General features: G+C 49.7%; 100 protein-coding genes and 1 tRNA gene (2 of these 101 cut by a window edge). 29 read left to right on the top strand and 72 right to left on the bottom strand.

Annotated features, from left to right (window positions below; genetic code table 11):
- From E2I14_RS13070 to E2I14_RS13055, 4 genes are all read right to left on the bottom strand, one after another.
- Positions 1–192, bottom strand: the beginning of a protein-coding gene (locus E2I14_RS13070) for a hypothetical protein (RefSeq protein WP_133329223.1). Its footprint begins 579 nt before the window's first position; 192 of the gene's 771 nt are visible here — the first part of the coding sequence; it begins with the start codon at positions 190–192; the stop codon falls past the left edge of the window.
- 61 nt (positions 193–253) lie between these two features.
- Complete coding sequence (locus E2I14_RS13065) at positions 254–877, bottom strand: hypothetical protein (RefSeq protein ID WP_133329221.1); 624 nt, start codon at positions 875–877, stop codon at positions 254–256.
- Positions 874–1,161 (bottom strand): DnaJ domain-containing protein, encoded by a 288-nt coding sequence (locus tag E2I14_RS13060; protein ID WP_133329219.1) that lies wholly within the window; start codon positions 1,159–1,161, stop codon positions 874–876. The genes E2I14_RS13065 and E2I14_RS13060 overlap by 4 nt, the downstream gene beginning before the upstream one ends.
- Positions 1,151–1,642: an FKBP-type peptidyl-prolyl cis-trans isomerase gene (locus E2I14_RS13055; RefSeq protein ID WP_133329217.1), complete on the bottom strand. Its 492-nt coding sequence runs from the start codon at positions 1,640–1,642 to the stop codon at positions 1,151–1,153. Before E2I14_RS13055 ends, E2I14_RS13060 begins: the two co-directional genes overlap by 11 nt.
- A 555-nt stretch (positions 1,643–2,197) precedes the next feature.
- On the opposite strand from E2I14_RS13055, the gene E2I14_RS13050 reads away from it, so the two are divergent.
- Both E2I14_RS13050 and E2I14_RS13045 read left to right on the top strand, forming a co-directional pair.
- Positions 2,198–5,035, top strand: coding sequence for a valine--tRNA ligase (locus tag E2I14_RS13050; protein ID WP_133329215.1), 2,838 nt, complete (start codon positions 2,198–2,200; stop codon positions 5,033–5,035).
- Between the two features lie 194 nt (positions 5,036–5,229).
- On the top strand, positions 5,230–5,640 hold the full coding sequence (locus E2I14_RS13045) for a DUF2147 domain-containing protein (protein WP_227544733.1): 411 nt from the start codon (positions 5,230–5,232) through the stop codon (positions 5,638–5,640).
- 111 nt (positions 5,641–5,751) lie between these two features.
- Here the strand turns inward: E2I14_RS13045 and E2I14_RS19310 are convergent.
- The 7 genes from E2I14_RS19310 to fdnG form a co-directional block, all read right to left on the bottom strand.
- Positions 5,752–5,847, bottom strand: a tRNA-Sec gene (locus E2I14_RS19310).
- Between the two features lie 25 nt (positions 5,848–5,872).
- Entirely contained in the window at positions 5,873–7,804 is a 1,932-nt protein-coding gene (selB, locus tag E2I14_RS13040) for a selenocysteine-specific translation elongation factor (RefSeq protein WP_133329211.1), read from the bottom strand.
- Positions 7,801–9,225 carry an L-seryl-tRNA(Sec) selenium transferase gene (gene selA, locus E2I14_RS13035; RefSeq protein ID WP_133329209.1) on the bottom strand — a complete coding sequence of 475 codons (1,425 nt, stop codon included), beginning with the start codon at positions 9,223–9,225 and terminating at the stop codon, positions 7,801–7,803. Before selA ends, selB begins: the two co-directional genes overlap by 4 nt.
- Positions 9,222–10,232, bottom strand: a complete 1,011-nt coding sequence (gene fdhE / locus E2I14_RS13030) for a formate dehydrogenase accessory protein FdhE (protein WP_133329207.1) — start codon at positions 10,230–10,232, stop codon at positions 9,222–9,224. The genes selA and fdhE overlap by 4 nt, the downstream gene beginning before the upstream one ends.
- Before the next feature lie 185 nt (positions 10,233–10,417).
- The gene (locus E2I14_RS13025; protein WP_133329205.1) at positions 10,418–11,065 is read right to left on the bottom strand and encodes a formate dehydrogenase subunit gamma; all 648 of its coding nucleotides are present in this window, start codon (positions 11,063–11,065) and stop codon (positions 10,418–10,420) included.
- On the bottom strand, positions 11,058–11,975 hold the full coding sequence (gene fdxH / locus E2I14_RS13020; RefSeq protein WP_133329203.1) for a formate dehydrogenase subunit beta: 918 nt from the start codon (positions 11,973–11,975) through the stop codon (positions 11,058–11,060). Before fdxH ends, E2I14_RS13025 begins: the two co-directional genes overlap by 8 nt.
- 9 nt (positions 11,976–11,984) lie before the next feature.
- Positions 11,985–15,056, bottom strand: coding sequence for a formate dehydrogenase-N subunit alpha (gene fdnG / locus E2I14_RS13015; RefSeq protein ID WP_165967828.1), 3,072 nt, complete (start codon positions 15,054–15,056; stop codon positions 11,985–11,987).
- A gap of 545 nt (positions 15,057–15,601) precedes the next feature.
- Between fdnG and E2I14_RS13005 the strand changes: the two genes are divergently transcribed.
- From E2I14_RS13005 to E2I14_RS12995, 3 genes are all read left to right on the top strand, one after another.
- On the top strand, positions 15,602–16,603 hold the full coding sequence (locus E2I14_RS13005; protein ID WP_133329197.1) for a response regulator transcription factor: 1,002 nt from the start codon (positions 15,602–15,604) through the stop codon (positions 16,601–16,603).
- 279 nt (positions 16,604–16,882) lie between these two features.
- Positions 16,883–19,279, top strand: coding sequence for a TonB-dependent receptor (locus E2I14_RS13000; RefSeq protein ID WP_165967827.1), 2,397 nt, complete (start codon positions 16,883–16,885; stop codon positions 19,277–19,279).
- A gap of 89 nt (positions 19,280–19,368) precedes the next feature.
- Positions 19,369–21,159, top strand: coding sequence for an amidohydrolase (locus E2I14_RS12995; protein WP_133329193.1), 1,791 nt, complete (start codon positions 19,369–19,371; stop codon positions 21,157–21,159).
- Between the two features lie 43 nt (positions 21,160–21,202).
- Here E2I14_RS12995 and E2I14_RS12990 read toward each other — a convergent pair whose 3' ends face one another.
- From E2I14_RS12990 to E2I14_RS12935, 12 genes are all read right to left on the bottom strand, one after another.
- The gene (locus tag E2I14_RS12990) at positions 21,203–22,480 is read right to left on the bottom strand and encodes an Hsp70 family protein (RefSeq protein ID WP_133329191.1); all 1,278 of its coding nucleotides are present in this window, start codon (positions 22,478–22,480) and stop codon (positions 21,203–21,205) included.
- A gap of 57 nt (positions 22,481–22,537) precedes the next feature.
- A complete protein-coding gene (locus E2I14_RS12985) occupies positions 22,538–23,818 on the bottom strand; it encodes a hypothetical protein (RefSeq protein WP_133329189.1) in 1,281 nt (426 codons plus the stop codon).
- 8 nt (positions 23,819–23,826) lie between these two features.
- The gene (locus E2I14_RS12980) at positions 23,827–24,573 is read right to left on the bottom strand and encodes an outer membrane lipoprotein-sorting protein (protein WP_227544732.1); all 747 of its coding nucleotides are present in this window, start codon (positions 24,571–24,573) and stop codon (positions 23,827–23,829) included.
- Positions 24,574–24,628: 55 nt separating this feature from the next.
- On the bottom strand, positions 24,629–26,017 hold the full coding sequence (locus tag E2I14_RS12975; RefSeq protein WP_133329185.1) for an ABC transporter permease: 1,389 nt from the start codon (positions 26,015–26,017) through the stop codon (positions 24,629–24,631).
- Positions 26,014–26,715, bottom strand: a complete 702-nt coding sequence (locus E2I14_RS12970; RefSeq protein WP_133329183.1) for an ABC transporter ATP-binding protein — start codon at positions 26,713–26,715, stop codon at positions 26,014–26,016. The genes E2I14_RS12975 and E2I14_RS12970 overlap by 4 nt, the downstream gene beginning before the upstream one ends.
- 304 nt (positions 26,716–27,019) lie before the next feature.
- The gene (locus tag E2I14_RS12965) at positions 27,020–27,700 is read right to left on the bottom strand and encodes a TonB family protein (RefSeq protein ID WP_165967826.1); all 681 of its coding nucleotides are present in this window, start codon (positions 27,698–27,700) and stop codon (positions 27,020–27,022) included.
- Positions 27,681–28,499 (bottom strand): ATP-binding cassette domain-containing protein, encoded by an 819-nt coding sequence (locus E2I14_RS12960; RefSeq protein WP_133329179.1) that lies wholly within the window; start codon positions 28,497–28,499, stop codon positions 27,681–27,683. Before E2I14_RS12960 ends, E2I14_RS12965 begins: the two co-directional genes overlap by 20 nt.
- Positions 28,499–29,557 carry a FecCD family ABC transporter permease gene (locus E2I14_RS12955; RefSeq protein WP_133329177.1) on the bottom strand — a complete coding sequence of 353 codons (1,059 nt, stop codon included), beginning with the start codon at positions 29,555–29,557 and terminating at the stop codon, positions 28,499–28,501. The genes E2I14_RS12960 and E2I14_RS12955 overlap by 1 nt, the downstream gene beginning before the upstream one ends.
- Before the next feature lie 12 nt (positions 29,558–29,569).
- On the bottom strand, positions 29,570–30,487 hold the full coding sequence (locus E2I14_RS12950; RefSeq protein ID WP_133329175.1) for a heme/hemin ABC transporter substrate-binding protein: 918 nt from the start codon (positions 30,485–30,487) through the stop codon (positions 29,570–29,572).
- Positions 30,475–31,464, bottom strand: coding sequence for a ChuX/HutX family heme-like substrate-binding protein (locus tag E2I14_RS12945; protein ID WP_133329173.1), 990 nt, complete (start codon positions 31,462–31,464; stop codon positions 30,475–30,477). The genes E2I14_RS12950 and E2I14_RS12945 overlap by 13 nt, the downstream gene beginning before the upstream one ends.
- A gap of 27 nt (positions 31,465–31,491) precedes the next feature.
- On the bottom strand, positions 31,492–32,037 hold the full coding sequence (locus tag E2I14_RS12940; protein WP_227544730.1) for a HugZ family pyridoxamine 5'-phosphate oxidase: 546 nt from the start codon (positions 32,035–32,037) through the stop codon (positions 31,492–31,494).
- An 18-nt stretch (positions 32,038–32,055) separates the two neighbouring features.
- A complete protein-coding gene (locus tag E2I14_RS12935) occupies positions 32,056–34,308 on the bottom strand; it encodes a TonB-dependent hemoglobin/transferrin/lactoferrin family receptor (RefSeq protein ID WP_133329169.1) in 2,253 nt (750 codons plus the stop codon).
- A 535-nt stretch (positions 34,309–34,843) separates the two neighbouring features.
- Here E2I14_RS12935 and E2I14_RS12930 point away from each other — a divergent pair.
- Together E2I14_RS12930 and E2I14_RS12925 are read left to right on the top strand one after the other, a co-directional pair.
- Positions 34,844–36,955: a tetratricopeptide repeat-containing diguanylate cyclase gene (locus E2I14_RS12930; RefSeq protein ID WP_133329167.1), complete on the top strand. Its 2,112-nt coding sequence runs from the start codon at positions 34,844–34,846 to the stop codon at positions 36,953–36,955.
- Positions 36,956–36,988: 33 nt separating this feature from the next.
- Positions 36,989–39,079: a tetratricopeptide repeat-containing diguanylate cyclase gene (locus tag E2I14_RS12925; protein WP_133329165.1), complete on the top strand. Its 2,091-nt coding sequence runs from the start codon at positions 36,989–36,991 to the stop codon at positions 39,077–39,079.
- A 30-nt stretch (positions 39,080–39,109) separates the two neighbouring features.
- Here the strand turns inward: E2I14_RS12925 and E2I14_RS12920 are convergent, their stop codons facing one another.
- From E2I14_RS12920 to E2I14_RS12910, 3 genes are all read right to left on the bottom strand, one after another.
- Positions 39,110–39,664, bottom strand: coding sequence for a hypothetical protein (locus E2I14_RS12920; protein ID WP_133329163.1), 555 nt, complete (start codon positions 39,662–39,664; stop codon positions 39,110–39,112).
- A gap of 112 nt (positions 39,665–39,776) precedes the next feature.
- Entirely contained in the window at positions 39,777–41,165 is a 1,389-nt protein-coding gene (locus E2I14_RS12915; RefSeq protein ID WP_133329161.1) for a cryptochrome/photolyase family protein, read from the bottom strand.
- A gap of 1 nt (position 41,166) precedes the next feature.
- A complete protein-coding gene (locus E2I14_RS12910; RefSeq protein ID WP_133329159.1) occupies positions 41,167–41,787 on the bottom strand; it encodes a TetR/AcrR family transcriptional regulator in 621 nt (206 codons plus the stop codon).
- Between the two features lie 183 nt (positions 41,788–41,970).
- On the opposite strand from E2I14_RS12910, the gene E2I14_RS12905 reads away from it, so the two are divergent.
- The 8 genes from E2I14_RS12905 to E2I14_RS12870 are packed head-to-tail and all read left to right on the top strand — an operon-like array spanning position 41,971 to position 48,909.
- Positions 41,971–43,248: an NAD(P)/FAD-dependent oxidoreductase gene (locus E2I14_RS12905; RefSeq protein ID WP_133329157.1), complete on the top strand. Its 1,278-nt coding sequence runs from the start codon at positions 41,971–41,973 to the stop codon at positions 43,246–43,248.
- Entirely contained in the window at positions 43,245–44,099 is an 855-nt protein-coding gene (locus E2I14_RS12900; RefSeq protein ID WP_206105640.1) for a DUF1365 domain-containing protein, read from the top strand. The genes E2I14_RS12905 and E2I14_RS12900 overlap by 4 nt, the downstream gene beginning before the upstream one ends.
- Entirely contained in the window at positions 44,096–45,307 is a 1,212-nt protein-coding gene (locus E2I14_RS12895) for an SAM-dependent methyltransferase (protein WP_227544729.1), read from the top strand. Before E2I14_RS12900 ends, E2I14_RS12895 begins: the two co-directional genes overlap by 4 nt.
- On the top strand, positions 45,276–45,848 hold the full coding sequence (locus E2I14_RS12890; RefSeq protein ID WP_227544728.1) for a chalcone isomerase family protein: 573 nt from the start codon (positions 45,276–45,278) through the stop codon (positions 45,846–45,848). Before E2I14_RS12895 ends, E2I14_RS12890 begins: the two co-directional genes overlap by 32 nt.
- Positions 45,845–47,152, top strand: a complete 1,308-nt coding sequence (locus tag E2I14_RS12885; RefSeq protein WP_133329155.1) for an MFS transporter — start codon at positions 45,845–45,847, stop codon at positions 47,150–47,152. The genes E2I14_RS12890 and E2I14_RS12885 overlap by 4 nt, the downstream gene beginning before the upstream one ends.
- The gene (locus E2I14_RS12880) at positions 47,145–47,696 is read left to right on the top strand and encodes a DUF3833 domain-containing protein (protein ID WP_133329153.1); all 552 of its coding nucleotides are present in this window, start codon (positions 47,145–47,147) and stop codon (positions 47,694–47,696) included. Before E2I14_RS12885 ends, E2I14_RS12880 begins: the two co-directional genes overlap by 8 nt.
- A complete protein-coding gene (locus tag E2I14_RS12875; RefSeq protein WP_206105639.1) occupies positions 47,693–48,472 on the top strand; it encodes an SDR family NAD(P)-dependent oxidoreductase in 780 nt (259 codons plus the stop codon). Before E2I14_RS12880 ends, E2I14_RS12875 begins: the two co-directional genes overlap by 4 nt.
- Positions 48,469–48,909 (top strand): nuclear transport factor 2 family protein, encoded by a 441-nt coding sequence (locus tag E2I14_RS12870; RefSeq protein WP_133329151.1) that lies wholly within the window; start codon positions 48,469–48,471, stop codon positions 48,907–48,909. The genes E2I14_RS12875 and E2I14_RS12870 overlap by 4 nt, the downstream gene beginning before the upstream one ends.
- 10 nt (positions 48,910–48,919) lie before the next feature.
- Here the strand turns inward: E2I14_RS12870 and E2I14_RS12865 are convergent, their stop codons facing one another.
- The 15 genes from E2I14_RS12865 to minC form a co-directional block, all read right to left on the bottom strand.
- Positions 48,920–49,528: a UbiX family flavin prenyltransferase gene (locus tag E2I14_RS12865; RefSeq protein ID WP_133329149.1), complete on the bottom strand. Its 609-nt coding sequence runs from the start codon at positions 49,526–49,528 to the stop codon at positions 48,920–48,922.
- A 19-nt stretch (positions 49,529–49,547) separates the two neighbouring features.
- Positions 49,548–49,859 carry a Grx4 family monothiol glutaredoxin gene (gene grxD, locus E2I14_RS12860; protein ID WP_133329148.1) on the bottom strand — a complete coding sequence of 104 codons (312 nt, stop codon included), beginning with the start codon at positions 49,857–49,859 and terminating at the stop codon, positions 49,548–49,550.
- Positions 49,860–50,104: 245 nt separating this feature from the next.
- Complete coding sequence (locus E2I14_RS12855; RefSeq protein WP_133329146.1) at positions 50,105–52,456, bottom strand: Tex family protein; 2,352 nt, start codon at positions 52,454–52,456, stop codon at positions 50,105–50,107.
- Positions 52,457–52,591: 135 nt separating this feature from the next.
- On the bottom strand, positions 52,592–54,373 hold the full coding sequence (locus tag E2I14_RS12850; RefSeq protein ID WP_133329144.1) for a DUF885 domain-containing protein: 1,782 nt from the start codon (positions 54,371–54,373) through the stop codon (positions 52,592–52,594).
- A gap of 132 nt (positions 54,374–54,505) precedes the next feature.
- On the bottom strand, positions 54,506–56,806 hold the full coding sequence (locus E2I14_RS12845) for a patatin-like phospholipase family protein (protein WP_133329142.1): 2,301 nt from the start codon (positions 56,804–56,806) through the stop codon (positions 54,506–54,508).
- Between the two features lie 100 nt (positions 56,807–56,906).
- Entirely contained in the window at positions 56,907–57,731 is an 825-nt protein-coding gene (gene prmC, locus E2I14_RS12840; RefSeq protein WP_133329140.1) for a peptide chain release factor N(5)-glutamine methyltransferase, read from the bottom strand.
- Positions 57,732–57,737: 6 nt separating this feature from the next.
- The gene (locus tag E2I14_RS12835; RefSeq protein ID WP_133329138.1) at positions 57,738–58,238 is read right to left on the bottom strand and encodes a disulfide bond formation protein B; all 501 of its coding nucleotides are present in this window, start codon (positions 58,236–58,238) and stop codon (positions 57,738–57,740) included.
- A 79-nt stretch (positions 58,239–58,317) separates the two neighbouring features.
- Positions 58,318–59,397, bottom strand: coding sequence for a peptide chain release factor 1 (gene prfA / locus E2I14_RS12830; protein WP_133329136.1), 1,080 nt, complete (start codon positions 59,395–59,397; stop codon positions 58,318–58,320).
- A gap of 96 nt (positions 59,398–59,493) precedes the next feature.
- Complete coding sequence (hemA, locus tag E2I14_RS12825) at positions 59,494–60,774, bottom strand: glutamyl-tRNA reductase (RefSeq protein ID WP_133329134.1); 1,281 nt, start codon at positions 60,772–60,774, stop codon at positions 59,494–59,496.
- 103 nt (positions 60,775–60,877) lie between these two features.
- Positions 60,878–63,298, bottom strand: coding sequence for a CHASE2 domain-containing protein (locus E2I14_RS12820; protein ID WP_133329132.1), 2,421 nt, complete (start codon positions 63,296–63,298; stop codon positions 60,878–60,880).
- 72 nt (positions 63,299–63,370) lie between these two features.
- The gene (locus E2I14_RS12815; RefSeq protein WP_133329130.1) at positions 63,371–65,038 is read right to left on the bottom strand and encodes a FecR domain-containing protein; all 1,668 of its coding nucleotides are present in this window, start codon (positions 65,036–65,038) and stop codon (positions 63,371–63,373) included.
- 167 nt (positions 65,039–65,205) lie between these two features.
- Complete coding sequence (locus E2I14_RS12810) at positions 65,206–65,895, bottom strand: response regulator transcription factor (RefSeq protein ID WP_133329128.1); 690 nt, start codon at positions 65,893–65,895, stop codon at positions 65,206–65,208.
- 343 nt (positions 65,896–66,238) lie between these two features.
- Positions 66,239–66,502: a cell division topological specificity factor MinE gene (gene minE / locus E2I14_RS12805; protein ID WP_133329126.1), complete on the bottom strand. Its 264-nt coding sequence runs from the start codon at positions 66,500–66,502 to the stop codon at positions 66,239–66,241.
- Position 66,503: 1 nt separating this feature from the next.
- Positions 66,504–67,319 (bottom strand): septum site-determining protein MinD, encoded by an 816-nt coding sequence (gene minD, locus E2I14_RS12800; RefSeq protein WP_133329124.1) that lies wholly within the window; start codon positions 67,317–67,319, stop codon positions 66,504–66,506.
- Positions 67,320–67,359: 40 nt separating this feature from the next.
- The gene (gene minC / locus E2I14_RS12795) at positions 67,360–68,121 is read right to left on the bottom strand and encodes a septum site-determining protein MinC (protein WP_133329122.1); all 762 of its coding nucleotides are present in this window, start codon (positions 68,119–68,121) and stop codon (positions 67,360–67,362) included.
- A 601-nt stretch (positions 68,122–68,722) separates the two neighbouring features.
- Here minC and E2I14_RS12790 point away from each other — a divergent pair.
- Together E2I14_RS12790 and E2I14_RS12785 are read left to right on the top strand one after the other, a co-directional pair.
- The gene (locus E2I14_RS12790; RefSeq protein ID WP_133329120.1) at positions 68,723–69,463 is read left to right on the top strand and encodes an acetoacetate decarboxylase; all 741 of its coding nucleotides are present in this window, start codon (positions 68,723–68,725) and stop codon (positions 69,461–69,463) included.
- A gap of 15 nt (positions 69,464–69,478) precedes the next feature.
- Positions 69,479–70,261: a 3-hydroxybutyrate dehydrogenase gene (locus E2I14_RS12785; RefSeq protein ID WP_133329117.1), complete on the top strand. Its 783-nt coding sequence runs from the start codon at positions 69,479–69,481 to the stop codon at positions 70,259–70,261.
- A gap of 121 nt (positions 70,262–70,382) precedes the next feature.
- Here E2I14_RS12785 and E2I14_RS12780 read toward each other — a convergent pair whose 3' ends face one another.
- Positions 70,383–70,784: an antibiotic biosynthesis monooxygenase family protein gene (locus tag E2I14_RS12780; protein WP_133329116.1), complete on the bottom strand. Its 402-nt coding sequence runs from the start codon at positions 70,782–70,784 to the stop codon at positions 70,383–70,385.
- Between the two features lie 105 nt (positions 70,785–70,889).
- On the opposite strand from E2I14_RS12780, the gene E2I14_RS12775 reads away from it, so the two are divergent.
- The gene (locus E2I14_RS12775; protein ID WP_133329114.1) at positions 70,890–71,855 is read left to right on the top strand and encodes an XdhC family protein; all 966 of its coding nucleotides are present in this window, start codon (positions 70,890–70,892) and stop codon (positions 71,853–71,855) included.
- 9 nt (positions 71,856–71,864) lie between these two features.
- Here E2I14_RS12775 and E2I14_RS12770 read toward each other — a convergent pair whose 3' ends face one another.
- The 7 genes from E2I14_RS12770 to dusB all read right to left on the bottom strand — a co-directional run bounded on the left by E2I14_RS12770 (position 71,865) and on the right by dusB (position 78,573).
- A complete protein-coding gene (locus E2I14_RS12770; protein WP_133329112.1) occupies positions 71,865–72,698 on the bottom strand; it encodes a 2-keto-4-pentenoate hydratase in 834 nt (277 codons plus the stop codon).
- Between the two features lie 357 nt (positions 72,699–73,055).
- Entirely contained in the window at positions 73,056–74,123 is a 1,068-nt protein-coding gene (ruvB, locus tag E2I14_RS12765) for a Holliday junction branch migration DNA helicase RuvB (protein WP_133329110.1), read from the bottom strand.
- A gap of 14 nt (positions 74,124–74,137) precedes the next feature.
- Entirely contained in the window at positions 74,138–74,716 is a 579-nt protein-coding gene (ruvA, locus tag E2I14_RS12760) for a Holliday junction branch migration protein RuvA (RefSeq protein WP_133329108.1), read from the bottom strand.
- 92 nt (positions 74,717–74,808) lie between these two features.
- Positions 74,809–75,351, bottom strand: a complete 543-nt coding sequence (gene ruvC / locus E2I14_RS12755) for a crossover junction endodeoxyribonuclease RuvC (RefSeq protein WP_133329106.1) — start codon at positions 75,349–75,351, stop codon at positions 74,809–74,811.
- A gap of 30 nt (positions 75,352–75,381) precedes the next feature.
- Positions 75,382–76,968, bottom strand: a complete 1,587-nt coding sequence (purH, locus tag E2I14_RS12750; protein WP_133329104.1) for a bifunctional phosphoribosylaminoimidazolecarboxamide formyltransferase/IMP cyclohydrolase — start codon at positions 76,966–76,968, stop codon at positions 75,382–75,384.
- A 130-nt stretch (positions 76,969–77,098) separates the two neighbouring features.
- On the bottom strand, positions 77,099–77,332 hold the full coding sequence (locus E2I14_RS12745) for a Fis family transcriptional regulator (protein ID WP_133329102.1): 234 nt from the start codon (positions 77,330–77,332) through the stop codon (positions 77,099–77,101).
- A 185-nt stretch (positions 77,333–77,517) separates the two neighbouring features.
- A complete protein-coding gene (gene dusB / locus E2I14_RS12740; protein ID WP_133329100.1) occupies positions 77,518–78,573 on the bottom strand; it encodes a tRNA dihydrouridine synthase DusB in 1,056 nt (351 codons plus the stop codon).
- A 446-nt stretch (positions 78,574–79,019) separates the two neighbouring features.
- Between dusB and E2I14_RS12735 the strand changes: the two genes are divergently transcribed.
- A complete protein-coding gene (locus E2I14_RS12735) occupies positions 79,020–80,642 on the top strand; it encodes a sensor domain-containing diguanylate cyclase (protein WP_133329098.1) in 1,623 nt (540 codons plus the stop codon).
- Positions 80,643–80,666: 24 nt separating this feature from the next.
- Here E2I14_RS12735 and E2I14_RS12730 read toward each other — a convergent pair whose 3' ends face one another.
- From E2I14_RS12730 to tyrS, 4 genes are read right to left on the bottom strand one after another with little or no spacing between them, the layout of a single operon-like run.
- Positions 80,667–81,326 (bottom strand): histidine phosphatase family protein, encoded by a 660-nt coding sequence (locus E2I14_RS12730; protein WP_133329096.1) that lies wholly within the window; start codon positions 81,324–81,326, stop codon positions 80,667–80,669.
- Between the two features lie 12 nt (positions 81,327–81,338).
- Positions 81,339–81,941 carry an alpha-ketoglutarate-dependent dioxygenase AlkB family protein gene (locus E2I14_RS12725; protein WP_133329094.1) on the bottom strand — a complete coding sequence of 201 codons (603 nt, stop codon included), beginning with the start codon at positions 81,939–81,941 and terminating at the stop codon, positions 81,339–81,341.
- Between the two features lie 23 nt (positions 81,942–81,964).
- A complete protein-coding gene (dtd, locus tag E2I14_RS12720; protein WP_133329092.1) occupies positions 81,965–82,411 on the bottom strand; it encodes a D-aminoacyl-tRNA deacylase in 447 nt (148 codons plus the stop codon).
- A 7-nt stretch (positions 82,412–82,418) separates the two neighbouring features.
- Entirely contained in the window at positions 82,419–83,663 is a 1,245-nt protein-coding gene (gene tyrS, locus E2I14_RS12715; protein WP_133329090.1) for a tyrosine--tRNA ligase, read from the bottom strand.
- 300 nt (positions 83,664–83,963) lie between these two features.
- On the opposite strand from tyrS, the gene E2I14_RS12710 reads away from it, so the two are divergent.
- Together E2I14_RS12710 and E2I14_RS12705 are read left to right on the top strand one after the other, a co-directional pair.
- Positions 83,964–85,349: a M23 family metallopeptidase gene (locus tag E2I14_RS12710; protein ID WP_133329088.1), complete on the top strand. Its 1,386-nt coding sequence runs from the start codon at positions 83,964–83,966 to the stop codon at positions 85,347–85,349.
- A 122-nt stretch (positions 85,350–85,471) separates the two neighbouring features.
- Positions 85,472–86,596: an anhydro-N-acetylmuramic acid kinase gene (locus E2I14_RS12705; RefSeq protein WP_133329086.1), complete on the top strand. Its 1,125-nt coding sequence runs from the start codon at positions 85,472–85,474 to the stop codon at positions 86,594–86,596.
- 30 nt (positions 86,597–86,626) lie between these two features.
- On the opposite strand, the gene E2I14_RS12700 is transcribed toward E2I14_RS12705, so the two are convergent.
- Together E2I14_RS12700 and E2I14_RS12695 are read right to left on the bottom strand one after the other, a co-directional pair.
- Positions 86,627–87,244, bottom strand: a complete 618-nt coding sequence (locus E2I14_RS12700; RefSeq protein WP_133329084.1) for a DUF4124 domain-containing protein — start codon at positions 87,242–87,244, stop codon at positions 86,627–86,629.
- Positions 87,237–88,124, bottom strand: coding sequence for a LysR substrate-binding domain-containing protein (locus tag E2I14_RS12695; RefSeq protein WP_133329082.1), 888 nt, complete (start codon positions 88,122–88,124; stop codon positions 87,237–87,239). The genes E2I14_RS12700 and E2I14_RS12695 overlap by 8 nt, the downstream gene beginning before the upstream one ends.
- A gap of 283 nt (positions 88,125–88,407) precedes the next feature.
- Here E2I14_RS12695 and E2I14_RS12690 point away from each other — a divergent pair, with 283 nt between their 5' ends.
- A complete protein-coding gene (locus tag E2I14_RS12690) occupies positions 88,408–88,971 on the top strand; it encodes a cob(I)yrinic acid a,c-diamide adenosyltransferase (protein WP_133329080.1) in 564 nt (187 codons plus the stop codon).
- 97 nt (positions 88,972–89,068) lie between these two features.
- Here the strand turns inward: E2I14_RS12690 and E2I14_RS12685 are convergent, their stop codons facing one another.
- From E2I14_RS12685 to otnI, 5 genes are all read right to left on the bottom strand, one after another.
- On the bottom strand, positions 89,069–90,166 hold the full coding sequence (locus tag E2I14_RS12685) for a branched-chain amino acid aminotransferase (protein ID WP_133329078.1): 1,098 nt from the start codon (positions 90,164–90,166) through the stop codon (positions 89,069–89,071).
- A gap of 37 nt (positions 90,167–90,203) precedes the next feature.
- Positions 90,204–92,093 (bottom strand): 1-deoxy-D-xylulose-5-phosphate synthase, encoded by a 1,890-nt coding sequence (gene dxs / locus E2I14_RS12680; RefSeq protein WP_133329076.1) that lies wholly within the window; start codon positions 92,091–92,093, stop codon positions 90,204–90,206.
- Between the two features lie 10 nt (positions 92,094–92,103).
- Positions 92,104–93,036: a polyprenyl synthetase family protein gene (locus E2I14_RS12675; RefSeq protein ID WP_133329074.1), complete on the bottom strand. Its 933-nt coding sequence runs from the start codon at positions 93,034–93,036 to the stop codon at positions 92,104–92,106.
- Between the two features lie 2 nt (positions 93,037–93,038).
- Positions 93,039–93,305 (bottom strand): exodeoxyribonuclease VII small subunit, encoded by a 267-nt coding sequence (locus E2I14_RS12670; RefSeq protein ID WP_133329072.1) that lies wholly within the window; start codon positions 93,303–93,305, stop codon positions 93,039–93,041.
- 265 nt (positions 93,306–93,570) lie between these two features.
- Entirely contained in the window at positions 93,571–94,353 is a 783-nt protein-coding gene (gene otnI, locus E2I14_RS12665) for a 2-oxo-tetronate isomerase (protein ID WP_133329070.1), read from the bottom strand.
- Positions 94,354–94,609: 256 nt separating this feature from the next.
- Here otnI and E2I14_RS12660 point away from each other — a divergent pair, with 256 nt between their 5' ends.
- Genes E2I14_RS12660 through E2I14_RS12650 form a run of 3 tightly spaced genes read left to right on the top strand, consistent with a single transcriptional unit; the run spans position 94,610 to position 97,559 of the window.
- Entirely contained in the window at positions 94,610–95,761 is a 1,152-nt protein-coding gene (locus E2I14_RS12660) for an aromatic ring-hydroxylating oxygenase subunit alpha (protein ID WP_133329068.1), read from the top strand.
- Positions 95,762–95,793: 32 nt separating this feature from the next.
- Complete coding sequence (locus E2I14_RS12655; RefSeq protein WP_319945934.1) at positions 95,794–96,660, top strand: DMT family transporter; 867 nt, start codon at positions 95,794–95,796, stop codon at positions 96,658–96,660.
- A 38-nt stretch (positions 96,661–96,698) separates the two neighbouring features.
- On the top strand, positions 96,699–97,559 hold the full coding sequence (locus E2I14_RS12650; protein ID WP_133329064.1) for a sulfurtransferase: 861 nt from the start codon (positions 96,699–96,701) through the stop codon (positions 97,557–97,559).
- Between the two features lie 45 nt (positions 97,560–97,604).
- Here the strand turns inward: E2I14_RS12650 and E2I14_RS12645 are convergent, their stop codons facing one another.
- From E2I14_RS12645 to E2I14_RS12600, 10 genes are all read right to left on the bottom strand, one after another.
- Positions 97,605–97,901, bottom strand: coding sequence for a YqjK family protein (locus E2I14_RS12645; RefSeq protein ID WP_133329062.1), 297 nt, complete (start codon positions 97,899–97,901; stop codon positions 97,605–97,607).
- Positions 97,898–98,290 (bottom strand): phage holin family protein, encoded by a 393-nt coding sequence (locus E2I14_RS12640; protein ID WP_133329060.1) that lies wholly within the window; start codon positions 98,288–98,290, stop codon positions 97,898–97,900. Before E2I14_RS12640 ends, E2I14_RS12645 begins: the two co-directional genes overlap by 4 nt.
- 128 nt (positions 98,291–98,418) lie before the next feature.
- Complete coding sequence (locus E2I14_RS12635; protein ID WP_133329058.1) at positions 98,419–98,724, bottom strand: DUF883 family protein; 306 nt, start codon at positions 98,722–98,724, stop codon at positions 98,419–98,421.
- A gap of 95 nt (positions 98,725–98,819) precedes the next feature.
- Positions 98,820–99,674, bottom strand: coding sequence for a 4-hydroxybenzoate octaprenyltransferase (gene ubiA / locus E2I14_RS12630; protein ID WP_133329056.1), 855 nt, complete (start codon positions 99,672–99,674; stop codon positions 98,820–98,822).
- 124 nt (positions 99,675–99,798) lie between these two features.
- Positions 99,799–101,391 carry a bifunctional aspartate transaminase/aspartate 4-decarboxylase gene (locus E2I14_RS12625; RefSeq protein WP_133329054.1) on the bottom strand — a complete coding sequence of 531 codons (1,593 nt, stop codon included), beginning with the start codon at positions 101,389–101,391 and terminating at the stop codon, positions 99,799–99,801.
- Positions 101,392–101,470: 79 nt separating this feature from the next.
- Positions 101,471–103,153, bottom strand: coding sequence for an aspartate-alanine antiporter (gene aspT, locus E2I14_RS12620; RefSeq protein ID WP_133329052.1), 1,683 nt, complete (start codon positions 103,151–103,153; stop codon positions 101,471–101,473).
- 391 nt (positions 103,154–103,544) lie between these two features.
- Entirely contained in the window at positions 103,545–104,699 is a 1,155-nt protein-coding gene (locus tag E2I14_RS12615; RefSeq protein ID WP_133329050.1) for an FAD-dependent monooxygenase, read from the bottom strand.
- A gap of 11 nt (positions 104,700–104,710) precedes the next feature.
- Positions 104,711–106,063, bottom strand: a complete 1,353-nt coding sequence (locus tag E2I14_RS12610; protein ID WP_133329048.1) for an aminopeptidase P N-terminal domain-containing protein — start codon at positions 106,061–106,063, stop codon at positions 104,711–104,713.
- 5 nt (positions 106,064–106,068) lie between these two features.
- Positions 106,069–106,785, bottom strand: a complete 717-nt coding sequence (gene murU / locus E2I14_RS12605) for an N-acetylmuramate alpha-1-phosphate uridylyltransferase MurU (protein ID WP_133329046.1) — start codon at positions 106,783–106,785, stop codon at positions 106,069–106,071.
- A gap of 19 nt (positions 106,786–106,804) precedes the next feature.
- A complete protein-coding gene (locus E2I14_RS12600; protein ID WP_133329044.1) occupies positions 106,805–107,860 on the bottom strand; it encodes an aminoglycoside phosphotransferase family protein in 1,056 nt (351 codons plus the stop codon).
- 127 nt (positions 107,861–107,987) lie between these two features.
- Between E2I14_RS12600 and E2I14_RS12595 the strand changes: the two genes are divergently transcribed.
- The 4 genes from E2I14_RS12595 (at position 107,988) to rsmA (ending at position 113,862) form a co-directional block, all read left to right on the top strand.
- Positions 107,988–110,582, top strand: coding sequence for an LPS-assembly protein LptD (locus E2I14_RS12595; protein ID WP_133329042.1), 2,595 nt, complete (start codon positions 107,988–107,990; stop codon positions 110,580–110,582).
- Between the two features lie 77 nt (positions 110,583–110,659).
- Complete coding sequence (locus E2I14_RS12590; RefSeq protein WP_133329040.1) at positions 110,660–112,021, top strand: peptidylprolyl isomerase; 1,362 nt, start codon at positions 110,660–110,662, stop codon at positions 112,019–112,021.
- Between the two features lie 27 nt (positions 112,022–112,048).
- Positions 112,049–113,086, top strand: a complete 1,038-nt coding sequence (pdxA, locus tag E2I14_RS12585; RefSeq protein WP_133329038.1) for a 4-hydroxythreonine-4-phosphate dehydrogenase PdxA — start codon at positions 112,049–112,051, stop codon at positions 113,084–113,086.
- Positions 113,087–113,094: 8 nt separating this feature from the next.
- Positions 113,095–113,862, top strand: coding sequence for a 16S rRNA (adenine(1518)-N(6)/adenine(1519)-N(6))-dimethyltransferase RsmA (gene rsmA, locus E2I14_RS12580; protein WP_133329036.1), 768 nt, complete (start codon positions 113,095–113,097; stop codon positions 113,860–113,862).
- A 34-nt stretch (positions 113,863–113,896) separates the two neighbouring features.
- Here the strand turns inward: rsmA and E2I14_RS12575 are convergent, their stop codons facing one another.
- Together E2I14_RS12575 and E2I14_RS12570 are read right to left on the bottom strand one after the other, a co-directional pair.
- On the bottom strand, positions 113,897–114,709 hold the full coding sequence (locus E2I14_RS12575; RefSeq protein ID WP_227544727.1) for a M48 family metallopeptidase: 813 nt from the start codon (positions 114,707–114,709) through the stop codon (positions 113,897–113,899).
- Between the two features lie 52 nt (positions 114,710–114,761).
- Positions 114,762–115,343 carry the 3' portion of a lysophospholipid acyltransferase family protein gene (locus E2I14_RS12570; RefSeq protein WP_133329034.1) on the bottom strand. 156 nt of this gene lie beyond the right edge of the window, so 582 of the gene's 738 nt are visible here — the last part of the coding sequence; its start codon lies beyond the right edge, outside the window; its stop codon occupies positions 114,762–114,764.

Genomic DNA, 115,343 nt, shown 5'->3' with positions numbered 1-115,343 from the left:
GACCAGCGATTCTTTGGAGGTGTCGTATTCGCGAATAATGGCGAGCAAATCCTTAGGCGGAAATTGATCCAAAGCGACCACTAAAGCGTGATCGCCTTCGGTTTCTGCTAAGGTGGCTAATGCATGTTCTGCGCCAACGATATCGCCAGATTTAATCAAGTTTTGTGCTTGTATTAATGCAGGTACGCTCATAATTTCCTTTTGCTTGCGAATGTAATTTGGATGAATAAATAAGCCGAAGACCAGCTAAAAATTACTCTTTGCGATCAAAGCCTTGTTCGGCCAGCCAATCAGCACCAGCGCGATCTAAATCGTATTCGGTGGTTTCACCTTCGTCCGCGACGCGATCATCCGAGTTTAAATAGGCATCGTTATTGTCGTCATCGTGACCTTCTTCGGTCGCGTATTCTGCATCGTCATCGTCGCGCTGTTGACGTTCTTCGTCAGAGGCGATTTCGTCTGCGTTGGACGGATGGACTGTGCGCGATTTATTGCTGCGGTTGAGGTATTCCAAACCGGCAGTAGTAATCAAAAAATGCTCGCCATCGGGATCGGTCAGCACGGTATTTACCAGCGCTTGCGCCCACGGTTCAATGATGATGGCTTTCTTTAAGGTTTCCCAACTTGGGAATTTATTCGCTTCGCGCGTAACCAGCGATTCCAGCACCATCACGTTTTTAAAAAAGAAGCCGCCATGAAAAGCCACGGCCACCATTTCAGGTGCGGACGACATCATCATGAGTAATTGCGGAACTTGTTCGCGCTTTTTTGCCAGACGCGCTTTGAGCACATTATTGCCTTCGGAATCGGTGCGCAAATCGTCTAATTCAGCATTGTAAGACGAGGTTAAGTTCGCGAAATAACGTGATAATTTCAATGTAATACTCCAGATACATAGGTGGACCAAATTTCTTGCGCTGTTTCCAGCGGCGTTTCGAGCAGATTGCGGCGTCGATTATCGTCGTAATTGGCGCGCGCAACCGGGTCAGAGAGCACCTCATAGGCTTCTCTGACTTCCCTGAATTTCGCAGGGGCGAGTTCTGACGTGTTGCGATCCGGATGAAACTCCGATGCTTTGGCACGGAACGCTTTTTTAATCTCGTCAGCCGACGCCGTGCTGGCTAAGCCTAGAACGGCGTACAAGTCTTTATTAATGGTCATGGCCGTGGTCGTGACCGTGAGCGCCGTGCACGTGGCCGTGAGCGATTTCTTCGTCCGATGCGGCGCGCACTTCTAATACAGTCGCTTCAAACTTCAACGACATGCCAGCCAAGGGATGATTGCCATCGACGGTGACTTTGCCTGCATCGATATTGGTGACACGGAATTGATGCGCTTCGCCGGTATCTGGATCGCGGGTTTCAAACATCATGCCGACTTCGATATCTTGCGGGAACAGGCCGACGTCTTCTTCGCGTACCAAGCTCTCTTCGATTTCGCCAAAGGCTTCGTCGGGTGACATGGAAACCGAGATAGAATCACCAACCGCATGGCCTTCTAATGCAGCTTCTACTGGCGGCAAAATATTGTCGTAACCGCCGTGCAAATACACGATAGGTTCTTGATTTTCATCGATTAGCTGGTTGTTGCTGTCGAACATGCGGTAATTTAAGCTGACAACGGTGTCTTGAGAGATTTTCATAATATGTATGTGTGATGGTGGTTGAGTGCCAAGGATTGCTTATATGGGCTTGCTGCATCCGGTTTGCAATGCATGAAAGTTAATTATCGGCTTCGTGGCGCTGGGTGTTCGGCTTGCTGGGCTCAATGCTCGGAAATCGCTGGGGATGCTGCTGATATTCGTCGTGCAGAGTGCTGATTTTTATTGCTATTACTGAAATGTGCCGACTAATCGCGCGTGCTGCGGTGTAGCGATCAGCTGGGTTCAATGTTGTAGTGAGAATTCCCCTAATTGAGCGGCAACATTGTATCAGAGCAGCGCTTAACCAGCTGATTAAAGCGCGCTGATGCGTGATTTTACCCGTGCAAAATGTCCATTAAATGATGAAAATAACATCTATTTTCACATTGCTTTTCAAAATCGTTAGCTAAGTTATCGTTTGTGCATCAAGCGCGCTAGGATGCAAGGCGCAGCAATCATTGCAAGCTAGCCCAGTAATCTGAACAGAACAGCACTAAATCCCCCATTACCGCTTTATAATCTGCCCTTCTGTTTTCAATCAATACTATAAATATCATGGAATTAGCAAAGTCTTTTGAGCCCGCCGAAATCGAAAAAATCTGGCGTAACGAATGGGAGCAACGCGGTTATTTCGCGGCTTCCATGGATGCCAATCAGCCATCGTTCTGCATCCAATTACCACCGCCTAACGTCACCGGTACGCTGCACATGGGACATGCGTTCAATCAAACCATCATGGACGGTTTGGCGCGTTATTATCGGATGCGTGGTTTTAACACTTCTTGGGTGCCCGGGACGGATCATGCCGGTATCGCCACCCAAATCGTGGTTGAGCGTCAATTGGATGCGCAAAAGATTTCACGTCACGATTTAGGCCGCGAAAAGTTCGTCGAAAAAGTCTGGGAATGGAAAGAAAAATCCGGCTCCACCATTACCGGCCAAATGCGCCGTTTGGGCACGTCCGCCGACTGGGCGCGTGAATATTTCACGATGGACGCACCGCGTTCTAAAGTCGTGACCGAAGTGTTTTCGCGTCTGTATGAGCAAGGCTTAATTTACCGTGGCAAACGTTTGGTGAACTGGGACCCAGTATTAGGTACAGCCGTGTCCGATTTAGAAGTGGTGTCGGAAGAAGAAGACGGCTCGATGTGGCATATCCGTTATCCGTTTGCAGACGGTTCTGGCTTTTTGACTGTTGCCACGACGCGCCCAGAAACTCTGCTGGGCGACGTGGCGGTGGCGGTTGATCCGAGCGATGAACGTTATACCCACTTGGTTGGCAAGTTGCTCAATCTGCCGCTGACCAATCGCCAAATTCCGGTGATTGCCGATGAATACGTCGATAAAGCGTTTGGTACCGGTTGCGTAAAAATCACGCCCGCGCATGACTTTAACGATTACGCGGTGGGTCAGCGTCACAAGTTAGCCATGATTAGCATCCTGACGTTGGATGCCAAGATTGTGGACGATGCGCCAGAAGCGTATCGCGGTTTAGATCGTTTCGTCGCCCGTAAAAAAATGGTGGCCGATCTGGACGCGCAAGGTTTGTTGGAATCGGTGAAGCCGCATAAGCTCATGGTGCCGCGCGGCGACCGCACCGGCGTGGTGATTGAGCCGATGTTGACCGATCAATGGTTTATGGCGATGAGCAAACCTGCGCCGGAGGGCACGTTCTTCCCCGGCAAATCGATTGCCGAAGTCGCGCTGGAAAAAGTCGCCAATGGTGAAATCAAGTTTGTGCCAGAAAACTGGAGCACGACCTACAACCAATGGCTGGGCAATATCCAAGATTGGTGTATCTCGCGGCAATTGTGGTGGGGTCATCAAATCCCTGCGTGGTACGGCGAGAACGGCGAAATTTTTGTCGCAACCAGCGAAGCCGAAGCAAAAGCGAAGGCCGACAAAGCGGGCTACAGCGGCGCATTAAAGCGCGATGAAGACGTGCTTGATACCTGGTTCTCGTCAGCCTTGGTGCCGTTTTCGACCATGGGCTGGCCGGAAGAAACGCCAGATTTAAAAGCCTTCTTGCCGTCGTCCGTGTTAGTGACCGGCTTTGATATTATTTTCTTCTGGGTGGCGCGTATGGTCATGATGACCGCGCACTTTACCGGCAAAGTGCCGTTCCATACCGTGTATGTGCATGGGTTGGTGCGCGACTCGAGCGGTCAGAAGATGTCGAAATCCAAAGGCAACACGCTTGATCCGATTGATTTGATCGACGGTATCGGCGTGGAAGAATTGGTTGCTAAGCGTACCACCGGTTTGATGAATCCCAAAGACGCAGAAAAAATCAGCAAAGCCACGCGTAAAGAATTTGCCGATGGTATTCAAGCCTATGGCACCGACGCGCTGCGCTTTACGATGGCGAGTTATGCCTCACTCGGTCGCAATATCAACTTCGATTTGGGCCGCTGCGAAGGTTACCGTAATTTCTGCAATAAATTGTGGAACGCGACGCGCTTTGTGCTGATGAATGTGGAAGGCAAAGACTGCGGTTTCGACAGCCATATTGACGGCATCTGCAAACCAGAATATTTGGATTTCTCGCAAGCCGATCGTTGGATTGTGTCGATCTTGCAGCGCACCGAAGAAGACATCGCCAAAGGCTTTGCTGACTACCGTTTTGATAATATCGCCGCGAGCATTTATCAATTCGTGTGGGATGAATATTGCGATTGGTACTTGGAAGTCGCCAAAGTACAAATGCAACACGGCACCGACGCGCAACAACGCGCCACTCGCCGCACCCTGCTACGCGTGTTAGAAACGATACTGCGTTTGGCCCACCCGATTATTCCGTTCATTACTGAATCCTTGTGGCAGACCGTTGCGCCGTTAGCTAACCACAAACTGAATCCGGCGGGCGACACGATTATGTTGCAACCGTATCCGATTGCGAATTTGGATAAATTGGATACCGACGCTGAAGCTTGGATGAACACCTTAAAAACGCTGACCGATTCGTGCCGTAATCTGCGCGGTGAAATGCAATTATCCCCAGCGCAGCGCGTGCCATTGTTGCTGCAAGCGGTCAGCGCAGAAGAAAAAGCGCGTTTGCAAGCCTATGCGCCGTATCTGCAAGCTTTGGCGAAATTGTCTGAGGTGCATGTCTTAGACGCGCTGCCAGAATCGCCAGCGCCAGTGTCTATCGTGGGCGAAACGAAGTTAATGCTCAAGGTGGAAATCGACGTGGCCGCTGAGCGCGAGCGTTTGACCAAAGAAATGACGCGCCTAGAAACCGAGATCAACAAAGCGCAAGCCAAACTCGGTAACGAAGGTTTTGTAGCTAGAGCACCTGCTCAGGTTGTCGCGCAAGAGAAAGAAAGAGTGGCAAACTTCTCCGCTACATTAGATAAGCTGCGCGAACAGTTTGCTAAGTTACCAGCAGCCTAATCGCGGGTAATTTCTGCCAAGACTGGACTGAATATGAGCGACAGTTATCTCAGTCCAGTTTAACGTTTGCTTTACCGTCAGCACAATTCACGATGTAGGAATCAAGCCAAGTAGTAGAAATTCAAACGAAGAAATTTCCCTAGGAGACCTGTATGACGATCAAAAAAGTAAGCGTAATTGCAGCGGGAATTGGAATGGCCTTGTTGAGTTTGGGAGCGCAAGCTCAGCAAACGCCGGTGGGATTGTGGAAAAACATCGATGATGTGACCGGTAAATCGAGGGCGCTGATTCGGATTACCGAAACCAACGGCGAACTGTCCGGCAAGATTGAAAAATTGTTCAGAGAGCCGAACGAAGATCAAAATCCAAATTGCGTTAAATGCGAAGGCGCCTTAAAAGGTCAGCCAGTGCTAGGCATGACGATTTTGAATGGCTTGAAAAAAGACGGTGACGAATACAACGGCGGCACCATTCTCGATCCGGACAATGGCGAAGTGTATAAAAGCAAATTGGTGCTCAAAGACGGCGGCAAGAAACTCAATGTGCGCGGTTATATTGGAATTCCAATGCTTGGTCGCAGCCAAGTGTGGGTGCGTGAACAGTAATTGTGAGCAATAGTGAAAAACGGCGAATTGGTTTCGCCGTTTTTTTTCGTCCAAAATTTGTGTTGGTCCAGAAATCGGCAAAAGCTTGTTTGGATTAATGGTGAAATGAATTGGCGGAAGACAGTAAGAGTCGAACTTACGAGAGAATGATAGACATCCCCTGACGGGTTTGAAGCCCGCCCGCACCACCGGATACGTGTGCCTTCCATTGTTGCTGCTTAAAACTACTGTACTACGTATTCTCGCTTTGCCAAGGGCTGTCAGTGCGCAGAACGTGCACATCGCGCAGGCGGCGAGTATAGCCGACGCGATCGAAGAACTCCAGAAATTGAATCGCGCGTTTACGACCCATTCCGCTGGCGTCGCGAAACGCGGCGGCGTTGACTTGGCGATAACTGCTAGTCGGCGTTGCGGGGGCGGCAATCGATTCGATGAGTTTGGCTAACTCAGCAATAAGCTGTGGATGGCAATACAAATCGCGCACGATTTGATAGACCTGCCCGCGCAAGGCTAATTTGCGTAATAAATTGCGTACCACTTCTTCATTTTGTTGGTGTTGCTTGGCCAAATCGCGAACCCACGGGGGATCGAATTGCGCCTCGTGCAGAGTAGCGAGCAAGGTGTCAGCCAATGCTTGCTGCGCGGGTTCCAATTCGACATTGTGCTCGGGTAAGCGCAGCCACGGGCCTTGCGCAACAATGCTGCCCAGTTGAATCAGTTGCTCGGTTAGGCTGCGCCACAAGGTGTCGTCGATCTCGGGCGCGACGATGCGTTTTAGGCGTGCATGTTGCGGGCCGATTTCATCGGGAAAACTGCTGTGGAAACTGCGTAACGCTTCGACGATTTTGGTGCTAAGTGCATCGAATGCCGGACGCGACAAAATAATCGCGTCGTCACCTCGCAAGGGAATTTCGACTGAATCCGTATTCGTGGGCAATTGATCGGCAGCGCGTTGAGTTAGCCTTGTCAGCATAGAGCGACGAATGCCAACGGGGTTGTGTTGAATCAATAATTGTGGATTGTCGCTAGCGAGAAAATTGCTGAGCGCATCGAGCCATGTACGACGTTCCGCGCTACGCCGTTTGCGCGCAGGGCCAAACGGATCGAGAATGCGGCCACCACCAATCGTGCGTAGCGCTTGGGCGTTGCGGATGACGAAACGGTCCCCGGGAACGGCATGCACTGGGCGGTCAAAAACTAATTGCGCTCGTGCGCGCTGTCTTGGTTCGATGGTTTCTCCGTCTAACATCAATACGCGGGCAATTCGATGCGCTGCGCCAAGATGCACGTGCACTTGTGACCAAGGCTTTAAGCTTAGGCCAGCGCTGGCGAGTAATTGCAAATCCACATCGAGTCGGTTGGAACATTCCGCCAACGCTGCTGCTGTGGCCCAGTCGCCGCGGTCAACTTGATCTTTTTCGATGCCGACCACATTCATGGAAAGACGCTGACCAGCGTAGCCGATTTCTACCGGCCGATTTTGGGCGTGGATGCTGCGCACGCGTACCGTTTTGCCGGATGGCGCTAAGGTGATTGTGTCACCGATGCTGACCGAGCCCGACGAGGCGGTTCCGGCGACGAATAAACCTTTACCGCTTAACGTGAACACGCGATCAATCGCTAAGCGAAATAGTTGGCGCGATTCCTTTTTTGCCAGAGACTGCGCCACCGTGATTAAGTGGGCTTTCAGTTCGGCCACACCAACATCGTTTTCCAGATGCGCTTGGGTGGCGAAGATCGGGGCGTTTGCGAAGGGTGTCTCGGCCAACAAATGCTGTATTTCGGTTTTAACGGTTGCGATACGTTCGGCGTCAACTCGATCAACTTTGGTCAGCGCGACCACGCCGCGTTGAATGCCGAGTAGCTCCAAGATCGCTAAATGCTCGTGCGTTTGCGGCATTACGCCATCGTCGGCTGCGATGACGAGTAGCGCGTAGTCGATGCCGCTTGCGCCGGCTGCCATGGTGTGAATGAGCTTTTCGTGTCCTGGCACATCGATTAAACCGAGCACATCGCCATTTGGTAAAGGCGTGTAAGCGTAGCCGAGCTCGATGGAAATGCCGCGCTCTTTTTCTTCTTTTAGACGATCAGTATCGACGCCGGTTAAGGCGCGGCTTAATGTGGTTTTACCGTGATCAATGTGTCCGGAGGTGCCAACAATCATGGTTTTAGTAAGTTGAGTTGCGCGATAAATTCGTCTTGGTCGCCATCCAGACAGCGTAAATCCAAAAAGAAAGTGTCATTGGCAATGCGCCCGATGACTGGGCGCGGTAAATGCCGGAATGCGGCTTCAAGTCGGCCTAATGGATTGCTTTGTTTGTGCGCTGGGTTGGCGCGTATCGTCAGGCCAAAGCTCGGTAACTGGTCGATTGGTAACGCGCCGCTGCCAACTTGGCTGGCCATTTCTTCACCTTGGACCAGATAAGCCGCGCCGAGTTGTTGTTGTAACAGCGGGATAAGAATGTCGGCTTGCTGCTGCATTTCTGTTCTTGGGCGCGTGAGCAATCGGAACGTGGTCAAACGTTGGGTTAGCAATTCCGGTGAGCGATAGAGCGCTAATACAGGCTCCAAGGCGGCTAAGGTGAGCTTACCGACCCGCAATGCCCGCTTTAATGGATTGCGTTTGATCTGCGCGATTAAATCGGCGCGACCAACGATAATGCCGGCTTGCGGGCCACCCAGAAGTTTGTCGCCGCTGAACGTGACCAGATCAGCGCCAGCTTCTACAGATTCGCGCACGGTCGGTTCGCGCACTAGTCCGAACTGCTCTAAATCAATCAGCGTGCCGCTCCCTAAATCAACGGCAGTCGGGATCGAACGTTCGCGTCCTAAGGCAGTGATGTCGGATAATTCGACACTTTTGGTGAAGCCGGTGATGACGTAATTGCTGCAATGGACTTTCATCAAGAGCGCGGTATCGGCGTTGATCGCATTGCTGTAGTCGCTCAAGTGCGTGCGATTAGTGGCACCTGTTTCGCGCAATTTGGCACCGGCGCGTTGCATGATGTCGGGGATACGAAATGCGCCGCCGATTTCAACTAATTCACCGCGCGAGACGATCACTTCTTTGCCCATTGCCATGGTGTTGAGTAACAGTAAAACAGCGGCGGCATTGTTGTTGACGATGGTGGCGGCTTCGGCACCGGTTAATTCGCACAGCAACTCTTCGACTAAATCATCGCGGTCGCCGCGTTTGCCCGTGTCTAAATCGAATTCTAAATTGGTGGGCGAAGTCATCGCATCGACCACCGCTTTGACTGCCACATCGGGTAATAACGCTCGACCCAAATTGGTGTGCAACACCGTACCAGTCAGGTTGAACATCTTTTTTAAATTCGAGCGATCTTGCTGCTCAAGCTGGGCGCTGACTTGGTTGATGATGGTGGCGATGCTCGGCGCTTCGGAAGGTGCTTCTGCTGCCAAAGCCGATTTGCGTAAATCGGCCAACACCGATTGCACGGCTTTGACAATCCGACTGCGCCCGTGCTGTTCAATTAATTCACCGGCTTCCAGCAATACCTTATCAACCGAAGGCAGGCGAACTGCTCGATTAGGAAAAGGTGTTACTGGCGCGGCGGATGTCATGCATTTTCTCCAAACCACAGCAAAGGATTTGTGTTGCCGCGAGTGTAACCGGCTTCGCTGACCAAAATGTCGAGCGTTAAGCTGGCTAAATCATCGACAAACGGTTCCGCGTTGTAGTCGTGTTCTTGGTTAAAAATCTTGGTGTAGCAATGGCAATCGCCGCAGGTTTCGGCGCGCACATATTTGCGTGGATCATTGGCTTTATTGTCCGGCGCGGCGGCTGGTTCGGGTGCGTCGATAGGATCGAGGCCTTGATAGGAAATTTTGCCGTTTTGCTCGCAACTGGCACATTTGATACGCACCATGTGCCACTGACTGGCGCACATGCCGCAGGTGAGATAGCGATAACCTTGCGATTGTCCGCCGATCCGAATGACGCTGGCGACTGGATGCGAACCGCAGACGGGGCACAGCGTGAACGTTTCCAACATCGGCACTTGTTGCTGCTTGAGTTTGGCGGCGCGGGCGGTCCACAGTATTTGCAAGGCGGCGGCGATGAACGGCGCTTGCGCCGGATTAACGTCTTCATGCCGCTGAGCGAGCACGGCATCGGCTTGCTCGTCGAGTTCTTCCTCGTTGAGTGCGCGCAAGCTGGTCAATACGGCGTTGAGTTCGATGCGTTCGCCATTGTTTGAGTGGGCCAGTTTGTCGATCAATTTATTGAGAATCGCGTGCCAAATCGCTGGACGTTTTAATTGTGCAGCCAAGGGCGGCATCATGTGTTCTAGCGCCAAGTCGAGCGACTTTTGGTCTGGCATGTCCAAATCGGTTGCGCTTAGTTCCGCCGCGATTTCGGCTTGCGCCGCAGTGACTTCGCGCATCAAGTTTAAGTAGCCGCTTAACGCTGGGTTGAAAGCGATGCCGGCAACCTTGCCAGCCGCTAAGTCAGCCAAACGCTTAGTGCGGGCGGTAAATGTCGCTTCTGCTGTTTCCGGTAAAAGCAAACGCGGAAGCGCAGTGTGGTCGAGCGATTCGATTTCGCCACGTTCAATGATTCGTTGTACCAAGATTATTCCAGTAGCAGATGCAAAATTTGAAAGGTATCCGTCACGCGGACAATAGAGATAGGGTAGTTTAGACCATTTTTAAAACCACAGCCGACGCGGTACTTTAACGTCGGCTGGGTTGTCACACTATTTCGCTATTCGATAGATGGACGGATGAGTAGGGACAGTGATCGTTGTTGCAATGTTTACTGCTTCTCGTTAGGCGTTTTGACAATTTCATCAAACCACAGGCGATGATGTTTGCGCGCCCAGCCAAAACTCACTTTGCCACGTACCATCGCGCCGATCGAGCCTTTGACCCAAATTGCGGCATAAATGTGCACGATGATGCTGGTAATGAGAATAAACGCGCAGAAGGCATGCAGTAGAGCAGAAAAACGTATTATTCCAATCGGAAAAATCCAAGAAAAATACGCCCGCCAAATGACCAAGCCCGACAACAGCAAACCGATCATGCAGCCAAGCAATGTGAAGAACAGCAGCTTTTGTCCGCCGTTATAACGACCGATGTGCGGCAGCTTTTCTTCACGATTATTGAGCACGTCGTCAATTTGCTTGAGCCATTGCCAATCGACCGGTTCCATCAAATTGTGGTGCCAAAAACGGTACACCAAAATCGCAAACAAGCCAAACATCAACAGTCCGATAAACGGATGCAAAATGCGCGTCCATTGACCGCCGCCGAGCAGGTTGGACAACCAAAACAACGCCGGGTGAAACATCGCTAAGCCAGAGATTGCTAACAGGATGAAGCTAATAGCTGTCGCCCAGTGAAAGCTGCGATCGTTGGGCGTGTACCGTTCGATCTGCAAATTTTCTTTCTCGTTACTCATGATGCGCCTCCTTACTTGCTTGGGCTTCCTCAATGGCTTCGCGCTCTTCTTCCTCACTGACTTCGTTCGGGCCGATGCGGGTGTAGTGGAAGAACCCGATCAAGGCTGCTGCTGCCATGCTCGCAACTGCCAAAGGTTTAGCTAAGCCTTTCCAGACACCGATCATTGGTGAAATGCGCGGTTTGTTGGGCAAGCCGTGATACAGCGATGGATTGTCCGCGTGGTGCAACACGTACATGACGTGCGTACCGCCCACACCGGCTGGATCGTACAAGCCAGCTTGATCGAAGCCGCGTGATTTCAAGTCGATAATGCGTTCTTCGGCGTGCTGCTTCATGTCTTCTTTGGTGCCGAACACGATGGCTCCAGTTGGACAGGATTTAACACATGCCGGTTCTTGACCCACGGCGACACGGTCGGAACACAGAGTGCACTTGTAAGCCCGATTATCTTTCTTGGAAATTCGCGGCACATCGAATGGGCAACCACTGACGCAGTAGCCGCAGCCGATGCAGTTTTCTTCATGAAAATCGACGATGCCGTTGGTGTATTGGACAATGGCGCCCGGCGAAGGACAGGCTTTGAGACAACCTGGGTCTTCGCAGTGCATACAGCCGTCTTTACGGATTAACCATTCCAAATTCCCGTTGGGATTTTCGTATTCCGAAAAGCGCATCACCGTCCAAGAATGTTCGGACATATCGCGCGGATTGTCGTACGTGCCGTGGTTTTCACCGACTTCGTCACGCAGATCGTTCCACTCCATGCACGCCGTTTGGCAAGCTTTACAGCCTATGCATTTGGTGACGTCGATCAGTTTGGCGACGGTTCCGGTGATCGGTTCGCGCGCGGATGGTGGCTCAACGGTAGTGGCCGAGAGCCGTTTAATATCAAGAGATTGAAGTGACATAGTGTTCCCCTAAGCTTTTTCGACTTTGACCAAAAACGATTTGAATTCCGGTGTTTGGGTATTCGCATCGCCTACTTCTGGCGTCAGTGTGTTAACGAAATAGCCTGGTTTAGCTACCCCCGCAAATCCCCAGTGATGCGGCAAGCCGACGGTTTGTACCGTTTTGCCTTCAATCGTTAAGGGCTTGATACGCTTGGTGACCACCGCTTTGGCTACCATGTGTCCGCGCTTAGAGCTTACCTTGACCCGATCCCCGGCTTTGACACCGACCGATTTAGCCAGCTCTTCGCCAATCTCGACAAACTGCTCAGGTTGAACAATGGCATTCAACTTCGCGTGTTTAGTCCAATAGTTGAAGTGCTCGGTCAAACGGTAACTAGTTGCCACATGCGGATACTCTTCGTGCGTACCTAATTGCTCACGGTCGCCTGCAAACAAGCGTGCTGCTGGATTGCTGGTGGCGCGTGGGTTTTTCGGATGCAGCGGGTTGTAGCCGAGCGGGTTTTCAAACGGTTCATAATGCTCTGGGAACGGACCTTCGTTCATCGCTTTGCTGGCAAAGAAGCAGCCAACGCCTTCTGGTGTCATGATGAACGGGCCCATGCCGTTTTCTGGTGGTTCGTCGGCTTTGTAGTCCGGCACATCGGCGCCAGTCCACGCTGTTCCGTTCCAAGAAATCAGCTTGCGGGTTGGGTCGAATGGCTTACCGTTCACGTCGCACGAAGCACGGTTGTACAACACGCGGCGGTTGGCTGGCCAAGCCCAAGCCCAGTTCAAGGTTTGACCGATGCCAGTTGGATCGCTGTTGTCACGGCGCGCCATGTTGTTACCGGTTTGAGGCCAGGAACCGCAGAAAATCCAGCATCCGCTAGTCGTGCTGCCATCGTCGCGCAGTTGCGCAAAACCGGCTAGCTGCTCACCTTTTTTAACCAAGACTTTGGTGGCGTCTTTCGGATCGACCACGTCAGCTAATGCCCGACCGTTGAACTCGCGCGCCAACTCTTCTGGACGCGGGCTGTACGATTTTGCATACGGCCAAGTCAGATTGAGGATTGGGTCAGGGAATTTGCCGCCCTCGGTTTTGTACAGCGAGCGCAGACGCAAGAATAAGCCCGACATGATGTCGATATCGCTGCGTGCTTCGCCCGGTGGTTCGGCACCTTGCCAATGCCATTGCAAGACCCGTGACGAACTGACCAAGGAACCGGATTCTTCTGCGAAGCAGCTTGTTGGCAGGCGGAAAACTTCGGTCTGAATTTTGCTTGGATCGACGTCATTGAACTCGCCGTGCGGCTTCCAGAATTCGGCTGTTTCAACCGCCAATGGATCCATCACCACCAAGAATTTCAGCTTGGATAAACCTTCCGATACTTTTTTGCTGTTCGGTGCCGAGGCCAAGATGTTGAAACCTTGGGTGATATAGCCGTTCATTTTCCCTTGATGCATTAACTCAATGGCTTGCATCAAATCGTACGGTTTATCGAGCTTAGGTAAATAATCGTAGCCCCAATTATTGCTCGCCTGTGCGGCATCACCGAACCACGATTTCATCAAACTGACGTGGAAAGCGCGGTAGTTTTTCCAATAGCTAAGCTGATTCGGACGTAAAGGTTTTTTGGCGCGCGCACCAATGTAAGCTTCAAAATCCTGCTCGCTCTCGGATGGCAACGTCATGTAGCCGGGCAGCAGATTGGACATCAAGCCCAAATCGGTTAAGCCTTGAATATTGGAGTGACCGCGCAAAGCGTTCATTCCGCCACCAGCGATACCGATATTGCCGAGCAACAGCTGCACCATCGCGCCAGTGCGTATTGTTTGCGCGCCGGTGCTGTGATGTGTCCAACCCAATGCATACAAAATCGTTGCGGCGCGACCCGGTACGGCGGTCGAGGCTAACGTTTCGGCAATGTGATTGAATTTTTCCGCTGGCACGCCACACACGTTGCTCACCATTTCGGTGGTGTAACGCGAATAGTGCTTCTTCATTAATTGATAGACGCAACGTGGATGCTGGAGCGTTGGATCCACTTTGGCGTAACCGTCCGCGCCAAGCTCGTAACTCCAGGACGATTTGTCAGTGTACTTGCCCGCTTTTTCGTCGTAGCCAGAATACAGCCCGTCGTTCAACGCAAAGTCTTCGTGCACGATGAAAGGCATGTCAGTGTAGTTCTTGACATACTCGTGCTGAATTTTGTCGTTGCTTAACAGGTAATTAATAATCGCGCCAAGGAACACGATATCCGTTCCGGTGCGCGTTGCCACGTAATAATCGGCCACCGATGCGGTGCGCGTAAAGCGCGGATCAACGACCAGCAACTTGGCTTTATTATGTGCTTTTGCTTCTGTGACCCATTTAAAGCCACAAGGATGTGCTTCGGCAGCATTGCCGCCCATGACGAGGATTACATCAGCATTTTTGATGTCTACCCAATGATTCGTCATCGCTCCACGGCCAAACGTCGGGGCAAGACCTGCCACCGTCGGACCATGTCATACACGCGCCTGATTATCAAATGCCAACATCCCCAAGCTACGCATGGTTTTGTGGGTCAAATAGGCTGTCTCATTACTCGTGGCGGAAGCGGCTAACATGCCGGTTGAGAGCCAACGATTAACGGTTTTCCCATCGGCAGTTTTTTCGATGAAGTTCGCGTCGCGATCTTGCTTCATCAATTTGGCGATGCGGTCTAGGGCGTCATCCCAAGAAATCTTTTGCCACTCGTTAGTGCCGGGCGCACGGTATTCTGGTGCCAGCAAGCGATTCGGGCTATGGATGAAGTCGATCAAGCTCGCGCCTTTCGGACACAATGTGCCGCGATTGACTGGATGATCTGCGTCGCCTTCGATATGAATAATGCTAGCGGTCGCATTCTTGGCTCCATCACCAAGTCCGTACATCAATATGCCGCAACCCACGGAGCAATACGGGCAAGTATTGCGCGTCTCCGTCGTGCGAGAAAGTTTGTATTGCCGTACTTCTGCAAGTGCGGCTGTCGGCATAAATCCGAGCAGCGCCAGGCTAGAGCCTGCAACCGTTGTTCCGGTTATCTTGAGAAACTGACGGCGCGATAATTGCGTCATGGTTATCCTCGTCGGTAGAAAGTTTTGTCGATTTATAAAAATATTTGGTGCGTATTGCGTCAACAAACAAAATATTTTCAACGTCTATTTGCGCGTTTGGCTTCCCAATAGTTCAAGCAACACTACTGGTTAGCCTAGCGGACGCAAACTTACTCGCTCGTGCAAAACTGGGTTTGATCACTTCCAATTACAAAAAATCAACGATTTTGAGCGAAACCTTTGATTTCCGTGCAGGAATATTGTAGTCCAATATAGAAATAATGTTTTTCAACACTCCCATTTTGACCAGCTTTGTTGGTCGCTGAAGGCACTATTGACGCGCTATTTGCGGGGCTAGTTCGGATTTGACGTTCACAACCTTTAATCCGAAAAAATTGACGCGATACCAAGTGCTGTTCATAATTTCCGAAAAGAAATTAATTACGAAGTCTATACCCGATTCCTTTCGTACATATTTGTATGGTTTGAATGAGCCGGATTGCTGCTGTCGTTGTCTGCCAGCAACCGTAATGGAAAAGCAAGCGCGTGCAACTGGAGTGCATTAATTGAACGAATCCCTAAAGTGGAACATTCATTCGTCGAACGACGAGTTCAGTCGATTTCTATTCGACTTGTATGCGGCCGCTAGTCGTGTGGCAGTCGATGAATTTCGCCCTGAAGCATTTCGTTTGTTGGATCGCTTGCTCAACATTGATTCGGCCTGGTGGGGTACAGGTTTGCATAAGAGACAGCGCCTGCTTGTTGCTCAGGCGTCCTTGTATAAATTGGATGCGAGCTTTGTGCCCGACTTCATCCAAGTCATCGATCAAGATCCCTTGGTGCAAGAGCTTGATCAATCCGAAGGGCAAGTCGTGATGTGGAACGATGGCGGCTTGAATGGCAGCCCGGCGATGAATGCGTTCGATAATAAATACGGGCTGCGTTTTGGCATAACGTCCGCGCAAAAAGATCCGGCCAGCGGTGTAGGTATGTTTATGTCGGTGTTTCGAAATGGGCAGGGCGCGGAATTTAATGAAGCCGAGCGTCAATTGATGCAATCCGCGGTCGGGCATCTGGTGCAAGCTTGGTCAATTAATTTACGACTAGCCTTAGCCAGCGAGTCCTCAACCCAAATACCGAATGCCTGCTTGGTTGATTTGAATGGACACATTGTGGAAATCAGCCCAGTCTTTGCCGCAAAATTACATGCGGAATTTCCCGAGTGGGATGGTAACGTTTTGCCAGAAAAACTGCGGCGCTTGTTCGGCACCGGAAATAGTGAAGTATTTCGCGGTAAGAGCATTAACATTTGGAACGAGAAAACGACAGGAAAGCAAATCCGCCTGCAATGCGGGCAGATTCGCCCCTCCGCGTTAACGCCACGCGAAGAAGCCGTAGCGCTGGCTTTTGCCAAAGGCAATTCGTACAAAGAAATCGCGACGTCGCTTAATCTTTCGCCCGGCACGGTGCGCTCCTACCTCACCCAATGTTATTCCAAATTGGACGTCAAAAATAAAATTGAACTCGGCATCGCGCTGGGTAAAAAATCGCGCACGGCACATTCTTAAGTTTGCGCCCTACGGCGCTGGCCCATCCTGTACTCGCTTCTGCATTCTCTCTTGTTATGTTGTAGCCCCTAGCATCTGCTAGGTATGAAGCACCATGTGCCATTGCTACTATTGATTGTCCTTTTTTGGGTTTGACCGCCTTGTGATGCAGTAGCTGATCGGTATTGATCGAGCTGCATCAACGACGGGAAGCGACCAATTAGGCACTGCCGCATTGACCAAACTCTTATTAAAAATCGGTCAAGCGCTACACATTGAACAATAGGGGAGATGGAGTACATGAAGAAAAATAACAGGATTAGTCGAGTCTGCGCGCTCGGTATGATAGCGACGCTGTCTGGCTATGCCATGAACGTCATAGCGCAACAAGCCGCACCAGAGCCAACCCAGCAAACCGATCAAAAAACGAGCGCGGCGGCCGTTGGCGCAGCGAACGAAATTCCGCAAGTAACAATCACCGCGCAACGCCGTGCCACGCTGCTCAAAGACACGCCAGTCAGCGTGCAAGCGATCACTGCACAGCAACTCGATAACGAAGGCATACGCAGCATTGATGATCTGACCCGCATCATGCCGGGCGTGGAATTTAGCCGCAGTGCTACGAGTGCCACCGGTAACTATAACGACGAAGGTTCTGAAGTCTCGGTGCGCGGAATTTCTTCCAGCGCGGGTGCTTCCACTACCGGTGTTTATATTGATGACACGCCGATTCAAACGCGGCATTTATCGTTCGGCTCGATTTCTCCATTTCCAGCATTATTTGATTTAGAGCGCGTTGAAATGCTGCGCGGCCCGCAAGGCACGCTGTTTGGCGCGGGCTCCGAAGGCGGCGCAGTGCGCTTTATCCAGCCAGAACCAAGTTTGAATGAAGAGTCCGTGTACCTGCATTCCGAAGTTGGTTCGACTAAATTTGGCGCGCCGAGTTACGAAGCGGGCGCTGCCTTTGGCACTGCCTTGGTAACCGATGTGGTTGGATTGCGTGTGTCAGCCTCGACGCGCCATGATGGCGGCTATGTCGATCGTGTTAGCGTCAATCCTGCCACCAATTTGCCTAGTGGCGTGGTGCAACATAACGCCAACTGGCAAGACACTTCGACAGCGCGCGCTGCCTTAAAAGTGCAGGCCAGCAAAGACACCAGCATTGTTGCTTCGGTCTATCACCAAGAACTCAAGCTCAATGACACCAGCGCCTATTGGGAATCGCTATCCGATCCTGCCAACGGTACATTATTGAACGGTAATGCCTTACCAAACACCAGCAAAGACCCGTTCACCCTGTGGGCGGTAAAAATCAACTCGGATTTGGGCTGGTCAAAATTGACCTCGAGCACGTCGTACTTTGCCCGTGATCAATCGGGCAGCAGCGATTACACCCAATTCTTAGGTACCTTATTTCTGGACAATCCCTATGCCAGTAATGCCGGTGGAACCGGCTCCGCGACGTTTACAGATAGTCAACGCAATGTGATTGAAGAGTTAAAGCTGCAATCTTCCGATCCCAAAGCACGCTTAACTTGGGTCGCTGGTCTATTCTTATCGCGCCAAGTAGAACGTAATACGGAAGTAATGACCGACTTGGCAGTGATGAACGCAGCCGGCTTGCAACCTTTTCCGGGTTTGGCGCCGGGCGTCTTGGTTAATCAAGGCCCATTTAGCGCCACCGACAAACAAATTGCCCTCTTCGGTCAAACTGATTTTGATCTGACCAGTACGATTAAATTGACCACCGGTTTGCGGGTCGCCAATATTAAATCGGATGGTGTCGAAAACTTCGCTGGCCCATTTATTGGCCCTGTTGCATCGAGCACTGTATCGAGTTTGAAGGAAACGCCAGTCACGCCAAAGTTTGGTTTGTCATGGCAACCCGATGCCGATGATTTGTTGTATTTCTCCGCGGCAAAAGGGTATCGCGTTGGCGGTATTAATCCCGATTTAGGCACCTTGTGCGCAGCAGATTTACAAAACTTAGGTTTGACCGGTGCGCCAGCTACCTACAAATCCGATTCCTTGTGGAGCTACGAAATTGGTTCAAAAAACAGTTTCTTAAATCGTAGCCTGCAAATTGACAGCAGCGCGTTTTACGTTGATTGGAGCAATATTCAACAAGCCGTGTATTTGCCAGGATGCGGTAATGAATTCGCCGCTAACTTAGGCGCAGCGATTAGCAAAGGGGCTGACACTTCAATCCGTTTTAAACCTGTTGCCAACTTATTGTTGTCGCTTGAAGCAGCCTACACCAATGCGCGTTACAGCCAAACTGTGATTGCTGGAACGACCGGTCAAGGTGCGCCAATTGTGTCCAAAGGTGATTTTTTATCGACCACGCCGTGGAGCTTTACCTTGAGCGCCGATTATAAGTTCACCGGCTTTGAAGACATCAAACCGTATTTGCATGGCGACTATCAATTCAACACCCGTCAACAAGGCCAAACGCCCGTTCAAAATCCCGCCAATGGCGCCAACGACCCGTATGCTATCGGCATGCCGGAGACAAAAATCATGGGCTTACGCGCCGGTGTGCGTTGGAACGGTTGGGATGGCTCGCTGTTTATCAACAACGTCTTTAATTCCCTGCCTGAGCTGGTGCATCAGCATGACACCGTGCCTTCTACCTTGTACTTTGATCGCACGTGGCGACCACGCACGATTGGGATGACAGTCAATTATCGCTACTAATCATTAACCTCATCAAAAAACTACAACGCACCGCCTGCGATGTCGCCAGACTGAGCTAGGCGTAGTGCGCCCCAAGAAAAGGAAATTCAATGTCGACTGATTTGAAACAAGCACGTCTCATAACGCGCGCTGTTAAATTGCTGTTTGCTGGAGCGTTATCGCTATCCGCTGCTCACCTAGCCCTTGCCGCTGATTCCTCGAACAAGGCTGATAAAGAAACCACGCTGTATTTCAATGCCCACGTATTTACCGCCGAATACAACGCACCCTACGCCGAAGCAGTAGCGATTCGTGGCGATACGATTGTCGCGGTAGGTAGCCAAAGTGCGGTTGAAAAAGCCGCTGGCAAAACAGCGCATAAAGTTGATCTGCACGGTCAATTTTTAATGCCCGGCATGATAGACGCACACGCTCATCCATTGATGGGCGGCGTAACGTTAATCATGGCTAATTACGCCGATGATTCCGTGTCGATTCCCAATTTAGTCGCTTTTATTGACAAGCAAATCGCGGACAAAAAAAGCTTCATCGGCGACACCTTAGTTATCTACGATCTTGATTTAGGTTATTGGTCGCACTCGGCCGAGTTGGATGCCATCTTGAGTCAAGGTCCTTACGCTGCAATGCCAATTGTCTTGAGTGGCGGCGATGGACACACCGGTTGGGCGAATTTGGCCGCGCGCCAACGCGCTGGCTTAAACGCTGAATTTGTGCGCCAATTGCCAGCGGAAAAGCAAAAGTTTTTTGGCCTAGGCAGTGATTCTGCGCCAAACGGCTTTGTGGTCGATTTTGGTAAAAGCTTAATCGACGCAAGCTTGCCAAAACCAACGCCCGAAGTCATGTTCGCCGCGGGAGTCGCAGGTGTGCAATACATGAATAGCGTTGGTATTACCGGTTGGTTGGATGCTGCCGCGATTGGCGACGCGAGCGGCTCGGCCTTGGAAGCCGATGATGTCGGTCTGCTGCCGATTTATCAAGAATTAGCCAAGCAAGGTTTGCTCAGTGCGCACGTAGCAGCCTATCCAGTCGTGTCGCCCGACGCGGGTCTTGGTCAACTCGCGTTGGTAGAAAAACTGCGTAAGCAATTCAAAGACATTCCTAACCTCACTATTCCTGGACTCAAAGTGTTTGCCGATGGCGTAGTGGAGTACCCGTCCCAAACTGCTGCGTTGACCAAACCATATAGCAACACCGGTCAAACAGTTCCGCCCATGTTTAAACAGGCTGCCATGAATAGCATGGTCACCGAGGCCGACAAGCGCGGCTTGCTAGTGCATGTGCATGCGATTGGAGACGGCGCGGTTAAAGCAGGATTGGATGCGTTCGAAGTAGCGCGCAAAGCCAACCCGAACGGCAAGCTAAAACACGCTATCACCCACGCGCAGTTCGTTGATCCACAAGATCAGCAACGCTTCGCCCAATACAACGTGATCGCAGCATTACAATTGCTGTGGGCCTTGGGCGATCCAAGCACGATTGAATTGATTAAGCCTTATGTCGATGCAAGCATTTATCCAAACATGTATCCGGCTAGAAGCATGTTAGAGAAGGGCGCGGAAATAGCGGGCGCGAGCGATTGGCCAGTGACCTCTGCCGCACCATTCGCAGCGATGGCGCAAGCCGAAGTGCGTAAAGGCCCAGAAGGCGTTTTATTTCCCGAACAACGTATGCCACGTTTAGCGATGCTGTACGCTTACACCAGAAATTCCGCCGACGTGCTGAATCAATTAAAAACGATTGGGACGTTAGCTGCTGGCAAACGCGCAGATTTGGTGTTGGTAGATCGCGATGTGTTGGCGGTGAGTGCCGACGAATTGAAAGACGCGAAAGTACTCGCGACGATGTTTGCTGGTAAGAAGGTCTTTGGCGCAGGCTTGTAATGGTTAAGTCGGTTTGCTCGCTCTTTGCATAGTCGTTAGTTGACTAAGCAAAGCGGCGAGCAGCATCCAAGCCCAAGCCACGCCCGATGCTGCCAAACAAATCACCATCGATATGTTTAGCATCGGGCACTAATGCCGCAATACGTTGGCGCAGGCCGCGCACGCTACTCGAACCGCCGGTAAAAAACACCGTATCCACCTCAGTAATAGCAACTCCAGCCATACCCAAAGTATGCTTGACCGCGTTTTCAATTTGATCGATTAGATGTGCCGTCGCAGCAGCAAAATCGGCGCTCGTCAGTTGTAAAATGCAATCGCCCTCACTACTTGATTTGCTACGTAAGCGATCCAGCGTCAGTGTGATGATGTCTTGGCTAGTCAACAGAATCTTGGCTTCCTCAGTTTGCTGCGCCAGCCAATGTCCGTCGCGCTGATCAACCAAATTTAATAAGCGTTCGATAGCGGTGCGCAAGTGCGAATCGCTTACTTCACGATAAATATCTTGCAGTTCGCGCGTGACTTTTTTTGTGTAGAGTTGATTAATCGTGTGCCAAGTCGCCAGATTGAAATAATACGAGGATGGCATATCCACGCCATTGGCAAGTTTGCCGCCCAATCCCAACATCGGCATGACCTGGCCAAGGCTTAAGTATTTATCGAAATCCGTTCCACCAATATGCACGCCGCCATTGCCCAAAATATCGGCTTGCCGATCTGCCTGAGTGCTGCGCTCAGGCGACAATCGCACCAACGAAAAGTCCGACGTTCCGCCGCCAATATCGACGATCAATACCAACTCTTCACGCTCAATGCTGGACTCGTAATCCAAGGCCGCGGCAATCGGCTCGAACTGAAATTGCACTTCTTTAAAACCAACCGCTTTGGCGATATGTTCTAAGGTGTTTTGTGCTAACTGGTCGGCAGCGCTGTCATCGTCAATAAAGTGCACCGGACGGCCAAAAACGGCCTTGCTAAAAGTTTGCCCTGCCGACTGCTCTGCCCGTTTTTTGAGCTCACCAATAAAGCCAGACAGCAAATCGCGAAACGCCAAAGTGCGACCCATGACTTCGGTTTGGCCTTCAATCAAAGGGGTTCCGAGCAAGCTTTTCATCGAGCGCATTAAACGGCCTTCATAGCCGGATAAATAGGTCGATAAGGCAGTGCGCCCGTAAGTGATTTCGTCTTCTTCGTGATTGAAAAAAACGACAGAGGGCAAAGTAGCCTTATCTTGTTCAAGCGCTAACAAGCTCGATTGGCCATTTGCATGCCAACCAACCGTTGAATTAGACGTACCGAAATCGATTCCACAAGCTTGCGACATTGCACTTCCTGATAACAAAAACGGGGGCGATTATAGACGATATTCTTGGCTGGCCGATTAAAAATAAAACCGCCCCAACAGCGACCAAAGTTGGCTTTGTCGCGCCGCTCCAAATTCACTAAAACGGCTGCCGCTATCGCGTTGCCATTGCAAGGCAAATTCCGAGTGCGTCATGTGATAGCGCGCCTCTAACCAGGTTAGGTGGCTGGAATCAACCAAGTTAAAACGTTCCATCGCGCTCACGTCCAGATGATTGAGTCCCGCGTCTTGCCATGTGGCGTAGAGAAAAGCCGTTTGTTTAGTGGGTGATTCTTGGACGATTTGCAGCCATTTTCGATATGCACCGTAAAGCAAGTTGGGCCGACCTAAGTCGCTCCATTGTTGCTGATCTAGGCCGGTGCCGTTGTAGTCGAATTCTGCGCTGATGGAGATTTTGTTGTCGGTGGTGTAGGTGACGCCGCTGGATACGCGATTGCGAAATGCGCTGTTGTCCGCCACTGGAATTCCCTGCGCTTGTAATGCTTGGGTGAGCAAGTTCGGGCGACGACCTCCGGACCATTCCAAATAAATTACCGTGGCATCGTTGACCAAACTGGTAAAGTTTAATCCAAACTGGGTTGGCAATTGCTCGGACTTGAACAGCAAAACTTTGGGATTGAAGTCATTGGAAAATTTTGGGCTATAACTCACCAACCAACGATTGATGTTATTGGTTGCCGCGATGTCGGGATTGAACGTGGCGTACTCATGCTCGGCATTGATTGCGTCGCTGAGCTTGGGCGAAAATAAAACCGTGAGCGAGCCATTATCGGACAGTTGCTGAGCGCGCAGCATCACGCTGCCCTGACGGTTTTCTTTCAAACTATTGGGATCGACCGAGACCACGGAACGCAGCGCGGCGGCTTTAAAATAATCAGTTGGGTTGTAGCCCAGTGCCACGCCGTTGCGCTCATTAATCCGACCCAAATCAAATAATAAATTGGGCTGGGCTTGCCAACTTAAGTAGGCTTCTTTGATGGTATTAATGGCGCGATCTGATGGGGCTTGAGCAGGGTTGTCGATGTCTAAGCGATCAGAAAAAACTGCACGCCAACCGGGCGCAAAAGTATTGTCGTATTGCGCGTCAAAAGACAAACGCTGATTCGCTTGAAAACTATCGCTGCTGCGCAATACCGCGCCGCGCGCTGCGCCTTCGGCAAAGATGCGCCAATTGCTCGGCTGCTCTGGCTTGGTCATGATTTGATCGGCCAATTGCAAGGCCTGCAGATCGTCCGCTTCTTGCGCGTTGGCGCTACATGTTAGCCAGAGCAGGGCAATGCAGAATAGGGTTTTTTTCATGCGGAAGTTTATTGCGGTTTAAAGCGCGGTAAATATTCGCGTTGCAACCATAAGTCAGGTACGTCGCGCTTCACCAAATCCGAATAGCGCATCACCGTTACCCATTTTGGATCGAGTCCGTCAATGATGACGGTTTCAGTTGGTCGATCTAGTCCCAATTGTTTTTCATAGCGGCGGTAGTAAGCGCTCTTTAATAACTTATTGCTGTCCGCATAAAAGCGCGCTTTGATTGGGTGGAAGTTGCCGACCTCGATCCACATGTCAATGTGGTGATACGTCGCATCCGGAGTGTCAGCTTGCATGGCGACTTTGTAGCAATGTTTGGTTTGGCGGTCGCCGTCTTGAGTGTCTTCTTCGACGGCCGAACTTGCTTTGTAATCCTTGGCTAGGTTGACTGTTACCACGTCGCCATTCGAAGCTTGGCCGAGCAAGCGCTGTTGCGGCGACATGCGAATACTAGCCTTGCTCGATGGGTCGTAAAACCACAAATCTTTTCCGCTATATAAAATCAATTTATTGGCATCGCGCTGCGGAGCGATGTAGCGAATTAGGCTGCGGAATTGGCCGCTGCTTGGGTCCGCTTTGGAATAAATCCCTAAGGTGCTGGTGTCGGTTTGTTGCCCGTTTTTGTATTCGATTAAGGTGTTGGTTAAACCGAAGGGATAATCGGGATTGCGCACCGCGTCGCTGGCGGCCAGGATCTCTTGTGGCGTTGGTGTGGCATAGCTTGGATTGCTGGTCGCAGAGAACACCATAGCGCAAGAAATTATCGTTAATTTAAGTAATCGCATCACTATTCCCAAATCAAATCTAAACATGACGCAAGGCGTCAACAATCATCATTTTTGAAGCACGGTTGGCTGGCCACCAAGCAGAAATAACGGTGACCAAAATTAATCCGATTACGCTGCCAATGAGCAGGGCAGGGTCTTGCCACACGCGCACCAGAATTAAATAGGCATACGAATAGCCCGGCGGCGTCCAAGATAGGCCGCTGTGATTAATCGCATAAGCGATGATTAATGCGCTGATGACACCGAGCACGGCGCCAAATAAGCCGAGCAGAATTCCTTCGCACAAAAATAAATAACGCAAGCCCGCGCGACGCAAGCCCATGGCGCGCAGGGTGCCGATTTCTACCGTGCGTTCTACTACGGCTGTGCTCATGGTATTGCCAATTGTGAACAGCACAATCACCGCGATTAAGGCCGCGATAAAGCCAAACATCGAATTCATGAATTGCGCGGTTTGGCCGTACATCGGATTGAGTGTTTTGAAATCCAGCACTTCGAGCGGTTCGTTTGGAAATTCGGTGGCGAGCAGGGATTGCAAGCGCGCTTTGGCGGCAGGAATTTGGTTGGTGTGGCGTAGTTGAATTTGAATCGCGGTGACTTGCGGTTCGTTCGACCCATAAATCAGTTTTTGCGCTTGGCTCAAATGCATCGCCAAATACATATCATCAATCGCTTTAATTCCCATATTACGTGAAGACACCACGCTCAAACTCGCCACGTTCGGTGCACCGTGCGCGGTGGAAGCCAGCATTTCTATTCGCGTACCGGTTTCTTGTTTGACGTTGCTTTGTTCAATGTCGGATAAGGCGGCAATGTCGTCCGGCGCAGCCGCGCCGGTGGAGACGATGGGCGTATCTGTTTGCACACAGCCCTTGATTTGCAGCGCTTTGCAGAGTTTGAGTTTGCGCGCTAAGCCGTCGCCCACGACGACTGAATCCGGCGTTGTGCCAGTTAAGCGCAAAGGTTGCACGTAGCTGATTAAGCCGTAATCGTTCCATTTTTCCATCTGGCTGCGCTGCTCGGGAATTACGCCCGAGGCGTACACCGAGCGTGAAATCCCGGCCGCGAAATTGCCCGCCAATCCGCCTAAGGCCAACGTCGGCGTAACCATATTGAGCATCGGAGCCATGACTGGATCGTGTTGCACTACGTCGATAATGTACTGATAGCCGCTGATGCCGTAGGCGGTCGGATTATCGCTGCCCTCAAGGTAATAATTTTGGTGCTGAATTTGCACATGGCCGCTGCCTTGGACAAAGCCGGTTTCAATCCCGTAGGTGATGTTGGAGCGGTAGCCGCCAAAAATTAAGATCGCGGTTAGTCCAATCACCATAGCCAGCAAAGTCGTTAGCGATCGGCGGCGGTTACGTAGTAGGTTGCGTAAAGCGAGGGAGAAGGTTTTCATACGGCGTTCTCCAGCGATTTGCGTTCCACGCCAATAATGCGCCCGTCGCGAATGAAAATGGTGTCGTCAGCTTCGGCTTGCACTTGCGGATCGTGCGATGAGAACACGAACGAGACTTGATGCTCTCGCTGCATTTTACGCATTAAGGTAATGATTGCTGCACCGGTTTGGCTATCCAAATTAGCGGTCGGTTCATCCGCTAGCACCAACTTCGGCTCGGTCGCCAACGCGCGTGCAATCGCGACCCGTTGACGCTGTCCGCCCGATAGCTGACCGGGGCGATTGTGCACGCGGTCGGCTAAGCCAACGGCGTCGAGTAATGCCATGACCCGTTCTTTGCGTTTGGCGGCGGGAACCTTGGTCAAAATCAGCGGGTACTCGACGTTTTCGTAAGTGCTTAATACTGGCAACAAATTGAAATTTTGGAAAATATACCCAAGGTGATGCGCACGAAAATCCGATAGCGCGTTATCCGACATGGCATTGACGTCGTGACCTGCAACGATGACTTCGCCTGAGTTGGCTCGATCGATGCAGCCAATCAAATTCAGCAGCGTCGTCTTGCCGCTGCCCGAAGGCCCCGAAATCACGGTAAAACAATTCGGTCGGATGTCTAAATCAATATCGCTCAGCGCGGGCACATCAACCGCGTCTAGGTGGTAAGTCTTGACGACCTTTTTGAACACAACTGGGTACATGCCTTACTCCAATGGAAACGAGCTAATTTTGAACTGGCGAAGCTAGGCCAATTAATGCATTAGTGCGTTTAGGTTAAAGCTGGTTAAATTGGCATCGCGCCACTGTGTTGCGGCACGAAAATAAGGCGTAAATTTAGCACGAATCATTTGTTGCCATCGAAAAACTGAGTGAAAACACAGCCCAAGCCGCCCAATTGAACCGCTTTCATTCATTCATGCTTATTTTTTTGGGGAATAACTGTCAAATACCTTGAAGTGGCACTGCAAACGTGATTTTGCATTAGTCGTTGCAATCCGAGCTTGATTAACTGTCGAGCGAAAAGCGAATCGGAAATTCCACCCAACTTGCGACGTGGCGATCGCCTTGTTGTGTGGGGCTAAAGCGCCAATGTTGCACCGCGCGCAAAGCGGCTTCATCAAATAGGCGGTAGCCACTGGCTTGGATGATGTTGATCTGTTGTGGATGCCCATCGCAATCCACCCACACGCGCAACCAAACCACGCCTTCAATTCCCTGCTCACGCAATAGCCTCGGGTAGATCGGGGGTGGATTGTTGGCATAGTTGGGTTGGATGTAATAGGGTGCTGACGCACTCGCAGTTTGAGGTGTATTGCTGGGCGCTTCATTGGCCAAGTGCGGCGCAGCGCTTGGATTAACCGACGCTGGTTGCGGCGCAGTGTTGGCGGTTTCCTCTGCGCGTACCTCGTTAGTTTTTGCTGTGTTTGACATTCGCGCGGGAGTTGTCAAGGCGGGCGGCGGCGTCGAGAAGTCGATTAGCCTTGTTGTGCTGGGAAGTGCCGCAACCGCTGACGTATCGATTGTGTGCAGCAAGACGATAGACATAGTCGCTTGGCTCGCTGGTGCGTGATACGGGCTTGAATGTAGCAGCGCAGTGAGCAAAAAAGCGTGCAGCCAAATCGAGAGCAATAGCGCTCTGCAAACGATGGTGCGATTGCTGAATTTGCTAGGTGGTAATCGGCTCATGCCACCTTCCTTGTTGCGCTTGATTGGTGTGGATGGGTTTGCGCTGCCGCGGTGCGATAAAGGTTTGTCCATGCAAATCCACTGCGCGGCTGAGTCGGATGTTGTACAGATTTTCTAGCGCGGGAACGACATCCTCAGAACACCATACATCATTAATTAGCGTGCCGTTTTTGAGCATTAGCAAGCGATCAGCGTTGGTCATTGCATGGTTGATGTCGTGCAGGATACTGACTACGCTGTGCCCACGCTCGGTGGCAAAGTGATCAAGATTTTCTAATAACTCCAGTTGCAAGCCTGGGTCGAGCGCGGCTAGCGGCTCATCGACCAAGATCAAACCGTGTTGCCTATCCCAGAGTTGCGCAAAAATTCGGGCTAATTGGACTCTAGCTTGTTCACCGCCAGACAGCGTATCGAAGCGTCGATGCAGTAAATGCTGCGCACACGCTAGGTTTGCCGCTTGCGTAATAATGTCGCTGAGTTTTCTATCCTCTTGCACAGCAACACGGCCCAAGCCAATGACGAGCTGAGTGTCCAAATTAAATGCCAGCCCACTGGATTGCGGCAACACTGCGCGGTGCTCACTGAGCTGCGCGAACGACCATGCTTGGTAAGGGCGATCCATAAATTGGATGTGTCCGCTACTGGCACGCAATTCGCCAGAGAGTAGTTTGAGCAGGGTGGATTTCCCTGCGCCGCTGGGGCCGAGAACAGCAATCCTTTCACCGTGCTCAATGCGTAAATTAAAGGGGCCAAAAACCTGTTGCCCGAATCGTAGCGTTACCTTTGAGAGCGTTAGCATCACAGCGCTCCAATTCGACCGCGCACGCCGCGCAATTGCAGCAAGAAAAATGGTCCACCAAGTAAGGCGGTAAAAATGCCAACTGGAATTTCGGCTGGGATAGCCACCGTGCGCGCCAAGGTGTCAGCACCTAATAACAACAAGCTACCTGCCAGCATAGCGATAGGAACTACATGACGTTGATCCGCACCAACCCAAGTGCGCGCTAAGTGCGGAGCGATTAAACCAATGAAGCCGATCATGCCGCACCACGCGACCGAAAACCCCGCCAAAAGCGCCACCAATAAAATCACCTGAGTTCGTAACGTTGTCACGTCAATTCCGACGTGGCTAGCCGCCGATTCACCCAGCGCCAAGGCATTGATCGCAGGTGCCAAAGTGCGGACGCGCCAATAGGCGATCGCAAGCATTAAGGTCAGTACTGAAACCAAGACCCAATTGGCTCCAGCCAGCGAACCCAAGGTCCAAAAAGTCAGGCTGCGTAATTGTTCGTCCGTCGCTAAATAGGTGCATAGACCGATTACCGCACCAGCGAGCGCGTTGAGTGCCACGCCAGTCAACAGTAAGCCCGCAATTGAGCCGGGCGTTATCCAACGGGCGATTTGATCGAGTGCAAAACACACTGCTAACGCGCCCGTAAATGCGACTAAGGGCACGCCCCAACTGCGTAAGCTGGCTGGCAGCGCCAGATGCAAGCCCGCAAAAAATACCAAGGTCAATGCCACCGCACACGCGGCTCCCGCGCTAATCCCTAACAAGCTAGGATCGCTCAACGGATTGCGGAACAAGCCCTGCGTCAGCGCGCCAGCCAAACCTAAACTAGCCCCAATTAATACCGCCAATAGCGCTCTAGGTAAGCGGATATGCCACAGCACATAACTGCCGCCGCTGACGTATTGACTATCGAACAGGGCCCGCCAATCCGCACCGGACACAGGCACTGCGCCACATTGCACCGCGACAGCGATCGCCAATAACAGCGCAGCAGCACCAATTGCCACGGGTTTGATCACCGTGTTGGTGCTGCTTAAAGTTAGGCCAGTTAAGTTGGTAGTCATGCTTATTCCGGCTTACTCTGACTTACTCATAATTTGAGTGATTGCGTTATTTAGCGCTTTCACTGCCGCAGGCAGGCGCGGGCCGAAGCCAAGTAAATACATCGTGTCAAAAGCCAGAATTCGGCGCTGTCGGCCAGCCGGTGTTTGGGCAAATCCGGGCGTATTGAGTAAGCCCTTCATCCCACCGATGGCGGAAAGCCCTGACTCTGTCATCAAAATAATGTCAGGCTGCTCCGCGACCAAGGCTTCGGGTGTCAGCGGTTTATAGCCATTAAATTCGGCCATAGCGTTGCAGGCTCCTGCGTATTCCACTACGGCGTGTGCGCTGGTGTTTTTGCCCGCGACCATCATTTGATTAGCGTTGTGCGACAGGATGAATAACACGCGACGTTTTTTGTGATCGATCAAATTGACTTGCGTCTTTTGCCAGTCGTCGCCTAGGGTTTGGGTTAATTGCTTTGCCTCTTGGGTGTGCCCGGTTAATTCGCCTACGCGATAAACCCGTTCCAACAATCCTTCAAAGCGATGATTGGCGCGTAACACGTGCACTGGAATTCCAGCGGCGGAAAGTTGCGCGATAACCGCTGGCGGCCCGGCATCTTCGGTGGCGATAATCATGCTCGGCGCTAAGGCAAGAATCCCCTCGGCGGATAAGGTGCGGGTGTAGCCGACGTTGGGTAGTTTTTGCGCAGCACTGGGAAAATCAGACGTCGTGTCCACGCCGACTATTTGTGCTTGTGCTTGCAAGGCAAAAATAATCTCGGTCAATGAGCCGCCAATGCTGACGAGGCGCTGCAATGCGACCGCGTGCGCTAGCCGCGATTGGCCTAATAATAATGCCGATGTCATCGCGCCAAATTTGCAGATTACCGCGCGCCGCGCAGGACAAGCTAAATCCGAATGCACCGCTTGATCGCTTAGCTTGCGCATGGTTGGACTCCTTGTTCTACATGAGCCAGCAATGAGCGCCATGCGGACGAATCGGTTTGTTTGGAGCTACCTGCTCCAGAGATTCGCGCAATCGTTTCTTCGTTTGCATCCAACAATTCCAAATAGGTAGAACAACCGACTGCGCTAGCGTTTTGGACGAGCTGGATGTTGGCGATGTTGTCTTCACGCAGATGGATATTGAACGTCGGATCGAGCACATTGAGCCACGTTCCGGTTTGCACGACTTTATGAATCCGACCGCAATAGCTTTGCAAGATGCCTTCATTGGCAACGCAAATTGTCAGCGATACTGCTTGCAGAGCGGCGGCATTCAATAGACTCATGCATTCATCGCGTTCAAATTGGCGTACAAACTCGACCACGTTATCGCCAGCGGGAGTACGGTATTGCGTGCGGCTTGTTAGCGTTAGTGCCGAACTGGTTTTGTCGATTAGGATTTCGGTTGCTTGTTGCTCGGCGCGATGCAAACGAATTAACTCAAAAAATGCATCCAAATCGCTGTCAGCGCGCAGATATATTTTGTGCAGTGGCCGACCGTCCGCGGCAAAAAACTGCAAGCTGCGCATGACCCGATTGCCGAACTCCTCAACGATGGCAAATCCCACGCACCACGCCGCATAGTTGATGCGTAGTTTCATGGTCTCGTTACTAATCGTGCCAATCTGATCGGCATAAGTGCAGTTGCTGTATGCGCCGATCACTTCATGCACACACGCATTGGTGCGGGTTAATCCCATGACCGTTCCCAAGGACTCGATAGAGGCAATGATGGCTGGCCAGTTATTGTTTAAGCGCGTTGCAGAAAGCGCGCTGCTGGCATCCGTTGCGCCCACGTGTGCGGCTAGTAGCTCGGCTTCGGAAATCGATAACTGCTCGGCAATATCCCAATGCCACGCTTTGTGTTCGCGCCGTTGCTGGGCGAAATATTCTCTAATGTGGGTAAGACTCTGGCGCATAGTAACTCCTTCAAAGGCTCTGGTTGCTCAGGCGGTGGCAGAGGTTTTTGCTGCTGCCGTGCTGCGGTGGCCCATTTCAATGCGATGCTGAATTTCGCTTAAGCCTTCGCCAGCCAAGGTATAGGCCCGCGCAAAGCCTGCTATGTAGGAACCGCGATTTGGGCGCAATTGATAGAGATGAAAATCATCCATGTCGCGCAGCGTTTCCATAAACGCGCCGAATTTTTGGGTGAATTTATTCATGATAATGTTGAAGTAAAAGCTGTCTCTGGAATGCTCCAGTGCGCAGCATTGCAGCGTTAAGCGACGTCGAGCAAACAGGTTTTTAGCTTCCGCCTCGCTTTCAATAAACAGCACTGAGCAAGTGCCGTTGGCGGCTAAGTTCGCCGTGTGCGCGGACAGTTCACTGACATAAATAAAATAGTCGCCATCGAGTTCGATATAGGCGGCGTAACTTGCTTCGGGCAGACCTTCGGCGTTGCAGGTTGCTAGATGCAAGCTTTGAAATAACTTCGGAAATTCGCGGCACTCTTGGGCTACTTTAAATAATTCATTGGTCGGCTTAGTCATCATTACTCCTATTAGATAAATTTAAAAATCGTAGCGAACGGATGCTTGCACGTAGCGTCCAGTGGCGCTGTAGGCATCGGTAACGGGACTGTTTGCAGCCAAGCCGTTGACGTCCGACCAGCGCCAGTATTTGGTGTTAAAGAGATTGTTGATATTGAGATTGAGGCTGAGGTTTTTGAGCGGCTTATACGTGGCACCAATATCGAGCACAGTAAAAGCGGGTGGCGCAAATTGCGCTACTTTGGCAGGAGCGATTTGGTCGCTATCTTTGCCTGCGCTATGCACTACATTGGCGCGCGCTTCCCAAGTGCCGGCATTAAAGCGCAGGCCCAAAACCGCCTTCACTGGTTGAACGGTATTTAATGGCACAGTCACGCCACGGGTTTCGCTATCGCCCTTGGAATACGCCACGCCCGCATTCGCGCTCCACGCAGAATTAATCATCCATTCGCTGCGCGCTTCGACGCCGTGAATATGTGCTTGGGCTAAGTTGATGTACTGAAAAACCAGCGGGTCCAAGCGGGTGCCAGAGCCGCTGACAACTTGTTGGCTAATGAAATCGGTGTAGCGATTGTCATAAACGGTGAACGCATAGCGCACACTATTGATTTTGCCGCGCACACCAAGCTCGACACTGTTGGCGTGTTCTGGTTTTAAATTGGGATTGCCGACGCTGGTGTAACCATAGGCAAGATTAGAAAAACCATTGTTGACTTGATCCGGCGTCGGTGCGCGAAAGCCGCGTGCGATTTGTCCATAAGGCGCAAAGCTAGGCGCGAGTTGCCAGACCAAGCCCAGCCGTGGCGTGACTGCCGAGCCGGATAGCCCAGCGCTGGCATACTCGTAGCCGCTGTTGGAAGGCGAGAGCGAATAGTGATCAAAACGTAGCGCGGGAATAATACTGACTGCGCCAGTTTGTATTTCGTCCTGCACGAAAGCGCCGGTCAATTCATAAGTCGAATCGGGGAAGGGTTTAAACGGATATTGTTGGGTCACGCCGACATTGGTACCGTTAAGCAAAGAAGTAATTTGCGCGCGGCTCCAATCGATCCCATAGGTGATGCGTTGGTCGATCGTTCCGCTCAGATTCGATTCGGCTAAGCCTGAGAAACCGCGCACAGTGCTTTGATAAACATTGTTGGTCGTGCTGGCGGCTGCGGCCTTAAATTGTTGTTCGGTATCTTGCGTGATGTTGGCATCTTGCCAGTACACGGACGTATCGATGCGCTGGATCCACGGCGCGTTGGCATCGTTAAATTGGTAATTCACAGAAACGCGATCGCGCGTGGTTTTGTCGCTGCCACTTAAATTGGTCGTGCTTTTGGCGGTAAGCGGCCCAGCGTTGCGGGCCGAATAGACTTCGGTGTCTTGGGTGCGTCGCTGAGACTCCAAAGTCAGTCCAAGTTGATGCTGTGGACTGACTTGATAAAGCAGTTTTGCCAATCCATACGGATTGCGGTAATCGACGGGATTGGGCGCAGTCCGACTGACATTGAGCGCGGTGTTGTCGCCCATGTTATCGACTTCATGTCCTTGGCGGTAACTCGCCACTAGCAATGTTTGCCATGGGCCGGCGTGTCCTGCTAGGCCAATGCCGGTGTTCCAAGAATGATCAATTCCAGCGTAACTGGCGCGGGCAAAGCCATTGAAGGTCGAACCCGGCTTGAGTAAATCGTTGGGATTTAGCGTGCGGAAAATGACCGCGCCAGCCAAACCGTCGCTGCCGTATTGGGTGGACGCTGGGCCGCGCAGCACTTCGACCGTTTTTAGTCCGTCCACATCAATAAAATCAGCGCGTCCGGTAGCAAACGGCCCAAACGAAAAACTGTTCGGCACGCGGATACCGTCTTGCAACATCAATACTTGGTTGCCTTCTAAGCCCCGCACATTGATGCTATCGTTGCCCGCGCGTCCGGTAGCGCTGCGTCCAGTGGTAAATTTTGTCGGGCCACGCGGCACGGTGACATCGAGTTCGTCATTGAATACGTCTTTTAAGTCGCGCGCCCCTTGTGCTTCCATTTGGGCAGCAGTGGTGACGGTGACAGTACTTGGAACACTGTCGGTGCGTCGCTCGGTGCGGGTAGAACTTACGGTGACTTCGGCGAGTTTGGTCGGGCTAGAACTGTTATCGGGACTTTCAATTACTTTCTTGGGGGAAGGCTTGCTGGGTGTTTGTTCGGTTTGCTTAGTTGTAGTCTGTTCAGCACTTTGGGCGAGTGGCGCGATACTGCAGGCCATGGTCACCGCCAATACGGCACGTTTCTTGTCTAACATCGTTACCCTTATCTGTAAGTTGAAGTTCAATTCATCCGCGCGTAAGCCTTGTTAGCGCGAATGAAACCAGTGCTTTTCCAAGCTCCAGCGACCAACCAGAATCAGCCCTAGGCAAGCCGCTGGAGCATCGGATTGGAGTTCTGGAGGGAAAATGTGTAAAATGAATCTCTGTAAATGAGAATCATTATCATTTGTGCAAAGATGATAATCATTCTCATTTACGAGTGCAAGAAAAAATTAGGCGTAAATGGCGAATTGCCGCTGATTTTGTAAAAACGTCAGCGTGAATCGTTAAAATGTTTACTTAGAGCAAGTGCAATTGACCTTGATAATCCATTCTTATTAACTAGAATAAATTATGACTTCGTCAAATTTTGACAATTAACACTTTGGGTAAGCGATCAAGGCGTAACAAGGTCTTACCCGCAATCAACCGCAACCGCCACTTTTGGCTGCCAGCAGCGTATGCAATGCAGAAGGCTGGCTGGTTTTTAATCGTTAACAAGTACGCCGATAACTAGGACAGTGCACCACTATGCAAAAAAGGGCGCTTTGGAAGCATTGCTTGCTAACCTGCGTGGTGAGTGGGTTGACCTGCGTCGTGTTGAGCAACGATGCCCGCGCTTATTACGCTGCCGTCCCTCAGTCGCAACAATTGACTCGTCCGACCACGCTGGCCGAAATTTACCGGATTGAAGAATTAGCCGAATCGCAAAAAGACGAAGCGATTAAGCAATTAAATGCCTTGCGTTCGCGCTTTGACGCTCAAACGCCCTTATCCGATCAACGCGAAGCACTCAGCGTATTGATTCAAATTTATCTCGATAACGATCAACGTGATTTGGCGCGCAAATACATCACTGAGCTGCAGGGATTTGGTATTCAAAATCACGACAAATGGGCTACGGCGTCTGCCCTGGTTTATGAGGCGTCGCTGTATAACAAGAACGGCGACTTTCCCGACGCAAAAATTCGTATTGTGCAAGCGCTGGCCCTTGCCACCGAAGTCAATCAAAAATCATTGACCAGTCGCGCCAACATCGTGGCCTCGGTCGTGTACAAATCATTGGGCGAATTTCAATTAGCGCTGCAACATCAACTCATTGCGATGGACAATTTGGAAGAAGGTAGTCGGCACGCCGACCTAGCGCGTGCTAATGCGATGAACAGTATTAGCTTGCTCTACCTCGCCCTCAAAGACCCCCAATCCGGCTTGGACTATAACGAGAAAGCCACCACGCTAGCCCGAGCAATGGGTTCGCAGAGTTTGATGGGCATGTTGGCCTTAAACCGCGGCTACGCTTATGCCGATTTAGATCGTCTGCCCGAGGCGATCAAATCGTACGAAGAATCGTTGGTGATTGCCAAAAAATTCGATCATAAGGAAGAAGAAGCCATTGCCTTGAACAACCTGTCCGACGCGGCCTTTCGGATGGAAAATTACAAACTCTGCATTAAGTACGGCAAAGACACCTTAGATTTAAGCGAGCAGCTCAATGATAATTCGTTGCGCGCCAGTGCTTATGTCAATCTAGGTTTATGTCATATGGGTGCAGGTGAAGTCCCAATTGGGGTGAGTGAAGTCAATCACGGCATGGACTATTTACGCAAAGCCAATGCCAAGCCCGATATTGAACAAGTCTTAGGTCAATTTGCCCAAGCCTATGAGAAAGCAGGCATGTATCACGAAGCGTATAAAACCATTTTGGAGCAATTGAATTTATCGACCGAATTATTCCGCGCCGATCGCGACCGAGCGGTATCCGAATTGAAAGCCAAATACGATGCCAGCCAGCGCGAGAAACAAATCGAAGTGCTGCAGCAAAAAAACCAAGTCCAAACGGTTGAACTAAAGAACAAGGGTTTGCAACGCATCATTGCCACCTTAGCGACATTGATTGCCGTCGCTGTTGCCGTGACTATTTTTATGCTGTACCGCAAAGTCAGAAAAACCAATCAAAATCTAGAAGAAGCCAACGTGAAATTAGCGCATCAGTCAACTCGTGATCCGCTAACGGGCTTACTCAATCGACGCGCCTTCCATGACACCATGAAGTACCGCACCGAATTGCGTGAACGCCGCAGTTCCGAAAATCAGAACCCACCGCATGCCCTAGTTATTTTGGATATTGATCACTTTAAAAACATCAACGATACCTACGGTCATGCCGCTGGCGACGCGGTGCTCGTTGAGATCAGCAATCGACTCACGCATGTGATGCGCGACAAAGACATGCTGATGCGTTGGGGTGGCGAAGAATTCTTGGTATTTTTAAACCAAATTCCGGTTGAAAAAATTCCCCAAGTCGTTGAGCGCATCTTAATTAGCGTTGGCGCGCGCCCCATCGGATTTGAACAGAAAGTCATTCCAGTGACCGTGTCGGCTGGCTATATTTCTTTACCCGTTGGGACTGAAAGCGAAATCGATCCGAGCTGGGAAAAAATGCTCAACTTAGCAGACTCGGCGCTCTACATGGCCAAAACCCGGGGCCGCAATCGCGCCATTGGCATCGAAACCGTTAATGTCATGCCGAGCGAATTTGATGAACTCTTACAAGGTAATTTAGAGAACTCCATTACCGAAGGCAAGGTCACGATTCAGCAATTGGCTGGCCCAGTGCAAAACGAAATACTGACAACCTTTTAATCTGTACCGACAGACTTCACACCATCGTATTCAATGTTATCCATCTGTAAATCGACAATTGTAAAAAACCTGACCGCGCTATCAAGCATCGTCTGTCTATGCCTGTGCTTTTCCACTTGGGCGATCAGCCCAGTTGCCACCCTGACCGTCCAGCAAAAGATTGAACGTTTAGTGGATTTGTCGGAAATCCAGCCCCAAGTTGCTATCAATGAACTGACCAAAATACTCACTGAGCTACCACCTGATGTAACGCTGACCGACAAGCGCGATGTGCTTGATGCTTTAATTGAGCTCAATATTCGCAAAGACCAGCAGCAGCTCGCGCAGGCCAATATCGAACAATTAGAAACCTTGGCGCTGCGTTATAACGACGAGGTGTCGGCAACATTAGTGTTGAACTTTAAAGTCCTGCAATTAGAAAACGACGGCAATTTCCAAGCCGCGAAAAAACTAATAGACCAAGCCTTAGAAAAAGTAAAAACGCTGAACGACAAAAAGCTGACCAGCCGCATTCACATCACCGCTGGATTAATTTACCAGCAACTCGGCGATTTCCAAATCGCGCTGCAGCACTTGGTCACCGCGATTGAATACTGTCAGACCGGAACCAAGAGCGAGGATTTAAAGCTGATTCAGATTTATAAAATCATCGGAATTCTGTACGACGCAACAAAAAATACGGAGTTGTCCCTGGAGTACAACGCTAAAGCGACCGAATTAGCCTTAAAAATTGGCGCAAAAAATCAAATGGCGTCGTTAACCAATGATCGCGGAGTAGCCTACACCACTGCTGGAAGGTTTGAAGAGGCCAAGCAATCTTATGTCGACTCGTTGCGCTACGCCCGTGCCATCGGGAGTGCTCGCAATGAGGTGATTGCGGTGAATAATTTATCGGATTTAACCTATCGCATGGGGCGCTATCCTGAATGCTTGGAATTCGGTAAAGAGACGTTAGCTTTGGCCGAGAAGATGGAAAATAATAATTACATCGCTAGCGCTCGCATCAATGTCGGTCTATGTCGTATGGCGTTAGGGGACGTTAAATTAGGCGCAAAGGAAGTCAATCTCGGCTTGGATTATTTGCGTAAGACCAGTGCTAAACCCGATTTAGAAACTGTCCTAGGACAATTGGCAATTGCCTACCAAAAGGCCGGTATGTACCGCGAGGGATTTGAGACACTCCAAGAACAACTCAAAATCAGCTCGGAATTATTTGGGGCGTCGCAAGAGCACGCGATGGCTGAGATGAAAGAGAAATACGAAGCACATGAACGAGAAAAGCAGATTGAATTGTTGGAACAAAAAAATCAAATTCAACGGGTTGAAATCGTCAATAAAAGCTTGCAGCGTGTGGTAGCGATCTTGGCTACCATCATTGCACTGGCAACCGCTGCGACGGTATTTTTGTTCTACCGTAAATTGCGCAACACCAATCGCGACCTAGAAAAAGCCAATCTAAAATTAGCCCATCAATCGACCCGCGACCCGCTCACTGGATTATTAAATCGTCGTGCTTTTAACGAAGCCATGAAATTTCGTACTCAGTTACGAGAACGCCGCGAAGCGGATTTGAATCAGCCACCGCACGCCTTAGTTTTGCTCGATATTGATTTCTTTAAAAAGATTAACGATAACTACGGCCACGCCGCGGGCGATGCGGTGCTGGTCGAAATCAGTCGTCGCTTGAATATCGCCATGCGCGAAAAAGATATGCTAATGCGTTGGGGCGGTGAAGAGTTTTTGATCTTTTTAAATCATATCCCGGAAGCCAGCCTTGAGTTAGTGATTGAGCGCTTGCTCATTAGCGTGGGCGCACGGCCAGTAATGTATGAAAAAAAATCGATTAGCGTGACGATTTCTGCTGGCTTCATTTCCTTGCCTCAGGGTGAAGAAAGCGAAGTCAATGCTGGTTGGGAGCAATTGCTGAAATTGGCTGATTCGGCATTGTATATGGCCAAAATGCATGGTCGCAATCAGGCCATTGGAATCACAAAGTTGGTGGTGCCGATGGAACAAATCGAAGAGGTATTGATTAATGATTTTGAATCGGCCATCAAGCAGCAACAGATTGAGATTCAAAAAATTCCCGGTCCCGAGCAGGCCGAAGTAACGATAGAACTGTAGTTCAATCGTTACTTGGGTTGGTGAATTTTCTTATTTAGATTCAGTTGCGCTAGTTTGCTTAGCTGGCGCGGCTGGATAATCGCAGCCCTTTTCTTGTCCCATGCCTTTGAGATAAGCGCGGCGCACGATACCCGCCGCAATCGCTGCGGTCATTTCTTTGGAGCGTTTTTCTGCTCCGCTAAATTTACGTATCCAACTTCTAAATGGAATCGCGCCATTGATCGTGCGTTCCACAGTACCGACCGCTTCGTCTTGCGCGAGTACGCTACCTTTTTCGGTCATGCTTTTGTCGTGGGCGTCGATAGTCGCATCTAAATCAGGACCGAGTGCCACATCAAATTTTTTCACTTGCTCGGTGATGGCAGCGCAAGAACTATCCGCTGGCGCTTGATAGGGATTTTTGATGGCGTCGCTTAATACGGTGGGAATATTTTCTTTCACCACGTTGATGTCGTTGAGCGGCGAAACAATCGCTTTGCCGATCCGATCGGGCGTGGAAGTGGGGCCATTGACCGATTGATTGTCAGGGGTGGAGCAAGCGCAGATAGAGCACAGTGCGATAAGCGAAGCAGCTACTTTGAACATGAAGTCTCCTGATGTATTGGTTGGATAAACTGCGCGCCGATCGAATCCGAATCGAACGCGAGCGTGCCAATATAGCAAAAAACGCCCGGCTAGTTTGATTATTTTGCCAAGGTTAATTGCGCTTGAACAAAGCCAGGGCTGCTTGCCGCTGTGTCGCGTGATCGACGATAGGATCGGGATAAGCTAATTGCGGATGCAAATATAAACTCGGCGCATGGATTTGTTTGTTGTCTAGTTCGGCTAACTCAGGACAGTAACGCCGAATAAAATCACCCTTGGGATCAAAGCGTTGCGATTGGGTGGTGGGATTAAAAATTCTAAAATAAGGCTGCGCATCGCAGCCGGTGGAGGCCGCCCATTGCCAGCCGCCGTTGTTGGCCGACAGATCAAAGTCATTCAAGTGCAGGGCAAAATAACGTTCGCCCCAACGCCAATCGATCAGCAGATCTTTAACCAAAAAGCTCGCCACGATCATGCGTAAGCGGTTGTGCATAAACCCAGTTTGATTCAACTGACGCATCGCCGCATCGACGATTGGAAAACCGGTGCGCCCTTCGCACCATGCTGCGAAATGGGCTTCGTTATTTGGGAAAGCCAGTGCGTCGTATTCGGGCTTAAAAGCGTGATCAACCACGTCCGGTCGATGCCACAAAAGCTGCTGATAAAACTCGCGCCAGATTAATTCCGCTAACCAAATTTCGGCACCTTCACCACCGATTTGCAAAGCGGTGCGCGCTAATTCACGAATTGATACGGTGCCAAAGCGCAGATGCACGGACAAATAAGAAACACCTTTGACTGACGGAAAATCGCGTGTCTCGTGATAACGCGCCATACGTTTGCAAAAATCGTCGAACAAGATTTCGCCGCCATCCATGCCGGGTTTGAGAAAAGCGATATCGATTTCTTCAAAACCGATGTCACTCATGGATGGCATGCGTTGCGCTGGGATAGTGGCGAGCTGATGCAGATGCGGCTGAACCGGATACGACTGCAAATCGCTGTCTTGCAGCTTGGCCAGCCAAGCGCGTTTGTAGGGCGTAAACACCTGATACATCTGGCCGGTTTGGGTCAAAATTTGATCTTTTTCAAAAATTACCTGATCTTTGAAGTGATGAAATTGCTGACCTTGTTGGTTTAATTTTTGCTCGACGCTGGCATCACGTTTGATCGCAGCCGGTTCAATGTCGTGATTGGTATAGATCGCTGCCGCACTGAATTCTTGCGCCAATTGTGGAATTAATTCGACCGGATCACCGTGTCGCACAACTAAGTCGGAACCGTGTTCTTGCAAGGCCGTTTTTAGTTGCACTAAGCTGTGCCAAATAAAGGCAACGCGCCGATCTTTTTTGGGCAAATGCGCCAAAATAGTTGAATCGAAAATAAAAACACAGATAACTTTTTGGCCGTTATTGGCAGCATTATTCAGAGCGTGATGCAAGGCCGCATGATCGAACAGACGCAGATCACGCCGAAACCAGACGAGTGCAGTTTTGGACATATTATTGGGCTGAATTGGACGTTAAGCCGTTAAAGGCCACTTGCAGCATGTGCTCAACAATGGCGTCGTCGCTCATTTTGCTAAAGGTTTTTAAATAATCGACGGCTGGATCGCAGGTGCGTGAGTAGTAACTAAATAGGATGACGTCGCAGGAAAGTTTTGGATTCAGATCGCCGCTTTTTTGTGCTGCGATAACGAGTTTTTCGAGCTGACTATTGAGTTTTAAAATGCGCGTCACATAGCTGATGTTCTTCATCAACATGGAGCGCACGCTAGTGCTGGTGGACGGTAAAAATGGCATCCCGCCTTGCAAGCGCACACGCATGGCCCACTCTAATAAGATGCGCAGCTTTTGCACGGGCGGCAGGTCTTTGTCGATGTCGGCTAAATAAGTAATCGCGCCGTCAATCAAACGGATCAGCGCTTCGCCCACCAATTCTTCTTTCGATTTGAAGTGTTTATATAGGCTGGGTTTGGAAATGCCGACCGCATTGGCGACATCGTCCATCGTCATCAGATCGAAACCCTTGTCACCCAAGATACTGGTCGTCGCGTCTAAAATCGCGCTTTCCCGGAGCTTAAAAGCTTGGTCTTTAAAGCTGATTTTATTAAATATACTCATTGGTAAATTAAAGTTACTGATTAGTAGCTTTTCTGTTTTATTGGTAGTAATATTAGCACAGGGTCGCGGCAACGCAATACAAGTTAGTTATATTTAGTTGGACAGCGTGGTTATTAATTAATAATGCGCGTAACAAAACGTCAAGTGCCATTTCATAATCAATACACAAGTTTAGGTGAATAAATGAACGAAAAAAGACAGCGTATAGCAGTCATTGGTGCAGGAATTTCCGGTCTGGCTAGCGCGTACTTTTTGAGTCGCCAACATGATGTGGTGTTGTATGAAGCCGGTGCTTACTTAGGCGGGCACACCAATACAGTTGAGGTAACGATTGAGGGTATTACTCATCCAGTTGATACTGGGTTTTTGGTCTATAACCAAGCCACTTATCCCAACCTGATTGCCTTGTTTGCTGAATTGGGCGTGAAAAGTTACGGCACCGATATGTCGTTTGGTGTGTCGATCGACGATGGCGCAACCGAATGGGCCGGGACTAATTTAGATACCTTCTTCGCACAACGTAGTCATTTATGTTCACCGTCGTTCTTGTTAATGCTGCGCGACATCATGCGCTTCAATGGTGCTGCTGAACTTTATCTAAAGCGCACCGTTGCCAGTGGCGAAACCTTGGGTGAATTGCTGGCCGCAGAAAACTACCGTGATGCTTTCCGCGATGCGTATTTGTTGCCCATGGCTGCGGCGATTTGGTCAAGCTCCCCGAGCGATATTTTGCATTACCCTGCCAGCACGTTTTTGCGCTTTTGTATGAACCACGCGCTACTGCAAGTCACTAATCGTCCGCAATGGCTGACCGTTAAAGGCGGCGGGCGTGATTACGTGCAAAAGATCGCGGCAACGTTGACTGATGCGCGTATCAATTCCCCCGTGACTAAAGTTAAACGCTCTGAAACCGGCGCCCTCGTGAGCACAGCGCAGGGCGAAGAAGCGTTTGATGCCGTGGTGTTTGCAACTCACTCGCCTCAGACTTTACAGATATTGGAAGATGCGACCGAGGATGAACGTAAAGTCCTGTCGGCCGTGCGTTACCAGTACAATAAAGCGATTCTTCACACCGATATCAAGCAAATGCCGCTGCGTAAAAAAGTGTGGTCCTCTTGGAATTACCTAAGCACGGTGGCGCAGGACGATCAACGTCCGGTGTGCGTGAGTTACTGGCTCAACCAATTACAAGACTTGCCGTTCGAAACGCCGGTCATGGTTACCTTAAATCCGTTTGCCGCGCCCGATCCAGCCAAGGTAATTGCCGAATTTGATTACGAACACCCCGTCTTTGATCATGCCGCGATCAATGCCCAAAAGCAGCTTGCAACGATCCAAGGTAAAAAGTCGATCTGGTTTGCAGGTGCGTGGACTGGTTATGGATTCCATGAAGATGGTTTGAAGTCAGCATTGCGCGTGGTGAATGATTTTGGTCTTGCGCCAAGTTGGGCCGTTCTATGACGACACTGCGCTCTGCTCCAGCGTGGTTGATTCGGGGCCAAGTGTTCCATGAGCGCGTGCGCCCTGTGCTGCACCGTTTTATTTATCCGGTATTTTATGTACGCGTTAATTTGGCGCGTTTGGACGAACTTAATTCGGCATGGTTTGCGGTTGATAAATGGCGTATCGCGTCACTGCAACAGCGCGATTATGGCGCGCGCGACGGCTCAAGTTTGCAAGCGTGGATGCGCAACATCCTCAACCAAGCCCAAGTCGATGCCGATGGTGAAATCTGGTTGCAAACCTTTCCGCGTTTATTCGGCTATGTGTTTAATCCGGTTAGCTTTTGGTATTGCCACGATAAAAGTGGCGGACTGCGCGCCGTCCTAGCTGAAGTCAATAACACCTTTGGTGAAACGCACCGCTATTTATTAACTGCCGCTGACAAACAAGTCATCACGGCTGAGACTGAACTGCATTGCAGTAAAAATATGCATGTCTCACCGTTTTGCCAAGTGCGTGGTTTTTACCGATTTAAGTTTAGAGACCAAGTCGCGGATAAATCGAACACAAGTTTGGTCAGCCTAGATTATTCCGATGCCGATGGATTGATTATAAAAACTGCGGTGGGTGGCAAATGCGAGCCGCTCAGCACAAACAACATTCGTCGGGCCGTGTTGATGCAGCCATTATTGACCTTTGCCATCATGTTCGGAATCCATCGTCAGGCCTTATCGCTTTGGATTAAACGGGTACCGTTTTTTAGTAAGCCGACGCCACCTACAGCACCGATTACTTTCCCTGAATTTAATCTCGACATGCCATTTAACAATTTAACCTCACAGCTCAACAACGAGGAGACATCATCGTGAGCCAAACACATTTTTCCGGCGTTTTGCCACCTAACGTGCCGACTGCTGCCAAGCTTTTTATTGGCTTGTTAAGTCGCCTGAAATCAGGTCATTTGCAAATCATTACGCCTGAGGGCAACCAAATGATGTTTGGTGACTTGCACCAACCACCTAGCGCCACGCTCAAAATTAACGACTGGCGCGCTTGCGCCCGCATCATCAGCGCGGGCGATATTGGCTTTGCTGAATGTTTGGAAGCGGATTGGGTTTCCACGCCGGATTTAACCGCGTTATTGCGCTTGGCCTTAAAAAATGAAGCCGCCTTACAACGCATGGTCAATGGTGGCCGGATTTCTACGCTGTGGTACCGCTTAAAACATTGGCTGCGCCCCAACACACGCGAAGGTAGCCGCCGCAATATTCACGCGCACTACGATATCGGAAATGATTTTTACCAGCGTTGGCTAGACCCAAGTTTTACCTATTCCAGCGCCGTATTTCACGGCGACTACAGCATCTCGCTGGAGCAAGCGCAAGCCAATAAATATCAACGCATTATTGATGAGTTAAAACTCAAAGCCGGCGACCACGTATTAGAAATCGGCTGCGGCTGGGGCGGCTTTGCGGAACACGCTGGCAAGCAAGGCATCCGCATTACTGGCATCACAATTTCGCCGGCGCAGTTGGCTATTGCCAAAGAGCGCGTGCAAAAAAATAATTTGACCGAGTTAGTCGATTTGCAGTTGTGTGATTACCGCGATTTGACCGGCCAATTTGACGCGGTCGTTTCGATTGAAATGTTTGAAGCTGTGGGCGAGCGCTTCTGGGCGGAGTATTTTAAAACCGTGTCAGCGCGACTCAAGTCGGGCGGTAACGCGTTAATCCAATCGATCTCGATTTTGGAACGCGATTTTGAACGCTATCGCAGCAGCACCGATTTTATCCAGCAATATATTTTCCCGGGTGGGATGTTGCCCAGCCCTGAGCGCTTTGTAGAGCAGGCAGAAAAAGCCGGATTGGCGACCTTGTCCCATTATCCGTTTGGCCGCGACTACGCTGAAACGCTGCGTCGTTGGCATCAAGCGTGGGAGCGCGAGTACGAATCAATTATCAAGCTCGGTTTCGATGACCGTTTTATGCGCATTTGGCGCATGTATTTTGCCTATTGCGAAGCTGGCTTTGACGAGGGGAAAACCGATGTCATCCAATTCTTACTGCACAAAGCTTAACAACCGACTGAGCGCCGTCCGGGCCACAGTCGCATTGGGCTTGGCGGCCTTTATGCTGTTCGCCCAAGCGGCATCCGCAGAAACATGGCGCGATCAATTGCCGCAAGCCAAAGAAGTCGGGCAAGGTGAGTTGCGCTGGTTTGGCTTCCGAATTTATAGCGCTAAATTGTGGAGCCAAACTCAGCCGTTTAATCAAAACGATGCGTTTGCGTTGGAATTAACCTACCACCGCGCTATCAGCCGCGAGCAATTTGTTGAAAAAAGTATCGATGAAATTAAGCGCATTTTCGGTTCGCGTTATTCTGACCAAAAGCTACACGCTTGGTCGCTCGAATTGGGCCGCGTTTTCCCAAGTGTAGTGGAAGGCGATGAATTAATCGGCGTGTATTTGCCGCAGCGTGGTTGCCGCTTTTATGGGAAAAACACTGCGCTAGGCGAGATCGCTGATGTTGAATTGGCGCAGGCCTTTTTTGCCATTTGGCTTGATCCAAAGACCAAAGATAGTACCTTGCGCGCTAACTTGCTTGGACTGGGTAAATGACTAAGGTAGCCAAAGCGAGCAACTCAACCCGGGCCATGATTGCTTACGGATTGTTGGGCTTGCCATTGGCCATGTCGGCGTTACCGGTGTACGTGCAAGTGCCGACTTATTACACCACGCAGCTTGGCTTGGCCTTATCAAGCGCTGGTTGGATTTTGTTTTTAGCACGCTTTATCGATGCGCTCCAAGATCCCTTATTGGGTCGGATGATCGATAAGCAGCATCGTAAAAACGGACAGTTGGTGATGTGGTTTTGCGTGGCTGGATTCATGCTAGCGGCGGCGTTTTTCGGTTTGTGGTTGCCGCCTGTATCGGTTGAATATTTAGGGCTTTGGTTGGCGGCGATGTTGGTGTTTGCCTATGTCGCGCACAGCATGCTCAATATTGCCTATTTATCGTGGGGCGCTCGCTTGGCCGACGAGCAAAAAGACGAGAATAGTGCTGCGCCCGTTTCATCCCGACTCAACGCCGCAGCATGGCGCGAGGCGGCTGGCTTAATTGGTGTGATTTTGGCGAGCGTTATTCCCAGCATCATTATCGCGGGTGATGTACATCAGGTTCCGAGCTTAATGGGTTGGTACAGCGCGGTCTTTGCGGTGTTGTTGGCGTTATCGATTGCTCTGCTGTTGCGCGCCGCACCGATCTGGCAGCGCAGTACTGGCATTGTCTTGGATAGGCGCACCGAATGGAACAATATGCGTGCCAATCAAGCGTTTAAAGCCTTGCTGCCGCCGTATTTTTTAAACGCGATTTCGGTCTCGGTACCGGCTACTTTGGTTCTGTTTTTTATTAATGATCGATTGCAAGCGAGTTCCTACAGCGCCGCGTTTTTAGCCAGTTATTTTGTGGCTGCCGCGATTGGTTTGCCGTGCTGGGTTAAGTTGGCGCATCGAATCGGCGTGATCACGGCGTGGCGCTGGGGCATGTTGTTGGCGGTGCTGGCGTTTGTCAGCGCGGCAATGTTGGGCGCTGGCGCGATTATGCCTTTTTTTGTGGTGTGTATTGCTTCTGGATTTGCCTTAGGGGCTGATTTGGCGTTGCCACCGGTTTTGCTTTCCACCGTAATTGATGCTGATGCTGCACCAGCGGCGTATTACGGTATTTGGACTTTATTGGCTAAATTTGCCTTAGCCGTTTCGGGATTGACGCTGCCGTTATTGGCCTACGTTGATTACCACCCAGGCCAGCCGGCCAATGCGTATTTGGCACTGGCTTATGCTGGAATTCCCTGCGTGGCAAAGCTCTTCGCTTTGTTTTTGTTGCTGCGCTTATCGCGTTTATTAAAGGAAGCAAATCATGCGTAAATGTATCCAATCTTGGCTTAGCAAAGCCGCCTTGCTCGCGGCAACCTTGCTGCTGGCAAGCTGCGCTGCACCCGATGTAACTCATTACGCCAAGGTGCAACCTAAGCTCGACTTAGTGACCTATTTTTCTGGCACCACCGATGCGTGGGGTATGTTCCAACAGCGTAATGGTGAAGTTACCAAACGCTTTCACGTTGAAATTATCGGCACTCAAAAAGACGGCAAGCTAATCCTTGATGAGCATTTTGTGTACGACGATGGCACCAAGCAGCAGCGTATTTGGACTTTGGTGAAATCGGCCGATGGTCTGTGGCATGGCACCGCCGCTGATGTGGTGGGCGAAGCGATTGGTCAAGTATCCGGCAACACGTTGCACTGGCAATACACTTTGTTGCTGCCGGTCGATAACGACAGCTACCAAATGCGTTTCGATGATTGGATGTATTTGATGGATGACCAATCGATGATGAATCGCGCCAGCATGTCGAAATTTGGCATCGAGTTCGGACAAGTCACCTTGTTCTTTAAAAAGCGAGGTGGATGATGTTCTCCTCATTTAATGCGCCAGTAAAGCAATGGGCTGGAAAGCGCATTTGGATCATCGGCGCGTCCAGCGGGATCGGTGCCGCCATGGCGCAGCAGATTGCCCAGCAGGGTGCGCAAGTTGCGATCTCGGCGCGGCGAGTCGAGTTATTGCAGCAAGTCGCCAGCAGCCATGATTCGATGTTCGCGCTGCCGTTAGATGTGCTCGATCAGGCGGCTTGGGCGACGGCCTACGCGCAGATTGTTGAGCGCATGGGTGGCGTCGATTTATTGCTATTCTGCGCCGCCGATTACCGCCCCGAGCGCACTTGGGAAGTCAAGCCAGAATTGGCCGCCCGTACTTTACAAATCAATGTAGGCAGCGTCTATAGTGGAGTAGCAACGGTATTGCCGGAGCTATTAAAGCAGGGACATGGCGGGATTGGAATTGTCGCAAGCGTAGCCGGTTATATGGGTTTGCCGAACGCATCTGTGTATGGGCCCAGCAAAGCAGCATTAATTAATTTGGCCGAGATTTTATACACCGATTTGCATCCACGTGGCTTGGATGTGTATTTGATTAATCCCGGCTTTGTGGATACTGGATTGACGGCCAAAAACAGTTTTTACATGCCAGCATTGCAGACTACGCAGCAAGCGGCAGCAGCGATCTGGAGCGGAATTAGTGCCGGTAAATTTGAAATCCATTTTCCGCGTCGCTTTACTCAGGTTCTAAAATTTATCCAGCTTTTGCCGTATAGCGTGCGCTTCTTTTTAATGACTCGGTTAGTGCCATGACAACGCCCATTCAACAGTCTCCGTTAGATCAATTGTTAGCGTGGTACAGCAGCTTGACGCCGGACAGCGTCAAGTTGGCGGTCGATTTTTATCAAAGTGATGCACGCTTTAAAGATCCGTTTAACGAAGTGCAAGGCGTGGAAGCCATCATAAAAATTTTTGACCATATGTTTGTTACCACTGAGTCACCACGTTTCATCATCCATGAGCGCGTAATGCAGGGTAGGCAGGCGTTTGTGACGTGGACATTTGAATTCGGCTTGAAAGGCAAACACTACACCGTGCTAGGCGCATCGCACCTCAAGTTTGATGCTGAAGGTTTGGTGATCGAGCATCGCGATTATTGGGATGCGGCGGAAGAGTTATTCCAAAAGCTTCCGATCATCGGCGCGCCCGTGCGCTGGTTGCGTCGGCAGTTTGAGGTGAAGCTCAGTTAGCTGAGTTAGATTAACTCTGAGCTTGATCCGACGGCTTCAATCCCGGCCATTCCGGAGTGAGCTGATGCGCAATATTGAACAAATCCAGCACACGGCCTACGCTGTGGTCGACCATCTCTGCGATGCTGGCTGGATGTTGGTAGAAGCTCGGTACTGGTGGGAAGATAATGCCGCCCATTTCGGTGACCGATGTCATATTGCGCAGGTGCGCTAGGTTGAGCGGTGTTTCGCGTACCAGCATGACTAAGCGGCGGCGTTCTTTTAAAGTTACATCGGCGGCACGACTGATTAGGTTTTCGGATAACCCTAACGCTACCGACGCTAAAGTTTTCATCGAGCAGGGCGCGATGATCATGCCGTCGGTGAGGAATGAGCCACTGGCAATGGCTGCACCGATGTCTTTGACGTTATAGACCTTGTCGGCCATAGCTTCGAGCTGCTGCTTTTTCATGCCGACTTCTTGATGCAAGCTCATGATGCCGGCTTCGGAAATAATCAGGTGTGATTCGATCTGCGTTGTGGCGCGCAGAATCTGCAGAATTCTGACGGCATACACCACGCCGGTGGCACCGGTGATACCGATGATTAAGCGTTTTGGTGGCGTGGTGGGATTAGTCAATGCGTTACCTGGTTGGGGATTATGATTCGATCAGCGCTTTGAGTTCGCCTGATTCGTACATTTCACCCATGATGTCTGAGCCACCGACGAATTCGCCTTTGATGTACAGCTGCGGGATGGTCGGCCAGTTAGAATAATCTTTGATTCCTTGACGAACCACGGCGTCTTCCAACACATTGATGGTCACGATGTTTTGCGCGCCACAGGCTTTCAAAATTTGAATAGCGCGACCCGAAAAGCCGCATTGTGGAAACTGCGCTGTGCCTTTCATAAACAGCACTACTGGGTTGTCGGTTACGGTTTGTTTGATCCAGCTTTGTACGTCGCTCATGGTGATGTTCCTGAATAGCTAAAAATAATCCCGTCATTATATAGAGAAATAGATGCCAGCGTGCTAGGTGGAAGCGGGGCAAAAGCGGCTAACAGTTATTGTGTTAGCGATTTTGCTAGAGGTCCAAACGTTGAAGCTAAATTTAATAATTTTGCAAACACATTGCCGCGCTTAGCACTCTATGTTGATTCTCAGTTGAGTGATAAGCGCGGCAATTGAACTTCGATTACGCCAAACTCGCTAAATTAACGTTTTAATTTTGCAAACGCTGCTGCCATCGCATTGTTAGCCGGAGCCGCTGCTGGTGTTGGTTGGCGTTGATGTTGCGCTAAGCGTTTAGCATCATCGCGATCAGCGCGCTGTGCTGGGGTGCTGCCGGCTTTCGGCGCTTCGTCGGTCAAGCGCATAGTCAGTGCAATGCGCTTGCGTTTTTCATCGACTTCCAAGACTTTGACTTTGACTACTTGCCCGACTTTGACCACCGTGTGCGGGTCTTTGACGAAGGTATTGGATAAGGCTGAAATATGCACCAAACCGTCTTGATGTACGCCGATATCGACGAAAGCGCCAAAGGCCGCGACGTTGGTAATGACGCCTTCTAAAATCATATCGGGACGCAGATCGCGGATTTCTTCCACGCCTTCTTTAAATGTAGCGGTAGAAAATTCTGGACGTGGATCGCGACCCGGCTTTTCTAGTTCTTTCAAAATATCGGTAATGGTCGGCACACCGAATTTGTCGTCAGCGTATTTCGCTGGATTTAACGTTTTCAATAAGCCGGCATCACCGATGACACTCTTCACATCGCGCTTTAAATCGGCCAGAATTTTTTCTACTAGCGGATACGATTCCGGATGCACGGCGGACGCGTCTAAGGGCGATTCGCCATCCATGATGCGCAAGAAACCTGCTGCTTGTTCAAATGTTTTATCGCCCAAACGCGGTACTTTGCGCAAGGCAGCGCGTGAGGCGAAACGGCCTTGCGTGTCGCGATAGTTGACGATGCTTTGCGCCACACTGTTGGACAATCCGGAGACCCGCGCTAACAAAGGAACCGACGCTGTATTGACATCGACGCCGACCGCATTGACGCAATCTTCGACCACCGCATCCAAGGATTTAGCCAACTGGCTTTGGCTCACATCGTGTTGATATTGACCGACGCCGATCGACTTTGGATCAATTTTAACCAGCTCCGCCAACGGATCTTGTAAGCGGCGCGCAATCGATACGGCACCACGAATCGAGACATCCAAATCGGGTAATTCTTTGGACGCAAATTCGGACGCTGAATAGACCGACGCGCCTGCTTCGGATACCACGATTTTGCGCAGCTTTAATTCGGGCTTGAGCTTGATTAAATCCTGCGCCAATTTATCGGTCTCGCGCGATGCCGTGCCGTTACCAATCGAGATCAGTGACACATTATGTTTGGCCGCTAATTGCGCCAAGGTGTGTAACGAGCCATCCCAATCGTTGCGCGGTTGGTGCGGATAAATGGTGCTGTGTTCCAGTACTTTACCGGTCGCATCGACAATGGCGACTTTTACGCCAGTGCGTAGGCCCGGATCTAATCCCATTGTGGCGTGTTGTCCGGCGGGCGCGGCAAGCAGCAAGGCTTTTAAATTTAAGGCGAATACGTTGATGGCTTCTAACTCAGCGCGTTCGCGCAGTTGGCCCATTAATTCGCTCTCTAAGTGCATGAAGACTTTCACGCGCCAGCACCAACGGACAGTGTCGGCCAACCATTTGTCGGCGGGGCGACCTTGGTTACTGATCTTGAAATAATTGGCGATGCGAGCTTCGCAGGGATTGAGCGGCGCATCCCATTTTGGTTTTTCTTCTTCGGTGTCTAAACGCAAAACGACGTTAAGCATTTCTTCGCGGCGGCCACGTAGAATCGCTAAGGCGCGGTGCGAAGGGATGTTCATAATCGCTTCGGAGTAGGCGAAGTAATCGGAATATTTTGCGCCTTCGTCTTGCTTACCTTCGATCACACTGGATTCCACCACGCCGTGTTCTTGCAAATACACACGGCATTGTTGTAGCAAGGTGGCGTCTTCGGCAAAGCGTTCCATCAAAATTTGACGCGCACCGTCGAGCGCTGCTTTGGTATCAGGTACGCCCGGATTGTCACCTGCTTCGGTTTTAAAGGCTGGCTTTAAATACGCGCTGGCAGCTTTTTCGGGCACCAAGTTCGGATCAGCTAACAGACTATCCGCCAACGGTAGCAGTCCTGCTTCTAAGGCGATTTGCGCTTTGGTGCGGCGTTTAACTTTGTATGGCAAATACAAATCTTCCAAACCAGTTTTGTCTTCCGCATGCATGATCGCGTCCAGCAAAACCGGTGTCATCTTGCCTTGCTCGGTAATCGAATTGACGATCGCTTCGCGGCGTTGTTCTAGTTCGCGCAAATACGACAAACGCTGCTCCAACAAGCGCAATTGGGTATCGTCCAAGCCACCAGTGGCTTCTTTACGATAGCGAGAAATAAATGGCACGGTTGCGCCTTCGTCTAATAAGGCGATGGCGGCAGAAATTTGCTGCGGTTTGGCGACGAGTTCGACGGCCAGACGTTGTTCAATGGAAGGCAACATAAACAGTTCAGTAAAAAATAACAAGCGCAGATCATACCGTGTTCAGGTAATTGCGCCAGTCTTGACAGGGGATTTTGTAAAGAGTAGGGCGCAGCATCCATATCGCTCGATGCTGCGCCAGATAGTGTGAAATTACTATTGTTTCGCGGGTGTGCTCGTGGATGCAGCCGGTGTCGCCAATTGCTGTTGCTGTGCAATCCAAGTATCAATTTGCGCTTCCAATACCGATAACGGAATTGCACCATTATCAATCACCGCGTTATGGAAAGTGCGAATATCAAACTTATCACCCAAAGCAGACGCTGCTTTGGCGCGCAGTTGGCGGATTTTAAGTTGCCCAATTTTGTAGCCCAAGGCTTGTCCCGGCCACGCAATGTAGCGATCGATTTCAACAATATTGTCGCTCGGTGGATTGGCGGTGTTCTCGCTCAGATAAGCAATCGCTTGCTCTCGGCTCCAGCCTAAGGCATGAATACCGGTGTCAACGACTAAGCGCGCCGCGCGGAATAATTCGTCGTTTAAGTTACCGAATTTGGAATACGGGTCTTTATAAAATCCCATCTCATCGCCCAGACTTTCGGAGTATAAAGCCCAGCCTTCGCCAAACGCGTTATACCAACCGTTGCGTCGAAATTTAGGCAAGCCAGTCGCTTCTTTCGCCATCGTGATTTGCAAATGATGTCCGGGGATTGCTTCGTGTAGCGTCAAGGTTTCCATGCCCCATTTTGGACGGGTGTTTAAGTTAGAAATATTGGCGGCAAAATAGCCCGAACGGCTGCCGTCATCGGGCCCCGGATTGTAATAGGCCGCTGGCTGCTGTTCTGAGCCTAACAAGGGAATCGGCTTGACTTCGGCTTGCGCGGCGGGCAGGTGCGCGAACATGGTGGGTAAGACTTTATAAACGCGGCTGATGATATCGCGGAAACCGTTCAATAAATCGTCCGAGTTGGTGTAGTAAAAACGCGGATCGGTATTGAGGAAAACGGTGAATTCAGCAAAGCTGCCTTTAAAGCCAACTTGATCCATCACCCGTTGCATTTCAGCGCGTATCCGTGCTACTTCTGACAAGCCAATATCGTGAATTTGTTGCGGCGTTAAATCGGTGGTGGTGCTGTTCTTGACCATGAAATTGTAGTACGCCATACCGCCAGGCAAACTGGATGCGCCGATGCTGTCGCGGCAGGCGGGTAGGTATTGGGTGGTGATGAAATTTTCCAGTTTCTCTAACGCTGGCGCGACGCGTTCGGCTAATTCTTTTTTACCGCGTTGAGCGAATACTTCTGGGCGCGGAACATTCTTTGGGATGTTATCGAACGGTTTGGCCAGTTCGCTTTCAGCGAGGTGCAAACGCAGATCGCGCAGTTGTTGCGGCACTGGCGCGATGATGACTTTGGGCGCAACCCAACCGGTCTTCATGCCTTGTTGTAGTTGTTCGATAATCCCATCGACATAGGCGGGGATTGCATGCAAGCGCGCCAAATAATTGTGGTAATCGAGTGCATTATTAAACGGCGTTTGCGAAGCTAAACTTGGCAAGGTTGATTGCAAGCCATCGATCTGCGAAATCGGCTGCACCGTGTAGGGATATAAGGTGGCCGCTTGCAGCGCTTGCTGCTTTTCCAGTACAAACATGTCGTAAGAGAGTAGGTCTTGGCCGCTTAAGGCGTCGCGCTTAATTTTGAGCGCTTCGCGCAGCATGTCCTGTTCGTGTTTAGTCGCCATGCGGCTTGCGGCTAAGGTTGTGTTGGATAGTCGGTGGTTGTAGCGATTGTCGCCTAAGCTAGTGGCGTTTCCGGGATTGTGGCTTAAGCTCCATTGCCAATCCGATTCAAACAAATTGTCGAGTTGGGTATTGGTGCCGGCATGCACAGTTGAAAAGCTCAATGCTAGCGCCAAGACGGATATTATTTTTTTCATATTATTCTCATCAAAAATGATGCAGCATTCTAACTAAAAGCATTTATTCTGCAAATGTAAAACGGCGAGTTAGTTGCCTAGCTCGCCGTTTTGCCGTGGTTATTTGATTAACTACGGTGCTGGTCTTGCGTTTTATTGCCGTCCAAGCTGTAAGAATAAGTTGAATGCGCCAGCCGGTGCGGCGGCAATCCCGAAATGGATAGGCCCCATAAATGTATTGGCCCCAACGAACACCGACAAGCTTTTACGCAAATTTTGTGAGTAAAAATCGGATTTAAAATTGCCCGCATTTCCCACTTCAAACGACGTGCCGATAAACGCCGATTCGCCCGCAAAGCCAAAATCCACTGCGCGGAATAAATAAGTCGCGTTGGCATAGGCGAGGTAATTGCCGATGAATTGCTCTGGCTGGTAAGCCGTTAAGCGCTGGAAGCCGCCTAGCGACAAACCAACTCCCGGAATCGGCGTGCCAGACTCGGCGCGACCGCCTAATCGTGCGGTTAAATTAATACTGTGATCGTCCTCACTGCTGGCCCATGTGGCGTTGAGGGTAGCTTGTTGAAAATTGTGCAGACTTGAGTACGTGTCGATAATGTTTGAATTACTGGCTTTGCGATTTAAACCGGCAATAATTTCACCGTCCACGTAGTAACCCTCACGCGGGAAAACGGGTTTGTCGAGTTGATCGATAACGAAGCGACTATGCAGCGCGATTTCGTCCATGCGCGCCCAAGGTAGGCTAGTGATGATGATGTCTTTGTTGTTGGTTTCAACCACTAAACCACCCAATTTAGGGCGCAAATTGTAATGGTTGACGATCAGACCCGAGCGTATTTCGCCCAAGGTAGAAAATTCACCGAGCGGCGTGCCGAGATCAATTCCGGCGCGTGAAGTTTGCAAGGCGTATTCTGCGACGCGGGTATTTTCGGAATACAGATTAAGGGTTTTGATTTGGGCGCCAACAAATGGCGCAACATACATCCCTTCGCGCACGATTAAGGGTTGGCGTAACTCTGAACGGATTCCATAAACATTGCCGAATTCAAGATCGTTACGCCATTCCAAGCCGCTGTCGTTTATCCACGGTAAGCGATGTCCAACCTGTAATTGGAAGCCGCTGACACCATCGAAACCGGTGGACATTTCCAAGCCTAAGCGCAAGAAATTTGGCCCCCAAGCGCGCTCTCTGGCTTCGATCACGATACCCGATTCACCGTTACGTTCGACTAAAGTATGCGTCACGTTATCGAACTGGCGTGAATTGATCAGCGGTTTGATGCGTTGGTTGATGTCTGCCGCATCGTAAGTCGAACCGATCGCAATATTGAGTTGGCGGCGAATATCGTCGGCGGGTATTTTTCCAGTGGTTTTGATATCCACGAAGGCAATGTGAATTGGCGGCAAAGTTGGATCGGAGCGAGTCTTCATCACCGCGGCATAGTTTTCTGCGCTAAGCTCTAACGGCGCGAGTTGGGCTTGCAGGCTTAAGGCGGTGTTGTAGCCTATCGTTGATGCTTCTCTGGCGCGCGGAAAATCCATGAAGCTAATATCGCCCAAATTGGCGTCGAGCAAAATGTCCGTCGGCAGCAATAATTTTTTTTGTTCACTGACGTTTTGCTCGGTCAAAATATTCAACATTTGTTGGCTGATGTTGAACAAACTATTGAGCTTGTCGCGTGGCAGAATTGGCGTGCCAATATTGACTGCGATGATGATATCGGCACCCATGCTGCGCGCAATATCGATGGGTAAATTTCGCACCAAGCCGCCGTCACTTAATAAGCGTCCATTAATTTCTATCGGCGCAAACACGCCGGGTGCAGCCATGCTAGCGCGGATGGCGCGATGCAACGGACCTTTGTCAAACACCACCATGTGGCCGTTTTCTAAATCCGTCGCCACCGCGCGGAAAGGGATTGGTAGTTGATCGAAATTGATGTCGGGTGGAATGTGTGAAGTCCAGTTATGCAGAATCTCTAAAAACTGATTGGCTTGCACCGCGCCTAGCGGCAACGTAATGCCGTCTTTGCTCACACCAAAGGTTCCGCCGATAGGATAGTTAATATCGTCTTCACGTAGTGGCTGAGAAATCGCGCGGCGGTCAACGATGTCTAAGGCGACTTGACCGAGATTGATATTTTTTAAACGGGTTTCAATTTCGTCTGCGCCCATGCCCGAAGCGTACAGTCCACCGATGACCGAGCCCATGCTTGTCCCGGCGATGCAGTCCACTGGAATATGGTGATCCTCCAAGTACCTCAACACGCCAATATGTGCAAAGCCGCGCGCACCACCACCCGATAACGCAACGCAGATCTTTGGGCGAGTTTTAGCACTGGGTTCGGTATTGGGTGGGGTCAGGTTTTGAGCCGTTGAATTTGACCAATAACAGAGCGCAACGATTGCAAACACGAAGTTGGAAAAATAGCGCATGACAAAAAATGAGCGGTGAAAAGAATGCTCACTTTACAAGAAAAACGTTCAATTCGTGTGAAATTTTAGTGACGTTGTGCCTAGTCCGCCGCAGCCCATACTAAGCACTAAATTGGCCGCCCGATACCCGTTCGATACCCGCCAAGTCACGCCAGCTTTGGACTTGTTGGAATTGGGCTGCATGCAGCAAAGCTCTGACCGGTTCTGCTTGATCGAAACCGTGTTCAAACAACAGCCAGCCACCAGCGTGTAATCGAATAACAGCACCAGCGATCAACGCGCGGTAGGCGCTTAGTCCGTCACCGTGATCGGTCAACGCACTGATCGGTTCAAAGCGCAAATCGCCTTGGAATAAATGACTGTCATTAGCGACGATGTAAGGCGGATTAGACACAATGGTGTGCCACTGATGAGTTGGTAAATTGTTATACCAATCGCTCTCGATAAATGTAATTTTGCATCGATGCGTGTCAGCGTTGGTACGAGCTACCTCCAATGCTGCAGCGCTGATATCCGCAGCCCACACTGAAAGATCAGGCCGTTGATGGGCGACTGCTATAGCAATAGCGCCAGAACCGGTGCCTACATCAAGCAACTCAGAGTTGGGTGGGGCAAATTTCAGACTTAATTCGACGAGTAATTCGGTATCGGGGCGGGGAATTAAAACGTCCTTTGTCACGCGCAAATCTAAGCCAAAAAATTCACGCTGGCCCAAAATATACGCTACCGGCTCACCTTGGTTGCGTCGTTCAAATAAGGTTTGGACGATGTGGAATTCTTGCTCGCTTAATTCGTAGTCCGCTTGGGTAATGAGTTCGACGCGCGTTTTGTTAAGCGCATGCATGACCAACATGCGCCGTTCTAACATCGGCAAAGCAGCACCAATTCCTTGGTTGGATAACAGATTGGCGATGCTGTTGGACATGAAGAGTTATTGCGCTGAGTTGGTCGTAGCGACTGGTTTGCCTTTGAACAGCACAACCAACAACACCATGGTAAACACCACAAACCAAGTCAACGACCACTGTGGAATCGATAAGCCCAAGATTGGATCATATGGTGTCCCGCACATTCCTTCGGCCAAGAATAAAGTCGGAATCCAGTCCGCAAACGGCAAATTATTGACCGCAGTTTGAACCGGATCAATCCCGCAGCGAATTTCTGGATGGGCGATTACATACAACTGATGCAAGGCCACACCCGCGCCGGTGATGCCCGCGTATATGCCGAGGCTGCAACCAATTTTACGGGCGGTGTTGGAGCCGGATACGGCAATCAAGCTACCGATGGCAATCACGATAAAGGCGTAACGTTGAATTACGCACAAAGGGCAGGGCAGCATGCGTTCAACGATTTGGAAATACAAAGCCGCACCGATCAGCGCTAAGCTGGCTAAGGCGGTAATGACTAAAGCAATCTTGAATTTTTTCATAAACGACCTTAATAAGTTCAATAGAGAATTGGATGCTAACAACGAGTTAGGAAGCCGTTGAGATCATCTCACAGGCTAGTTAATTGTCCGCCAACTGCGCTAATAATTCGGCTTGATGCTCGGCCAATAAAGCGTTGGTCAGTTCGGTCAAATCACCGTCCATTATAAAATCAAGTTTGTATAAGGTGAGATTAATTCGATGATCGGTCATGCGGCCTTGCGGAAAATTGTAGGTGCGGATGCGTTCACTGCGGTCGCCCGAACCAATCAAGCTCTTGCGGGTTGCGGCTTCCTTGGCTTGTTTTTCGCGTAATTGACCGTCCATGATGCGACTGGCTAACACGCGCATGGCTTGGGCTTTATTTTGATGTTGGCTGCGTCCGTCTTGGCATTCAACCACGATGCCGGTTGGGATGTGAGTTAAACGCACCGCGGAATCGGTTTTGTTAATGTGCTGCCCGCCCGCACCCGATGCGCGGAAAGTATCGATGCGTAAATCAGCATTGTTGATTACGACGTCGGTGAGTTCGTCGGCTTCGGGCATAACGGCTACGGTGCAGGCGGACGTGTGAATCCGGCCTTGGGTTTCGGTAGCGGGAACACGTTGCACTCGATGGCCGCCGGATTCAAATTTCAACTTGGAATACGCGCCTAAACCAGCGATGCGGATAATCACTTCTTTGTAACCGCCCAAGTCGGAAGGTGACTCCGACATCATCTCAACTTGCCAGCGATTGCGCTCGGCGTAGCGGGTGTACATGCGTAATAAGTCGCCTGAAAATAAGGCGGATTCATCGCCGCCGGTACCTGCGCGAATCTCCAAAATAATATTGCGCTCGTCGTTGGGGTCTTTGGGGAGTAGCATTTTTTGCAGTTCGCCATCCAAGCTATCCATGACTGCTTTGGCATTGACGATTTCTTCTTGCGCGAATTCTTTCATGTCTGGATCGGACATCATTTCTTGTGCTGAATCGATATCGACTTGCGCTTGCTGATAGCGGTGATAAAGCTCAACGACCGGCGTTAATTCCGAATGTTCGCGGTTTAACTTACGGTAGTTGTCCATGTTGGAAGTACTACCTTCTTGCATCAATAATTGATTGATCTCGACTAAGCGTTCGGCCAAATGGTCGAGTTTAGAAAGCATGGAAGGTTTCAAGATTGGGCCTTTGATATAACAGAACGAAACAAAAAAATAGCAATGCAGAGTTGAGCGCGAACAGAATAATCTGGCGCGCGGTGACAGTTAGCTTAGCTAACGTTTGCTGCGGAATAGTTGCGGCAATAAGGCCGCGATTTGGGCGCGTTGTTCGCCGTGGGTTTGATGCAAGGCTTGTTGCGAGCCATGCAAAAATTTAGCGGTTAAACCTTTGGAGAGTGCTTCAAGGACTAATTCAATATCGTCGCCCTTGGCTAACATGCGGCGGGCGCGTTCAAGTTCCATTAAGCGCAAGGCTTCGCCGGTTTCATTGAGCTCTTGAATCACGGGCACGACAGCGCGGCCATCGATCCAATGCATGAAAGACTGCACCCGCGTTTCGATAATTGCTTCGGCTTGAGCGACTGCCGATTGACGATTATCTAAACCGGTTTGTACCACGCTGCCTAAGTCATCCACCGTGTATAAAAACACGTCGTTAAGCCGCGCCACTTCTGGTTCAATATCGCGTGGTACGGCTAAATCGACCATAAAGATGGGTTTATGGCGGCGGGTCTTAATGGCACGCTCCATCAACCCTAAGCCGATGATAGGCAAGGTCGAAGCGGTGCAAGAAATCACAATATCAAACTGCGCTAACTGGTCCGGTAACTCAGCCAAGCGGATGGCGCGACCATTGTATTGATGCGCCAGGGCTTCGCCGCGTTCTAAGGTGCGGTTGGCGATGGTAATAGACAGTGGATTTTGTGCCGCAAAATGTGTCGCGCACAATTCGATCATTTCACCTGCGCCGATGAACAGCACATGTTGATCCGCGATATTGTCAAAGATCCGCTGCGCTAAGCGCACGGCTGCGGCGGCCATTGAAACGCTGTGCGCGCCGATCTCGGTCGTGCTACGCACTTCTTTAGCCACCGAGAACGTGCGTTGAAATAATTGATGCAGATACGTACCCAAGCCACCAACTTCATCCGACTGACGCACTGCGTCTTTGAGCTGCCCCAAAATTTGCGGCTCGCCCAACACCATTGAATCAAGTCCAGACGCGACACGAAATGCATGACGCACTGCGCCGTCTTGCGGCAGGCTGTACAAATGCGGGCGCAAATCGGCGTAAGGCAGTTGGTGGTAGTCGGCTAAAAAATGGGCTGCGGCATCCAATGGATTATCCATTTTGCAAGCAGCGTATAGCTCGGTACGATTGCAGGTCGATAAAATAGCTGCCTCAGCGGTGCTCGTATTGTTAAGCGCATCGCGCAGTAAAAATTGACGCGCAGCCAACACCGCTTGGCCGATTTTATCCGGCGCAAACGCCACCTTTTCGCGCAAGGCGACAGGGGCAGTGGTGTGATTAAGGCCAACAGCGAGCAGTTGCATTTAATTTAATGAATTGACGGAAGTGAATTAGCGCGATGATTTGCGAGTGAAAATGGAACTTTTTTCAGCTCGCTATTATAACGCGCTTACTATGGATTTGATTCTAGCTTTCATAATAGGCCGGAATGCTAATAGTGAAAGTAGTTCCTTCATTGGGCTTACTAACAAAGCTGATTGAGGCGCGATGCCGATCCAAGACCGATTTAACAAACACCAATCCTAGGCCCACTCCATCGCTCTTGGGTTGATTTACCCCAACAAAGCGTTGAAAACGTTGAAACAATTTGGCTTGATCGGTCCACGCAATGCCATAGCCTTGATCGGCTATGTGAATGACTACGCGGTCGTTCAAGAACTCCAGCTTTTTTTCGGCCGTAACGGTGACCTCCGAATTCTCTGGACTATATTTGATGGCATTGGATAGCAAATTGGTGAATACCCGCGTCATTAGTGAACGGCTGACATGAATTAACATTTCTTCGCCGGGAAGTTCGGTATTAATCTTAATGTTCTTTTCTTTCGCCAGACTCCACATATCGTCGCACGCATCGAGCAGAATATCTTCAGTATTGACCACTTCAAGCTGATAGTTTTGCCCTTCAGCGCGCGCGAGTTGGACAAAATTGTCGGCTAAGCCCAAGGTGATTTGCGACGCTTTACGGATGCGTTCCAAGAATTCTTCTTGCGGCAGGGCGGAATCGGGCTCTTGTTGCAATTCCAGCAAAGCCAGAATCGACGCCTGTGGCGCGCGCATATCGTGTGAAATAAAACGCAACGATTCGTCCCGCGTGCGTTCGGCGCGGCGTATGGTGGAAATATCAACAATGCCAACAATCCAGCCGATGTGTTCTTTGGCGCTGTTGGTGCACGGCGCACTTTTAATGATTAAGTTGCGGCCTAAGGTGTCGGTCACTTCGATCCCATTGCGCATGATTTCCACTTGTTTTAAATCCAATAAATCCCACCAACTAAACGTGTTATTAGCGGATTGCTCCACCGGGTGAGGTTGCAGCATATTAGAAAACAAATAGGGCAACAGCGCATCCTTAACGGCCTTGATGCCTAGGCTTGAAAAAAACGTTTCAGCTGGTTGGTTCGCCAGAATCACGAGTCCTTCAATACTGGTCACTAATGTGGCATCGGGTAAGCTTTGCAAGCTGTCGGTAACAAATTGGCGTAGATCGCGTACGCGTTGAGCGGCAATTTCCATCGATGTAATCCTTTGAGCTAACGAATCGATAAATAAGGGACGCTGAATTGTGCTTGCTTGAGCAGGGTTAATTTCAGGTAATAAATTGGGTTCTTGATTAAGTCGAATGAATTCAATATTTAAATAACGTATTGCGGCTTCAAGCCTTCGCCAACTCCATAATGGATAAGAGATTAATAAAACGATTAAGGATGCACTCGGTGGAATCCAAAATCCCGCAGTTAATGCCATGTAACTCACCGTTAAGGTGAGGAAAAACAAAACAGCCAAACAAATCAACGCCAAGCGCGGCGAGAGCAGTAAATACGATAGCAGCGCGAGAATAATCGGGATGGTCGACAGCAGTGCGGTTTGCCAAGCGGCGGCAAACACAATTGAGCGTCCGTCTAACAAGCTAGCCAAAATATTGGCGTTAATCTCAATCCCCGGCATCGCGCCATCGGAACCCGAGGCCGGCGTTGGAAAGGCGTCGGCCATGCCGGTAGCCGTTGCGCCGATCAGAATATTTTTACCCGCTAAAAATTGTGCAGGGACTTCGCCGCGCAAAACCGCGACATAGGGAACGGATTTGAACGTGCCTTGATTGCCGTAAAACGGAATATGAAATTGTGCGTCGCGCAGCCAGCCATCGGCGGTAGTTTGATCTATCTGCGCGTGGTGTTTGGCATTGATGTGCGAAGTGTCGCCGGCCGCGCGAAGCTTAATGATGTTGTATAGCGCCAAACTAAAATGGGGCCACCATTGTCCCGGCTGTCCTTCATTCAAAAAAATGCTGCGTGCAAAACCATCTGAATCAACTTCCAGATTAATGTGTCCCAAACTATGCGCGGCGGCTTGCATCGCGGGCAGCGGTTTAGATAAGGATAATCCCGCTCCGGCATTTTCGAGTGTGATCGGCAAAACGGTGACTTTGTTTTGTGCAATGGCATTCGCTAGATCCATGTCGGCATTACTCGTGCCACCAGAATTTGCGCTGCCGTCCGGTTCGTCGAGCAGCACATCAAAACCAACCGAGCTAGGTTTAGCCTGATTGATTTTTTCAAATAACTTGGCGTGCAGCTCGCGCGGCCAGGGCCATTTACCGAGCTGCGCGATACTGTAATCATCGATGGCGACGATCACGATATCGTTACGCGGCGTTTGGTGATTGAGTTGGATTGCTTGGTCATACATCACCAAATCAAGTCGGCCTAAGCCATTGTGATAGCCCAATATTGCGGCTAGCACGACTAAGGCAGATATCAACACCAACCATTCGTAGCGAACGATGTGTTGCATATGTTGCGGCGACTGGTTGGGATAAGCGGATTTCATGGTGGCGATAAAATCCTCTGTTTTTCAAAGCAAATGAAGGGTTAAAAGAAGCTACGGACGGTTCATGTCACATCAAAAGTTGGTTCGAACCACGCCGGCGGCGCTATTGACTGGGGTGCCGTCGGTGCTCATTAATCGACTAAAAACCGTGAATTTTTGCGTCCCAGAAAAAGCGCCAACATAGCCATCGGCGTCAATGGCTTGAACGCGCAAATAATAGGTTCCAGCGCTTGGGCGAGCGAGTTGGTATTCAGGCGCGGCGAGTTTTTGATTAATCAAAATGTGTTTGAAGTCGGTATCATCGCTCATTTGCAAGACAAAGGTTTGTCCTGGTTCTGAAGCCCAACTAAAACTAATTTCGGAACCACCTTGATCGGTAACTGGCGGCAAGCCAGCGGCCGGAGCTAATAGTTGCACTTTATCGGCGTCGCCAAACGGGCCGTGATCTTGCGTTCCATTTTTAGTGGCAATGGTGGCGACCCGCCAGAAGAATGTTCCGACTGGAAGTTCAGTCGTCGTAAATTGATGGTCGCTCAAGGTGGCTTGATCAATCAGTAGATGCGCGAATTGCTCGTCGCTGGCAACTTGTAAATGGTAGCCAGTAGCATTAGCGGCTTCGCTCCAAGAGAAATCAACTTGTTGTGCGCGTAATTTTTTCTTCGGCGCGATGTTAAACGGCGGCTCGGGATGGGCTTTGAGTTTGAATGGGACAACGCTAGGCAAGCCTTCTAAACCATTGGCATCAATGGCGGTGACACGCAAAAAATAATTGCCATCGTCTAAGTTGGAAAACTTAAAGTGCGGCTCGGTAAACAGATTTTCTTGGATCAGATTTTGGGCTTTGTCATCCAAGGCAATTTGCGCCCGATAGGATTTGGCGAGGGCATTATTTTCCGCGTCAAACTTTACCAAAATCCGTTCTTGCAAAGCAAAATTGCCGACCAGTTTTGGAGCGGCTAACAAATCAACGCTCGCTCCGACCGATTTGGCGTCGATGATATTGCCTTTGCCCGCTGCTAACGATAGCGCGTTGGGATGCGCGGTTTGCCCAACAGCAACATTTCCTTCTAGCACTTCGTTGGCGACATGAGCGTCGCTCACATCAACCCGAAAGTGCGTGCCACGTACTCCAGCGATTGCCAAAGGCGAGTGCACTTCAAAGCGACCATTATTGGTTTTCAAGGAACTCACCGTGGATTCAACCCGGCCAGCCAGCAAGGTTAATTCGGTCTTGGGGCTGTTAGCGTATTGGGTAGCGCGCAGTTTGGAGAGTTTGATTTGGCTATTGGATGGAATCGAGATGCGTGAATTGTCGGGCAATTCTAGTGTGACAAAGCCGTTCTTGGAGGTGGTAATTATTGTGCCTTCACGTACCACGGCGCCGACCGCGACAGCTTGCGCGCTCGTTGGATCTAGCCCAACGGTGGATTGCCCGGCGTAGGCAATCACTTTTGCTTGGATTGGTAATTCGCGTAGTAAATTAAAGGGGATGGTAATGCCAGTCCTGATTGGAATGGCACGGTCATTGGCGATCTTGTTGAGTTTGCCAATGCTGATCCAATTACTGCTCTTTTCAGTATATTTATTAGCAATTGAAATTAACGTGTCGCCTTGTTGGGCGTAATAAGTAATCGCGTTACTGCCAATCGAAACTTCGCCAGGTTGTTGGGCACCTGATTCAAGACAAAAACTAATTGCAGCAAAAAAACAAATCCGTTTGAACGTATTGATCGAAAACATACCATCTCTTAGTCGGTGACAAATGCATCTTACAAATATTCAGCATGGGTAATGCCGAATCCGTAGCGCGGACTTCACACTTGTTCTAAACGATAGCAGTAACTTTAAATAGGTGCAATATGGGGTCGGACCGTGGTTTTATGCTGTTTTAGGTCGAATTGGCGGGGTTAACTTCCCATTTGTTCCAGGCGATATCCGTAGCTGTATACCGGTGCAAGTCGGAAGCCATTTTCAGGACGTAAATGCAATTTACTACGGACTCGGGAGATATGGGTATCCATGGTTCGCGACGGAATTTCGATGTCGCGAGACCAAACTGCCTCAAGAATATAAGCGCGCGAAAGTGGTCGGCCAAGATTGCGGAACAACAGCAATGCCAAGTCAAATTCCTTTTGCGTGAGCTCGACTAATTCGCCGGCAATCGTCAAACGAGCAGAACGCGTTTCGAATACATATTGGCCAAATTCGAGATGTTCTGGCATATGTTGGTTGGGATAAGCGCGACGCAAAAGTGCTTGAACACGAGCAACCAATTCGCCCCGGCGGATTGGTTTAATCATGTAATCATCAGCTCCCGCGGCGAGTCCGGCGACGATGTCGTCTTCACCTGAGCGACTAGTCATGAACAGAATTGGCAGATTAGCGGGCAGCTTTTCGCGCACCCAATGCATGACTTCAGTCCCGTTCAAATCGGGTACTTGCCAATCAAGGATTAGCATGTCGTAGCTGTCGCGCCGCAAGTTATGCAGCATGTCTTTGCCGCTGTTAAACGGATGAACGGAATGTCCAGCCGAATTTAGGATGGTGCTGACTAATTCCAATAAATTGGTATCGTCATCAAGTACGGCAATTCTCATAATGGTTACCTGAAAGCTGTATAAAATTCACAAGGTTACTGGGGGCGCGCATGCCAGACATGCGCGCAATTGAGCTTCTAGGTGAAATGGTAAACGAGCTTTTTTAAATGGATTAAATGACGAATTGCGTTTTGTAAAATAGTGCTAGAAGTAACACAAGTTTACAATTATTGTTGTTGCCTCACAACTTGGAGGGAACTTTTCTAATAATTTAAAACGCAATTTAACAATTAGCAAGCCATGATATATAAAAATCCAAAAGTTCCTTGCGGAAACTTTTGGATTTTTTATTTAAAATACGTTGCTAATATGGCTAAATTTTACATTAATAATAATTGACTAATCAACTACGATTTTCAACTTCCGGTAATACCACATTCACATCAAGGACTTCTAAATCGCCCTTGCGGTCCAGCGATAATGTGATGTCCTTAGAGTCCACTTTGGTGTACTTAGAAATGACGGCGATCAGCTCAGCATGCAAAGCTGGCAAGAAATCATAGCCAGAACGACCGCTTCTTTCGCGAGCAATAATAATTTGCAAGCGCTCTTTTGCCGCGCTGGCCGTTTTGGGTTTGGTGTTGAATAAGAATGAAAGTAAGGCCATATCACTTCGCTCCAAAAAGGCGCTTCAATAAGCCGGGTTTCTCGTAATCGGTAAAACGCAGTGGTACATCGTCGCCCAAAAAGCGAGCAACAACGTCTTCATAGGCCAATGCCACATCGCTGCCGGTGATATGGATTGCAGGATTACCTTGGTTGGAGGCGTGCAAGACGGCTTCGGATTCAGGAATAATCCCGATGAGCGGAATACGTAGGATTTCTTGTACGTCTTGGTGCGATAACATTTCTCCCGCTTCAACACGCTTTGGTGAATAGCGGGTAATTAATAAATGCTCTTTAACTGGCTCGCCACCGTTTTGCGCACGACGTGATTTGGCTTGGATGATGCCCAAGATGCGGTCGGAGTCACGTACCGAAGACACTTCTGGATTCGTCACAACAATTGCTTCATCAGCAAAAGTCAGCGCCATAATGGCACCGTGCTCAATACCTGCGGGTGAGTCGCAAATGATGTATTCAAAGCCCATTTGAATCAAATCGTTGAGAACGCGTTCAACGCCTTCTTCGGTCAGCGCGTCTTTATCGCGGGTTTGTGAGGCGGGCAGAATGAACAAGTTTTCACAATGCTTATCTTTAATTAAAGCTTGATTCAAATTGGCTTCGCCGCTGACGACATTAATTAAGTCGTACACCACGCGACGCTCGCAGCCCATAATCAAATCGAGATTACGCAGGCCCACGTCAAAGTCAATAACGGCTGTTTTATGTCCGCGCATTGCAAGACCAGTTGAAAAACTGGCGCTAGACGTAGTTTTACCAACGCCGCCCTTGCCGGAAGTGATCACGATGATTCTTGCCACATTGACTCCTTTGAGAATATCTATTGATACGAATTAGAAATTAGTTGTGCGACTGGATAGAAACGACGTCGATTCTATCGCCATTTAATTTGATTTGTAACGGGGTATTTGCGGCTAATTTTGGATAACCGTTTTCAAATGTACGGTAAATGCCGGCAATAGAGACCAATTCGGCTTCTAAACTCATCGCAAAAATCCGCGCCGAGGTGTTGCCAGAAGCGCCAGCCAAAGCACGTCCGCGCAGTGGTGCATAGACATGGATACTGCCATCGGCGATCACTTCGGCCCCAGCATTGACGACTGCGGTAATAATTAAATCGGTACCACGCGCGTAAATGCGCTGACCGCCGCGCACCGGCGTATCAATAATCATCGCTGCGGGCGCGTTATTAATAATAGTTGGGGCAGGTGCGGGTGCTGCAACTTGCGCTGGCGCTGGTTCTGGTTCTGGCTCAGGTGTGGCTAATTCAGCGATTTTGCTCGGATTGCCACCCAGATCGATACTTAATCCAAGTTGAATAATGTGCTCTTCGGCATCCGCTGGCGCGTTGCGCACGGCAATGGCGTTTATCCCGTTGACTTTAAATATGCTGATGAACTCTGCCCAGTTGAGCGCGGCGCAATCGATATTGGCTACATCGATAACGGCGCATTCTTCGGAGTAGTAATCGCTCGAATTGGCGGTAAGTTCTTTTAAGGCCGAATTAATGACCGATAAATCAGCGTCATGCACGATGACGGCAATGGCGACAACAGTCGATATTTTAATTTCGATGGGTTTGCGGGGAGTTTTGGAAACCATGAACAGTTGTTAACCTGAATTAAGCGACTTTGGGCTGAATTACATCAATATTGGCGCATTATCGCCTGAAAATCATAAATGTCAGCAAGAAATTTGTGTCTTCGCTGCAATTTTCATTTCACAAGTTCAGGGCGAAAGCAGGCCGCTTTGCTGTAAAAACAAGCGGATTATGAGCGCAGCAAGGGTGAAACACAATCACAGATTCTAGCGGGGAAGTTAATGCGGGCGGGGGAGGGCGGGGTGGGGACGGTGAGAAGATCGACTGTCATCGACAGCGTTTGTAACTACCGACCTCTAGTCGAATCATTCACACCTAGCTTCCGCCATGCCTATCTGTTGCATGTGCAGTAGTTGATGCGATTGTGCCCCAAACTGGTTACAGCAATATGACAAAAATCAATCTTGCTTGAGTTGCTCAAACGCTGTGGTATTTGATGTTGTGTGCCGACCAAGGCAAGCGCTAATCGGGTAGGATTTGACGCGGCTTGAAGTGCAAATAAATGTGAACAACATTGCCATAGTCGGCAAAAAAGTTAAAACGCTGATACACTCGTTTTCTTGATTTTTTTTTATCATTCTGTGACGAAGGAAGGAAAGAAACATGACCGAAGATGAAGTTCGACAACAGGGATTTGCCATGCCCATGCACAATCCTGCTTTTCCTCCTGGGCCATATCGATTTGTTGATCGTGAATTCTTAATCATCACTTACCGCACCGATCCGGTAGCACTGCAAAAAATTATTCCCGCCCCGCTCAAAATGACCGAACCTATCGTCAAATTTGAGTTTATCAACATGCCTGATTCCACCGGCTTTGGACACTACTGTGAGTCCGGTCAAGTCATCCCCGTCACGTTAGATGGCGTCGCTGGTGGTTACGTGCACAGTATGTATCTCAACGATCATCCGCCAATTGCTGCGGGGCGCGAATTGTGGGGCTTCCCTAAAAAATTAGGTGAGCCTGAATTGCGCGTGCACAAAGATACTTTGGTCGGAACATTGGATTATTCCGATACGCGGGTTGCGACCGGTACGATGGGTTTTAAACACAAGACCTTAGATCCAAAGGCAATCCAAGCATCGTTAATGGCACCGAGTTTTTTACTGAAAATTATTCCGCATGTCGATGGCACACCACGCATCTGCGAATTGGTGCAATACAATTTAACCGATGTGGTTATTAAGGGCGCGTGGAGCGGCCCGGGTGCGCTGGAACTAGCCGCGCACGCATTGGCTCCAGTGGCCGCACTGCCTGTTTTAGAGGTACTTTCTGCGACCCATATTTTGTCGGATTTGACTCTGCCTTACGGCAAGGTTGTATACGATTACCTTCAACGCTAACGAATAGGAAATATCATGCAATTAAAAGATAAAGTAGCCATCATTACCGGCGCAGCCAGCGGCATCGGCAAAGAAATCGCGCTTGAATATGCCAAGCAAGGCGCCAAAGTCGTGATCGCTGATTTGGCCTTGGAAGCGGCACAAGCCACAGCGGCAGAGATTGTGAAAAGCGGCGGCATTGCTATGGGCGTTGCGATGAATGTGACGGACGAAGCGCAGGTTGATAAAGGCGTGGCAGACGTTGTTGCGGCCTACGGCGGCGTGGACGTGTTAATCAGTAACGCGGGGATTCAAATCATTAGCCCGCTGGTTGATTTGAGTTTGGATAACTGGAAAAAAATGTTGGCGATTCATTTAGACGGCGCATTTTTAACTACTCGCGCTTGCATGCGCGCCATGATTGCCTCGGGACGCGGCGGCTCTATTATTTATATGGGTTCGGTTCATTCGCACGAAGCATCTCCACTCAAAGCACCTTATGTCAGCGCTAAACATGGCTTGATCGGTTTGGCCAAAGTAGTGGCTAAAGAAGGTGCGAAAAATAACATTCGCGCTAACGTAATTTGCCCAGGCTTTGTGCGCACACCGTTGGTCGACAAGCAGATTCCAGAGCAAGCGCAAACCTTAGGAATTTCCGAAGCCGATGTGATCAAGAACGTGATGTTGAAAGACACCGTGGATGGCGAATTCACGACCGTACATGACGTAGCACAGACAGCGATTTTCTTGGCGGCGTTTGAGACCAATGCATTGACGGGTCAATCGATCACCGTTAGCCACGGTTGGCATATGCAATAAGTTGGTCGCTAATTTGGGCTAAAAAACGGCATGGAATTCCATGCCGTTTTTGCTGGGCGAGACCGTTTCGTTGACCTTGAAATGAATGCATCAAAATCACGCGATCTCGCTACGGCATTGACTACTTCACCGGCAAATAAAGTTGCGCCGCGTCAATGGTATATGCATTATGATATTTAGCATTCAAGGCATTAAATTCTGGATTGCTAAATAGATTTTCCCAAGACACCAAGTTCTTCCAACGTGTTACATGCACGTGGCTAGGTTTTGCATCGGGATTTTTACTCTCCATTAATTGCTCGTCGATTAATCCCGGCTGTTGTTTGATAAATGCTTGGGTGGCTTTTAACGCAGCGGTGGTCTCCGCGGCAGGACTGGATTTATTCACACTGATTGGTATTACGATAGTTAGCGGATTATCGCGGGTAGTTTCCGTAGTTTGAGCAGATGCGTTGCCAGCGCTTAGCAGCAATCCAGCGAGCATTGAAAAGAGCGCGAAAAGTTGAATGATGGAACGTTTCATCGTAATTTCCTCTTGAGATCTATTAGGGGGAAATAATTATATAAAATTTACAACATTTGTTGTGTTAACTATAGTTAACGTGTTGTTTGAAGAAAGAAATAGGGAATGGAATCGCTCGATTTAGACGTACTAAAAGCTGCGCTTAGCTGGCATCAGGCTGACTTTGATGTGAGCTTGGCGACCGTGGTGCAAACTTGGGGCAGCGCCCCGCGCCCGCCGGGATCGTTACTGGCGATTCGCTCAGACGGTTTGGTCATGGGGTCGGTGTCCGGTGGCTGTATTGAAGACGATTTGATTGCGCGCATACGCACCCAAGGTATGCCGGCTAAAGCGGAGCTAGTGCAATACGGCGTCACGCGCGAACAGGCCCAGCATTTTGGCTTGCCGTGCGGTGGAATTTTAGAATTGGTGTTGGAACCCTTACGCGACGTCGCGTGGATAGAAAGCGTATTACAGCAAACCAGTTTGCATCAATTGGTTGAGCGCACGCTACATTTATCGTCTGGCAAAGTGGAGTTAGCACAAGGTCAGCGCCAACAGGCTTTGCGCTTTGATGGCGAAACGTTGGTCATGGTGTTTGGCCCGCAATTACGCCTGTTAATTATTGGCGCTGGGCAGCTTTCGCAATTGGTGGCGTATATGGCGCAGCCGCTCGGTTTTGATGTGTTGATGTGCGATCCGCGCGAAGAATACACCGGTACGTGGCAATCCAACCTAGGTCAACATTTGTCCGGTATGCCGGATGACGTGGTGGTGGAAATTAAACCCGACGCGCACACTGCGATTGTGGCCTTGACGCACGATCCTAAGTTGGACGATATGGCCTTGCTCGAAGCATTGAAATCCGAGGCGTTTTATGTTGGCGCATTGGGTTCACGCGCTAATAATAAAAAGCGCCGAGAACGGTTAGCCTTGTTTGATTTAAGCGAAGATCAAATTAACCGCTTGCATGGGCCGATTGGTTTGCATATCGGCAGCCGCGTTCCGTCAGAAATCGCCGTATCTATTTTGGCGGAAATCGTTAGTGTCAAAAACGGTGTCGCACCATCGCAAAAAAAGCTGCCAGTTTGAGGGCGTAAATTAGTCAATAAAACTGACCGACAGTCCCGCCAAACTCGCGCCTGAGAAGGCACTGCTCCAAGTTTGGCCGGATTTGACCGGAGTCAAATCAGTCCATGTTCCGGTGCTAATGATTTCGCCTGCTTGCAATGTTGGGGTATCGGGCTGATCTTTGAGTAGCTGCTGCAAATGCCAAATCGCGTGCAGCGGACTTTCAATGAAGTCGCTGCCAAATCCCGCCGACAAAAGCGTGCTGTCACACGACAACGACACCGAAGTATTGGCCAAAATAGAGCCCAAATTATGGCGCGATGTAGAGGCTAATTGATGCGGCTCTCCAATCAAGAACGCGCCATGCAAGGCAAATGCGGCAATTGCGTCAGCGATATTGAACTCCCATTTTGGGAACGGGCAAACAACGATCTCAAAACCGTGCGCCATCCATTCCAAACAATCAGCGATTTCTTCCACCGTTGCATCGGGGCTGGGTGTTTGTCCGATTTTAAAAATCAATTCAGGTGCCAAGCGCGGTTGCAATGCTCCCGCTAAACTTTGCACGCCGTGGGTTTGATCCATGAAACGGATCGTGCTGGAGAATAAGGGCGTCCAGATTAATTCATGGATGGGTGCGTTTCTGCCGTATTTATTCCACAGCGCATGATTAGCGAAACCGATTTTGCGGCCAACTTGTTCTTCCCCAGCGGCGATCCGCTTGGCTTGAATTTCCCGCGCAATTTGATAGGCGTCTGCAATGCTGATTTTGGCGTTAGCGGGAAATGGGCGCAGCGTCGTGGATTTTGCGCGTGCTTCGAGAAATTGGTCGGCGTAGGTGGTAACTTGGGTCGGCGTTAGCATGTTTGTATTGATTTGGCGTGACTAAATAAGTGGCATCATTGTGAGCGCGCATTTACCTTTAAGCAAGTAACCCGCGGGGTTTTTCTTGAAAATTGTGGGTCGCAATCAGGGCAGTTTTGCTGCCTGCGGGAGCCGAAATGGCTTGCAGTCAAATTGCATAGGCAACGTTAATTTAACGTGAATTTAACGTATTTAATGGTTTTTTTGCTGGTTAATATCAATTTTTAACAACTATAAAACCAGTTCAGTGCGTAGCTTGAAATGCTAAAAAGGCCTGCTGGCCTTGAGTTAAATAACTTCTTTGCAATTGTTAAGCGGGTTTAACTGGCTTAATTAGTTGTTGCATCGAAGTAACGTTTAACTTGGGGTAGACCACAAATCGTGCGTCATGCCCGAGGTCGGTGGTGTGAGGCCAAAATGCTGGTAGGCGCTAGGCGTGGCAATGCGTCCGCGTGGCGTGCGCTGTAAAAAGCCTTGTTGGATTAAGTAGGGTTCCAACACATCTTCAATTGTGTCGCGTTCTTCGCCGATGGCAGCGGCCAAATTATCTACCCCGACTGGCCCGCCGTTAAATTTGTACAAAACGGCTTCGAGTAATTTTCGGTCCATTAAATCAAAACCTAGCTTGTCCACGTCTAGCATTTGTAAGGCTAGGTCGGAGACGGCTTTGCTGATTTGGCCGTTGTATTTGACCTCAGCGTAATCGCGCACTCGGCGTAGCAAGCGATTGGCAATCCGCGGTGTGCCGCGCGCACGTCGAGCGATTTCACGCGCACCGTCTTGGTCAATTGGCGCTTCGAGTAATGAGGCGGAGCGGGTGACGATTTTAGTTAGCTCTTCTGGCGTGTAAAACTCTAAGCGCGCCACAATCCCAAAGCGATCACGTAATGGATTGGTCAGCATGCCTGCGCGGGTGGTCGCGCCTACCAGAGTGAAAGGCTGTAAATCCAGTTTGACCGATCGCGCTGCAGGGCCTTCGCCAATCATGATGTCGATTTGATAGTCTTCTAAGGCGGGATAAAGGATTTCTTCTACCACGGGCGACAAGCGATGAATTTCATCGATAAACAGCACATCATTCGCTTCTAAGTTAGTCAAAATCGCCGCCAAATCGCCCGGGCGTTCCAACACTGGGCCGGAAGTTTGGCGCAGATTAACGCCCATTTCGCGGGCAATGATATGCGCCAAAGTGGTTTTACCTAAACCCGGTGGGCCAAACAATAAGGTGTGGTCGAGTGCTTCACTGCGCATCCGTGCGGCTTGGATAAAAATTTCCAACTGAGCACGAATTTTTTCTTGACCAACGTATTCGTCTAATTGCTTAGGACGCAGCGCACGTTCAATCACTTCTTCCTGTTTTGAAACAGGTGCCGCCGTGGTGATGCGCGGATTTGGATTGGCGAATTGGTCAGTTTGGATGCTCATGGCGGCTCTTTGGTTTATTTAGACAGCGATTTTAACGCCAATTTGATGCCTTCCGACACACCGCAATCTTTGGGCAACAACTTCAGTGCCATCAAGGCTTCTTTGTCGGAATAACCGAGCGCGATTAAGGCATTGAGAATATCGCTGGACGCATCCGGCGCAGATGTTCCTCCGCCAGCATGACCCAAGTCCGCGCCGAGTTTGCCTTTGAGTTCGAGTAGCAAACGTTCAGCGGTTTTCTTGCCGATACCCGGCACTTTGATCAATCGTCCGGCTTCTTGTAAGGAAATCGCCTGAGCCAAATCGGCCACCGACATACCCGACAAAATCGACAGCGCGGTACGTGCACCGACGCCGCTGATTTTAATGAGTTGTTTAAAAGTAGTGCGCTCATCTTGATGGCTGAAACCGAATAGCACATGGGCATCTTCGCGAATTGCCAAATGCGTGTGCAAAACGACTTTTTCACCCAGAGCGGGAAGGTTGTAAAACGTACTCATCGGCACATCGATTTCGTAACCGACGCCATTGCAATCGACCAAAATTTGCGGTGGGTTTTTTTCGAGTAAAACGCCTGCGATGCGACCTATCATGGAGAGCTTTCAGCAATGAGAATTAGGTAAGTGTACTTGCTTGGTGCAGATTAAAAATAACAACGAAACACGAAACAACAATCAGCCAACAATCAGCCAATTAAGCGACCGCCTTTCACGCGCAATCCGCGTTTGGCTAAACCTGGTGCCAAGTTGCTTAACGCGCTCAGCGTATCACCGCTATGTGCATGACAAATCGCCACGCCCAACGCATCAGCCGCATCGGTGCCGGGCAAACAAGGCAGTTGCAATAAACGCTGCACCATTTCTTGGACTTGTTCTTTTTTTGCTTTACCGTGCCCAACCACGCCTTGTTTGACTTGCAGGGCGGTATATTCCGCGACCTCTAAATCGGCGTTGACCAAGGCGCAAATCGCCGCACCGCGTGCTTGGCCGAGTAGCAGAGTTGATTGAGGATTGACGTTGACGAATACTTTTTCTACTGCGGCGCAATCGGGTTGATAACGTTCCACGATTTCAGCCACGCTGGAGAAAATAGTTTTAAGCCGGTCGGGCAAAGTGCCGTCGGTAGTTTTGATCGTGCCAGAAGCAAGGTAGAAAATTTTCTGCCCTTGCTTTTCAATCAGGCCAAAACCGGTTGTGCGCAAGCCGGGATCGATGCCAAGAATTTTCATTGAGATCGACCCGGACTTGGAGGAAGAGGATTAATGGCGGAAATGACGCACACCGGTGAGCATCATAACGACATTGCGTTCGTTAGCAGCGTCGATCACTTCTTGATCGCGCATCGATCCACCCGGCTGAATAACGCAAGTTGCGCCTGCATCGACCACTACATCTAAACCATCGCGGAACGGGAAGAATGCGTCGGATGCAACGACTGAACCAGCCAAGGTTAAGCCAGCATTCTTTGCTTTGATCGACGCAATACGTGCGGAATCAACCCGACTCATTTGACCCGCGCCGACGCCCAAGGTCATGCCGTTAGCGCAGAAAACGATGGCATTTGATTTCACGTATTTTGCCACGCGCCATGCGAACAACATGTCTTGCAATTCTGCTGGCGTTGGCTGACGTTTGCTAACGATAGTCATTTCTTCGGCACTGACATTACGCGCATCGGGAGACTGAACTAATAAGCCGCCACCGACACGCTTAAAGTCGTTTTTGTTGACCGCTAAACCGGTGCAGCCCAAAGCGATTTGCAACACGCGCACGTTTTGTTTAGCGGCGAAAATCGCGCGCGCTTCCGGTGTGAAGGAAGGGGCAATCAAGACCTCGACAAACTGCTTAGCCACCATTTCAGCCGCGGCGCCGTCGAGTTCACGGTTAAACGCAATGATGCCGCCAAAGGCTGAAGTCGGATCGGTTTGCCAAGCTTTGCTGTAGGCCGCTAGGGGAGTTTCTGCCACGGCTACGCCACACGGATTAGCGTGTTTAACGATTACGCAAGCGGCTGGACCATCTTTGCTATCGAACGATTTGACGCATTCCCATGCCGCGTCGGCATCAGCGATGTTGTTGTACGACAGTTCTTTGCCTTGCAATTGTACGTAGTTAGCTAGTGCGCCAGTTTCCACATTCAGATCGCGATAAAACGCGGCGGATTGATGTGGGTTTTCACCGTAACGCATTTCTTGGACTTTTTCGAAATGCAGGTTCAATGTTTGTGGATAGCTGCTGCGTGTTTCGTGCGCTTTGTCTTCGCCTAAACTAGTTAAATAGTTGGTGATCGCACCGTCGTATTGCGCGGTGTGCGCGAAGACTTTTTTCGCCAATGTGAATTTGGTGTCGTAACTGACTTCGCCTTGATTGGCCTTGAGTTCGTCGAGTACAACTTGGTAATCCACTGGGTCACAAATCACGACTACGTCTTTATGATTCTTAGCCGATGAGCGCAACATCGTTGGGCCGCCGATATCGATGTTTTCAATCGCGTCTTCCAATGAGCATTGCGCTTTCGCGACCGTCGCTTGGAAGGGATAGAGATTGACGACCACCATGTCGATTGTGGGAATCTGGTGTTCTGCTAATGCCGCCATGTGCTCTGGGAAATCGCGGCGCGCTAAGATGCCGCCGTGCACTTTTGGATGCAATGTTTTAACGCGGCCATCGAGCATTTCTGGAAAGCCGGTGTAATTACCGACTTCAACGACGGGCAAGCCTTGTTCTGCTAATAATTTGGCGGTCCCGCCAGTGGATAAGATTTGGACACCCATTGCGCTTAATGCACGGGCAAATTCCACCACGCCAGTTTTGTCAGAAACGGAAATTAAGGCTTGTTTAATCATGATAGTTCAGTCAAAAGAAGAAAGAGTTGTGGGGTGCGCCCGCGCAACTAGCGCTTATATAACAGCAATAACAGCAGCCAGATCAATTGGTGCATCCGATTCTGCGCGCTTGCAGAACCGGCGCGGCCAATCAAAGTAGGCCGTGTTGCTGTAATTTTTTACGTAAGGTATTGCGGTTGATGCCTAACATATCGGCCGCTTGCGATTGATTGCTATCCGCTCGCGTCATGACCATTTCTAGCATCGGTTTTTCTACTGCCAGAACCACCATGTCGTAAATATTGGAAGCAGGTTGCTCGCCTAAATCGCGGAAGTATTTTTCGAGATTTTTTGATACGGCGTCTTGGATGTTGTCTTTGCTCATATTTTTTTTGTTGTAAAAAATGTTAATCACAGCCTTGTGGGCTAATTTTGTTGCTTACTGCGTTGATTACTGCATTGATAGCGCGAAGTGATATCAATTGTTGCTGCCTTACTTTGGTTATTCGTGCTGATGGCCGCCGGCCGGGTACTGAGTTGTAGTGTAGCGATGTAAATCGAAACAGAGTTTCAGGCAGCTTGCTTTTCCGTTAAATCAATCAATGAATGGCTATTCCATTCTGGATCAATTGGCAGCGCGGGGCGGTATTGTAACCGTTCATGCTGTCTGGAATCAAAAAAATCATGTACCGCTTGAAGCTGCAATTCACATGATTCGATTTTGTTCATTTGCTGTCGAAATTCTTCACCGTCGATCAAATCTTGAACGTACCAACCGATGTGTTTGCGTGCCGTTCGAACCCCCATAAACTCACCGTAAAACTGGTAATGAGCTAATAAATGTTCTTCCATTAACGCTCGTACTTCGGATACTAATGGTGTGGGAAGATGTTCCCCCGTTGCCAAGAAATGCGCCACTTCGCGGAAGATCCACGGTCGACCCTGTGCTGCGCGCCCAATCATGACGGCGTCAGCTCCAGTGGCTTGTAAAACATAAGCGGCTTTTTCGGGGGTGGTGATGTCGCCGTTGGCTACTACCGGAATACGAACGGCAGCTTTGACGGCAGCGATGGTTTGGTATTCCGCATCGCCTTTGTACCCATCGGCGCGGGTGCGACCGTGTAGGGTGAGCATTGCAATGCCGGCAGATTCTGCCATTTTCGCAATGGTTAATGCATTTTTATTCTCGCGATTCCAGCCAGTGCGAAATTTTAGCGATACCGGCACATCAACGGCCGCAACAACCGCGTCCAAGATTCGCCCGACTAATTTTTCATTTTGCAATAAGGCCGAACCACACCAACTGTCGCAGACTTTTTTAACTGGGCAGCCCATATTGATGTCGATAATTTGCGCACCGTTGGCCACATTATGTTTAGCGCATTCGGCCAACATCTCGGGATCGGCTCCCGCGATCTGCACCGCTTTGGGTTCCATTTCACCTTCGTGATTGGTGCGGCGGCTGGACTTCTCGGTTTTCCACAGTTTTGGATTAGAGGCCGACATTTCGGAGACGGCATAACCGGCTCCGAGTTGTTTACATAGTTGCCGGAAAGGGCGATCGGTCACACCAGCCATCGGCGCGACAAAAACGTTATTCCGCAAAATGTGTGGGCCGATTTGCACTGGGGAAACTTTGGAAGTTTGAAGAGACGCTATTCTAATCGAATCTGCCTAAAATATCAGCAAATTAAACCGAATTCTTTAAGTTGGTTTTCGACTGTTTTTAGCCGCCAAAATGAAAAAAAGATCGTTCTCATGAAACAATAATTTGGTGAATTTATGTGCAGAAAAAACATTAAATTAATGGCTTTTAGTTGTATTTTTCGCGAAATTTGTAAATTAATGCGAATTAATTTTTCTTAATAGTTTCCGTGCGGTAATATTGCTGTAAGTAATTGTAATTCTTATGTGGATAGATTTCCCTGCACTTTTTTTCGGGTTTCCCAGTTTCCTTTACTATTTCAATTGAGAACCAATTTGAGTTAAACCTGCCATCTCAAATGGTCAAAATTGCGTCAGTTTTTTGGTGTTTTGAGTAAACAAAGTAAAAATACAGCCCAATAAACTAAATGCGTTTCACTACCAAGTCTCCCTTCCTGTCGAGTCGAACGTCGATGCTCAGTCTGGCGCTGCACATCGTGGTACCACTATTGCTGATTGGTTTAGTGATTGCCTTCCAGATTAATCAGCTAGAAGAAGGTCGCGCCTTGCATATCGAGCGCTCGCGCATGAATGCTCAGGATATTGGTTCGACCTTGGCGTCGAGCATCGGTGGCTCTTTCCAGAATATCGATTTAACGTTGTTAGCTGCTAGCGATCATGTGCGCGATTGGTATGTGCTCAAGAACAAAAAGCCCGGCGAGGTGCTAGCCTCGTTGCAGGAATTGCAATCGCGTGTCCCGTCGCTGGCGCTGTTGCGCTCAACGGATGCCAACGGCAATTTGGTTTTTGCGGTCGAGGGAGATCAAGTCGAAAAAATTAACGTTGCAGATCGAAATTATTTTCAACAGCTCAAAAAAAATCCTAATGCCGGAATGGTGATTTCAGAGCCTGTGATCGGGCGGATTACCAAAAAATGGGTCTTAATTTGCGCGCGCCGTTTTAATTTGTCTAACGGCGAGTTTGGCGGGATAGTCTACGCATCTGTCTTATTAGATGGCGTGGCAGATCGATTGGCCGGTGGCAAAATTCGACTCAACGGTGATGATGTGATTTTGCTACGCGACGACCAACAAAACGTGGTTGTGCGCTTTGTAAATGGCAAGCAAGATTTATCGATCATGGGCCAAAAAATTAGCTCGCCCAATTTGGATGAGTTCGATCGTTCGCGCTCAGAGTTGGGGTTTTATGTAGCACGCTCAGTCATTGATCAGGTTCAGCGTAGTTATTACTACCAGCGTATTGCCGGACGTCCATTGAATCTGGTGGTGGGAATCTCGATTAAAAAAGCACTGATCGAATGGCAGGAAGAGTCGCGCAAAGCGTGGTCGATGGCGGGTGCATTGATTAGCGTCATTATTTTTTCTGCCTATTTAGTCTATCGCTCCAAATTGCGCCAATTGCATGCGATTGAAGAACTGCAAAATACTCAAATCGCGCTAGAAAAATCCAACTTGGAATTGGCCCGTTTGAGCACCACCGACAGCCTGACCGGCTTAGCCAATCGGCGCAAATTCGACGAAGTCAGCGCACACGAATGGCTGCGCGCCCAGCGCAAGCAAGAGCCGCTCACGGTAGCCATGGTCGATGTCGATTTCTTTAAAATTTACAATGATTTATACGGGCATCAAGCAGGCGATCAATGTTTAAAATTGGTCGCCAAAACCTTGTCGGCGGGCTTGCGTGATGGCAGCGATTTTGTGGCGCGTTACGGTGGTGAGGAATTCATTATTTTGCTGCCTGGCCAACATGCCGAAGGTGCATACGACGTGTTAGATCGGCTGCGGCGTGATATTGCCGAGATGAAGCTCGCGCACTCGGGCAGCAAGTTTTTATCAGTCATTACTTTTAGCGTTGGTTTTGCGGTGATGGTGCCGCAGCCCGGTAAGACTTTGATTGAGTTGATTGAACAAGCCGATCAGAACTTATACATGGCCAAACGCAAAGGTAAAAATCAGGTGTACGGCATCGGTGAAGGCGGCCAGGTGTTGAGTTCTTACGTCGATCCATTAGATCAAACTTACGGCGTATAATGCGGCGTCTGATCTGGGCTGTAGTTACGGCATCAGTTCGTCCAAAGCGGCGTTTAAATGCGCGACCGTTCCCCATTCGATGAGCTTGAGATTCATTACGCCATTTTCAAAATGCAGTTCAAATCGATTAATGCTGGCATTCAGCATCGCCACTTCGCGCGTGGCGTTTAGCGGCAATTGTTGGGCGATTCGGTAAGCACATTCCAAGACGCCGCCATGCGCAACGACAGCGACTTTTTGGTTTTGGTGATTTTTGCCCAGCGCAATTAAGGCATTCTCGATGCGCGTGTGAAATTGGCGGATTGACTCGCCAGTAAACTCTCCCTGCGCGTTGGCGGGAAATTGGTTGTCAATTTCTAGCGCACGCCATGCTGCATATTCCTTAGGAAATAATCCTTCTAAATCCGCAATCAGGTGTCCCTCAAAGCCACCAAAATTACGCTCGCGCCAAATTGCTTGTACGGCGCAATTTATGCCCTGATGCTGAGCTATGGCGGCCGCTGTTTGTTGCGCACGTTGCAGATCGCTGCAGACAATGACATCGAGCTTCTCTGATTTTAATGCTGCTGCTAAAGCTTGTGCTTGCTGCAATCCGGTGGTATTCAGCGCAACGTCGAGATGTCCTTGCAAGCGCCGTTCTGCGTTCCAAGCGGTTTCGCCGTGGCGAATTAAAATGAGTTCCATTGAGCTAGTTTTCTATTGATCGATAATCGTGCGAAAAGTCAGATTGACCCGCGCTTGCGAGACCGTGGTTGTTGGCGGAAGGCGATGTAACCAATGAGTTTGGGTTGCGCCTTGCATGACTAATAAACTGCCATGCTCCAAGATCAGTGAATGCGTTTCTTTGCTGCGCTTGTGTTTAAAAGCGAACTTACGCGTTGCGCCCAAACTGATGGAGGCAATCACGGTGTTGGGGCCGAGCGATTGTTCATCGTCACTGTGCCACGCCATGCCTTCTGATCCATCGTGGTAGAGATTGAGTAAGCACGAATTATAGGTGGCGCCGCTCAGACGTTCGGCGAGCAGCTTCAATTCGAGCAATTCTTGCGTCCAAGGTAAGGCAAGTTTGGTCGTTTTTGAATAGGTGTAAGCGAATTGACGATCGCCATACCAAGCGACTTTGCGCTTGGTGATGATGTGCTTATTGAAGATAATTGCTTCGTCATTTTTCCACTCAATATCGCGCAGCAACACGTCAAAATAATGCCGCGCCTGCTCGGGCGTCATGACTAAGCCGTGATAATTTGCCTCGCCGTCATAAGGCAATAAATTGATGATTTCAGACTGGAATAAATCCATAAAACTCAGCCGCCTTTGGGTATTTATGCCGCCTTGGATTCAAGCCAAAAAGTCACCGGCCCATCGTTGCACAGCGTGACTTGCATGTCGGCGCCGAACTGACCGGTTTGCACATGCGCGTGTTGCGCTTTGGTGAGTGTCACAAAATGGTCGAATAATTCTTTCGCCAATGCGGGTGGTGCAGCGGGTGTGAAAGACGGGCGCGTGCCGGAATTTGTATCGGCGGCTAAGGTGAACTGAGGCACTAATAAAATTCCGCCCTCAATATCGCGCACGCTTAAATTCATCTTGCCTTGTTGGTCCGAAAATACGCGGTATTTGAGCAATTTTTCGCACAGCATTTGCGCTTGTTGCGCGCCATCACCGCGCTCGGCGCACAGTAGTACCAACAAGCCTTGCTTAATTTGCCCGATGACCTCGCCAGCCACGACGACTTGTGCGTGAGTCACGCGTTGGATTAGCGCAATCATGCTGGGATTAGTTACTTAAAGTGACTTTGGCAAATTTACGTTTACCGACCTGTAAAACGAATTCACCTGCTGCGATTTGCAAACCTTTGTCGCTGATGACTTCACCGTCAATCCGCACGCCGCCCTGATCGACCATGCGTAACGCTTCCGAGCTCGAAGCGCACAATCCCGCTTGTTTGAGCAATTGGCCAATACCAAGTGGCGCACCGGCTAATTGGCATTGTGGAATATCGTCAGGAATTCCGCCTTTGGAGCGATTCATAAAATCAGTCAGTGCGTCTTCTGCTGCTTGGCGATTGTGGAAGCGCGTGACCATTTCTTGTGCGAACGCGACTTTTAAATCGCGCGGATTTTTGCCTTGCTCAACCGCTAATTTGTGGGCCGCCAATTCTTCCAGCGTGCAGGAAGACAGTAACTCGTAATAACGCCACATCATGTGATCCGAAATGCTCATGATCTTGGCAAACATCACGTTGCCCGGTTCGGTAATGCCAACATAATTGCCCTTGGATTTGGACATTTTTTCTACGCCGTCCAAACCTTCTAACAATGGCATGGTTAAGATGCATTGCGGCTCTTGACCGTAATCTTTTTGCAGTTCGCGACCGACTAATAAATTGAATTTTTGATCCGTGCCGCCCAATTCCAAATCGGATTTCAACGCAACGGAATCGTAACCTTGCATCAGTGGATATAAAAACTCATGCACCGAAATCGGCGTACCCGCTTTGAAGCGTTTGGTGAAATCGTCGCGCTCCATCATGCGTGCCACGGTGTATTTGGACGCGAGCTGAATCATGCCACGAGCGCCGAGCGGATCGGACCATTCGGAGTTGTAGCGGATTTCGGTTTTTTCGGCATCCAACACCAAGCTCGCTTGGGCGAAATAGCTCTTCGCGTTTTCTTCAATTTGTTCGCGGGTTAGCGGTGGGCGAGTGATGTTGCGGCCAGACGGATCACCGATCATGGAGGTGAAATCGCCGATCAGGAAAATGACCTTATGTCCCAAATCTTGCAGTTGACGCATTTTGTTGAGCACAACAGTGTGGCCCAAATGCAAATCCGGCGCGGTCGGGTCCAAGCCCAATTTAATGCGCAGTGGCACGCCAGTTTGTTCGCTTTTTGCTAATTTTTGGGCAAATTCTGATTCAATCAACAACTCATCAACGCCACGTTTGGTGACGGCTAAAGCATGCTGGACAGCGTCTGATAGAGGGAGAGTTTTTTGTGCTGGTTGAGTTGTCGTGTTCATGAGGCAATTATGTTTAATTTGGCAATGTTTTTTAAGGCGAAAAACTGTAAAAAATCAAGGTAAAAATTTTTTGTTTGGTATAATACGCGATCGGTCAGAAATGTTGCGCTAGAGCAAGTTTTACAGCAAGTAATGAAACCATTGCCGGCCACAAAAAGTCACTTCTGCTGAGAAATTACGCCGTCCCGAATTGGATTCAAAACGATTGCAAGCGATTTAGATTGCATCCCGGTTTAGGAGCTCGATCAAACGATGAATGCCTAAGCCTGATTCGCAAAAACCATTATTTTAACTTATTGCATGCCAACTCTAAATAAAACCACGCACTTAGCTTCAGTTTCTGCTGCCGTTGCCAAACTGTTCTCGCGTTCCAATCGTAAAACTCGTGTCATCACGTTTTCCGCAATTTTCCTCACTGTGTGCGCTTTCGGCGCCGCCGGTGTAGCGCCGCTGGCACCCGATGCCGCGAATTTGCCGGTCAAACGAATTACGGAAGAATTGCACATTCCAACCTTGGAAGCGCAAATGCAAGCGATGGAAGAGCGCGATCAGCAATTTATCCACGAAGAAAAAGTGCAGCGCGGCGATACCTTAGCCAGTTTGTTGCAGCGCTTGGGCGTTGATGACGATGCTGCCAACGCCTTCATCAAAGCCGATAGCACCGCGCGTCAAGTCATTCAGCAAAAAGCCGGTAAAACAGTGCGCGCCCAGACAAACGAAGACGGCGAATTGCAATGGTTGCAAACGAATTTCTTAGATGGTCGTGAAAACTCTTCGCAAGTAAAAAGTTTAACAATTTCGCGCATTGATGGATCGGATTCATTCAAAGCAACGACCAGCACAACAGCGCTAGAACGCCGCTTAGAAATGCATACTGGCGTGATTACTTCCTCCTTGTTTGCGGCAACCGATGCAGCGCAAATTCCTGACGCTGTGGCGAGTCAGTTAGTCGATATGTTTTCCACCAACATTGATTTCCGCTCTGATTTGCGTCGTGGCGATCATTTTGAATTGGTCTATGAAACGTTTTGGGAAAATGGCGAAATGGTCAGCACTGGCAAAGTGTTAGCCGGTGAATTCACCAATGCCGGTCGCTCGTATCAATCGGTGTGGTTTGACGAAGGCGCGGGCAGCGGCAGCTATTACGGCTTTGATGGTAAGTCGATGAAGAAAGCATTTTTGAAGTCACCCATCGCTTTCACCCGTATTTCTTCCGGTTTCGCCATGCGCTTGCATCCTATTTCTGGTCAATGGAAACAACACACCGGCGTTGATTTTGCCGCTCCTACCGGCACACCAATTCGCGCTTCCGCTGATGGCGTTGTCGATGTTGCTGGCCCATCGGGCGGTTACGGTAATTTAGTCGTACTCAAACATTGGGGCAGCTATACGACCGCCTATGGTCACATGAGCCGCTTTGCACCTGGCATCCGCAAGGGCGTAAAAGTAACGCAAGGTGACATCATTGGTTACGTAGGCCAAACCGGCTGGGCAACCGGTCCGCATTTACATTATGAATTCCGGGTAAGTAACAAAGCGCAAGATCCGATGAAGATCAAAGTTGAGCAACCTCAAACGTTGACTGCTGCGGATATGCCACGATTTAATTCCGTGGTCAATGATGTGCGCCATCGCTTCACGTTGTTACGCCCAGGTAGCTCGGCAACGACAATCGCTGCGCGTTAATTGTTGAGATAGGTGGGTTAATTCGTTTAACTATCTCAACTCTGTTGTTCGCTAAGACCATTCACTTACTATCGACAGACAACATCTAACGTTGTCTGTCTTTGCATTAAGGCTAGGCAACCATGCGTTATTTCATCGGTTTAATGTCCGGAACAAGTCTGGATGGCGTGGATGGAGTCTTGGTTGAGGTGGCCGATAACGACACGCATTTGCGCCAACTCGCTGCTAGCTATCTTCCCTTTCCGCCAGATTTACGCGCTACTTTATTCTCCTTGCAAATCAGCGGTTTCGATGAAATTCATCGTGTCGCTCAGGCCGCCAATCAACTGGTTTTATCCTACGCCAATTGCGTCCTGCATTTAATTAAAAATACCGGATTAACGATCGATCAAATTTGCGCTGTCGGCGTGCATGGACAAACCGTGCGTCATCGGCCCGAATTCGGTTACACCACCCAAATCAATAATCCTGCGCTGTTGGCCGAGTTGGTCGATATCGATGTGATTGCGGATTTCCGCGCGCGTGATATTGCCGCTGGTGGTCAAGGTGCGCCGCTCGTTCCAGCTTTTCATCGCAGCGTATTCGGTAAGGCCAATGAAACGCGGGTCGTGGTCAATATTGGCGGCATTAGCAATATTAGTATCCTGCGCGCCGATGGTTCAACACACGGCTTCGATACTGGCCCGGGCAATGTGTTAATGGATGCTTGGATCATGGATCACAAGGGACAAGGTTTTGATTCCAATGGTGATTGGGCGCGCTTGGGGCAGGTTAATTGGGGCTTATTGGCGCATCTACAAGAAGAAGCTTATTTGCATCTTCCCCCGCCGAAAAGCACAGGCCGCGATCTGTTTCATCTAACTTGGCTGCACGATAAATTAATCCCTTTTCTTGAAGTGTCGCCGGTCGATGTGCAGGCAACCTTATGCGCTTTTACAGCGCACACGATAGTGGATGCGATTTTGGCCTATGCGCCCGATGTCAAAAATGTGTATGTCTGTGGCGGCGGCGCGTACAACACGACTTTGATGGAATCGATTCAGTCCCTGTTAAATTCCAATGCCGATTCCGATACTAGCGCGATCGGTCTGGAAAGCACTGAAGTCCTAGGTGTATCGCCCAATCATGTTGAAGCCTTGGCTTTTGCTTGGTTGGCGTATCGCTTTACGGATCGTTTGACCGGCAACTTGCCTGAGGTGACTGGCGCGGCGGGTGAGCGGATTTTAGGGGCATTGTTTCCGCGTTAAATTGGGCCAGCCAAGCCCTGCGTTACCCGATTATTTGTGGTTGGTAATGAGTTCAATATAGCGCTTATGCGTTTCATCAAATTCGCGATTGATGCTTTGCTCATCGGTTTGGTAGCGCAGGATTAGTTTCTGCGATTGCGCGATCGTCAATTTTAAATCGTCTTCTTTGTTCTTCTTTTGATTAATCTGCACCGGCTGATCTTTCGGCAGTTGCGTCAACTCAGTGTGCACTTTATTCATCGCGTCGGTGTTGATTGCGATGTTCTTTTTTTCTGCCGCAATTTTGGCTTGAACCGCATCTAACGCTTTTTTACGTTCCAGTTCCACGTCTTGCTCAGTCGGATAGTGCGCCAACAAATAGCGTTGCTCTTTTTTGTCGGCTTCGGCTTGGCGCGCGGCGGCTTCGCGTTGTTGCTGCTGGAGTTCGGCTGTGCGACGCTGCTCGGGTGTGAGCGCGCCAGCTATTTCCGCTTTTAAAATGCCGTTGTTTCGGTAGATCTGGGTGGATTTATCGGCACATTCGGGAATAGGGCGGTCGGACGTAATCAGGTGTCCATTATTATCTTTGCAGCTATAGAAATCCGCTTGTGCTTGCCCAGACGCCAGCACAACCAACAACGGCACTGCAATGTGGCTTCGTTTAGTCATTATTGAGGTGGAAACTGGATTTCATCCAATCGATAAATAACGCAACTTCGGGTCGAATATTGGGTTCGTGCACTAAGTAATAGGCGTGAGGTGGAGACGCGACTTCGACATCGAACAAGCGCACGACTTCACCTTGGCGCAACATGTTTTCGGCAAAGTGGGTGCGCGATAGGCCAACACCGTGTCCGAGTTTGACCGCATCCAACAGCAAACCGAGATCATCAATTCGCAACCCAACATTCGGTTCGGGCCAAGCTAATCCAGCCGCTTCAAACCACGGCTGCCAAGGCTCTAAAGCTGAACGCAATAAATACGCCGACTTTAAATCGGCGGGCGTTTTGAGCGGCGGAATAGAAGCTAAGTAGGCAGGGCTGGCCACAGCGAAGGCCGGTTCAACAAAGAGTTTATGGGTAATCAAATTAGGATAATTGCCTGCACCAAAACGCACTTCCACGTCGCTTTCGGACAGGCTCAAATCGTACAGTGGGACGAACAGAAAGATCTCGATTTCGATGTCCGGATAGAGCTGCTTAAACTGTTTAAAACGCGGCAAAAAAATGTAGCGCGCAAAAGTTGGCGGTAAGGTGATTTTGATGCGAATTTGATCGGTGAAGACTTTGTTCGGTAACGGGAAATCAGCCAAGCTGCGCAGAACGTTGCGTACCACGTCCAAATAACGGCGTCCAAATTCGGTCAAGTTAACCGCACGACCATCGCGGGTAAATAAACGCTCGCATAAATGTTCTTCCAATAAGCGAATCCGGTGCGAGAGTGCTGAGGGAGTAATACACAATTCGTCTGCCGCTAAAGCAAACGAGTTAAAGCGAGCAGCCGCTTCAAAAGCAGACAGGGCGTGGACGGGTGGAAGTCGATTGCTCATGAATTATTGCGTAAATAAATGTGTTAAGCCGATTACAACGCTTGTGGTGCAATGAAAGTAAGGTGCGATTTGGGCGTATACTGCGCCGTCTGCTAGTATTTCATCTGAGGAATATTCGGTGTGACCCCTATTTTGGGAATGGAGCGAGCCGGCCCAATGGTTTCCGTCCATTGGTTTGGCGTTAGCTAAATGGCTTCCCATTTGGTCACACATGAATAATTTCCTTCAATTAGCCGCTCAACGAGTTAATTAATTTCATTTCAACTGTAAAGTGTAAATCATTATGGGCAATAGATTATCAAAAATCGCAACAAGAACTGGTGATGAAGGCACAACTGGCTTAGGTGATGGCACTCGCGTCGATAAGGACAGCTTGCGCGTTCAGGCTATGGGCGACGTTGATGAACTCAATTCGCAGATCGGTTTGCTGCTGTGCGAGGATTTACCGGCTGGTTTAGCTGATGAATTGTTATTAATTCAGCATGATTTGTTCGATTTGGGCGGAGAATTATGCATTCCGGGCTACAAAATGATTACCGAAGAACAGGTCGCGCATCTCGACGCACTGTTGGAAAAATGCAATAAAGATTTACCGCCATTAAAAGAATTCATCTTACCGGGCGGCGCAAGGTCGGCCGCGTTGGCGCATGTGTGCCGCACCGTATGCCGCCGTGCCGAGCGCGTGGTAGTGAGTTTAGGCAAGGTTGAGGTGGTAAATCCCGAGCCACGCCAATATCTCAATCGCTTATCGGATTTGATGTTCGTGATGTCGCGCCTGCTCAATCGTTATTCTGGCAATGGCGATGTGTTGTGGAAGCACGAACGTAAGGGAACAGCCGCGCAATAAAAAAACTCAAGCTAATTGAGGATTAGCTTGAGTTTGAATACCGAGTCAACCAATTTGCCAGCAGAAGCGCCATCGCTCTGCTGGCAAATTTTTTTGATTAAATCGTGCGCATCCAGCCGTGTTTGTCGGCAGCCGTGCCATGTTGAATCGCCAATAGCGCTTCGCGCAAAGCCATCGTTACGGGGCCATTTTCGCCATTATTAATCGTCATTTCAAAGCCATTCGCCTTTGCTTTGCCGACCGGTGTAATCACTGCTGCTGTGCCGCAAGCAAAGACTTCAGTCATGCGACCCGCCGCAATATCATCGCGCCATTGCTGCACACTCAGTTTGCGTTCTTCTGCGGCAAAGCCTAAATCTCGGGCTAGTTGCAGCAAGCTCAAGCGGGTAATGCCGGGTAATAAGGTGCCGGTTAATTCTGGTGTTACTACGGTGGTTTTATCGCCTTCTTTATAGACGAAGAATAAATTCATGCCGCCCATTTCTTCGACGAACTCACGGTGTACCGCATCCAGCCAGACAACTTGATCGCAACCTTTTTCCAGGGCTTGGGCTTGCGCCACCAAGCTCGCGGCATAGTTACCCGCACATTTGGCTTCGCCTGTGCCACCCGGCGCAGCGCGCACAAAATCTTCGCTAATCCACACGTTGACCGGCTTAACGCCACTTGGGAAATACGCACCAGCAGGAGAAGCGAATAGCACGAATAAATATTCGGTCGCTGGACGCACGCCTAAGAATGGGTCAGTTGCGATCATCAGCGGGCGCAAGTACAGACTTTCGCCAACATTTTTGGGAACCCATCCTTTATCCAAATTAATTAATGCATCGGCTGCTTTTAAAAATAATTCGGGTGGAATAGCAGGCATCGCCATGCGCGCGGCGCTGCGATTAAAGCGCTCGGCGTTTTGCTCTGAGCGGAAGGTTTTTACTGAGCCATCTGGCTGCGAAAACGCTTTAAAGCCTTCAAAAATCGATTGGCCGTAATGCAGTGACGATGCTGAAGGATCTAAGCTTAATGGACCGTAAGGTTTTACTTCCCCTGTTTGCCACGCACCGTCTTTGTAAGGAATAACGACCATGTGCTCAGTAAACGTGCGGCCAAAGGCCAGGCTACCCATGCGTTGCGCGCGCTCAGCGTCGCTCAAACGATGTGCTGCAGGAGTGATCTTCAATTCTGGGATGGCTGTGGTCATGATTTCCTCTTGTATTGGTTAAGTCTGTAGCGCGAGATTAAATTTTACCCAAGGACGCGACTAAGCGCGGCTCAGCAATGGATGCTTGGGCTAAGGAAAAGTGCTGCTCAATTGATTTGCTAATTCCAGCGCCATCTAAGCCAACTAATGCCAGCAATTGCGTGGCGTCGCCGTGGTCAATAAATTCATCCGGCAATCCTAAAATGAGCAGCGGCTTGGTGATATTAAGTTCTGCCAGAGCTTCGGCAATAGCCGAACCTGCGCCACCCATTTTTGCGCCTTCTTCCACGCTTACTAAATAGTCGTGGGTCTGGGCTAATTGTTTGAGCAGATCAATATCGAGTGGTTTAACAAAGCGCATATTGGCCACGGTGGCGTTGAGTTTTTCACCCGCTTGCAATGCCGGAGCGACCATGCTGCCGAACGCCAAAATTGCGACTTGTTGGCCTTGACGTTTGATTTCGCCTTTGCCGAGCGGGATGGTGCTTAATTCTTTTTGCACTGTGGCGCCTATGCCTGCGCCGCGCGGATAACGAATCGCTGCTGGACCCTTGTAGTAATAACCGGTGCTGAGCATTTGACGGCATTCGTTCTCATCGGATGCGGCCATGATGACCATATTCGGGATGCAGCGCAGGTAGGCTAAATCGTAGTTGCCGGCATGGGTTGCGCCATCGGCACCGACTAAACCAGCGCGATCTAAGGCAAAGGTGACATCCAAATTTTGGAGTGCGACATCGTGGATTAATTGATCGTAAGCGCGCTGCAAAAAGGTCGAGTAAATCGCGACGACCGGTTTTAAACCTTCGCATGCTAAACCGGCGGCAAAGGTGACGGAATGTTGTTCTGCAATACCCACGTCAAAATAGCGATCAGGATAATTCTGATGGAATTCAACCATACCCGAGCCTTCGCGCATCGCTGGTGTAATCCCGACTAATTGCGCATCGTGCGCTGCCATGTCGCACAGCCAATCACCGAAGACTTTGGTGTAGGTTAGCTTGGTCGCGGTAGCGGGTTTGATTCCTTCGGCTGGATTGAATTTGCCTGGGCCGTGATACAGCACTGGATCGGCTTCGGCCAACTTGTAGCCTTGGCCTTTTTTGGTCACTACATGCAAAAATTGCGGGCCTTTGAGGGCTTTTAAATTTTGCAAAGTCGGGATTAACGCATCTAAATCGTGTCCATCAATTGGCCCAATATAGTTAAAGCCAAATTCTTCAAACATGGTCGCGGGCATGATCATGCCTTTGGCGTGTTCTTCGAGCTTTTTGGCGATTTCTAACATCGGTGGTGGTAACACGGATTTACCGACGTTGCGGGCGGCCGCATAAAATTTACCCGACATTAAACGCGCTAGGTATCGATTTAACGCGCCAACTGGTGGTGAAATCGACATGTCGTTGTCGTTTAAGATCACCAGCAAATTCACGTCTTCCATCACGCCAGCATTGTTGAGCGCTTCAAATGCCATCCCGGCGGTCATGGAGCCATCGCCGATCACGGCAACCGAGTGGCGACTTTCGCCTTTTAATTTTGCACCAACCGCCATGCCAAGCGCAGCGGAAATCGAGGTAGAAGAATGTGCCGTGCCAAAGGTATCGAATTCGCTTTCATCGCGTTTAGGAAAGCCCGAAATCCCATTTAACTGACGTAGGCTATGCATTTGATCGCGCCGACCAGTCAAAATCTTGTGCGGATAGGTTTGATGTCCGACGTCCCAGACAATGCGATCTTCTGGCGTATTGAACACGTAATGCAGTGCGATGGTGAGTTCAACGGTGCCTAAATTGGACGATAAATGGCCGCCAGTTTTTGACACCGAATCGAGCACAAAGGCGCGTAATTCGTCGGCCAAAGGTTTCAACTGTGCTTTGCTTAAATCGCGTAAATCAGCAGGTGAGTTGATCGAGTTTAATAAGGTCATAATTACTTTCTTACGCAGAACGCTGCACAATAAAATCGGCTAATTGCAGCAGACGGGCGGTGCGTGAGGACGGTGATGTGTTGTTTGATTCGGTGCTAAAAATAGCTAAAGCTTGGTGCGCTTGCAGGCGTAATTGTTCGGCCAATTGTTGGGATTGTTCTAAACCGAGGATGGAAACATAGGTCGGTTTGTTTTGTTCGGCATCTTTTCCCGCGGTTTTGCCCAGTGTCGCCGAATCGGCAGTGGCATCCAAAATATCGTCCACAACTTGGAACGCCAAGCCGATCGCATGCGAATAGCTGAATAAGGCGGCGCGTTCATCTTCGCTAAGTTGTTGCCCGCATAGCGCACCCAAGAGCACCGAAGCGCGCAACAAGGCGCCCGTTTTGAGCTGATGCATTTGCTCTAATTGTTCGCGCGACAAACTCATTCCAACGCTGGCTAAATCAATCGCTTGCCCGCCGCACATGCCTAATGAACCAGACGAATGCGCCAAAATTTGCAGCATTTCCAATTGACGCTCAGGCGCGTTGTTACCTTGCGCTAAAATCAAAAACGCTTGCGCTTGCAATGCGTCTCCGACCAACAAAGCTGTCGCTTCGCCAAACTTAACATGCACAGTGGGTTTGCCACGGCGCAGCGCATCATCATCCATGCACGGCATGTCATCGTGCACCAGCGAATAAGCGTGAATCATTTCTAAGGCGCAGCCAGCACGAGTGAGTTCATCTTGTGGCGCGTCAAACAACTGACCGGCCGCATACACCAACAAGGGACGAACACGTTTGCCACCATCCAACACCGCGTAACGCATGGCTTCATGCAGATGCGTTGGGACTTGTGCGCAAGGAGGTAAAAAATCGGATAAGGCAGTTTCAATCTGCGCTTGGCTTTGTTTCATCCAAGCGGACAGCGGCAGCGTCGGAGCGATTTGGTCAGTCATGATTAATTTCCGCTATCGCTTTCGTCGACTTGAAATGGCTTGGTGATTTCGCCATCCAGAATTTTAACTTGTTGCTCAACTTTTTCGAGTTGCGCCGCGCAGTATTGAACTAATTCGGAACCGCGCGCATAAGCGCTCACCGAGGCTTCTAATGCTAATTCACCGGCTTCCATACGCGCCACTAATTGGGCTAGTTCGGCCATGGCAGCTTCAAAAGATTCGGGAAGTGGATTGCCCGATTCGCTCGTTGAGATTGATTTTTTTGCCATGAGTTAGTCAAAAAGTGGGTGAGGTAAATGTGAATTAAATGTTATCTATGCCAGCAGTGCGGCAACACGTCAAAAATTAACCCTCTATTCTAAAACAAGTAGCCTGCTATCGCGCAGCCGAATATCAATTCTGAAGACTCATTCGGTCGGTTTTAGTCGTTTTCGACGAGTTTTATGTTTTTTTGCTAAATAAAAAGCGCTTTATCGCGTTGATCAGTTTAATGGCTATAAAGCCATTAAAAATGAATAAACACGGACGGCGCAGTTAGCGCGGCATCCAATTTAAGCCTGCCGACGTTGCGCCAAGCGGGCGGTATTCGCATCCGATCCAGCCATCGAATCCTAGCTCGTCGATTAACTTGAACAAATAATGGCAATCAAGCTCGCCCAAATTGGGTTCATTGCGCTGCGGCACGCTAGCGATTTGTATATGCCCGATGCCGCCAAATGGGCGACGCATATCGCGTTTGAGTTTTTGACTAATGTCGCCTTCCATGATTTGGCAGTGATAAATATCAAACAGCACTTGTACATTGGGAGCCGCTAGCTCAGCACAAATAGCGTGCGCTTGCTCTTGATGGGTTAAAAAATAACCGGGCATATCGCGAGTATTGATTGGTTCGATCAAGACGGTGATGTTTTCTTGCTGGGCTAAGCGGGCGCAATACGCTAAGTTGCTCAAGTAAGTAGCGCGTTGCTCTGCATGCGAAAAATTGGGATGGCTAATTCCTGCCATTACGTGCAATTTTTTATTACCAAGCTCTCGTGCATAAGCCAAGGCTTGGTCGATCGATTGTTTAAATTCATCGACCCGATCCGGATGGCAGGCGATGCCACGTTCGCCTTTATTCCAATCGCCTGGCTTCGCGTTGAAGGTGATTTGTGTTAGCCCGTTATCGGTCAACTGGGACTTGACCTGCTCAGCGGGGAAATCGTAGGGAAATAGATATTCCACCGCTTTAAATCCATCGTTAGCAGCGGCGGCAAAGCGCTCCAAGAAAGGGACTTCGTTGTACATCATGCTTAAATTGGCGGCAAAACGTGGCATCTTGTATTTTCCTTAATTTTGTTTGCTTGGGGCGAGTTGCGGTGTGGCGTGATTATAGTTGTTAGCTCAAATTGATCACGTTTGCGGCACTAACAATGCTCGGAAAATAATCACTGTTGCCCTTGCCCCCAAATTATTGAGTTCGGGTATAATCCGCGGTTCTGTCCAAAATTTCCTTTTCAATTCAACGATTTGAACTCAGGTTTTTGCGGATTCTTTCTCTCTTAGGTTGAGTAAATATTTGGGGGGGGTGGGGATGTCCGATCTGGCAACATTCGCTAAACTAGTGCGTTCAACAGCACAACTTCCGGTTTCCGTCTATTTTGACGAAACGCTTTTAAAGCGCGAAATCACACAATTATTCCAGCAAGGCCCGCGTTACGTTGGGCATGAACTGATGGTGCCCAATGTGGGCGACTTCGCTACGCTTGCGTCCGAGAACGAAGGTCGCATGCTGGTGCGCAGCGAGCGCGGCATTGAGCTGCTGTCCAATGTTTGCCGTCATCGCCAAGCGTTGATGTTCGGCGGCGCAACCGATAAAGATGGCAAAACCGTAGGCACTACGCGCGGCAATTCCAACAACATCGTTTGCCCCTTGCATCGCTGGACCTACGATTTAAAAGGCCAATTATTAGGCGCTCCGCATTTTGACGAGCAGCCCTGCTTAAATCTCGCCAATACTAAGTTGCAAAGTTGGAACGGCTTGCTGTTTGAGCAAAACGGTTACAACGTGATGGAAAAATTGACGCCATTGTCGGTCACCAAAGACCTCGACTTTTCGGGCTACATGCTCGATCACGTCGAAGTGCACGAATGCGATTACAACTGGAAAACCTTTATTGAAGTTTATCTAGAGGATTACCACGTTGAACCCTTCCATCCTGGTTTAGGCAGCTTTGTCTCATGTGACGATTTGCGTTGGGAATTTGGTGCTGATTACAGCGTGCAAACGGTGGGCGTGCATAGCGGTTTGCTCAAATCCGGTTCCAAAAAATACCAAGCATGGCAAGAACAAGTGCTGAAATTCCGTGGCGGCGAAGCGCCTCCTTATGGTGCGATTTGGCTGACTTTGTATCCCAACATCATGGTTGAGTGGTATCCGCACGTGTTGGTCGTTTCAACTTTATGGCCGCAAGGCGTTGGCAAGACGCGCAACGTGGTTGAGTTTTATTATCCCGAAGAAATCGTTTTGTTTGAGCGCGAATTCATCGAGGCAGAACGTGCTGCCTACATGGAAACCTGTATCGAAGACGATGAAATCGGGTTCCGCATGGATGCCGGGCGTCGGATTTTGTTAGAACGCGGTGAAAACCAAGTCGGCCCGTATCAATCACCAATGGAAGATGGCATGCAGCATTTCCACGAATGGTATCGCGCCAACATGACCTTTGACGAAGGCGCGGCTTAATCGCTACATTCTGACTCATGCAATCACTGTGGATGTTACTTGCTAGCTTGTTGTTCGCTTTGATGGGCGTATGCGTCAAGCTAGCTTCTGATATCTACACGACGTCAGAAATCGTGATGTACCGCGGTTTGTTTGGCGTGATTTTCCTCTTCTGTATTTCCCGCATCAATTCCGTTAGTTTAAAAACCTCCATGCCGCTGCGCCATTTTGGACGCGGTTTGGTGGGTGTGATCGCGTTGTGGCTGTGGTTTTATACCATCGGCAAACTGCCGCTGGCTATGGCAAATACATTGAACTACATGTCACCGATTTGGATTGCGGCGTTCTTATTCTTCTATAACTGGTGGCGTGGCAAGGCGCAGTTTGCTCTGGGATTGCCGGGTGCGATTGTCTTGAGCTTTGTCGGCGTGATTTTTTTGCTGCAACCGTCGATGCAAGAGCGCCAAATTCCCACCGCGATTATTTCTCTGGCCTCAGGCATGCTGGCGGCATTGGCTTATTTGCAGGTGCGCGCCATGGGTTTGTTGGGCGAGCCTGAAACGCGGGTAGTGTTTTATTTCTCACTCACGAGTGCTATTTCTGGTGCGGTCGCTGGGGTGATTGATCAAGATTGGCACGTTCATACGTCTTTTTATGGAGCGACTTTATTGCTGGCGGTGGGATTTTTCGCCAGCACCGCGCAACTCGCGATGACGCGCGCCTACCGGCTTGGTAATCCGCTGGTGACAGCCAATTTATCCTACAGCGGCATCGTCTTTTCGAGCGCTGCGGGAGTGATTATTTGGCACGATAAATTAAGTATATTGAGTTGGGTTGGGATTGCTATTATTTTGTTGAGCGGTATTCTAGCGACTTATATTCACACGAAATCTACTTTGCCATTACTGGCCGAAAAGTGATTTCTTTATTCGATTCGCTGGTTTAAACAAGGATTGTTATGAGCGCGCATTTCACGACTTTAATTTCTGCATCCGACTTAGCAAAACACCTATCGCAGCCCAACTGGATTATCTTGGATTGCCGCCATGACCTCGTCAATCTCGATGCAGGTCGACTAGCCTTTGAGCAAGGCCATCTGCCGAATGCGCAGTTCGCTAATATCGATCACGATTTATCGGGCCCGAAGTTAAATGCCGATGGTGTGTTTTGTGGGCGTCATCCACTGCCAAGTCGCGCCGACTTCGTCGCTACCTTGCGTTCCTGGGGGATTAACAACGACACCCAAGTCATTGCCTACGATGCACATGGTGCAATGTTTGCGGCGCGTTTGTGGTGGATGTTGCGTTGGGTAGGGCATGAAGCAGTTGCTGTGTTAGATGGCGGATTGCCGGCTTGGACCCAAGCTCAATTGGCGGTATCGACCGACGCGTTTGTACCGCAAGCAGGCTCAATTACCGAACAGCCATCCTTGGTCGAATTGTTCAAAGTTGACCAAATTGTCGCCAATTTGACGAGTAAGGAACGACTAGTAATTGATGCGCGTTCACCTGATCGGTATCGCGGCGAGAACGAAACGATGGACCCAGTGGGCGGCCATATCCCGGGTGCGAAAAATCGCTTTTTTAAGGACAATTTGCAGGCCAATGGCCAGTTCAAATCACCCGCAGAATTGCGTGCCGAATGGTCTGCGTTAATTAACGATCCAAAATCGACGATTATGCAATGCGGCTCCGGTGTAACTGCTTGCCACAATTTACTGGCCTTGGAAGTAGCTGGATTATCTGGTGCGGGGTTGTATGCGGGGTCGTGGAATGAGTGGTGCAGCGATAACTCAAGACCAGTCGCGACTGGTGTGTAATAGACGATAGTGCGTAGTAGACGATAAACGCCTTAATGTAGAAAATTAAGGCGTTTCTTTTTTGTCGATTGCCGAAGAAATCGAGCGCCATAATTGCCAAATCATGAGCCCGTTTCTAGCCACCGAAATGGCGCGTCCCGGCATGATGACCAATAAGCCCGCCAACGCGGCGCTGGCCCAGCCTGGCATATTTTTTAAACGTTTGATTAATCCATCGCTGCTTTTGATCCAGCCAGTTGCTTGACCTAAGGCGCGGCTTTGCGCGATTAAGGTGGTGCGTTGCAGCGTACATTCGAGCACCAAAAGGGCGCGGCGTTGGGCTAAGCGTTTAGCGCGACTCATGCTTGCTCCTCTGATTCATTGGTTTGCTCACGAAACTGCAACAGCTCCGCATCTTTTTTGATTTCAGCAATGCTGTGTTCAAGCAAGCGCGGCTTGTTGATTAGCTGATTCCGCAGCCAAGCGGCGATGAAAACACTTAAGGCGCTGAATACGCCAATCAAGCTCAGTAAAACCGCAACGCGATGTTCATCCCAAAACACGGCGATGATTAACAAGATGCCCAATGAAATCGCGACGCCGGCGCAAAATAAAGCGATCAGCGTATAAACAAAATAGGTGGCGAAACGGATTAACTCTTCTTCCAGTTCAACCGTGACCAGCTCCAGTCGGGTTTGCAATATCGCGACGAAGGTTGAAACAATGCGGTTAATGCTGGCGGAAATGGACATTGAGGTGTATTGAGGTGAGTGAATAAAAATTTGTGGCTACAAAATTGTGGCTACCTAATAGTAGCCACAATGCGCCAAGAGTTGAAGTTGTATCGTGATTGGACTGCTGCCGGCTTATGTGCGACCGCTTATTTACGGCTAATTAACAGGCCAATCACCAATCCAACCGCTGCGCCCAAACCAACTGCTTGCCAAGGATTTTCTTTGACATAGGTATCGGTCGATTTAGCGGCTTCTTTGGTTTTGTTGACGACCAAGCGCTCTAAGCGAACGATTTCGTCTTTGGCGTTTTTGATTGTCGCTTCAAAACGCGCTTTGGCATTTTTGAAATCATCGCCAGAAGGTAATGCTGAGTTCTTAAGTAAAACTTCTGCATCGTGAATAACAGCTTGCAGGTCGTGCATCAATGCGTCGTTGTGGTTTTCTGAGCTCATGATTTCTCCAATCGAATGAATAAAAGTGTGACAAAAATGCTGCGAACAAACATTTACCAACAAGACCAAGATACGCCTGATTCGTTAGTCAAAATTTAATGTAGCGCAAAATCTAAAGCTATCCCAATAAAAATAAGACAACCTAACCAGTTATTGTGTCGAAAAGCGATAAAACAAGACGCACGGTCGCGATGTCGTATTAAAAAGTAATGATAAATTGCGCACAAGATAGCTCCCACCAGCCCTAACGAAAACCACAAGCGCAAGCCGAGCGACCAACCAACCGCGAATAACAGCGCAAAACTTGCCGCGTAGCAAAACATAACCGCTGCAACATCGTATTTGCCAAAAGTAATGGCGGAAGTCCGGATCCCGATTTTTACATCATCATCTCTATCCACCATCGCGTATTCAGTATCGTAAGCGACGGCCCAAAAAACATTACCGATTAATAAAATCCACGCTTGCGTGGGAACTTGATTTTGAATCGCCGCATACGCCATCGGAATACCAAAACCAAACGCGATGCCAAGATACGCTTGTGGAATCGCAAAGAAGCGTTTGAAGTAAGGATAGCTCGCGGCGATGATTACCGCTGCAATCGATAATTGTTTGGTGAGCGCATTTAACGGAATGATTAAGCTGAATGCCGCGACTGCCAACACGGCGGCCACCATTAATGCTTCCCAGCTCGCGATTTTGCCCGATGTGAGTGGTCGCTCGGCGGTGCGTTTAACGTGCTTATCAAAATCCCGATCCGCATAATCATTAATCGCGCAACCGGCAGCGCGCATCAACACTGTGCCTAAAGTAAAAATCAACACCAGGTTCCAATCCGGCTGGCCGTTGGAGGCAAGCCACAAGGCCGATAACGTGGGCCAAAGCAGCAGCAATATGCCGATGGGTTTGTCGAAGCGGGTTAATTGCCAATAAAGGGTTAAGCGTTGCATGCGGATTGCTGAGTTGAGGAAAGCGAGTATTGTAAATTATTTGCACTCAAGTCAATCGTAAAAGTGAAGGCGGCTAACGTTGCGTCGGCCGCCTCGCCTTAAGTCGAATGCTGCTGATTAACTATTACTTACCGCCAGATTTTTTAAACTCAGCGTAAAACTCTTCGGCCAATTTACGAATCGATTTACCGATATTGGCGTAATCGTATTCGTTTAAGTTAGCCAACGAGACGCGGCCCGATGGATGCGTTGTGCCGAATCCGCGACCTGGTAACAAAATCACGCCCGTTTCCTCCGCCAAGCGGAACAGCGCTTCATTCGGTTTGAGTTTGGTGAGCAACCACGCAGCAAAATCCGCCCCGTGCATTTGGGTGGCGATTTCTTCCATATCAAGTAAATGGTAGTAACGCACCGAGTTTGGATCGTGTTGCATAGGCAAACCTAATTCACGATAGAGCGCTTGTTTGCGTCGCAAAACGATGCTCTTCATGGCTTTTTTGTAGTTTTGCTGTTCATCCATGAGCGAGAATAAGGAGAACATCGTCATCTGTACTTGAACCGGTGTTGATAAACCAGCGGTGTGGTTTAACGCTACCGTGCGGCTGTCGGCGACTAAGCGATCGATGAACTTTAATTTGCGCGGCTCTGTGGTGATGGAGCTGTAACGTTCATCCAATTGCTTTTTCGTGGCTTCCGGTAGTTCGGCAATTTTTTGATCCAGAATATTGTGTTCGTGCGTCGCAACGACGCCCATGCGCCAGCCAGTGGCACCGAAATATTTGGAAAACGAATACACCAACACGGTGTTGTATGGGCACATTGCAAACAGAGATACAAAATTGTCGGCAAAGGTGGCGTACACGTCATCGGTCAGAATGATTAAGTCGGGACGCTTTTTAACGATCTCAGCGATATAGGCTAAATTTTCATCGCTGATTTTGACCGAAGGTGGATTGCTTGGATTGACCAAGAAGAACGCTTTGACTTTTGGATCTAATAATTTATCGAGTTCAGCTTTGGTGAATTGCCAGTTGTTTTCTGCTGGAGAATCAATGGCGATTTGCACCAATTTGTAATCGTCCAAATGCGGGATTTCGATGTAAGGCGTGAAAATCGGCATACCCAGCGCAATGGTGTCGCCTTCTTTCAAAATATGATTGGCGCGGAAGCTGTTGAATAAATAGGTCATGGCCGCGGTGCCGCCTTCGACCGCGTACATATCAAATTTACCGGCAAAAGGATGATCGCCGATCATTTCGCGGTGTATATATTCGGCGACAATTTTTTCACTCAAACGCAACATGCGATCTGGTACCGGATAGTTACAGGCCAAAATCGCTTCACACATTTCGTATAAAAAGTCTGCTGCCGACAAGCCAAGCTGGTCGCGCACATAGGACACGGCGGCTTGTAAAAATTTAACGCCCGGTACGTGCGCGTTAGCGTGGGTAAAAATCTCAAAGCGCTGCTCGATGCCGTCTAATTGGGGGAACCCACCGATGTCATCCATATAGACATAAGAACGCTCGGATTCGCTCATTGCAAACAAGCCAAACTGGAAAAAGCCATGGCGCGGCGTGGTCGTTAAAAAGTTAGGATTGCCGCGGCCAGCGTTGAGCAACATGCGGTTGCCTTGCTTTTTGGCGGTTTCAATCAAGGCATCTTTCAATTCGAATGGGCTTAAGGCGGCGAGCTTTTCTTTATTGCTGAAATCCATGTTGATACTCCTTTGCGAGTGGGTGTGGAACTAGGTGCTGCAATGCGTAAACCAGTTCAGAAAATACAATCGAGCGGCGCTAAACAAACGCAACGATGAGCGGCCCGAGCAACGTTAAAAACACATTGGCTAATGCGTAGGTAATGGCGAATGGAACAGTGGGAATCGAGTTCTCGGCTTTGTCTAACACTTCACCAAAGGCCGGATTGGCGCTGCGTGAGCCCGATAATGCGCCGGCAAGAATTGCGGTGTTGTCGTAGTTGAGGATGTAACGGCCAAACAACATGGTGATTAACATCGGTAGAATGGTGACCACCATTCCCACGCCAAAAATAGTAAAGCCCTGAGCTTGGATAGTTTCTACCGCTTGCAAGCCGGAAGTTAAACCGACCACGGTGACGAAACCGGCAAGACCGAGGTCCTTCAATAATTGCACTGCAGGCTGCGGCATTTCGCCAAAAGTTTGGTGTTTGGAGCGGTACCAACCAAATAACAAGCCGGATAATAATGCGCCGCCGCCACTGCCTAAAGTTAATGGGATGGAGCCGATTTTTGCGCTTAATAAGCCGACCAACAAACCGACCACCAAGCCAGCGCCCATGTATACAAAGTCGGTTTTTGGACTAGGAATTAAGGCGACGCCGATAATTGCTGAGGCTTTTTTCACATCTTGTTCCGCGCCATAAATCGAGACCACGTCGCCCAATTCAATGACTGTGTCTGCTTGCATCGGTAGCGCCGTGCCAGCGCGCGTTATTTTTTCAAGAAAGATGCCATGGCGCGTCATTTCTTTGGCTTGCAGTCGAATGTCTTGCAGTGTTTTATTGCTGAATTCTTGGTTGGAGAAAATCACATCGCTGCGCTGCATGATTAAATCCATGCCGTCCACATCAAACACTTCTGTACCCAATTGGGGTGCGACTTCTAGAATAGAATCGCGGCGTCCGACAATTAAAATTATGTCGCCAGCCAGCAATTCTAAAGTCGGATTAATCGCAATCAGCTTGCTGCCACGTTTTACTTTTTCTATCGTGATCGCGGCGCTGGGGCTGAAACCTTCAATTTTCGCGATCGAGTTTGCTTGGTTTAATTGATACAGCCGACCAACTAAATCAGTGACCGCATTAGCTTGTCCTTGGCCTAACACTTGCACGCCAGAATTCATGGCCATTTCCGCTTTGATCGCATCATCACGAATGCCGCGCCCCATCAGTTTGGGCAGGATATTGACGCAAACAATAATTGCGCCAAACGAGCCAAAGACGTAAGTGACTGCATAACCGACGGCGACATTGCCCTGTAGGCGCGCGACTTCGCCCGCGTCTAATCCAAGTTTAGTAATCGCGTCACTGGCTGTGCCGATGATGGCCGATTGGGTTAAACCACCCGCTGCGATACCGGCGGCCAGCCCTTTGTCTAAGGCGAACAGTTTCGCCATGATGACCACGGTGAGTAATCCGGTTGCGGCCATGACCGCGGCCATGATGATTTCTTTGATGGATTGCTTGCCCAGTGAGCTAAAAAATTTCGGGCCGCTCTCGTAGCCGACGGCATAAATGAACAAGGCAAATAACACCGCTTTGACGCCCGCATCGACATGCACGCCGACCTGACTGACTAACACCGCGACCAGTAAGCTGCCGGCCACGCCGCCAAGTTGGAATTTGCCAAACTTCACCTTACCAAGCAGATAGCCTAAAGACAGACAGAGAAATAAAGCGATCTCGGGTGATTTCGCAAAAATCGAATGTAGCCATTCCATATGCAATCCTTTGCTTTGAAAGATAGGTTGGAAAATAGTTGCCTTAGGGTATTTTTTTATTGTTAAACATTGATAAATCTATTAAATCATGGATTTATGGCAGTTAAATGAATTTTCGATGTGCAAATGCAAAAAGACATAAAAATTCACATTTATGATTCTGAGGCTAGCAATGTTGCTTCCTTAGCATGGGCGAAATTGTGAACTTGTGGCGCTAATTCTTCAAATAAGGATTGAGTTCGATTGTGATGGCGCAAGAAAGCTGATCAAAATGGCATTGCCAACCATCGGATTGGCAGTTTTTTTATGTGGAAATAACGGTGGGAAAGTGCGTGGGAGGGGAGGCGAGCGGTGGATTTGAGGACCGAAATCCACCGCCATTCAACGAGCGTTATCGGCGCCCAAACATCATTTGTTCGGCCAGCACGGTTTGCGCTGGTTTGAACAGGTCAATGATTCCTAGAGCGGAACTGAACAGTGTTTGGCGCAAACTACCATCGGGCGAACTGGCAAACAACTGGGCCATTTGGCTGGTTAAGGTGATGGTTGTATTGCGATCGGTTTGGCGTGCTTTATAAAAATCTTGTAGCGCGCTTGGTTCCAGCGATTTACTAAGGAATTGCGCCAATTGGAAGGCGTCACGCAAGCCTAAATTCAATCCTTGCCCAGCCACCGGATGCAGCGTTTGCGCGGCATTGCCGATGCAAATTGAGCGCCCAACTAGAGCGCTGGTTTGGGCATTTAAACCCAGTGCGTAGGCGCTGCGCGGAGTAACGCTGGTGAAGCGTCCTAAACGTTGACCGAAGCTATGCTGTAATTCGGCCAAAAAATCCGCGTCAGACAGGGCCATCAATCGGGCGGCGTTCTCGGGGCGTGAGCACCACACTAAGCCGTACCCATCTTCGAGCGGCAACAAGGCCAACGGGCCTTCTTCGGTAAAGCGTTCGTAAGCACGCGGCGCGGTCGGGATGCTGGTTTTGACGTGCGCAATCAGCGCGGTTTGCTGATAATCATGGTGCTTTGTTTGTGGCGCTTGGTCGCTAAATACCCCGCCTTCGGCTTGCACCACAATGGCAGCGCTAATGGCGCGCCCATCTTCTAAAGTAACGCTTGCGTATGGTCCCTCGCTTGCATCGATTTCCTTGACTTTGAGAGGGCGTAAAAAGGTTAATTCAGAGCTGTATTTTGCGAGTTCAATTCCTAGCGGTTTGAGAATATTGGCGTAGCGCGCGACGTAGCCCAAAGCGGGCACATTGTGCGCGCTGCTTTCAATTAAGGTTCGACCAAAATGTCCTCGGCGCGAGACGTGAATTTGTTCAATGGCGGTGGCGCTGACCGGCCAAGCACCAGCGGCTTGCAGGATTTGTTGGCTACCATAAGACAAGGCAATTGTGCGCGCATCGTTAGCGGCTTGCTCGCTCGTTTTGGCGTCGATTAAGACAATACGTTTCGGGGCAATGCCGCGTTTGATTAGCAAGGCAGCGAGGGTTTGGCCAACGGGGCCAGCGCCGCAAATTGCGATATCAAATTCAGGGGTGAGTTGCATAGAAATGTTGCTCAATATTGATTGGAATAGTGGCGCATAACATATTCGATTTCAGCGACGGTTTTCGGCGTATCTCGACTCAGGTTAAGCGGCCCATCTTCGGTAATTACAATGTCGTCTTCGATGCGGATGCCGATATGCCAAAACTGCTCGGGCACGTTTTCCGCAGGTCGCACATAAATGCCGGGCTCAATTGTAATCGCCATTCCGGCTTGTAGCGTGCGGTAGTCCTTCTCTGACCCGCTATCGTTGATTTGGGTCGCGCGATAATTGCCGACATCATGCACATCCAGACCAATCCAGTGTCCGGTTCCGTGCATATAAAACTGGCGGAAAGCGTTATTGGCAATGGCATCGTCTAAGGTGCCAACGACGTTTTTATTGAGTAAGCCAAGATCCAACATTCCCTGTGTCAAAACCCGCACCGCCGCGTTATGCCCAGCGATGTATTGTTCCCCAATTCGGGCGTGTTGTAAGGCTGCTGATTGCGCCGCTAACACTAATTCATACAAGGCTTGCTGTGGTGCGTTGAATTTGCCGTTGGCGGGAAAGGTGCGGGTAATGTCCGATGCGTAGCTATCGAGTTCACAACCCGCATCAATCAAAATTAAATCGCCCGGCTTAATCAAGGCGTTGTTGGCGCTGTAATGCAAAACACACGCATTCGCGCCGGTCGCAACGATGGAGCTGTAAGCCGGTGCTTGTGCGCCGTTACGGCGAAATTCATACAGCAATTCGGCTTCTAATTCGTACTCAAATTGTCCAGGGCGACAGGCTTGCATCGCGCGCTTGTGAGCCGCGCCCGAAATGCTCGCTGCGCGTTGCATGAGCGCAATCTCTGTCGCGTCTTTAGCTAAGCGCATTTCGTTGAGCAAACTCAGTAAATCTATCGTTGTGTGCGGAGGCAAAGCGCCGCTGCGGGCTTTGGCGCGAACCGCATTAATGGCGCGTAAAACCTGATTATCTAGCTGCGCGTTGTGGCCTTGGGTGTGAAATAAAGTTGCTTGGTCGGTGATTAAAGAAGGTAATTCGGTATCGAGCTGATCGATTGGAAACGCCGCATCGAAGCCGAATTCTGTTTGGGCCGCCGCTGGGCCAAACCGAAAGCCATCCCAAATCTCGCGCTCAACATCTTTGTTGCGGCAAAACAGAATGCTTTGATTGCTTGCGCCAGCCACTAGCACCAAGGTCGCTTCAGGCTCGGTAAAGCCGGTTAAATAATAAAAATAGCTATCGTGTCGAAACGGGAAATAACAGTCGCTATTGCGCGTCATTTCAGCCGAGGTCGAGATAATTGCCACACCGCCGCCGTGCCTTTGCATCTGCGCCAAAAGCTGGTCGCGTCGTTCTTTGTAGGGGCTCATAGAATTTATGTCTTGGAAGATGCCAGTGGTTTGTTTAATTCGGCTAGGCGCTCGGGTGTTCCGACATCGGTCCAGGCGCATTGAATGACTTCGCCACCGAGTTGGCCGCGGTCTGCATAGTCGTGCAACAGCGTTACTAATTTAGCGGATTCGCCGGGACGAATGGAAGCAAACATTTCAGGTCGGTACACCCCGATGCCAGAAAAGGTGTAACGCGGTTCGCCTTCTTTAGTTAAGCCTAATAAGTGCACCGCAAAGTCGCCTTGCGGATGATGCGCGGGATTTTTTACCATGTACAACCACGCCACATCGCGTTTGTCATGGGGATGCGGATTGCCCCACATATCGTTGTCTTCAAGCGTATTGAGGCATTCGGAAAAATCGAAATGCGGACAATAAATATCGGCCGCAATCGCCACGAAAGGATGCTCGCCCAGTAAATGCAAGGCATTGGCAATGCCACCCGCCGTCTCAAGCGCTTCGGACTCGGCTGAATAGCTAATTGATGCCCCAAATTGGCTGCCATCTCCCAACGTTTGCTCGATCATGTCACCTAAATAGGCATGGTTAATCACGATCTCGGTGATGCCTGCTTTGACCAGATTCAGAATATGCCAAACAATTAAAGGACGGCCGCGCACCTTTAACAGTGGCTTGGGGCAGTTTTCAGTCAGCGGCATCATGCGCGTGCCGCGTCCTGCTGCGAGTAACATGGCTTTCATAGGTTTTTACTTGTTTGCGTTAAAACGTGTAGCCGATTTGTGGTGCTTTATCGTCCAATTCATCGAGCAAGCGCAACAGCGGAATCAGTGAGTTGTAGCGCTGGGCGGTTTTGCGCACGTAGGACAAAACTAACGGTAAATCAGCTAAATATTGTTGCTTGCCATCGCGATATGCTAGGCGGCAGAAAATACCGAGAATTTTTAAATGGCGCTGCAAGCCCATGAATTCAAAATCCCGATAGAAACTATCGATATCGGTGCTAATCGGCAAACCAGCATGGCGCGCGCGTTCCCAATAACGAATCGCCCAATCGAGTACTTGCTCCTCATCCCATTCAATGTACGCATCACGCAATAACGAGACAATATCGTAGGTAATCGGGCCGTACATCGCGCCTTGGAAGTCAATAATGCCGGGATTGTTTTCTGCCATCACCATCAGATTGCGCGAATGGTAATCGCGGTGCACATAGACTTGGGGCTGCGCGAGTGTGTTGGCTAAAATTTGTTCAAACACTTTATCCAAACTGGCTTGCTGTTCTGGCGTGAGTGTCGCACCTAAATGTTTGTTGATGTACCACTCCGGAAAAATCAGCAATTCTTTATGCAGCATCGCACGGTCATATTCCGGCAATACTTCTGGCTGACTATGCAATTGAATACGCACCAAGCTGTCGATCGCGTCGATGTAGAGTTTTTGCGCGGTATCTTGATTTAACAGATGCGAATACATGGTCACACCTAAATCGCTGAGCAATAAAAATCCTTGCTCGATATTGCTGGCAAAAATATGCGGCACGGTGACGCCAGTCTCATCCAGCAATTGCGCGACCTGGATAAACGGACGCACGTCTTCCTGCGGTTGCGGCGCGTCCATCAGGATGAATGTCTTGCCTTCGGCGTCACGAATGCGGAAATAGCGGCGAAAACTCGCGTCGGCCGAAGCGGGCTGGATTGATTCCGGCTGCAACGCGAATTCCGATAGTGTGGCAATCCAGTCAAGTAGTTGGAAGAGACGAGAATCATTTTGTGCGTCAAGGGCGGACGCCGAGGTAGTTTTGGTAGAGCTGGTCATAGCAATTTGCTTATTTTTAGAGGTGGATACGGTGCAATTTGGATAATTCGCAAGAAGATGCAAGGAAATTTAGCCAGTTCCCCTATAATAGGGGACTTATTTTTTAAAAAACAGCCCAGCATAAAACATGCTTCAATCAATGCGTCGCAATCCCCTATTATCTCATTTGTCGCCATCCTTGCTGAGTAAAATGAGTTTGGCCGTGTTAACGGCCTTCTCTGCACCGGTGTTTGCCGGAGTAAATTTAGAAAATAATGCAACGACTGCCGATGCCGGTAGCGTCAAAGTTGAATCCAACAAAACTAGTTCTGCGACCAATGCGAATTCGGTTCAATCTGCCAGCTCCATCCTTGCGCCTAATTTTGCGAGTAATTTAGGCACTAACGCGTTTGCAATAATTTCGGCTGCGAATCCACCTTTATTACTCAACATCACCCCAGCGAGTTTGTCTTGGGGTTCATTAATGACGACCTACGTCGCATCATCGGCAAAGTTGTTTCCTGCAGTCGGTCAAATGCAAGCTGCAAACGCGTCGCTGGTTGATCCAAATATGATTGCCGCACGCGCTGAACAGATGACTGGGCGGCCAGATCGGATTATGAATTTTGACGGGCAAGTCGAGATCGTGCGCGGCCCATCGACCTTGAATGCGGATACCGCTGAATACCACGCCGTTGAAGATTTAGTGATGGCTAACGGTAACGTGCAAATGTTGCGTAACAAAGATTGCTACAGCGGCGACACGTTTCAAATGCAAATGGATACCGGCAGTGGTTACTTAACTAATCCTGTGTATCAATTAGAAAAGAACAATGCACGCGGTAATGCAACGCGGATGGATTTCATCGATAAAGACCAATCTGTGGTCGAAAACGGCATTTATACCACCTGTGAAGGCCCCAATCCGGATTGGTACTTAAAGTCATCGCGCTTGGATTTGGATACCGGTACGGACGAGGGCGTCGCGCGCAACGGCGTGGTGTTCTTTAAAAATGCGCCTATTCTTGGCTCACCGTGGATGTCTTTCCCGATTTCGGATGCGCGTCGCTCGGGAGTTTTGCCGCCCGAATTTACTTCCACCACATCAGGTGGTCCTGAGTTAACAGTCCCCTATTATTTTGATATTGCGCCCAACCGTGATGCCACGGTGTTCCCGAAATATATTGCCAAGCGTGGCGCGCAACTTGGTGCTGAAGTGCGTTATTTAGATCCCGACTATAGCGGTTTGACCCATATTGAAGTCACGCCAACGGATCAAGAAACAAACACGACGCGCTACTCAATGAGTATCTTGCACAAAGAGACCTTATTGCCTGGCTTGACGATGGATTTGAATTACAACCGCGCTTCCGATAATCAGTATGCCGTGGATTATTCGCATTCGATCACTGCAAGCTCACAGCATTTGTTGCCCCAAACCGTAACGTTTGTGTACGGCCAGCCATTTTGGTCGGCTGGATTGACCGCTGCCAATTATCAAGTTTTGCAAGACGCGAACAACGACATCGGTAAACCGTATCAAACCTTGCCTAAACTGTTTGCCCATGCCGGTAAGATTGACGATTTTGGCGGTTTCGATTGGGCGGTGGATACCGAATACGCCAACTTTAGCCATCCAACCTTGGTCAATGGCGAACGCTTCGTGGTGCAGCCGCAGATTTCCTATCCCATTTTAGGAACCTATTTTTTCGTTACACCTAAACTCTCGTATCACTTAAGTGAATACAAACTGGGCGACAACTTAGCCACTGGAGATCCAGCAAGTCCGGTTTTATCGGTCCCGACGTTCTCGCTGGATACCGGTTTGTATTTTGAGCGCGAAACATCCGTATTTGGTCGTGAAATCACCCAAACACTGGAGCCGCGGATGTTTTACGTTAAAACACCATACCGCGATCAAACCAAGATCCCTGAATTCGACACCGGTGTCTCGGACATTAACTTCGCGCAAATTTTTACCGAAAACCGCTTCTCTGGCCAAGACCGCGTTGGCGACGCCAATCAGTTGACAACTGGTTTGATTAGCCGCGCCATTGAGGCCGACGGGCAAGAACGTATGCGCTTTGCCATCGCTCAACGGATTAGTTTTAGTCAGCCTCTGGTGGTAGATGGTCCGTATTATTATTCGTCCTCCATCGTCGGTGACCAAACCATCTACACGCAGCATTCCACGTTACCAAGCCGCTCCGATCTGATTATGGTCGCGGAAGGAAAACTCACTAACAATCTCACCGCCCAAGCGTCTTGGCAATATAGTCAGAGTTTTTCCAGCACCGAGCAACTGAACTTTGGTTTGAAATGGCAACCAGCGCCGATGCAGGTATTCAACTTGGAATACCGCTACAAACAAATCAGCCAAGTCGATCCTGAAGGCATGAGACAACTTGACATGTCCGCGCAGTGGCCATTGGCGCCACGTTGGTATGGTGTGGCGCGCAGCAATTATTCGATTCAAGATCGCCGCATCTTAGACGGCTTGGTCGGCTTTGAATACAAGCAGGATTGTTGGGTTTTCCGCGCTGTGGCGCAACGTTACGTTGTTCCATCAACGGTTGCCAATGTCACTTCAAGCGCGACCACGTCATTATTTTTCCAGCTTGAATTAAATGGTTTGTCGCGCATTGGCACCAATCCGCTGGAAGTGCTTAAACGCAGTATTTCGGGTTATCAGCCAATTAATCAGCCAACAACCCAACCAAGTTACCAGCAAACGAATTACTAAACGTATTTAATTGCTTTTGCTATTATGTGTCACTTTTTTAATGTTTGAACTACGTCAATATAACCAAAGTCTAGATTATGAAACGCACCTTCCGCAGCCTATCGATTGCCACAATTAGTACCATTTGCGCGTTGTGCGCATTGACACAGGTGTCTGCTTTTGCGCAGGATAAAATGAGTGCCAATGTGACGACTCCGACCGAGCAATTGCCGTCGGTTGCCGTCAACGGTATTGCCGTTGTGGTCAATGATGAAGTCATTACCAAGCGTGAATTAGAAGATCGGATGCGCATGGTCGAACAGCGTCTGAAAGCACAGAAAGTAGCCTTACCTTCCCACTCTGAACTACAAAAGCAAGTCATCGAACGCATGATTATCGAAAAAGCCCAGACCCAATTGGCGCACGATAATGGCATGCGCGTTGACGATGTGATGTTAGATCGTGCGATGTTGCGCATGGCTGAGCAAAACAAAATGACTTTGCAAGTGTTCCGCAACCAAGTTGAGAAAGAAGGCACGTCTTACGCTCAGTTCCGTGAGGGTGTGCGCGATGATATTTTGTTGCAGCGCGTGCGTGAACGTGAAGTCGATAGCAAAGTGCAAGTGTCCGAATCCGAAGTCGATAATTTCTTAGCGGCGCAAAAATCGGATGCGCAAAAAAATCAAGAAGTTGAAATTTCCCACATCTTGATTCGCATTCCCGAAAACGTCAGCCCAGAAGCATTAACTAAGTTGCGTGCTAAAGCTGAAAATGTATTGCAACAAGTAAAGAGTGGCGGAGATTTCAGTAAGCTCGCAGCGACTTATTCTGATTCGCCAGAAGGACTCAAAGGCGGCTCACTCGGCTGGCGCGCGCAAGACCGTTATCCGCAGATTTTCATCGACGCCTTCGCTAATTTAAAAGAAGGACAAACGACAGGCTTGATCAAAAGTTCCAACGGTTTCCATATCCTAAAATTGACCGGTCGTCGCACAGTTGACCCGGATGCGACCGGTATTTCGCAAGCGCATATCCGCCACATTTTGCTCAAAATCACACCGACTTTAAGCAAAGAGCAAGCGACCCATAAATTGATCGAATTAAAAGAGCGTCTGCAAAACAATGGCGCTAAATTCGAAGACTTGGCGCAATCGTTTTCCAACGATTCGTCGGCTTCCAAAGGCGGCGATTTAGGTTGGATTTATCCAGGCGATATCGCTGAGTTTGATCCCGTCATTGCGGCACTCAAAGAAGGTGAGGTCAGCGATCCGGTTGAATCTCCTGCTGGTATGCATTTGATTCAATTGTTGGAACGTAAAAGCGACGAAGCTTCTAAAGAACGTCAACGTCAGTTAGCGCGCCAAACTATTCGTGAACGTAAAATGGATGAGGCGAATGCGGACTGGGTGCGTCAATTACGCGACCGCGCTTACGTTGAAATCCGTACTGACGATAAATAATCAGATCGGCTTGAAGGACATCATGTAATGAAATCTCAGCTACCTACGTTGGCCATTACTGTCGGTGAACCGGCTGGCATAGGACCTGAGATTTCGTTGCGTGCAGCATGGCAAGAACGTTTTCAATGCCGTTCGGTATTAATTGGCGATGGTGATTTTTTACATCAATTAGCACGTCAGATTGATCCTGAAATTCAATTGTCAGTAGTCAGCGATCTAGTCCAAATTCCTGCTGAATCTGCATCCACTGCGTCCCCAACGCTGTTGGTGCTGAATTGTCCGCTGGCTCAGTCAGTGGTAGCTGGACAGCTCGATCCTCGTAACGGATTGGCGGTATTACGAACCTTGGACTTAGCAATTGAAGGCGCGCAACAAGGTAAATTTGATGCCATAGTCACTGCGCCGCTACAAAAATCAACGATTAACGATGCGGGCGTGGCGTTCTCAGGTCACACTGAATATCTGGCCGAACAAACCAATACCGCCAAAGTAGTGATGATGTTAGCTTGCGCCAAAACGGCCAATCAACATCGACCTTTGCGCGTCGCGTTAGCGACTACGCATTTATCTTTGCGCGCAGTAGCTGACGCGATTTCAGCACATGAACTGACTCACATCATTCAAATCATTCACGCTGATTTGCAGACCAAATTCGGTATCGAAAAGCCGGTAATTTTAGTCGCCGGTTTAAATCCGCATGCGGGTGAAAATGGTTATTTAGGGCGCGAAGAAATCGAGATTATCACGCCAGTGATTACGGCTATGCAGGCAAGCGGAATTGATGCGCGTGGCCCCTATCCAGCCGATACCTTGTTTCAAGCTAAGTACCTAAATCAGGCTGACTGCGTGTTGGCGATGTACCACGATCAAGGTTTGCCAGTATTGAAATACGCCAGCTTTGGCATGGGCGTCAACATCACATTAGGCTTGCCGATTATTCGTACCTCGGTCGATCACGGCACTGCGCTTGATTTGGCAGCTCAAGGTGTCGGACACGCCGATATCGGCAGTATGTTAGAAGCGATGCAATGCGCGATTGCGATGTCGCTTACTCAAAAGAATTGAAATAAACCATGAAACACATTCCCCGCAAACGCTTCGGTCAAAATTTTTTAACCGATGATTTGGTCTTAAACGACATCATCCGCACGATTAATCCGCAACCACAGGATGCGATGGTTGAGATCGGCCCCGGTTTGGCCGCGATGACGCGTTTGTTGTTGCAAGGTGTGGCTGAGTTGCACGTGGTGGAGTTGGATCGCGATTTGGTGACCCGCTTACAAAAGCAATTCGACCCCGCCAAATTACATGTGCACGCAGGCGACGCATTAAAATTTGATTTCACCCAAATCCCGGTGCCAGCCGGTCAAAAACTGCGCATCGTGGGTAATTTGCCGTACAACATTTCCAGCCCACTATTATTTCATTTGGCGGAAATTGCACCGCATGTGCAAGACCAACATTTTATGCTGCAAAAAGAAGTGGTGGAACGCATGGTGGCCGAACCCGGTAGCAAAGCGTTTGGCCGCTTATCGGTCATGCTGCAATGGCGTTATCACATGGATTTAATGTTTATCGTGCCGCCAACTGCGTTTGATCCGCCACCTAAAGTTGATTCGGCGATTGTGCGCATGATCCCGAAACAAAATCCCTTAGCGTGCGATTTGGATAAATTGCAAGCGACGGTAACCAAGGCTTTTTCACAGCGCCGCAAAGTTATTCGCAATTGTGTGGCGGGGATGTTCACCGAAGCGCAATTGATCGAAGCTGGCATTGATCCGCAATTGCGCCCTGAAGCAATTGGATTAGAGCAATACGTTGCACTAGCCAACTTGCACTAAATAGCGACTGCATCAGCAAGTCGATTAGTTCCCATCAAAACTGCGGTAACGCCGCCAAGCCAAGTTGCTTTAGTTGTTCCCGCGCTTGATCGTATTCAGGGAAAACCCGCTCAACGGTCGCCCAAAAGCGCGCGCTGTGATTCATCTCAATCAAATGCGCCAACTCGTGCGCGATTACGTAATCAATCAAATGTGGTGAAAAATGGATTAAGCGCCAATTGAGGCGGATTTTTCCTTGCGAATTACACGAACCCCAGCGGGTGTTAGCGCTGGTAAGTGTGAAAGAGTGGTATGTCACGCCCAATTGATCAGCATAAAACGGCAAGCGTTGGCTGAAAGTGCGACGGGCCTGTGACATTAGCCACGCCTGTAAATGCTTTTTGCACTGCGCGGGACTGGCGTCGGTTGGCAAATTTAAGGTCAGCACCGCGGTTTCAGGATCAAAGAAGCTAGGCGTGCCGAATTCAACTTTCAATGTGGCGTTGACACCTAAAAACGGTAACGTCGCGCCGCTTTGCCATTCGATTGCTTGCGCCTTTTGGGGAACGGGTCGATCTTGCTGTTCTTGCAGCTTACTCAAGACCCAACGCTGTTTGCTAATGATTGCTGCATTGATTTCGGCAATGCTAACCCAGCGCGGCGCGGTGATACGCAGCCCTTCATCGGTAATTAAAAAACCGATGCTGCGCCGTTTAGAGCGTAGTAATTGATAGGGGACATATTGCTGGCCAAGTTGCACCCCGTGCGGATGCTGCGCTAACACTTTAGGCAATTCCGTTTGCGGAGCCAACTCGATGATGGTGCGGGAGAATGGCTTAATTAACTCGTCAAATAAATCGTATTGCACAAATTTTACCAATTGAGTAAATGGGGAAAATCTGCCGCCTGCCACAATGAAATTAAGCCTGATAGTGTTGCGGTGAAATGACCCGCATCTCAGCTTCGATCCAGGCTTCCACTTCTTGCATTAACTCGACGGGATTTTTACCTTCGGGTGAAATCGGTTTGCCGATGGAGACCGTGATTAATCCGGGCTTTTTGATGAAAGAATTTTTGGGCCAGCAGTCGCCCGAATTCATCGCCAAGGGCACGACGGTGGTATTGGTTTCGGCGGCCAAGCGCGCTCCGCCGCCTTTATAAAAACCTTTTTCACCTACCGGAATGCGTGTGCCTTCTGGAAACATAATAATCCACTGACCATTCGCTAAACGCTTGCGACCTTGGACCACGACTTGCGCGAAGGCGTCTTTGCCCTTGCTGCGATCAATCGGAATCATGCGCAACAACGCCAAGCCCCAGCCAAAAAATGGGATGTAGTGCAATTCCTTTTTGAATACAAATACCAGCGGACGTGGCATGTACATTAAATAGAAAATTGTCTCCCACGCCGACTGATGCTTGGATAACAGGATGACTGGCTCATCCGGCAAATTTTCCATGCCCTTGACCTGATAGTGCATTCCGCAAATGACTTTGCCCAG

Origin of the sequence: Sapientia aquatica (genome assembly GCF_004358105.1) — a bacterium.
Lineage (GTDB): Bacteria > Pseudomonadota > Gammaproteobacteria > Burkholderiales > Burkholderiaceae_D > Solimicrobium > Solimicrobium aquaticum.
This window is presented reverse-complemented; position numbering and strand designations above follow the sequence as displayed.

Bases quoted from the DNA above. Each gene is read 5' to 3' on its own strand.
- ruvC (WP_133329106.1), bottom strand. From the start codon at position 75,351: ATGAAAATTCTTGGCATCGATCCCGGCTTGCGCACAACCGGTTTTGGC.
- E2I14_RS12845 (WP_133329142.1), bottom strand. From the start codon at position 56,806: ATGCGCTATTTTTCCAACTTCGTGTTTGCAATCGTTGCGCTCTGTTAT.
- E2I14_RS12905 (WP_133329157.1), top strand. From the start codon at position 41,971: ATGAACGAAAAAAGACAGCGTATAGCAGTCATTGGTGCAGGAATTTCC.
- tyrS (WP_133329090.1), bottom strand. From the start codon at position 83,663: ATGAACACGACAACTCAACCAGCACAAAAAACTCTCCCTCTATCAGAC.
- E2I14_RS12695 (WP_133329082.1), bottom strand. From the start codon at position 88,124: ATGAGCAATCGACTTCCACCCGTCCACGCCCTGTCTGCTTTTGAAGCG.
- E2I14_RS13025 (WP_133329205.1), bottom strand. From the start codon at position 11,065: ATGAGTAACGAGAAAGAAAATTTGCAGATCGAACGGTACACGCCCAAC.
- E2I14_RS12985 (WP_133329189.1), bottom strand. From the start codon at position 23,818: ATGAAAAAAACCCTATTCTGCATTGCCCTGCTCTGGCTAACATGTAGC.
- E2I14_RS12835 (WP_133329138.1), bottom strand. From the start codon at position 58,238: ATGAAAAAATTCAAGATTGCTTTAGTCATTACCGCCTTAGCCAGCTTA.
- E2I14_RS12790 (WP_133329120.1), top strand. From the start codon at position 68,723: ATGACCGAAGATGAAGTTCGACAACAGGGATTTGCCATGCCCATGCAC.
- E2I14_RS12650 (WP_133329064.1), top strand. From the start codon at position 96,699: ATGAGCGCGCATTTCACGACTTTAATTTCTGCATCCGACTTAGCAAAA.
- E2I14_RS12590 (WP_133329040.1), top strand. From the start codon at position 110,660: ATGAAACGCACCTTCCGCAGCCTATCGATTGCCACAATTAGTACCATT.
- rsmA (WP_133329036.1), top strand. From the start codon at position 113,095: ATGAAACACATTCCCCGCAAACGCTTCGGTCAAAATTTTTTAACCGAT.
- E2I14_RS12920 (WP_133329163.1), bottom strand. From the start codon at position 39,664: ATGTTCAAAGTAGCTGCTTCGCTTATCGCACTGTGCTCTATCTGCGCT.
- purH (WP_133329104.1), bottom strand. From the start codon at position 76,968: ATGATTAAACAAGCCTTAATTTCCGTTTCTGACAAAACTGGCGTGGTG.
- E2I14_RS12910 (WP_133329159.1), bottom strand. From the start codon at position 41,787: ATGAGTATATTTAATAAAATCAGCTTTAAAGACCAAGCTTTTAAGCTC.
- E2I14_RS12815 (WP_133329130.1), bottom strand. From the start codon at position 65,038: ATGTTTTCGATCAATACGTTCAAACGGATTTGTTTTTTTGCTGCAATT.
- E2I14_RS12930 (WP_133329167.1), top strand. From the start codon at position 34,844: ATGCAAAAAAGGGCGCTTTGGAAGCATTGCTTGCTAACCTGCGTGGTG.
- E2I14_RS13050 (WP_133329215.1), top strand. From the start codon at position 2,198: ATGGAATTAGCAAAGTCTTTTGAGCCCGCCGAAATCGAAAAAATCTGG.
- minE (WP_133329126.1), bottom strand. From the start codon at position 66,502: ATGGCCTTACTTTCATTCTTATTCAACACCAAACCCAAAACGGCCAGC.
- E2I14_RS12735 (WP_133329098.1), top strand. From the start codon at position 79,020: ATGCGTTTCACTACCAAGTCTCCCTTCCTGTCGAGTCGAACGTCGATG.
- dxs (WP_133329076.1), bottom strand. From the start codon at position 92,093: ATGACCTTATTAAACTCGATCAACTCACCTGCTGATTTACGCGATTTA.
- ruvA (WP_133329108.1), bottom strand. From the start codon at position 74,716: ATGATAGGTCGCATCGCAGGCGTTTTACTCGAAAAAAACCCACCGCAA.
- E2I14_RS13000 (WP_165967827.1), top strand. From the start codon at position 16,883: ATGAAGAAAAATAACAGGATTAGTCGAGTCTGCGCGCTCGGTATGATA.
- E2I14_RS13055 (WP_133329217.1), bottom strand. From the start codon at position 1,642: ATGAAAATCTCTCAAGACACCGTTGTCAGCTTAAATTACCGCATGTTC.
- E2I14_RS12770 (WP_133329112.1), bottom strand. From the start codon at position 72,698: ATGCTAACGCCGACCCAAGTTACCACCTACGCCGACCAATTTCTCGAA.
- E2I14_RS13045 (WP_227544733.1), top strand. From the start codon at position 5,230: ATGGCCTTGTTGAGTTTGGGAGCGCAAGCTCAGCAAACGCCGGTGGGA.
- E2I14_RS12850 (WP_133329144.1), bottom strand. From the start codon at position 54,373: ATGAAAAAAATAATATCCGTCTTGGCGCTAGCATTGAGCTTTTCAACT.
- E2I14_RS12785 (WP_133329117.1), top strand. From the start codon at position 69,479: ATGCAATTAAAAGATAAAGTAGCCATCATTACCGGCGCAGCCAGCGGC.
- E2I14_RS12700 (WP_133329084.1), bottom strand. From the start codon at position 87,244: ATGACTAAACGAAGCCACATTGCAGTGCCGTTGTTGGTTGTGCTGGCG.
- E2I14_RS12900 (WP_206105640.1), top strand. From the start codon at position 43,245: ATGACGACACTGCGCTCTGCTCCAGCGTGGTTGATTCGGGGCCAAGTG.
- grxD (WP_133329148.1), bottom strand. From the start codon at position 49,859: ATGAGCGACGTACAAAGCTGGATCAAACAAACCGTAACCGACAACCCA.
- E2I14_RS12935 (WP_133329169.1), bottom strand. From the start codon at position 34,308: ATGTTAGACAAGAAACGTGCCGTATTGGCGGTGACCATGGCCTGCAGT.
- E2I14_RS12885 (WP_133329155.1), top strand. From the start codon at position 45,845: ATGACTAAGGTAGCCAAAGCGAGCAACTCAACCCGGGCCATGATTGCT.
- E2I14_RS12710 (WP_133329088.1), top strand. From the start codon at position 83,964: ATGCCAACTCTAAATAAAACCACGCACTTAGCTTCAGTTTCTGCTGCC.
- E2I14_RS12670 (WP_133329072.1), bottom strand. From the start codon at position 93,305: ATGGCAAAAAAATCAATCTCAACGAGCGAATCGGGCAATCCACTTCCC.
- E2I14_RS12965 (WP_165967826.1), bottom strand. From the start codon at position 27,700: ATGAGCCGATTACCACCTAGCAAATTCAGCAATCGCACCATCGTTTGC.
- E2I14_RS12880 (WP_133329153.1), top strand. From the start codon at position 47,145: ATGCGTAAATGTATCCAATCTTGGCTTAGCAAAGCCGCCTTGCTCGCG.
- E2I14_RS12995 (WP_133329193.1), top strand. From the start codon at position 19,369: ATGTCGACTGATTTGAAACAAGCACGTCTCATAACGCGCGCTGTTAAA.
- E2I14_RS12745 (WP_133329102.1), bottom strand. From the start codon at position 77,332: ATGAGCAAAGACAACATCCAAGACGCCGTATCAAAAAATCTCGAAAAA.
- E2I14_RS12625 (WP_133329054.1), bottom strand. From the start codon at position 101,391: ATGGATTTCAGCAATAAAGAAAAGCTCGCCGCCTTAAGCCCATTCGAA.
- E2I14_RS12705 (WP_133329086.1), top strand. From the start codon at position 85,472: ATGCGTTATTTCATCGGTTTAATGTCCGGAACAAGTCTGGATGGCGTG.
- E2I14_RS12775 (WP_133329114.1), top strand. From the start codon at position 70,890: ATGGAATCGCTCGATTTAGACGTACTAAAAGCTGCGCTTAGCTGGCAT.
- E2I14_RS12610 (WP_133329048.1), bottom strand. From the start codon at position 106,063: ATGAGCCCCTACAAAGAACGACGCGACCAGCTTTTGGCGCAGATGCAA.
- E2I14_RS12675 (WP_133329074.1), bottom strand. From the start codon at position 93,036: ATGACTGACCAAATCGCTCCGACGCTGCCGCTGTCCGCTTGGATGAAA.
- ubiA (WP_133329056.1), bottom strand. From the start codon at position 99,674: ATGCAACGCTTAACCCTTTATTGGCAATTAACCCGCTTCGACAAACCC.
- selB (WP_133329211.1), bottom strand. From the start codon at position 7,804: ATGATTGTTGGCACCTCCGGACACATTGATCACGGTAAAACCACATTA.
- E2I14_RS12990 (WP_133329191.1), bottom strand. From the start codon at position 22,480: ATGTCGCAAGCTTGTGGAATCGATTTCGGTACGTCTAATTCAACGGTT.
- E2I14_RS12940 (WP_227544730.1), bottom strand. From the start codon at position 32,037: ATGATGACTAAGCCGACCAATGAATTATTTAAAGTAGCCCAAGAGTGC.
- E2I14_RS12615 (WP_133329050.1), bottom strand. From the start codon at position 104,699: ATGCAACTCACCCCTGAATTTGATATCGCAATTTGCGGCGCTGGCCCC.
- dtd (WP_133329092.1), bottom strand. From the start codon at position 82,411: ATGATTGCGCTAATCCAACGCGTGACTCACGCACAAGTCGTCGTGGCT.
- selA (WP_133329209.1), bottom strand. From the start codon at position 9,225: ATGACATCCGCCGCGCCAGTAACACCTTTTCCTAATCGAGCAGTTCGC.
- E2I14_RS12975 (WP_133329185.1), bottom strand. From the start codon at position 26,017: ATGAAAACCTTCTCCCTCGCTTTACGCAACCTACTACGTAACCGCCGC.
- E2I14_RS12820 (WP_133329132.1), bottom strand. From the start codon at position 63,298: ATGAAATCCGCTTATCCCAACCAGTCGCCGCAACATATGCAACACATC.
- E2I14_RS12725 (WP_133329094.1), bottom strand. From the start codon at position 81,941: ATGGATTTATTCCAGTCTGAAATCATCAATTTATTGCCTTATGACGGC.
- E2I14_RS12980 (WP_227544732.1), bottom strand. From the start codon at position 24,573: ATGGTGTTCTCTGCGACCAGCAATCCAAGCTATGCCACACCAACGCCA.
- prmC (WP_133329140.1), bottom strand. From the start codon at position 57,731: ATGTCCAACAGCATCGCCAATCTGTTATCCAACCAAGGAATTGGTGCT.
- E2I14_RS12870 (WP_133329151.1), top strand. From the start codon at position 48,469: ATGACAACGCCCATTCAACAGTCTCCGTTAGATCAATTGTTAGCGTGG.
- E2I14_RS13060 (WP_133329219.1), bottom strand. From the start codon at position 1,161: ATGACCATTAATAAAGACTTGTACGCCGTTCTAGGCTTAGCCAGCACG.
- E2I14_RS12600 (WP_133329044.1), bottom strand. From the start codon at position 107,860: ATGACCAGCTCTACCAAAACTACCTCGGCGTCCGCCCTTGACGCACAA.
- ruvB (WP_133329110.1), bottom strand. From the start codon at position 74,123: ATGAGCATCCAAACTGACCAATTCGCCAATCCAAATCCGCGCATCACC.
- E2I14_RS12810 (WP_133329128.1), bottom strand. From the start codon at position 65,895: ATGAGAATTGCCGTACTTGATGACGATACCAATTTATTGGAATTAGTC.
- E2I14_RS12640 (WP_133329060.1), bottom strand. From the start codon at position 98,290: ATGTCCATTTCCGCCAGCATTAACCGCATTGTTTCAACCTTCGTCGCG.
- E2I14_RS12915 (WP_133329161.1), bottom strand. From the start codon at position 41,165: ATGTCCAAAACTGCACTCGTCTGGTTTCGGCGTGATCTGCGTCTGTTC.
- E2I14_RS12945 (WP_133329173.1), bottom strand. From the start codon at position 31,464: ATGCGCCAGAGTCTTACCCACATTAGAGAATATTTCGCCCAGCAACGG.
- E2I14_RS12690 (WP_133329080.1), top strand. From the start codon at position 88,408: ATGGGCAATAGATTATCAAAAATCGCAACAAGAACTGGTGATGAAGGC.
- minC (WP_133329122.1), bottom strand. From the start codon at position 68,121: ATGGTTTCCAAAACTCCCCGCAAACCCATCGAAATTAAAATATCGACT.
- otnI (WP_133329070.1), bottom strand. From the start codon at position 94,353: ATGCCACGTTTTGCCGCCAATTTAAGCATGATGTACAACGAAGTCCCT.
- E2I14_RS12890 (WP_227544728.1), top strand. From the start codon at position 45,276: ATGTCATCCAATTCTTACTGCACAAAGCTTAACAACCGACTGAGCGCC.
- E2I14_RS12660 (WP_133329068.1), top strand. From the start codon at position 94,610: ATGTCCGATCTGGCAACATTCGCTAAACTAGTGCGTTCAACAGCACAA.
- murU (WP_133329046.1), bottom strand. From the start codon at position 106,785: ATGAAAGCCATGTTACTCGCAGCAGGACGCGGCACGCGCATGATGCCG.
- E2I14_RS12875 (WP_206105639.1), top strand. From the start codon at position 47,693: ATGATGTTCTCCTCATTTAATGCGCCAGTAAAGCAATGGGCTGGAAAG.
- fdxH (WP_133329203.1), bottom strand. From the start codon at position 11,975: ATGTCACTTCAATCTCTTGATATTAAACGGCTCTCGGCCACTACCGTT.
- E2I14_RS12970 (WP_133329183.1), bottom strand. From the start codon at position 26,715: ATGTACCCAGTTGTGTTCAAAAAGGTCGTCAAGACTTACCACCTAGAC.
- pdxA (WP_133329038.1), top strand. From the start codon at position 112,049: ATGAAATCTCAGCTACCTACGTTGGCCATTACTGTCGGTGAACCGGCT.
- E2I14_RS12635 (WP_133329058.1), bottom strand. From the start codon at position 98,724: ATGAGCTCAGAAAACCACAACGACGCATTGATGCACGACCTGCAAGCT.
- E2I14_RS12950 (WP_133329175.1), bottom strand. From the start codon at position 30,487: ATGCGCAAGCTAAGCGATCAAGCGGTGCATTCGGATTTAGCTTGTCCT.
- E2I14_RS12655 (WP_319945934.1), top strand. From the start codon at position 95,794: ATGTTACTTGCTAGCTTGTTGTTCGCTTTGATGGGCGTATGCGTCAAG.
- E2I14_RS12730 (WP_133329096.1), bottom strand. From the start codon at position 81,326: ATGGAACTCATTTTAATTCGCCACGGCGAAACCGCTTGGAACGCAGAA.
- E2I14_RS12960 (WP_133329179.1), bottom strand. From the start codon at position 28,499: ATGCTAACGCTCTCAAAGGTAACGCTACGATTCGGGCAACAGGTTTTT.
- E2I14_RS12685 (WP_133329078.1), bottom strand. From the start codon at position 90,166: ATGACCACAGCCATCCCAGAATTGAAGATCACTCCTGCAGCACATCGT.
- hemA (WP_133329134.1), bottom strand. From the start codon at position 60,774: ATGCAACTGCTCGCTGTTGGCCTTAATCACACCACTGCCCCTGTCGCC.
- E2I14_RS12855 (WP_133329146.1), bottom strand. From the start codon at position 52,456: ATGTTGCCTTCCATTGAACAACGTCTGGCCGTCGAACTCGTCGCCAAA.
- E2I14_RS12780 (WP_133329116.1), bottom strand. From the start codon at position 70,784: ATGAAACGTTCCATCATTCAACTTTTCGCGCTCTTTTCAATGCTCGCT.
- E2I14_RS12925 (WP_133329165.1), top strand. From the start codon at position 36,989: ATGTTATCCATCTGTAAATCGACAATTGTAAAAAACCTGACCGCGCTA.
- E2I14_RS12595 (WP_133329042.1), top strand. From the start codon at position 107,988: ATGCTTCAATCAATGCGTCGCAATCCCCTATTATCTCATTTGTCGCCA.
- E2I14_RS12645 (WP_133329062.1), bottom strand. From the start codon at position 97,901: ATGAGTCGCGCTAAACGCTTAGCCCAACGCCGCGCCCTTTTGGTGCTC.
- E2I14_RS12955 (WP_133329177.1), bottom strand. From the start codon at position 29,557: ATGACTACCAACTTAACTGGCCTAACTTTAAGCAGCACCAACACGGTG.
- aspT (WP_133329052.1), bottom strand. From the start codon at position 103,153: ATGGAATGGCTACATTCGATTTTTGCGAAATCACCCGAGATCGCTTTA.